This window comes from Amycolatopsis japonica, assembly GCF_000732925.1.
Taxonomy (GTDB): domain Bacteria; phylum Actinomycetota; class Actinomycetes; order Mycobacteriales; family Pseudonocardiaceae; genus Amycolatopsis; species Amycolatopsis japonica.
The window spans coordinates 5,231,344-5,346,218 of sequence record NZ_CP008953.1 but is presented as its reverse complement, the minus strand read 5'-3'; the positions used below and the strand labels follow the sequence as shown (position 1 = coordinate 5,346,218).

Genomic DNA, 114,875 nt, shown 5'->3' with positions numbered 1-114,875 from the left:
GCGCTGCTGGCCACGACCGCCGCCGAGGTCGTCGGCGTCGACATCGACGAGCCGGCCGTCGCGCACGCGCGAGCCACTTACGCCGGGCGGAAGAATCTCAGCTTCGTGCAGGGCTCGATCATCGACCAGGGGCTGCTCTCGGACGCCGGCCGGTTCGACGTGATCACCTGTTTCGAAGCCATCGAACACGTCGTCGAGCACGACGATCTGCTGAGCCTGGTCCGGGTCCGGCTCGCCCCCGGCGGGATCTTCCTCGGCAGCACCCCCGACATCCGGGTCTACAGCCACGAACACGGCAACGACAATCCCTTCCACGTCAAGGAGCTGACCGAGGAGGAGTTCCGTGCGCTCCTCGGCGGCCATTTCGGGAACGTGGCCGTGCTGAGGCAGAACGTCGCGGTGGGTTCGCTGTTGGCCGCCGTCCCCGGCGAGCCGCACGCGAGCGGACCGGCGCTGAACCAGAGCCTGACCGGGAACGGCGAGGACGGCTGGACGGTCACCGACGGCAGCCCGCACACGTACCTGATCGGGATCGCCTCCGACGGCCCGCTGGACGCCGTCCCGGCCGTCAGCACCCTGCTCGATCCCCGGCTCTCGTTGCTGGGCGAGATGCGGGACCAGGGCGCGGCGGGGCAGGCCGAGGCGGCGGAGGAGCTGGCCCGGCTGAAGGAGGAACGCGACCGGCTCACGGCCGAGGTCGCCGAACTCCGCCGGGAGGCGGAACTGGACGCGGCGCGGCTCGCGTGGCGGACAGAGACCGCCGAGCGGTACAGCGCCGAGGTGGCCCGCCTCGCGGAGGAGAACGCGGTACTGAGCGACGGGCACTCGGCCACGGTGAACCGGCTCGTCAAGAAGTACCGGGGCGCCGTCGAGAAGTACGCGCCGAGGGGCAGCGCGGTCCGGGGCGCCTACGAGCGCGTGCTCGGGCGCACCGACGAGGTCCCGCCGGAAGGACACGGGCTCACCCCGGTGGCCGTGAGCACCAGCGCCGAACCGCTGGCCAGCATCGTCATCCCCGTCCACGGCCAGTGGGACTACACGCGGCAGTGCCTGGAATCGATCGAGGCGGGACGGCCACGGATCCCGTTCGAGGTGATCATCGTCGACGACGATTCGCCCGACGCGTCCGCGCGGGTGCTCGCCGAATGTCCCGGCGTGCGGCTGGTCCGCACCGGCACCAACGTCGGTTTCCTCAAGGCCGCCAACCTCGGCGCCGCCGAGGCCCGTGGCGAACTGCTGGTCCTGCTGAACAACGACACCGAACCGAAGCCGGGATGGCTCGACTCGCTGGCCGAGGCGGTCTACCGCGACGACCGGATCGGCATGGCAGGCGCGAAACTGCTCTACCCGGACGGCACCCTGCAGGAATGCGGCGGGATCGTGTGGGCGGACGCCGGTGCGGCGAACTACGGCCACGGTGACGACCCGGACGACGCCCGCTACGCCTCGGTCCGCGACGTCGACTACTGCTCCGGCGCGGCGATCATGATCCGCCGCGAACTCTTCGAGCGGCTCGGCCGGTTCGACGAGCGCTACGCGCCCGCGTACTACGAGGACACCGACCTGGCGTTCGCGGTGCGGGCCGCCGGTTTCCGGACCGTGGTCGAGCCTGCCGCGGTCGTGGTGCACCACGAGGGCGTCTCGCACGGCACGGATCCGGACTCGGGCCACAAACGGTTCCAGACGATCAACCGGCCGGTGTTCGCCGAGAAGTGGGCGGACGCACTCGCCGGGCAGATCGCCGGGCCGAGCCCGGCGGGGCTGTGGCTCGGGCGGCAGCGGATGCCGGGGAAAGCACCACGTGACACCGGAATCGTGCTGATCGCCGATCTCCGGGTGCCCACCCCGGACAAGGATTCCGGCTCGGTCCGGATGCGCAGGGTCGTGGACGAGCTGCTCGCGCTCGGGCAGCGGGTGGTGTTCTGTCCGATGGACGACGGGCAGCCGCCGGAATACGCCGAGGACCTCAGGCGCGCCGGCGTCACCGTTCTCCTCGACCCGGCCGACCGCGAGAAGTTCCTCGACGAGGCGGGCAGTGCCTTGAGCCTGGTGCTGCTGTCCCGGCCGACGGTCGCCTGGCATATGGCCGAGCGGATCCAGATCTGCGCGCCGCAGGCGCCTCTGGTCTACGACACGGTCGATCTGCACTTCGTCCGGCTCGGCAGGGAAGCCGATCTCGTCGAGCGGATCGGTGATCCGGCGATCGCGGTGATGCTGCGGCGGCGGGCCGAGCTGTACCGCGAGCTGGAGCTGGCGCTGGTCCGGTCCGCCGATCGCACGCTGGTGGTGTCCGAGGCCGAACGGGACCTGCTCGCCGAACTCGTGCCGTCGGCCAAGGTCGACGTGCTGTCCAATGTGCACCCGTTCAGCAGCGAACGCGCCGCCCCCGAAGGCCGGTCGGGCGCGATCTTCGTCGGCAGTTTCGAACACGGCCCGAACCGGGACGCCGCGTACTGGCTGGCCGGGGAGATCTGGCCGGCCGTGCGGCGGAAATGCCCGTCGGCCGAGCTGGAGCTCGTCGGCGCCGATCCCACCGGCGAGCTCCAAGTGCTCGCCGGTGACGGTGTCGTCGTCCGAGGCTGGGTCGCCGACCTCGGCCCGGGTTACGCCGCGGCGCGGCTGGCCGTGGCGCCGCTGCGATTCGGCTCCGGGGTCAAGGGAAAAGTGGGCGAGAGCCTCGCCTTCGGGGTGCCGGTGGTCGGTACCCCGCTGGCCTTCGAGGGTATGCGGCTGCGCGACGGCGAAGAGGTGCTGACCGGTGAGACGGCCGAGGAGATCGCCGAGAAGATCGTCACCCTGCTCACCGATGACGCCTTGTGGCAACGGCTTTCGGACTCGGGCAGGGTCGCCGTCGCGGACCAGTTCGGGCCAGGGGTGGCTCGCGCGACCCTGAGCGGACTGCTCGCCCCGGTGGTCCATGAGTAGCCGGGGCGCGAAGACCTACGCGAAACCGGACACCGGATTCGCCTGGCTGCGGATGTTCGGGGCGATCCTGGTCGTCTTCGAGCACTGTTTCCCGATCATCGAACCGACCCGGATCACCAGCCTGCCGTCGAACTGGAACATCTCGCTGGGGTACTTCGCGCTCATGGGCTTCTTCGCCATGAGCGGCTACCAGATCGCGGACAGCTGGCGACGTGACTCCTCGTGGTGGCGCTACCTGCTCAAACGGGTGCTGCGGATCTGGCCGCCGCTGCTGTTCGTGGTCATGGTGACGGCGTTCGTGATCGGGCCACTGGTGACGGTGCTCAGCCCGCGCGAGTACTGGGGCAACCCCGACACCTGGGGTTACGTCGTGCACAACGCGATGCTGTACCCGTTGCAGCACCTGCTGCCGGGGGTGTTCACGGAGAATCCGTACCCGTATTCGGCGAACGGTTCGATCTGGACGCTCCCGATGGAGACCACCGGGTATCTGATCGTGCTCGTGGTCGGCCTGGTTGGCGGCCTCGCCCGCGGACGGATCGTCCTGTTCCCGCTGCTGCTGGGGTTCATGGTGGCGGACGGGATCATGGGGGCCTCGGTGGGCTTCCAGGGCGACGCGGGCACCTTGTTCAGCGTGCCGCTGGGGTCGATGGTGGCGTTCCTCGTGGCGTTCGTCCTCGGGATGCTGCTGCACGCCTACCGGGACCTGATCCCGTTGCGCCCGGCCGTCGCGTACGCACTGGTGGCGCTCTACCTCGTCGCGAACTTCACCCCGCCCATCGAACCCGCGACGCGCTTCATCCTGCCCATCGCCGCGGGTTACGGCGCGATCACCTGGGCCTACCACTGGCCGCGGCGGCTGGAGGGCTACGACCAGTGGGTCTATCCCAGTTACGGGATGTACGTGTGGGGAATGCCGGTGCAGCAGCTGTACACCCTCGCCGGGGTGCGCGACTCGTATCTGCTGATCGTGCTCGCGGTGCCCACCGCGTACCTCTGCGGGCTGGTGTCCTGGCGGCTGATCGAACGGCCGACCCAGAAGCTGCGCGTCTACCTCCGGGTGCCGGACGAACGCCGGTCCGGCGACGGAGAACGCGCGCCGGATCCGGACAACGAGATCACCCAGGTGATTCCGGCCGTCCCGCCCGCGTTCCCGGCCCGCCCGGGCGTCGGCTCGGTGGCTGACGGCCGATCCGGCGGTTTTGTCGGGCCCCGGTGATAGAACCGATCCCGTGACCCCCAAGATCGACACTGCGCAGCGCCGCGCCCGGCTCGCGACGCGTCATCGCCTCACCACGCCCGCCGAGTCGGTGCTCGCCGCCGCGGACGCGGTCGTCGCGCTGCACGCCACGGATCCGGCGTCCGTGCACCTGTCGGCGTGGGCGCGCGTGAAGGGCGACGGCGTCGCCGAACTGGAGAGCGCGCTCTACGAAGAACGCACGCTGATCCGGATGCTCGGCATGCGCCGCACGGTCTTCGTCCTCGGGCACGAGAACGCGGCCCTCGTGCAGGCCGCGTGTTCCGCCGACATCGCCAAGAAGCAGCGCCGCCTGCTCGAACAGCATCTCGGCACGCAGGGACATCCGGAGAACGTGCCGGAGCCGGCGCGCTGGCTGGCCGAGGTCGAGGACGCGACGGAGCGCGCGCTGAAGGCCCGCGGTTCCGCCACGGCGCAGGAGCTTTCCCAGGACGAGCCGCGCCTGAAGCAGCAACTCCTGATGGCGAAGGGAAAGCCGTACGAGGCGATCGCCAACGTCACCAGCCGGGTCCTGTTCCAGCTCGCGGTCGACGGCCGCATCGTGCGCGGCCGCCCGCGCGGCAGCTGGATCAGCAGCCAGTACTACTGGGCCCCGATGGAGGGCTGGCTGCCGCAGGGCCTCGACGGCTGGGACGCCGACGCCGCCAGGGTCGAGCTGGCCCGGAGGTGGCTCTATGCCTACGGGCCCGCCCCGATCGCGGACCTCCGCTGGTGGACGGGCTGGACGGTCGGCCAGACCAAGAAGGCGCTCGCGGAGATTCAGCCGGTCGAGGTCGATCTCGACGGCGTCCCCGGCGTGGTGCTCGCCGACGATCTGGAGCCGGTCGCGGAGCCCGAGCCCTGGGTCGCCCTGCTCCCGTCCCTCGACCCGACGGCGATGGGGTGGATCGAGCGTGACTGGTACCTCGGCCCGCACAAGGCGCCGCTGTTCGACGGCACCGGCAACATCGGGCCCACCGTCTGGGCCGACGGCCGCATCGTCGGCGGCTGGGCGCAGCGGCCGGACGGCGAGGTCGTCCATCACCTCCTGGAGGACGTGGGCGCGGACGTCGAACGGGCCGTCGAGGCGGAGGCGAACCACCTGGCCGAGTGGTTCGGAGAGGTGCGAGTCACGCCACGGATGCGCACACCGCTGGAGCGACGGCTAGCACAGTGAAGCTGAGAGTTTTCCCAAGACGTCCTGGTAGCGACGCACTTAATCGATTCTTGACCTGACCCACCGAGTGGTGGAAGTCTCGTCAGGGCAAAGAGGGCCGCCCGAGCGCGCACGCTAGGGTTGCGCCCGAGTAAAGGACGTCTTACCGGGGCGATCCCGGACGAGTCTCAAGGGAGTGGCAGCAGTGACGGTTCGCGTAGGTGTCAACGGCTTCGGCCGCATCGGCCGCAACTTCTTCCGGGCCGTGCAGGCCGCCGGTCACGACATCGAGGTGGTCGCGTTCAACGACCTCGGCGACGTCGCCACCATGGCCCACCTGCTGAAGTACGACTCCATCCTCGGCCGTTTCCCGGGCGAGGTCAGCGTCAGCGACGAGGGCATCGTCGTCGACGGCAAGACGATCAAGGCCCTCGCCGAGCGCGACCCGGCCAACCTGCCCTGGGGCGACCTGGGCGTGGACGTCGTCGTCGAGTCGACCGGTTTCTTCACCAACGGCGACGCCGCCAAGGCGCACATCGCCGGTGGCGCCAAGAAGGTCATCATCTCCGCGCCCGCCAAGGGCGAGGACCTGACCGTGGTGCTGGGCGTCAACGACGACAAGTACGACGGTTCGCAGACCATCATCTCGAACGCGTCCTGCACCACCAACTGCCTCGGCCCGCTGGCCAAGGTCCTCAACGACGCCTTCGGCATCGAGCAGGGCCTGATGACCACGATCCACGCGTACACGCAGGACCAGAACCTGCAGGACGCGCCGCACAAGGACCTGCGCCGCGCCCGCGCCGCCGCGCTGTCCATGGTCCCGACCTCGACCGGTGCCGCCAAGGCCATCGGCCTGGTCCTGCCGGAGCTCAACGGCAAGCTCGACGGCTACGCGGTCCGCGTCCCGGTCCCGACCGGTTCGGCCACCGACCTCACCGTCACGCTGACCAAGAGCGCGACCCTCGAGGAGATCAACGCCGCGTACAAGGCCGCCGCCGAGGGCCCCCTGGCCGGCATCCTGCGCTACAGCGACGACCCGATCGTCTCGGCCGACATCGTCACCGACCCGGCGTCCTGCATCTACGACGCGCCGCTGACCAAGGTCATCGGCAACCAGGTCAAGGTCGTCGGCTGGTACGACAACGAGTGGGGCTACTCCAACCGCCTCGCCGACCTCGTCAAGCTCGTCGGCACCAAGCTCTCCTGAGCCATGGCACTGAAGAACCTCGAAGACCTGCTGGGCGAGGACGTCTCAGGCCGGTACGTGCTCGTGCGTTCCGACCTGAACGTCCCGCTCGACGGGGACAAGATCACCGACGACGGCCGCGTCCGCGCGGCCCTGCCGACCCTCAAGCGGCTCGCCGAGGCGGGCGCGAAGGTGGTCGTCACGGCGCACCTCGGCCGTCCGAAGGGCGAGCCGGACCCGAAGTTCTCGCTCGCGCCCGTCGCCGCGAAGCTCACCGAGCTGCTCGGCGTCGACGTCCCGCTGGCGGGTGACCTGGTCGGCGAGTCCGCCAAGGCCACCGTCGCCGGCCTGCACGACGGCCAGGTGGCCCTGCTGGAGAACGTGCGTTTCGACGCGCGCGAGACCAGCAAGGTCGAGGCCGAGCGGCAGGAGCTGGCCGCCGAGCTGGCCGCGCTCGTCCCCGGCGGCGCGTTCGTCTCCGACGGTTTCGGTGTCGTGCACCGCAAGCAGGCCTCGGTCTACGAGATCGCGCGGGCGCTTCCGGCGTACGCGGGCGGCCTCGTGCTGGCTGAGGTGGACGTCCTCAAGAAGCTGACCGAGGACCTCGCGCGGCCGTACGTCGTCGTCCTCGGCGGCGCGAAGGTGTCGGACAAGCTGGGCGTCATCGCCAACCTGCTGACCAAGGTCGACAGGCTGCTCATCGGCGGCGGCATGGCGTACACCTTCCTCAAGGCCCAGGGCCACGAGGTCGGGAACTCGCTGCTGCAGGAGGACCAGCTGGACCAGGTCCGCGGCTTCCTCGCCGAGGCGGAGAAGCGCGGCGTCGAGCTGATCCTGCCGGTGGACGTCCTCGCCGCGACGGGTTTCGCGGCCGACGCGGAGTTCGACGTCGTCGACGCGACGGCCATCCCGGCCGGCCGCATGGGTCTCGACATCGGCCCGAAGTCGCGTGAGCTGTTCGCGGGCAAGCTGGCCGACGCGGCGACCGTGTTCTGGAACGGCCCGATGGGCGTGTTCGAGTTCGAGTCCTTCGCCGGCGGCACCCGTGCCGTGGCCGAAGCGCTGGTGAAGAGCGATGCCTTCACCGTGGTCGGCGGTGGCGACTCCGCCGCGGCCGTGCGGCAGCTCGGCCTGCCGGAGGACGGCTTCTCGCACATCTCGACCGGCGGCGGCGCGTCGCTGGAGTACCTGGAGGGCAAGGAACTGCCCGGAGTCGCTGTGCTGGGAGAGAACGACTAGTGGCGCGCAAACCGCTCATCGCCGGCAACTGGAAGATGAACCAGAACCACCTCGAAGCCATCGCGCTGGTTCAGAAGATCGCCTTCGCCCTGCCGGAGAAGTACTACGCGAAGGTCGACGTCGCGGTCCTGCCGCCGTTCACCGACATCCGCAGCGTCCAGACGCTGACCGACGGCGACAAGCTGTCGCTCACCTACGGCGCCCAGGACCTGTCGCCGCACGACTCCGGTGCCTACACCGGTGACGTGTCGGGCCCGATGCTGGCGAAGCTGGGCTGCAGCTTCGTCACCGTCGGGCACTCGGAGCGGCGTGAGTACCACGGCGAGTCCGACGAACTGGTGAACAAGAAGGTCAAGGCCGCGCTCAAGCACGGCATCACGCCGATCCTGTGCGTGGGGGAGAAGCTCGAGGTCCGCGAGGCCGGGGAGCACATCGCCCACACCACGACCCAGCTGGTCGAGGGCCTCAAGGGGCTCAAGGCCGAGCAGGTCAAGGACGTCGTCGTCGCCTACGAGCCGGTCTGGGCGATCGGGACCGGCAAGGTCGCGACCCCGCAGGACGCCGAGGAGGTGTGCGGAGCCATCCGCGCCACCCTGGCCGAGAATTACGGTGCCGAGGTCGCGTCCTCGGTCCGCGTGCTCTACGGCGGCTCGGCCAAGGCCAACAACATCAGTGACCTCGTCGCCTGCGAGAACATCGATGGTGCGCTCGTCGGTGGTGCCAGCCTGGATGGTGACGAGTTCACCAAACTCTGCGCACTCGCCGCGGGCGGGCCCCTGCCCTGATCGGGGCACCTACCGGGTAACCTGGGTATCCGGTCCGTCACACAGCAGTGGACGAGTCCAGGAGTACGGTGTGTTCTGGCGGTCAAGAGCCGCTGGTGGCACACCGTTTTCCTGCATTCTCCAAGAGCGCAGAGGATGACATGAAGCTGTTCCTGCAAATCCTGTTGATCGCCTCCAGCGTGCTGCTGGTGGTCGCCGTGTTGCTGCACCGCGGCCGTGGTGGCGGTCTGTCTTCGCTGTTCGGTGGCGGTATGCAGTCGAGCCTCTCCGGCTCGAGCGTGGCCGAGAAGAACCTCGACCGGATCACGCTGCTGCTGGGCGCGGTGTGGCTGATCAGCATCATCGGCCTCGGGCTCCTGCTCAAGGTCTGATCGATCCAGGTGTTTCGGCGTGCCTATGGGGGGCGCGCCGCCGATCCCTATAGGTGTGAGGATTCATGGTTGGCGGTAACGCGATTCGGGGCACCCGTGTGGGTGCCGGGCCTTCGGGCGAATCGGAGCGGGGTGAGTCGGCGCCGCGGCGCCGTATTTCCTACTGGTGCGCCAACGGGCACGAGGCACAGCCCTCGTTCTCGATGGACGCCGAGATTCCCGACGAGTGGGACTGCCCGCGTTGCGGGCTCCCCGGTGGGCAGGACGAGAAGAACCCTCCTGCCGCGCCGCGGACCGAGCCTTACAAGACTCACCTCGCGTACGTGAAGGAACGGCGTTCCGACGCCGACGGCGAGGCCATCCTCGCCGAGGCGCTGGAGCGGTTGCGCCAGCGCCGGGAGATCTAGCAGCCGCTCACCGGTCGAGCGGGTACCGGGCACGCACCCGGAACCCGCCGTCCTCGGTATCGGCGGTTTCGAAACTCCCACCCAGCAGTCGAGCGCGTTCGGCCAGCCCGGTCAGCCCGTGCCCTCCCGAGGGCAGGGCCGCACCGGGAGTCCGAGCGCGCTCGTTGCGTATTTCGACCTTGAGCGAACCGTGCTCGCCCTGGATCCGGATGGTCGCGGTGGCGCCCGGTGCGTGCTTGTGCACGTTGGTCAGGCATTCCTGCACGGTCCGATAGGCCGCCGCCGAAACCTGGCTGGGCAGCAGGTCGGGGATCCGCTCCACGGTGAGGTGCACCGGGACGTCCGAACCGCGGATCAGCCGGTCGAGTTCGTTGATGCCCGGCCGGGGCCCGTCGTCCTCGGAGCCCGAGCGGAGCACGCTCACGAGTGAGCGCAGCTCTTCGAGGGTCTTGGTGCTCAGCTTCCGGATGACCTGCGCGGTTTCGAGCGACCGGGCGTCGGTGGTCTGCGCCTGCAGCGCGCCGGCCTGCATCGCGATCAGCGTGATCTGGTGCGAGACGACGTCGTGCATCTCCCGCGCGAGGCGGGCGCGCTCCTCCGCGCGGACGGCGTCGGCGTGGAAGCGGCGTTCACGGTCGCGGCTGGCGGCGAGTTCGGAGAGCTTCTGCGAGATCTCGGTCCGCGCTCCGATGAGCAGGCCGATGGCCACCGGCATCCCGGCGACGATGACACCGTAGATGCCGTCCAGGACGTGTTCGCGCCAGCTGAGCTCGACGAAGTCGGCCAGCGGCCACTGTACGAACCGGCAGGTGAAGACGAGCGCGAACCCGGTCCACGTCTGCCAGTGCATCTGTTTGCGGGTGGCGAGGAAGCCGAGTGCGATCATCGCGGCCAGCTGCGACCACCCCGCCAGGAAGCCGGGGACGGTGACGATCACCGCGAGGAACGGCAGCTTGCGCCGGAAGGCGAGACCGAGGCACGCGGCGCCGGACAGGTAGATCGAGTACGGCTGGGCCTTCTCGGGGATCACCAGCCAGACGTCGAGCGCGGCCAGGAAGATCGCGAGCGTGTCGATGCCCAGCGCGACCAGCGCCGGACGTTTGATCTTGGCGAACGACATGACCCCGGCGGCACGGCGCATCCGGTCGGCGGCGTCCGCTCCGGAGCCGCCCACCGAGATACCTGGCATCGAGAGACCCTCTGTGCTCATCGCTGGCGACCTCACTCGTCTTGTGGACTTGGATGGTGAGACGTGTTCTTCGCCCGATCGGGACGCGCAGGAACGAACAAATGTGCGGATGCTAACGGGTGGATGTACAAGGGCGGTAAGTTTCCCCCAGTCGGGCTAGCGACTGGGCGGTCACTGTCCGTTCTGCGGACAAGTGCATGAACGTTCGGTCGGTCGAATCCACACCGGACCACCCGGGCTCGGTGGTCCGCTGATCATTTCGACGCGCGAACAAGTCCTCCCTGATGCCGAAGTCCGGGGAAGTTGATCTATGTCACGTTTCGTGCTCGCGCGGTGACCCTGCCGCGCGAGTTCCGTGAAGGCCTCCTTCACTACCTTCAGGGTAGGGAAGGAGGCCTTCACGGACTTCCGCCATGAGAGTGTCACCGCCGCGGCCGCCTGATGGGTCGTGATCAGGCCCGTGACTCGCGTGATCCAAGACGTAACTCGCGTGTCTGGAGACGTAACTCGCGTGTGGCGCCTCCAGACACGCGAGTTACGTCTCTGATCACGCGAGTTGCGCCTTGGGTCACGTTGGCCGGATGCGCGTGAAGGCCCCCTTCCCTCGGTTCAGCCGAGGGAAGGGGGCCTTCACGCGCGAAACGTCAGCCCGTAGGCGGCTGATAGACCTTCGTGAGTTTCGAGGCGGAGCCTCGGTCCAGCAGCCAGAGCGTGCGGCGCGAGCCGCGTGCCCCGGCGACCGGGATCTCGACCTCGCCCGCACCGGCCAGCGCCTGCGCGACGGCGTCCGCCTTGGCGTCGCCGCCGGTGACCAGCCAGATGTCCTGCGCGCGACGGATCGCGGGCAGGGTCAGCGAGATCCGGGTCGGCGGCGGCTTCGGGCAGTCGCGCACCGCGACGACCGAGCGTTCCTTCTCGTGCACCGCCGGGCTGTCCGGGAAGATCGAGGCGGTGTGCCCCTCCCCGCCGAGCCCCAGCAGCATGATGTCGAACGCCGCGTCGTTGGCCGCCAGGATCTCCGCGTAGGCCGCGGCGGCGGCATCCACGTCATCGCCGAACTCGCCGTCCGAAGGTGCCATGGCGTGCACCCGCTTCGGGTCGAGCGGCACGTGGTCGAGCAGCGCCTCACGGGCCTGCTTCTCGTTGCGGTCGTCCGAATCCGCCGGGACGAAGCGCTCGTCTCCCCAGTAGACGTCCAGCCGCGACCAGTCGATGGCGTCGCGGGCACTGGAGTCACGCAGTTCCCGCAGGATCGCGATCCCGGTGCCGCCGCCGGTGAGCACCACCGAAGCGGAGCCCTTGGCGGCCTGGACGTCCACGATCCTGGTGACCAGCCTGGCCGCCGCGGCGGCGGCCAGGAGATCCGGGTTCTCGTAGACGACGACCTCGGTCTTGCTCATGAGGCACTCTTCGCGGTCTTGGCGGCCGGAGCCTTCTTCGCCGCCGGAGCCGCCTTCTTCGCCGGAGCGGCCTTGGCCGCGGTGCCCGTCGAGATCTTGCCGAGCCCGTTCAGCGAAGCCTCGTAGACCTCGTCCGGGTCGAGCCGCCGCAGCTCCTCGATCAGGCAGTCCTTGTTGTCCCGCCGCTGCAGGGCGATCCGGCGCGTCGGCTGGCCCGGCTGGGTCAGCGTGCCGACCCGTCCGTCCGGCCGGTGCAGTTCCACCGGGCCGGAACGCCGGTCCAGTGTCACCGAGATGATGCCCGCCGCGCCGCTGCTCTTGACCCGCTTCACCGGCACCTTGAGGTACTCGGCCAGCCAGCCGGCGAGCAGTTCGGTCGACGGCGAGTCGGCCTCGCCGGTCACCGTCGCGCCGGTGACCTTCTCGTACGGCGGAAGGTCCAAAGCGGACACCAGCTGCGCGCGCCACCGGGTCAGCCGGGTCCACGCCAGGTCGGTGTCACCCTCCACATAGGACTTCGCCCGCGTGGTGAGTGCCCTTATGGGCGCCTTTTCCGCCGCCGAGTCGGTGATCCGGCGCTGCGCCAGCTCACCGAGCGGGTCCTTGGCCGGGGCCTTCGGACCGGTGCCGGGCCACCAGGTGACGATCGGCGCGTCCGGCAGCAGCAGCGGCACGACCGCGCTCTGCCCCTGCGAGGCCAGCGGACCGTAGAGCCGCAGGACGATGACCTCGCTCGCGCCGGCGTCGCCGCCGACCCGGATCTGGCCGTCGATCCGCGGCGCGGCGGTCCGCGCGCCCTTGGCCACCACGATCACCCGCGAGGGGTGTTCGCGGCTGGCCTCGTTGGCGGCTTCGATCGCCTCTTCGAGCCGGTCGTCGTCGTCGGCCACTATGACCAGCGTCAGCACGCGGCCGAGCGCGACCTGCCCGCCCTGTTCACGGATCTCGACGAGTTTCTTGTTCAGCTGCGACGTCGTGGTCGACGGCAGGTCGATGATCACGGACGCCTCCAGTTCCGGCCGGTACGTTCCAGCATCTCATCGGCGGACGGCGGTCCCCACGAACCGGGCGGGTACGCCTCGGGCGCGCCCTTCTTGGCCCAATGGTCGAGGATCGGGTCCAGGATCTCCCAGGACAGCTCGACCTCTTCGTTCACCGGGAACAGCGACGGTTCGCCGAGCAGCACGTCCAGGATGAGCCGCTCGTAGGCCTCCGGGGACGACTCGGTGAAGGCGTGCCCGTAACCGAAGTCCATCGTGACGTCGCGGACCTCCATCGTGGTCCCCGGCACCTTCGACCCGAACCGCAGCGTGATGCCCTCGTCGGGCTGCACCCGGATCACCAGGGCGTTCTGGCCCAGCTCCTCGGTCGAGGTCGAGTCGAACGGCAGATGCGGCGCCCGCTTGAACACCACGGCGATCTCGGTGACCCGGCGGCCCAGCCGTTTGCCGGTGCGCAGGTAGAACGGCACGCCCGCCCAGCGGCGGTTCTGCACCTCCAGCGTCACCGCGGCGTAGGTCTCGGTGGTCGAGTCCTTCGCGAAACCGCCTTCCTGCAGCAGACCCGGCACCTTCATGCCGCCCTGCCAGCCGCCCGCGTACTGCCCGCGCGCGGTGGTCTCGTCGAGCGGACCGAGGGGCTTCGTCGCCGAAAGCACCTTGACCTTCTCCGCGCGGAGGGCGCGGGGAGCGAACGAGACCGGCTCCTCCATCGCGGTCAGCGCGAGGAGCTGCAACAGGTGGTTCTGGATGACGTCGCGCGCGGCGCCGATGCCGTCGTAGTACCCCGCGCGGCCGCCGAGGCCGATGTCCTCGGCCATGGTGATCTGCACGTGGTCGACGTAGTTGGCGTTCCAGATCGGCTCGAACAGCTGGTTCGCGAAACGCAGCGCCAGCAGGTTCTGCACCGTCTCCTTGCCGAGGTAGTGGTCGATACGGAACACCGACTCCTCGGGGAAGACGTCGTTCACGATCTCGTTGAGCTCCTTGGCGCTCTTGAGATCGCGGCCGAACGGCTTCTCGATGACGACGCGGCGCCAAGTGTCCTCGCTCGCGTCGGCGAGGCCGGAGCGGGCGAGCTGCTTGGTCACCACCGGGAACGCGCTCGGCGGGATCGACAGGTAGAACGCGGTGTTGCCACCGGTGCCACGCTCGGCGTCGAGGTCCTTGACCGTCTGCGCGAGCCGGTCGAAGGCGTCGTCGTCGTCGAAGGTGCCCTGGACGAACCGGATGCCTTCGGCGAGCCGGTTCCACACCGACTCCTTGAACGGCGTCCGCGCGTGCTCCTTGACCGAGTCGTGCACGAGCTCGCCGAAGTCCTGGTGCTCCCAGTCCCGGCGGGCGAATCCGACCAGCGAGAAGCCGGCGGGCAGCAGCCCGCGGTGGGCGAGGTCGTAGATCGCCGGCATCAGCTTCTTGCGGGCGAGGTCACCGGTCACGCCGAAGATGACCAGGCTGGACGGTCCGGCGATCCGCGGCAGCCGCTTGTCGCGCGGGTCGCGCAGCGGGTTGTTCCAGGCTCGTGTCACTCGCCGGCCTCCTGTACCGCGCGGACCAGTTCGGCCAGGCCGGCGGCCCGGTCGGTGAGGTGCAGGCGCAGCACCGGACGACCGTGCTCGGCGAGCACCTGGCCGTCACCCAGCGCCTGCGCGTGCTGCAGGACGCCGAGGGTGTACGGCCGGTCCGGGACGTCGAGATCGTCCTCGACGGCGCCGGTGATCTGCAGGAAGACACCGTTCTGGTGCCCGCCCTTGTGGTACTGCCCGGTCGAGTGCAGGAACCGCGGCCCCCACCCGAAGGTGGTCTGGCGGCCGGTCCGCTTGGCGATCTCGCCGCGCAGGACGGCCGTCGACGCGTCGTCGAGCCGGTCGAGGTACGCCTGCACCGCGATGTAGCCGGTTTCCGGCGCGGAATCGAAGAAAGCCCGCAGGATGTCCGCGAGCTTCCCGTCCGTGACGACTCCTTCCGAGCCGAACACCTCGACCGCGCCGTCCACAGTGGACGGCTCGTCGCCGCCCTTGAGCTTGTCCGGGTTGTCGAGCAGCGAACGCGCGGCCTTCTTGGCGGCCTCGACGTCGGGCTGGTCGAACGGGTTGATCCCGAGCAGCCGTCCGGCGAGCGCGGTGGCGAACTCCCACAGCAGGAACTGCGCGCCGAGCGAGCCGGTCACGGAGATCTTCGCCGCGCCTTCCGCCTGGCCGACGGCCACCGGGGTGGCGTCGCCCTTGGCGTCGGCGAAACCGGGGGAGTCCGGGCCCTCGACGGCGACCGGCAGGAGACCGGTGCCCTGCTTGCCGGTGGACTCGGCGATCAGCTGCTCCGCCCAGTCGGCGAAGCCCTTGAGTACGGAGCCCCCCTCTTTAGATGGCACTGTGGCGATGACGAGCTTCTCGGCACCCTTCTTTTCGTGCGCCGCACCCCACGCCGCCGCGAGCTTGACCGCGGGGTTGTCGACGGAGTCGGCGGCCAGCTCGTCGGCCACCGAAGCGGCCTGGTCGAGCAGGCGGGCGACGTCCGCGCCGGCGAGCCCGGCCGGGACGAGCCCGAACGCGGTCAGCGCCGAGTAGCGGCCGCCGACGTTCGGGTCGGCGAGGAAGACCTTGCGGTAACCCTCCTTTTCGGACAGTTCCGCGAACGGCGAACCGGGGTCGGTGACGACCACGATCCGCCGGGCCGCGTCGATGCCCGCGTCGGCGAAGGCCTTCGCGAAGATCCGCCGGTGGCTGTCGGTCTCGACGGTGCCGCCGGATTTCGACGACACGACGATGACCGTCCGCTCCAGGTCACCGGCGAGCGCGTCGGCGACCTGACCCGGGTCGGTGGTGTCGAGGACCGTCAGCGGGACGCCGTCGGTCGCGGTGATGACCTCGGGGGCCAGCGACGAACCGCCCATGCCCGCGAGGACGACGCGGTCGACGCCCTCGGAACGCAGGTCGGTCCGCAGTGCCTCGATCTCGCCGATCAACGGCCGCGAGGACTTGTGCAGCGTCGTCCACGAGAGACGGATCGACGCTTCGGACTCGGCTTCGGGACCCCACAGTGTGGCGTCCTGGGACGCCAGTTTCGATGCGACCTGGTCGGCGACGAGCCGCTCCGCGAACGGAGCGGCTTCGCTGGCCAGGGCGGCGTCGACGATTTCGACGCCGGTCGTTTCCCCTGCCATGGTCCAGATCAGTCCTTCGCCTTTGCCAGCTGCCCGGTGACGGTCTCGAGAAGCTCGGTCCACGACTTCTCGAACTTCTCCACGCCCTCGTCCTCGAGGACCTTGAACACGTCGTCGATGTCGATGCCGACCACACGCAGCTTGTCGAAGACGACCTGCGCGTCCGGGCCCTTGCCGGTCACCGTGTCGCCGGTGATCTCGGCGTGGTCGCCCGCGGCGTCGAGGGTCTTCTCCGGCATCGTGTTGACCGTGTCCTTGACGACGAGCTGGTCCACGTAGCGGGTGTCGGAGTACTGCGGGTCCTTCACGCCGGTGGAGGCCCACAGCGGACGCTGCGGGTTCGCGCCGGCCTCGGCGAGCGCCTTCCAGCGGTCCGAAGCGAACAGCTCCTCGAACGCCGCGTACGCGAGCCGCGCGTTGGCGATGGCGGCCTCGCCGCGCAGGGCGGTGGCCGCGTCGGTACCGATCGCGTCGAGGCGCTTGTCGATCTCGGTGTCCACACGGGACACGAAGAACGACGCGACCGAGTGGATGCCCTTGAGGTCGTGGCCGTTGGCCTTCGCCTGCTCCAGTCCGGCGAAGTAGGCCTCGATGACCGCCCGGTACCGCTCGACCGAGAAGATCAGCGTGACGTTGACGCTGATGCCCTCGGCAAGGGTCTTGGTGATCGCCGGGAGACCCTCTTCGGTGGCCGGGATCTTGATCAGCACGTTCGGCCGGTCCACGGTCTTCCACAGGTCCTGCGCCTCGGCCACCGTCTTGTCGGAGTCCTTGGCCAGCCGCGGGTCCACCTCGATGGACACCCGGCCGTCGACCCCGTTCGTGGCGGTGTAGACGTCGCGGAACAGGTCCGCGGCGTTGCGCACGTCGGTGGTGGTCAGCTCACGGATGGTGGCCTCGACGTCGGCGCCGCGGGCGGCGAGCTCCTTGGTCTGCTCGTCGTACGCCTCGCCCTTCGACATCGCGTTGGCGAAGATCGTCGGGTTGGTCGTCACGCCCACGACGTGCTTGTCGCGGATCAGGTCGGCGAGGTTGCCGGTGTTCAGGCGCTCACGGGACAGGTCGTCGAGCCAGATCGACACCCCGGCCTCGGACAGCTGCGCGAGCTTGTCGTTGCTCATGCTTTCCCCTTCAGTTCTTGGTGTTGGCGATCGAGCGACGGGCGGCCTCGACGACTGCCTCCGCGGTGAAACCGAACTCACGGAACAGTGTGGCGGCGTCGGCCGACGCACCGAAGTGCTCGATCGAAACGTTCACCCCGGCGTCACCGGTGAAGCGGTGCCACGACTGGGCGATACCGGCTTCGACGGAGACGCGTGCCTTGACCGACGGCGGGATGACCGAGTCCTTGTAGGACTGGTCCTGCGCGTCGAACCACTCGACACACGGCATCGAGACGACGCTCGCCGGGATGCCGTCGGCTTCGAGGGTCTTGCGGGCCTCGACGGCCAGCTGGACCTCGGAGCCGGTCGCGATCAGCACGACCTCGGGGCTGCCGTTGGACGCCTCGGCGAGGACGTAACCGCCCCGCTTGACGCCTTCGGCGCTGGTGCCCTCCAGCACCGGCACGTTCTGCCGGGTGAGCGCGAGACCCGACGGGTGGTGGACGTCCTCCAGGACGGCCTTCCACGCGTACGCGGTCTCGTTGGCGTCCGCCGGGCGGACGACGTTGAGGCCGGGGATCGCGCGCAGCGAGGAGAGCTGCTCGATCGGCTGGTGGGTGGGGCCGTCCTCGCCCAGGCCGATCGAGTCGTGCGTCCACACGTAGGTGACCGGCGCCTTCATCAGCGCGGCCAGCCGGACGGGCGGGCGCATGTAGTCGGAGAAGATCAGGAACGTCGCGCCGTAGGGGCGGGTGCCGCCGTGCAGCGCGATGCCGTTGAGGATCGAGCCCATCGCGTGCTCGCGGATGCCGAAGTGCAGCGTCCGGCCGTACGGGCTGGTCTTCCACATGTCGGTGGAAGCCTTCTCCGGGCCGAACGAGTCGGCCCCCTTCATGGTGGTGTTGTTGCTCTCCGCGAGGTCCGCGGAACCGCCCCACAGCTCGGGAAGCGGCTCGGCGAGCGCGTTGAGCACCTCACCGGAGGCCTTGCGGGTCGCGATGCCCTTGGCGTCCGGCTCCCACGTCGGCAGGTTGTCCGCGAAGCCCTCGGGCAGTGAGCGGGTGGACATCCGGTCCGCGATCTTCTTGCGCTCCGGGTTGGCGGCGCCCCACGCCTCGAACTTCTCCTGCCATTCGGCGCGGGCGGTCTTGCCGCGGTCGACGGCCTGGCGGGTGTGCGCGATGACCTCGTCGTCGACCTGGAAGGTCCGCTCCGGGTCGAAGCCGAGGATCTCCTTGACCGCGGCGACCTCTTCGGCGCCGAGCGCGGCGCCGTGGGCCTTGCCGGTGCCCATCTTCTTCGGCGCCGGGTACCCGATGACGGTCTTCAGCGCGATGAACGACGGGCGCTCGGTCTCGGCCTTCGCGGCCTTGATGGCCTCTTCGATCGCGACGACGTCCTCGCCACCCTCGACGACCTGGGTGTGCCACCCGTAGGCCTCGTAGCGCTTCACGACGTCCTCGGAGAGGGCGATCTTGGTGTCGTCCTCGATCGAGATCTCGTTGTCGTCCCAGAAGACGATCAGGTTGCCCAGCTCCTGGCGGCCGGCGATCGACGAGGCCTCGGCGGTGACGCCCTCTTCGATGTCACCGTCGGAGGCGATCACGTAGACGTAGTGGTCGAAGATGCTCTCGCCCTGCGGGGCGTCCGGGTCCAGCAGGCCGCGCTCGCGGCGGGCCGCCATCGCCATGCCGACCGCGTTGGCCAGGCCCTGGCCGAGCGGGCCGGTGGTGGTCTCGACGCCCTTGGTGTGGCGGTACTCCGGGTGGCCCGGGGTCTTCGAGTCCCACTTGCGCAGCTGCTTCAGGTCTTCCAGCTCCAGGCCGAACCCGGCGAGGTACAGCTGGATGTAGAGGGTGAGGCTCGAGTGACCGGCGGAGAGGATGAAGCGGTCACGGGCGGGCCACTCGGGGTCCGCCGGGTCATGACGCAGCGTCCGCTGGAAGAGCGTGTACGCGAGCGGCGCCAGGCTCATCGCGGTACCGGGGTGACCGCTGCCGCAGTTCTCGACCGCGTCCGCGGCGAGCACCCGCACGGTGTCGACGGCCCGCGTGTCGTTCTCGGTCCAGTCGGCGGGCACGTTGCGCCGGAGGAGTGGGTTCTTCTCGCTGGTAGAGGCGGTTTCGGACACTGAACTCGAACTCCCCGTCATCAGGTTGTGGCTTCTCTTCCCTCGTGGATAACCCACGTGTACCGCTACTAATCTCAATCGATCCGGAAGGGACGATATTCCTGCTCCGGGCCGTTCGCAGGGGCACGCCGCGAGCTACCGCGGCCAGCCTAATGGTTCGGCCGGTCGAGGACCCGCGATCACCCTCTGGAAACAGCACGTCTAACATCGGGGAAGGGTTCAGAACACGGGATCCGGGGCCGCCACATCACCCGGAAGCCTGGTGGACCCCGCCCCGAAAACTGACGCAGGGAGTGAAATGTCGTTGGTGAACGCTGCGCACGGACGCAGTGACAGCACCAGCGCCGTACATCCGACCGGTGAACGACCGCACGGTGGCCGGCGAACAATCCGCCAGGTCGTCGGCGCGTACGCCGCCCTCGCGAAGCCCAGGGTGATCGAGCTCCTCCTCGTCACCACGATTCCCGCGATGTTCCTGGCTGGCCGGGAAATCCCGTCCCCGTGGCTGGTTCTCGCGACGCTCGTGGGCGGCACCATGGCCGCCGGCAGTGCCAACGCCTTGAACTGCGTCATCGACGCGGACATCGACAAGGTGATGAACCGCACGAAGCGCCGGCCGCTGGTGAAGGAATCCGTTCCCCGGCGCGGCGCGCTGATCTTCGGTCTCGTGCTCGGCGTCCTGTCGTTCGTCGTGCTCTATTTCACGGTGAACCTGCTCTCGGCGATCCTCGCGATCGTGACGATCCTCTTCTACATCTTCGTCTACACGCTGGTGTTGAAGCGGCGTACGTCACAGAACGTGGTCTGGGGCGGCGCGGCGGGCTGCATGCCGGTCGTCATCGGCTGGGCCGCCGTCACCGGCACCGTCGAGTGGCCCGCGTTCGTGATGTTCGGTGTCATCTTCTTCTGGACCCCGCCGCACACCTGGGCGCTGGGCATGAAGTACCGCGACGACTACGAGCGCGCCGGCGTGCCGATGCTGCCGGTGGTCGCCACCCCGCAGCACGTGGCGCGGCAGATCGTCATCTACTCGTGGGTGATGGTCGCGTGGACGCTGCTGCTGGTCCCGGTGACGAGCTGGATCTACACGACGTTCGCCATCCTGGCGGGCGGCTGGTTCCTCTTCTACGCGCACAGCCTGAACGCGGCGGTGCGGCGCGGCGAGGAGACCAAGCCGATGTCGCTGTTCCACCGGTCGAACACGTACCTGATGATCGTGTTCGTCGCGTTGGCGGTGGACTCGGCGATCGGGTTGCCCGCCATCGGGCTGCCTTTCTGATCTTGTAGCGCGTGAAGGCCTCCTTCCCTCGGCTGAGCCGCGGGAAGGAGGCCTTCACGCGTGTCTGGGGTGGGTTTCGGGCGCCGGTGGGTGCGGGCAGGCGCGGGTGGGGTGCCGAGGGGTTCCCAATGTCCCATTTGAGTCGCTGAGCGTCCCAAATGCCACATTGGGGACACCAAGCTCCTCTCGACCACCGAGGACGTGCGGCCCGCTTGTCCTGAAGGCCTCCTTTGAGACGATGAACGTCCTGAAGGGGGCCTTCAGGACGTTCGAACCCGGGCCGGCCTCCCACCTGCTGGCGCGCGTTTTGACGATCGTCTTGTGGCTCGTGCCCGCGATCCCGCTCACGGCCGCTTTCGTGACGTTCGTCGCGCAGTCCATCGCGGGGATCGCGGCCACGTTCGCCGTCCTGCTCCACGAGAACGTCGTGTGGGCGGGTGTGGCGACCGTCCTGTCCCTGTCGGCCTTCCTCCTGGCCCGGGTGAGCGTGCGGGAATGAGATGATGGAGGGCGCCGTTGTACTTCGTTCGGCCCCTGTCCCACCTCTCGAAAGCAGGCTGCTTTGTCCGTGTCCCCGGACCGGGAACTCGACGCGCTCGAGCAGGACGTCGCGCTCGAGCAGCAGTACGTCACCACCCTCTACCGCAAGCTCGACACCGAACGCGTCGACGCGCAGCGCAGGCTCGACGAGACGCTGCGCCTGACCGGCGGCACCCCGCAGGCGCGCACCGAACGCGACGTCGCCACGACGCTCTACACCGACAGGCTGTCCCAGCTGAGCTCCGTCGAGCAGGGCCTGTGCTTCGGCCGCCTCGACTTCCTGCCGGACCACGCGGAGGAGACCACCTACATCGGGCGGCTCGGGCTGTTCGACGAGGACGACGACTACCGCCCGCTGCTGGTCGACTGGCGCGCGCCGGTCGCGCGGCCGTTCTACCTCGCCACCGCGGCCTCGCCCGAAGGCGTCCGGCGGCGTCGCCACATCCGGTCGCTGAGCCGGAAGGTCGTCGGCGTCGACGACGAGATCCTCGACCTCTCCGCCGCCGACCAGGGCCAGGACCTCGGGCTCGCGGGCGAGGCGGCTCTGCTGGCCGCGCTGGAGCGCCGCCGCACCGGCGAGATGAGCGACATCGTCGCCACCATCCAGGCCGAGCAGGACCGCATCATCCGCGCGTCGCCGAACGGCGTCCTCGTGGTCCAGGGCGGGCCGGGCACCGGCAAGACCGCCGTCGCGCTGCATCGCGCCGCGTACCTGCTCTACACGCATCGCCAGCAGCTCACCACGCGCGGCGTGCTCGTGGTCGGGCCGAACAGCACGTTCCTCCGCTACATCGGGCAGGTCCTGCCGTCGCTGGGCGAGACCGGGGTGCTGCTGGCCACGATCGGGCAGCTGTACCCGGGGCTGGACGCCGCCGGGCCGGTCACGCGCGAAGCGGCCGAGATCAAGGGGCGCCCGGTGATGGCCGACGTGCTCGCCAACGCGGTCCGGGATCGTCAGCGGGTGCCGGAGCCGGTGCTGGAGATCGAGTTCGAACGCGAGATCCTCATGCTCGACCGCAAGACCTGCACCGAGGCGCGGACACGGGCGCGGCGGTCGCGCCGTCCGCACAACCTCGCCCGGAGGATCTTCGTCTCGGACCTCCTCGACGCGCTGACCCGGCAGGCCGCCCGGAAACTGGGGGAGGACCTGCTCGACGCGCGCGACGTCCAGGACATCCGGGCCGAGGTCGCCGCGGACAAGAACGTGGCCGCCGCGATCAACGGGCTGTGGCCCAAACTCACCCCGGAGATCGTGCTCGACGAGCTGTTCGCCGACCGCGAACGGCTACGCAGCGCGGCGGGGAAAGCCTTGTCGGACACCGATCGTGAGCATCTCTACAGCCCGACGGACGCGAAGTGGAGCCCGTCGGACGTCCCGTTGCTCGACGAACTCGCCGAACTGCTCGGCGAGGACGACACCGACGCCCGCGCCGAGGCCGCCCGCCGCGAGCGGGAGGACCGCGCCTACGCGGAAGGCGTGCTCGACATCCTCGAACAGGACGAGGAGATCGTCGACGAGGAACTGCTGCGGGTGGGCGACGTCCTCGACGCCGAACTGTTCGCCGAACGTCAGCAGCGCCGCAGCGAGATGACCGCGGCACAGCGGGCCGCCCAGGACCGGACCTGGACCTTCGGGCACGTGATCGTCGACGAGGCGCAGGAACTGACCGCGATGGACTGGCGGCTGCTGATGCGCCGGTCGCCGAACCGGTCGATGACGCTGGTCGGCGACGTCGCCCAGACCGGCGCGGCGGGTGGGGCGAAGTCGTGGGGAGAGGTGCTTTCGCCGTACGTCGCCGACCGCTGGCGGCTCGAAGAACTGACCGTGAACTACCGGACCCCGGCGGAGATCATGGCCGTCGCGTCGCGGGTGCTCGCCGACGTCAACCCGGAGCTGGAGGCGCCGGTTTCGGTGCGGGAGACGGGTTTCGAGCCGTGGTTGCGTGCGGTGGCCCCGGCGGAGCTCACCGCGGAACTGCCCGGTCTCGTCGACGCCGAACTGTCCGCTGTGGACGGTGGGACGGTCGCGGTGCTGTGCCCGTCGTCCTTGGTCCCGGCCCTGTCGGAGACGCTCGGCGAGTCGGGGGACCGGGTGTCGGTGATGCCGGTCGAGCGGGCGAAGGGGCTGGAGTTCGATTCGGTCCTGCTGGTCGCCCCGGACGAGGTCGTCGCCGAGTCGCCGCGCGGGCTCAACGATCTTTATGTGGCCCTGACCAGGGCGACCCGTCGGATGGGCGTAGTGCAGACCGGTGACCTTGTTCCCGCGCTGCGCCTAATGGACTAAGCAAGTCGATGGTGACCTAGATCACCACCTTTTGGTGGATTACTTACGCGCCTTTACGTAGTGAATCATGTTCTATGTATCAGCGGTTGACCTGGGGACTTTCACATCTGAGCGCAATGGGGTTGCAACTCGCCTCAGCGCCGATGTCAAATTATGGGGAAGGTTGGCTATGCGAAATAAAGTTTTTGCTGCAGTTGGGGCGGCGCTGATCGCTGCCGGTTTCGCTACGGTTTCGCCGACTGTTGCTACGGCGAACTCGCTGTTGGCGCCGTGTCAGGTGGGCAAGTATGACAACGATGCTGGTGGTTTCTCTGTTTGTCATGGGTCTGGCTATCAGCGGGTGAAGTTGACCTGCCATGGAGGATCAACGGTTTACGGTCCGACTGTTCGCGCTGACGGGACTCAGTCTGGCGCATGGTGCCCGATTCCGTACCTTGTCAAGATTGTCGATGTTGTCTACATGCCCTGATTGAGTCAATTTGCGTGACTGATATCTATAAAACCCTTGGTTGATGCCGGTGAGCATGTTTGTGTGAGGTGAAATCTGGCTTGTGCTTTACTGTGGCAGCAAATCCGTTGCGGTAAAGCACAAGCTGGCCCCAACGTCCGTCATCAGTCCGGAGTCCGAGTCGGGCGGGCTGGTCACTCTTCGTTTCGGATCCGCGTGTTCTGAGTGATCGTTATGTGGCCCTGACCAGGGCGACCCGTCGGATGGGTGTAGTGCAGACCGGTGACCTTGTTCCCGCGCTGGAGGGTCTTGGCTAAGGTCGGCCGCATGCGCACATTCGGCAAGATCGTGGTCATCGGCGCGGGCGTCCTCGCCCTGGCGGCCTGTGGCGAGAAACAGAACACCGCAGGTTCGGCCCAGACCTCCGGCGCGGCACCCGCGTCGGCGGCGTCGTCGGCTCCGGCCGCCTCGAAGGGCAAGGAATGCACGGCCGAGGACGTGAAGACCACTGGGAAGTTCGGCGAGGCGCCGACCATCACCATCCCGGACGACTGCGACCCGCCGAAGAAGCTCATCACCAAGGACCTGGAACCTGGTACCGGCGAGGGCGCTAAGTCGGGCCAGCGGTTGAAGATGAATTACTCGCTGGTCACCTGGTCCAACAAACAGAAACTGGATAGTTCCTTCGACCGCGGTGAACCGTTCGAGCTACCACTCGGCGCAGGCAAGGTCATCCAGGGCTGGGATCAGGGCTTGCAAGGTATCAAGCAGGGCGCGCGACGGCTGCTGATCATCCCACCGGACCTTGGCTACGGCCAGGGTGATCGTGGCATAGCGCCGAACGAGACGCTGGTCTTCGTGACCGACGCGGTGAGCGTCCCGACCGACAAGGGCTGATGGGGACTTCCGACGGCCGAGTCCACCGGGGCCGGGTTCGTTCCTGGCTGGTGGACGACGGCTGGGGAGTGGTCGAGTCGGCCGATTTCGCCGACCCGATCTGGGTCCACTATTCGATGCTGGAGGGCTTCGGCCCCGGCGAGTTCCGGAAGCTCGATGTGGGCGACGAGGTCGAGCTGACCGTCGAGCACGCGGAGCAGGACGAGTTCCGGCTGCGAGGGCTCTGGGTGCGGTCAGCCCGCTGAAGTACATGAAGGCCCCCTTCCTTGCGCCTAGGTACAGGAAGGGGGCCATCATGTACTTCTGATCAGCCGGCGTACTCCCAGGTGAGCAGGCTGATCTCCAGTCCCTTCTCGACCTTGGGCTCGGGAGGGGCGTCGGTCAGGGCGTAGCCGACGCGGCGGGCGACGGCCGCGCTGGCGGCGTTCTCGGCGTCGATCTTCAACTGGAGCGGTCCGAGCCCGAGGTCCAGCGCGTGCGTGGTGAGCACCCGCAGCGACCGCGCCGCCAGGTCCTGCCCGCGGTGGGCGGGGCCGACGGCGTACCCGAGTTCGGCCGCATCCTCCTTCAGGAACAGCACCACCTCGCCGAGCGGCTCACCGCCGTCGGCCGTGATGGCCAGCCGCACCCCGTTGCCCTCGGCGCGGCGAGCGACGGACTTCGCGTAGTGCGCCTTCGCCGCCACCTCGTCGAACGGCGAAGGCAGCGGCGTGAACCGCGCGACGGCCGGGTTGTCGAACAACCCGGGCATGAACGCGACGTCGTCTTCGACCCACTCCCGCAGGACGAGCCCCTCGCCGGTGAGCCGGACTTCCTCCGGCCAGAGCGTCGTCACGGGATCAGCAGGAGCTTGCCGGTGGTGCGGCGGCCCTGGAGGTCTTCGTGCGCCTGACGGGCGTCGGCCAGCGGGTAGCGGCCGCCGATCCGGATGTTCAGCGAGCCGTCCTGCACGGCGGCGAACAGTTCGTTCACCCGCCACTCCAGTTCCTCGCGCGTGAGCACGTAGTGCGCGGAGGTCGGGCGGGTGAGGTACACCGAGCCGCTGCGGTTGAGCAACTGCGGGTCGATCGGCGGCACCGGGCCGCTGGCCGCACCGTAGAGGGCGAGCAGGCCGCGGATCTTCAGGCTCGCCAGGCTGCCGTCCACAGTGGACTTGCCGACGCCGTCGTAGACCACGTCGACACCCTTGCCGCCGGTCAAATCGCGGGTGGCCTCGGCGAAGTCGACCTGGTCGTAGCGGATGACGTCGTCCGCGCCCGCCTGCTTGGCGAGTTCGGCCTTCTCGTCGGTGGAGACGGTGCCGATGACCCGGGCACCGCGGGCCTTGGCCAGCTGGACCAGCAGCAGGCCCATCCCACCCGCCGCGGCGTGGATCAGCACGTCGTCACCGGCCTTGACCTCGTAGGTCGAGGCGATCAGCGCGTGCGCGGTGATGCCCTGGAGCATCGTGGCGGCGGCGGTCTCCTCGGAAACGCCTTCCGGGATCTTCACCGCGATGGTGGCGGGGAGCAGACGGCGCTGGGCGTAGCTGCCCAGTGAACCCTGCCAGGCGACCCGGTCGCCGACGGCGAAACCGGTCACGTCCGCGCCGACCGCGGCCACCGTGCCCGCACCCTCCATGCCCAGGACGAACGGGGTGTCGACCGGGTAGATGCCCTCGCGGTGATAGGTGTCGATGTAGTTGACGCCCGCCGCCGCGACGTCCACGAGCAGTTCACCGGAACCGGGTTCGCCGACCTCGACTTCGGACAGTTCAAGGACTTCGGGGCCACCGGTTCGCCGGATCTGCACTGCCGCGGGCATACATCCTCCTCGTTCAAGGTCGTTCCGACCGGCACAACTATGGCCGACGCCACGGTTATTCCGCGTCCCGGGCCTTTCGCGGTTAAGCTCGGCGCGTGGCTGAGACCGAAGAGAAGACCGAGACCGCCGCCCCCACGTCGCGCCAGGTCGCGGCCGCCCGCGACTTCGTGAAGCGGCACGGGAAGCCGTCGCGCGCGGTGGTGGAGAACATCGGCCGGATCGGCGCGCGGGTCGTGCTCGTGGGTGCCGACGGCGCGCTCGGCGACGTCGTCGTCGCCTCCGTGGAGGCAGGCGAGGCGCTGGTCGAGGCCGTCGAAGACCTCGAACCCGCCGAATGGGACAGCGAGACCGTGAAGGCCACCAAGATCGGCGCCGAGCACCGCCGCCGGATGGCGGGGAAGTGAGCGGGTCCGCGATCTTCGTCGCCTGCTCCACGCTGCCGGAAGGCGATGGCGACGAGCACGCCGTCCCCGAGGCGCTGGCCGACCTCGGCTTCAAGACCCGCTGGGCCGCCTGGGACGACACGACCGTCGACTTCGGCGCCGCGGACATCGTCGTGCTGCGTGCCACCTGGGACTACGCCGAGCGCCACGACGAGTTCCTGTCCTGGACCGAATCCGTGCCGTCGTTGTCCAATTCGGCCGAGGTCGTGCGGTGGAACACCGACAAGTCCTATCTGGCCGAACTCGGCGACGCCGGGGTCGCGGTCGTGCCGACGACCCTGATCGCGCCGGACGACAAGGCCCCGAGCTGGCCCAAGGGCGAGTTCGTGCTGAAGCCCGCCATCGGCGCCGGTTCACGCGGTGCCGGCCGGTTCACCGCGGGCGACGCGGCCGCCGCGCACCTGTCCGGGTTGCAGGCGGACGGGAACACCGTGCTGCTCCAGCCATACCAGTCCAGTGTGGACAGTGACGGCGAGATCGCGTTGGTGTACTTCGGCGGCGTGTACTCGCACGCGTTCTCGAAGGCCGCGATGCTGGGCCGGGAACTCGACGAATCCGGGCTGTACGTGACGGAGAAACTCGCGCCGGTGCAGCCGGCCGCGGGATTCCGCGCGCTGGCCGAAGACGCTCTGGACGCGACGGCGGCGCTGCTGGGCATCCTGCGCGCGGAGCTGCTCTACGCCCGCGTGGACCTCGTCGCCGGGCCGGACGGCAGGCCGCTCCTGCTGGAACTGGAGCTCGTCGAACCCTCACTCGGATTCCGGCAGACCGAGCCCGCCGCGGCCTGGCGTTTCGCCTCCGCCGTCCGGCAGCAACTCGCCTGACGTACTCCCCGCGTTTCGTCCTCTGAATGCGATCCTTGCGTGTGCAACTACCGCATTCAGAGGACGAAACGCGATCGGGGGTCAGGCGGGTTTGACGAGTTTCGCGGCCAGGCGTTCGGGCTTCGGCCACCGCACGTCCCGTGCCCAGCCGAACTTCTCGAACAGCCAGATCACCCGCGCCGACACGTCGACCTGTCCACGCAGGACACCGTGCCGCGCGCAGGTCGGGTCGGCGTGGTGGGAGTTGTGCCACGACTCGCCCATGGACAGGATCGCCAGCGGCCAGAAGTTCGCCGCCTTGTCCCGGCTGGCGAACGGGCGCTCGCCGACCAGGTGGCAGATCGAGTTCACCGACCAGGTGACGTGGTGCAGGAACGCGATCCGGACCAGCCCGGCCCAGAAGAACCCGGTCACCACGCCCCACCACGACCAGCTGATCAGCCCGCCGAGCACCGCGGGCAGCGCGAGACTCAGCGTGATCCACAGCCAGAAGTAGCGGTTCACCACCCGGAGATCCTTGTCCGCCACCAGGTCCGGCGCGAACCGGTCGTAGTTGGTCACCTCGCGGCTGAACATCCAGCCCATGTGCGCGTGCCAGAAGCCGCGCAGCAGCGCCCCAGGTGACGTGCCGAACAGCCAGGGGGAGTGCGGGTCGCCTTCACGGTCGGCGAAGGCGTGGTGGCGACGGTGGCTGGCCACCCAGAAGATCACCGAACCCTGCACCGCGAAACTCCCGGCGATGGCGAGCGCGACCCGCAGCGGGCGCCTGGCCTTGAAGGCGCCGTGGGTGAAGTAGCGGTGGTAGCCGACGGTCACCCCGAGCGTCCCGAGGGTGTAGAACACCGCCGCCAGCCCGAGGTCGACCCAGGTCATGCCCCAGCCCCACACGATCGGCACGGCGGCGAGCAGCGCGACGAACGGGACCAGCAGGAAGGTCTTGAGTATCAGCATCTCGCCGGAACCCCGGCGGTGGGAGATCAGGGGTTTGGACGGACTGGCCGGTGCGTCCGGCTCGGTGCTGGCGGTCATGCGACACCTCGTGCCTCGACTCGGTGGTGACCCCCGAGTGGGGCACCTAGCGAAGCGTAAGGGCAGTGTCTGGCGAGCACGCCGCCTGGGGGTTACGTCCGGTTCAGTTCGAGGTGGCGAGTTCGCGTTCCGGCGCGTTCGCCGAGGGCACGGGGCCGCAGTCGCGCGAGCTGCACCACAGCGCCGCCGTCGAGATGATCACCAGCGCGGAGCCGAGGACGTGGAACGAGACCAGCGCCTCCGGGACACCGAGGCCGTACTGCACCGAGCCCACGACGCCCTGGAGGACCGCGACGATCCACACGATGGCGTACCGCTGCCACAACTGCTTCGGCGTCTCGCCCCGCATCAGCTGGAGCCCGAAGACGGCCAGCACGATCAGGTAGACCACCAGCAGTCCACCGTGGATCTGGGTGAGCGTCTCGATCGGGGCCTGGAGGCGGTGGGTGCCGGGGTCGCCGCCGTGCGGGCCCGCGCCGGTCACCACGGTGCCCGCGACGAGGACGGCCCACATGGCCGCGGCGAGCACGATCAGTGTCTTGCGGCCCGCCTCCGGGATCAGCCAGCGGGCGGGTTCGTCACCCTCCTTGAACGCTCGCAGCAGCAGCACCGCGAGCCAGACCAGGGGAGTGGAGGCGAGGAAGTGGAGCGCGACGGTCCACCATTCGAGTTTGGCGAGCACCGTGATCCCGCCGACGACGGCCTGCAGCATCACGCCGGCGGGCATCGTCCAGGCCAGCTTCACCAGACGACGGCGGCTCGGGTGCTCGATCTGCACGCGCCACGCGGTGATCACGCAGAGCGCGGCGACCAGGATGACCACCCCGGTCAGCATCCGGTTGCTGAATTCGATCCACTGGGTGAGCGCGTCGAATTCGGGGTGCGCGACCGGCACGATGCTGCCTTCGACGCACTGCGGCCAAGTCGGGCAGCCGAGACCCGAACCTGTCACCCGGACGACCGATCCGGTGACGCCGATTCCGGCCTGGGCGATCACCGCCGCTATCGCGACCGCTCGCTGGACCGCGAACGAGGGATACGGCAGACGCGCTACAAGGCTCTGGAACGGCACCGTCCGATGCTAGAACGCCCTTCCTGAGAGCCTTCCACCGGCCGCACCGGCTGTGTCGGCCGCCTCAGGTGAGCTTGGTCGTCTTGCTCGCCAGCGCGCCCGCGACGATGCCCCAGCCGACGAGCACCGCGAACGGGCCCCAGCCGAACGAACCGTCCAGCAGTACCGACCGCAGCCCTTCGGCGAGCGCGCCCGAGGGCAGCAGCTCGACGATCCACGCGACGCCGGAGGGCATCGTCGACGGCGCCAGCAGGATCCCGCCCGCGAGCAGCAGCACGAACCAGACGATGTTCGCCAGCGCCAGCACGGCCTCCGCGCGCAGCGCCCCGCCGAGCAGCAGGCCCAGCGCGCCGAACGCGAGCGTGCCGACGATCAGGAACGGGATCGCGCCGAGGATCCCGCCGAGCGACGGCGACCAGCCCAGCAGCGCGGCGACGACACCGAGGATCACCGCCTGCAGCGCGACCACCACGAGCGCGGCGGCCACCCGGCCCGCGACGAGCAGCCAGCGGGGCAGCGCGGTCGCGGAAAGCCGTTTGAGGACGCCGTAACGACGGTCGAACCCCAGTGCGATGGCCTGCCCGGTGAACGCGGACGACATCACCGCCAGCGCGAGGATCCTCGGCGTGATCCAGTCCACTTTGGACGAATCGCCGAGTTGCGACGACGGCAGGATGTCCAGCAGCGACAGGCCGATCAGCAGCGCGAGCGGGATGAGCAGGGTCAGCAGGATCTGCTCGCCGTGGCGCAGCGTCAGGCTCGCCTCGACCTTCGCGTGCGTGCGGAGCATCTTGCCGAGCGAACCGCGACCGGGAGCGGGAGTGAAGGTGCCCGCGGCGAACCGTGGCGTGGGCGTCGTCGTCATGCGCGCAGTTCCCGTCCCGTCAGCTCCAGGAAGACCTCTTCCAGCGTGCGCCTGCCGACCTGCAGTTCCTCCGGCATGACCCCCTGTTGCGCGCACCACGCCGTCACCGTCGACACCACCTGCGGATCGATCGCGCCCTCGACGAGATACGTGCCCGGCGCCGATTCGTGGACGAGGTGCCCCTCGGGCAGCGCCGCGGTCAGCAGCGCGGTGTCGAGCCGCGTGCGGGCCTTGAACCGCAACTGCGCCGTCTCACCGGCTTCGACGGTCAGCGACTGCGGCGAACCTTCGACGACGACCTTGCCGTGGTCCACGATCACGACGGTGTCGGCCAGCGTTTCGGCCTCCTCCATCAGATGCGTGGTGAGCAGCACGCTGACCCCGTCGGCGCGCAGTGCTTCGAGCAGATCCCAGACCAGGCGGCGGGCCTGCGGATCCATGCCCGCCGTCGGCTCGTCGAGGAAGAGCAGTTCCGGCCGTCCGACGAGCGCACAGGCGAGGGAGAGCCGTTGCTGCTGCCCGCCGGAAAGCCGTTTGAACGGCGTCTTCCTCGCGCCCGAAAGACCGAGGACGTCCAGCAGCCAGGCCGGGTCGAGCGGATTCGCCGCGCACGCGGCGACCAGGCCGAGCATCTCGTCGGCGCGGACGCCGGGATACGCGCCGCCGCCCTGGGGCATCACACCGATCCGCGGCCGCAGCGCCGAACCGTCCCGCGACGGATCCAGGCCAAGAACCCGGACCTCGCCGTCGTCAGGCCGCAGGAAGCCTTCGCAGATCTCGACGGTGGTGGTCTTGCCGGCCCCGTTCGGGCCGAGCAGAGCGAGCAGGGTGCCACGTTCCATCCGCAGGTCGAGTCCATCGACGGCGGTGGTGGATCCGTAGCGCTTCACCAGCCCGGTGATCTCGACGGCGGGGGCGTTCACGACAGGTCACGATACGGCCTCACGCCGGGACCGAATGCTCCGGGGACGGTCTGGACAGCAGCAGTGGTGAGAGGCGGTGGACGATGAACAGCCCCAGAAGCGTGACGACCCCGGCGGCGGCCCACGCGAACGGCAGGACGAAACCGCGGCCCTCGAAGGTGCTCCCCGTCGTCGGCAGGAGGAACGGCAGGACGGCGGTGACGATCGTCGCGGCGATGCGGAACCGCGAGGTCCCCGCCGCCGCGGCGAGCGGGATGATCGCCCACAGCAGGTACCAGGGTTGCAGCGCGACGTGCAGCACCATCACCGCGCCGAGGGAGACACCGAGCCCGATGATCGGCCGGTAGCGCCATTTGAAGCTGTCCCAGAGGAACTTGACCGTCACCGCGCCCGCGACGAGATAGCCGAGCGAGCCCAGGATCGGCACCATCGCGTTGGTGTGGTTGCCGAGGCCGAGCGCGATGCCGAGGACACCGCCGAGCGCGGCGAGCTCCGACGTCGGCGAGATCCACGAGCGGACCAGCCCCGGCGTTCCGAGCGCGCCGACCCAGCCGAAGCCGAGGCCGGTGCCGTAACAGACCGCCACCAGGGTCACGCCGAACAGCAAGGCCATCGGTACCGCGGCGGTGAGGAGGTCCTTGATCCGGCCGTGCCAGCGTCTGGCCACCATCACCGTGAAGAACGGCAAGGCCAGGATCGCGTTGATCTTCACCGCGACACCGAGGGTGATGAGCACCACCCCGAGCCCGATGTACAGCAGTTCGCCCTTGGCCAGCGGCGGCGGTTCGTCGTTCTTGAACCGCACCGGCATCCGCTGGAGGCCGACCTCAAGCCCGGCCACCATGAGCCCGATGGCGAGCGCGTCGTTGTGGGCGCCGGCGACGAAGTGGAAGATCAGCAGCGGGTTCGCCGCGCCGAGCCACAACGCGGTGGCGGGCTGCACGCCGAACCGCCGGGCCAGCCGGGGCAGCGCCCAGATGATCAGGATGACGCCGATCAGCGCGAGCCCGCGCTGCAGCAACACGCCGGTGACGATGTTGCCGCTGCTCAGCGGGGCGAGCCAGCCGCCCAGACGCAGCAGCAGCGGGCCGTAGGGCGCCGGGGTCTCGCGCCACATGTTGGAGACGCCCGAGGTCAGCGGGTCGGAGACGCCGAGCGCCTCGGCCGGGCCGAGGGAGTACGGATCCATCCCGCGCGCGACGATCTCGCTCTGCGCGAGATAGCTGTAGACGTCGCGCGAGAACAGCGGCGGGATGAACAGCAGCGGCGCGCACCAGAGCGCGATGGTGCGCGCGAGCTGGCCCTGGGTGGCGAGGCGGCGGCGCGCGGGCTGCGCGAACCGGCCGAGCAGCAGCCAGCTGAGCACGATGATCGCCATCCCGGCCAGGCCCATCGCGAGCGAGACCATCGGGATCCGGGTGAACAGCCGCAGGACCGGGATCTCCTGCACCGGGTTGATCACCGGGGCGGCACCCGCGCCGAGCGAGCCGAGGGCGAGGAACAGGGAGCCGACCGCGCCGAACCGGCGGACCACGTTCAGCCCGCGCAGTTCCTTGTCGTCCAGCGGTTCCGGATCGTGCGGGCGCCCGGGCACGAGCGTCGCCACCGACCCCGCCGCCCGGTCTTCGTCCTTGTCCCGCTGTGCCGGGTGATCGCCCACTACCACGCACGAAGGGTAGCGATCCCGGGAACAGACCGGGCGGGTACGTGGTTACCGAGGGCTGAAAGGGCCCTTCGCCGCGTGCGATGCGGTGAAGGACGCTTTCGTCTCATCGCATGCGGGGAAAGCGTCCTTCAGCCGCTCCGACGTGACCCACGCCACTCCGTGAGGCACCCCTCTTTGCCGTCTCCCCGGAAATACGTCACACTTGTGTTGTGAAAAAGACGGGGACGCAGGACGAGGCCGGTGGCGACATGCCCCGCGCCGAGGTCCAGCCTGTCCCCGTGCAGGTCGGCCCCGAGGGGCGGACCAGGCACGAAGTGGCCCGTTTGCTGCTGGAACAGGGTCCGATGACCGCCGTCGTGGTGGCCGAGCAGCTGGGTATCAGCGCCGCCGCCGTCCGCCGTCATCTCGACGCGCTGCTCGCCGACGGCGAGGCCGAAACCCGGGACGCGCCCCGCCGGGGCCCCCGCGGACGAGGCCGTCCCGCCAAGAACTTCCTCCTCACCGAAGCCGGCCGCGCCCGCTTCGGGCACGCCTACGACGACCTCGCGTCCTCGGCCATCCGCTTCCTCGCCGAACACGCCGGCGAAGACGCCGTGAAGGCCTTCGCGGAGGCTCGGGTCGCTTCGCTGGTCGGTCCGCACCAGGACGCGATCACCAAGCACACGGACCCGGCCACCCGTGCCGAGGCTCTCGCTGCGGCGCTGACCAGGGAGGGCTACGCTGCGTCGACCCGTCAGGTCGGTGTCGGCGAACAGCTCTGCCAGCACCATTGCCCGGTCGCCCACGTCGCCGCGGAGTTCCCTCAGTTGTGTGAAGCCGAAACCGAGGCTTTCGCGGAACTTCTGGGTACCCACGTCCAGCGGTTGGCGACCATCGCACGCGGTGACAACGCGTGCACCACACACGTACCCGTCGTTTCGGCGGGTCACCCGGCCACACCCGGGCCGGGAAGCACGGCGCCCTCTCCAGGGCGCACAGCACGGATCCCGAATGGAGGGAAACCCGCATGACTGCCGCTGCCGAGCAGCGCACTCCCACCACCGCGCCCATGAGCCAGGAAGAGACCATCGAGTCCCTTGGCAAGTACGCGTTCGGCTGGGCGGACTCCGACGAGGCGGGCTCTACTGCCCGTCGTGGACTGAACGAGGACGTCGTCACCGACATCTCCTCGAAGAAGTCCGAGCCGGAGTGGATGCGCGAAGCGCGACTGAAGGCGCTCAAGCTCTTCGACTTGAAGCCGATGCCCAACTGGGGTGCGGACCTCTCCGGGATCGACTTCGACAACATCAAGTACTTCGTGCGGTCCACGGAGAAGCAGGCCACCTCCTGGGAAGACCTGCCCGAGGACATCAAGAACACGTACGACAAGCTGGGCATCCCCGAGGCGGAGAAGCAGCGCCTCGTCGCCGGTGTCGCCGCGCAGTACGAGTCCGAGGTCGTCTACCACCAGATCCGTGAGGACCTGGAGGCGCAGGGCGTCCTGTTCCTGGACACCGACACCGCGCTCAAGGAGCACCCGGAGATCTTCAAGGAGTACTTCGGCTCCGTGATCCCGGCCGGGGACAACAAGTTCTCCGCGCTGAACACCGCGGTGTGGTCCGGCGGTTCGTTCATCTACGTGCCCAAGGGCGTCAAGGTGGACATCCCGCTCCAGGCCTACTTCCGGATCAACACCGAGAACATGGGTCAGTTCGAGCGGACCCTGATCATCGTCGACGAAGACGCCTACGTGCACTACGTCGAGGGTTGCACCGCGCCGATCTACCAGTCCGACTCGCTGCACTCGGCGGTCGTGGAGATCATCGTGAAGAAGGGCGCCCGCTGCCGCTACACGACCATCCAGAACTGGTCGAACAACGTCTACAACCTGGTCACCAAGCGCGCCAAGTGCGAAGAGGGCGCGACCATGGAGTGGATCGACGGCAACATCGGGTCCAAGGTCACGATGAAGTACCCGTCCGTGTTCCTCATGGGCGAGCACGCCAAGGGCGAGGTCCTCTCGGTCGCGTTCGCGGGCGAGGGCCAGCACCAGGACGCCGGCGCGAAGATGGAGCACCTGGCGCCGCACACCTCCTCGACCATCGTGTCGAAGTCGGTGGCGCGCGGCGGTGGCCGCACCTCGTACCGCGGCCTGGTCAAGGTCGCCAAGCGGGCGCACCACTCGCGGTCCAGCGTCGTCTGCGACGCGCTGCTGGTCGACACGATCTCGCGGTCGGACACGTACCCGTACGTCGACATCCGCAACGACGAGGTCTCCATGGGCCACGAGGCGACCGTCTCGAAGGTCAGCGAAGACCAGATGTTCTACCTCATGTCGCGCGGTCTCGACGAGGCCGAGGCCATGGCGATGATCGTGCGCGGGTTCGTCGAGCCCATCGCGCGTGAGCTGCCGATGGAGTACGCGCTCGAGCTGAACCGCCTGATCGAGCTTCAGATGGAAGGGTCCGTCGGCTAGTCATGTCGGTTACCGAGAACAACGTTTCCGAAGCGATGCGCGAAGGGGTGGTCATCCCGGCCACCTCTCGCGCGGAGCGATTCACCTCCTACGACGTCGAGGCCTTCGAGGTCCCCGGCGGTCGTGAGGAGAACTGGCGCTTCACGCCGATGAAGCGGCTGCGCGGCCTGCACGACGGGTCCGCCGCCGCCTCGGGTTCGGCCACCGTGGACGCCGAAGCCGCCCCCGAACTGAAGATCGAGACGGTCGGCCGGGACGACGAGCGCCTCGGCGCCGCGGGTGTCCCGAGCGACCGGATCGCCGCGCAGGCGTACTCCTCGTTCACCGAGGCCACCGTGATCACGGTGCCCAAGGAGACGAAGACGTCGAAGCCGTCGACGGTAAAGATCACCGGCCCCGGCGAGGGCAAGGTCGCCTACGGGCACGTGCAGGTGCGCGCCGAGCAGTTCTCCGAGGCCGTCATCGTCCTCGACCACGTCGGCTCCGGCACGTACGCCGACAACGTCGAGTTCGTCATCGGCGATTCGGCGAACGTCACCGTGGTCAGCGTCCAGGACTGGGCCGACGACGCGGTGCACGTCTCCGAGCAGCACTTGAAGCTCGGGCGCGACGCCAGCCTCAAGCACATCGTCATCACCCTGGGCGGTGACCTGGTCCGCGTCTCGCCGACGGCGACCTTCGCCGACAAGGGCGGCGACGTCGAGATGCTCGGCCTGTACTTCGCGGACTCGGGCCAGCACCAGGAGCACCGTCTCTTCGTCGACCACGCGGTGCCGAACTGCAAGTCGCGCGTGATGTACAAGGGTGCGCTGCAGGGCGACGACGCGCACACCGTGTGGGTCGGCGACGTGCTGATCCGGGCGGCCGCCGAGGCCACCGACACCTACGAGCTCAACCGCAACCTGGTGCTCACGCCGGGCGCGCGGGCCGACTCGATCCCGAACCTGGAGATCGAGACCGGCGAGATCGAAGGCGCGGGCCACGCGAGCGCGACGGGAAGGTTCGACGACGAGCAGTTGTTCTACCTCCAGTCGCGCGGAATCGGCGAAGACGCCGCGCGCCGCCTGGTCGTACGCGGGTTCTTCCACGAGATCCTGGTCAAGATCGGCGTTCCCGAGGTGCGCGAGCGTCTCGAGGCCGCGATCGAAGCCGAACTCGAAGCCGTGGGCGCCTGAGCCCTCGTCCGTCCACATCAGACTTTTAGGAAAGAAATGCCTACGCTGGAAATCAAGGATCTGCACGCCTCGGTCACGACCGAGGAGGGCCCCAAGGAGATCCTCAAGGGCGTCAACCTGACCATCAAGTCGGGCGAGACCCACGCGATCATGGGCCCCAACGGTTCGGGCAAGTCCACGCTGTCCTACGCCATCGCCGGCCACCCCAAGTACGAAGTCACCTCCGGGCAGGTCCTGCTCGACGGTGAGGACGTGCTGGAGATGAGCGTCGACGAGCGCGCCCGCGCGGGCCTGTTCCTCGCCATGCAGTACCCGGTCGAGGTGCCGGGCGTGTCCATGTCCAACTTCCTCCGCACCGCGGCCACCGCGGTCCGTGGCGAGGCCCCCAAGCTGCGTCACTGGGTCAAGGAGGTCAAGGAGGAGATGGGCAAGCTGGAGATCTCGTCCGAGTTCGCCGAGCGTTCGGTGAACGAGGGCTTCTCCGGCGGCGAGAAGAAGCGCCACGAGATCCTGCAGCTGGCGCTGCTCAAGCCGAAGATCGCCATCCTCGACGAGACCGACTCCGGCCTCGACGTCGACGCGCTGCGCGTCGTGTCCGAGGGCGTCAACGAGTTCAAGGCCAACAACGACGCCGGCGTCATGCTGATCACGCACTACACGCGGATCCTGCGGCACATCACGCCCGACTTCGTGCACGTCTTCGCCGGCGGCAAGATCGTCGAGTCCGGTGGCCGTGAACTCGCGGACGAGCTCGAGGAGAACGGGTACGTCAAGTACACCGGCTCCGCCGAGACCGCCGCCGTCTGATCACTGAACTTCACGACTACACCGAGAGGAGTTGGCCCGATGACCACCACCACGGCTAACTCTGTTCCGCTGGACGTAGCGGCCATCAGGGCCGACTTCCCGATCCTGACCCGCACGGTCCGGGACGGGAAACCCTTGGTGTATCTGGATTCCGGTGCGACGTCCCAGAAGCCGGCGCAGGTGCTCGAAGCCGAGCGCCGGTTCCTGGAGACCTCGAACGCCGCGGTGCACCGCGGCGCGCACCAGCTCGCCGAGGAGGCGACCGACGCCTACGAGTCCGCCCGCGTGCGGATCGCGGAGTTCGTCGGCGCCTCCCCACACGAGCTGGTGTTCACCAAGAACGCCACCGAGGGCATCAACCTCGTCGCCTACGCGATGAGCAACGCCGCCACGGCCGGTCCCGGGGCCGAGCGGTTCAAGATCGGTCCCGGCGACGAGATCGTCATCACCGAGATGGAGCACCACGCGAACCTGGTGCCGTGGCAGCAGCTCTGCCAGCGCACCGGCGCGACGCTGAAGTGGTTCTCCGTCACCGCCGACGGCAGGCTCGATCTGTCCAATGTGGACGAGCTGATCACCGAGCGGACCAAGGTGCTCGCGTTCACGCACCAGTCCAACGTGCTCGGCACGATCAACCCGGTCGAGTTCCTGGTGAAGAAGGCCCGCAAGGTCGGCGCGCTGGTCGTGCTGGACGCCTGCCAGTCGGTGCCCCACTTCCCCGTGGACTTGCACGCGCTGGACGTCGACTTCGCCGCTTTCGCCGGGCACAAGATGGTCGGCCCGTACGGCATCGGTGTCCTTTACGGCCGCCGCGAGCTGCTCGAAGCGATGCCGCCGTTCCTGACCGGCGGCTCGATGATCGAGCTGGTCCGCATGGAGCAGACCACGTTCGCCGCGCCGCCGCAGCGGTTCGAGGCGGGCACCCCGATGACGTCGCAGGCCGTCGGCCTCGGCGCGGCCGCCGACTACCTGTCGGCGATCGGCATGGACCGGGTCGCCGCGCACGAGCACGTGCTCACCGAAGCGGCGCTGGCCGGGCTCGGCGAGATCCCGGGCGTGCGGATCGTCGGCCCCACCGACATGGTCGACCGCGGCGGGCTCGTGTCGTTCGTCATCGACGGCGTCCACCCGCACGACTCGGGGCAGGTGCTGGACAGCCTCGGCGTCGCCGTCCGCGTCGGGCACCACTGCGCGTGGCCGCTGCACCGGGCCTGCTCGGTGCCCGCGACCGTGCGCGCGTCGTTCTACGTCTACAACACCCTGTCCGAAGTGGACGCTTTGGTGAACGGTGTGCGTGAGGCGCAGAAGTTCTTCGGAGTCGCGTGATGAACCTGGAGAGCATGTACCAGGAGATCATCCTGGACCACTACAAGAACCCGCACGGCCGCGGCCTGCGCGAGCCGTACGACGCCGAGTCGTTCCAGGTCAACCCGACCTGCGGCGACGAGGTGACGCTGCGGGTGAAGGTCGACGACGGGAAGGTCGCCGACGTCTCCTACGAGGGACAGGGCTGCTCGATCAGCCAGGCGTCCACGTCGGTCTTGACGGATCTCGTCGTCGGGCACACCGTGGAGGAGGCGTTCACCACCATGGACGCCTTCGTCGAGCTGATGCAGGGCAAGGGACAGATCGAGCCGGACGAGGACGTGCTGGAGGACGGCATCGCCTTCGCCGGCGTGGCCAAGTACCCGGCCCGCGTGAAATGCGCCCTGCTCGGATGGATGGCGTTCAAGGACGCCGTCGCCCGCACGACCAACGGAGTTGAGACGGCATGACCGAACAGCAGACCGAAACCCGCGAGGGCCGCACGGCCGCCGACCTCGACGCCGAGACCGCCGCCGCCCCGGACAGCGCCGACGTGGCGAAGGTCGAGGACGTCGAAGAGGCGATGCGCGACGTCGTCGACCCGGAGCTCGGCATCAACGTCGTCGACCTCGGGCTCGTTTACGACATCCGCGTCGAGGCTGACAACACCGCCACCATCGACATGACCCTGACGTCGGCGGCCTGCCCGCTGACCGACGTCATCGAGGACCAGACCGGTGCCGCGCTCGTCGGCGGGGGAACGGGACTGGTCAAGGACTTCCGGATCAACTGGGTCTGGATGCCGCCGTGGGGTCCGGAGAAGATCACCGACGACGGCCGCGAACAGCTGCGGGCGCTCGGCTTCACCGTCTGATTCCCTGTTTTCGCGCGTGAAGGCCTCCTTCCCTCGGCTGAGCCGAGAGAAGGAGGCCTTCACGCGCTTCTGGGGCTTGTGACGGCGTATAACGACCTATACCGCACCGCTGGTGTGGGGAGCGCCGGTTCACGTGTCTGGATGGACGACTCGCGTGATCCGATGGACGACACGCGTGATCGGGCGGACGACTCGCGGCGAAACCCCGGCCGGGCGCGTGTCGTCCATCCAGACACGTGTGTCGTCCGCCGGCTCACGCGAGTCGTCCGGTCAAGCACGCGAAACCTCGTGTCCTGAAGGCCCCCTTCGAGACACTGAACGTCTCAAAGGGGGCCTTCACGACATGAGGGTCGGGCCACGCCGCAATAAGGTGCGGGGATGATCTTCCGGTCCATCGCGCTCTTCGCGCTCGCAGCCCTCCTGGAGATCGGCGGTGCCTGGCTGATCTGGCAAGGCGTCCGGGAGCACCGGGGCTACCTTTGGATCGGCGCCGGCGTCGTCGCGCTGGGCCTCTACGGCTTCGTCGCGACCTTGCAACCCGACGCGAACTTCGGCCGCATCCTCGCCGCGTACGGCGGAGTTTTCGTCGCGGGTTCGCTGGCGTGGGGCATGGTCGCAGACGGCTACCGGCCGGATCGCTACGACGTGATCGGCGCGTTGATCTGCCTGGCCGGGGTCGGGGTCATCATGTACGCGCCCCGAGGTTGAGTGGCGCTACTCTGCGCTGTGACCGAAACGGACTTTCCCGCGCCGCCCGCCGACAGACCCGGGCCGAAGCGAAGATTCTCCCCGCTCCTGTTCGTGATGATCCTGCTGGCGGTCGTCGGCGTGGGCGCCGGCGGATACGGGTTCTGGACCCTGATGAGCTACCGGATGGTGAGCGTTCCCGGCGGCGGGATGGCGCCCACGATCCAGCCGGGGGCGGTCGTGCTGTACCGCTGGACCTCCCTGCCCGAGATCCCTCGCGGCGCGGTCGTCCTCATGGAGGTTTCCGCGTTCCCGGATTCGAGCCCCGCCGACGGCCGGATCGTCAAGCGGGTGATCGGTGTCGGCGGTGACCAGGTCGTCTGTTGTACGAACGACAACCTGATCGCCGTCAACGGGAAGCCGGTCAAGGAGCCCTACACCGAGGACGACAACGGGTACGGCCGCAAGGAGTACCGGCCGTTCAGTGTCCAGGTTCCGCCGGGCGCCGTGTTCGTCGTCGGCGACCAGCGGAACAATTCGCGGGACTCACGGATCTACGTCGGTATGCCGGGTGACGGCGCCGTCCCGCTCTCGAAAGTGGTCGGAGTCGTCGTCGGGCTGGGGAGTGTCCTCGCCGCCGACCCCTTCCCGCAGACCACCGCGTTCGTCGAGGCCGGATTGCCCGGCGATCCGGTGTCCGACACCGGATTCCGCACCTCGCGCAACCTCGCGCTCGGCGGGGCCGGGCTGGTCGCCGTCGGGGTCATCGGGGCGATCGTGATCGTTGTCCGCTCCGCCGGAAAACGACGAAGAGCAGCCGCAATCCCACCAACGCGCTGACCACCAGCAGGTTGTAGCCGAACATCTGGTGCAGCGTGACCCCGGCCAGCACCTCCGGGCCGGTCGCGCTGCCCAGCAGCAGCACGGCCATCAGCCCGGTGGCCACGCCGACGAACGCCAGCAGGATCTCGTGCACCAGACCGGTGACCACGTCGCGGTCGCGTTCGTCGGAGAACAGCCGGACGTTGACCGAAAGCCTGCCCTGCTCCAGCGCGTCGCCGATCCGGTCGACGCGGCGGGGCAGCCGTCGCAGTACCGGCAGGAGCGCCATCAGTTCGTTGGTGGCCGTGGCGCGCAGCGATTCCGGGCGCAGGCCGGCGCCGACCTGCTCGGTGGCGTAGGCGCGGGATTCGACGACGATGTTGAATCCCGGCGCCAGCGCGGCCAGCGTTCCTTCCAAGGTGGCCAGGGCGCGGAACACCGCGGCGATCGGCGGGGGCACGCTGAGCTTGAAGTCGGCGATCACCCGGAACAGGTCGGTGAACATGTCGAGATCCGGGGCCTGGCCGTGGTTGAAATGCTTGGCCACCAAGGCACCCAGCGCCCGCTCCAGCCGCCGCTCCTCGATCTCGTCCGGCCGGTCGACGATCTCCAGCAGGCCGTCGCGCAACGCGGCCGGGTCGCCGCGGTCCAGCGCGAGGATCAGGTTCTGCAGTCCGCCGCGCAGACCCGAGTCGAGCCTCCCGACGGAGCCGAAGTCGAGCAGGCCGAGCCTGCCGTCGGCGAGCAGCAGGACGTTGCCGGGATGCGGGTCGGCGTGGAAGACGCCGCTGCCCATCACCTGGCCGAGTACGCACCGCAGCATCGACCGCGCGAGTTTCGCCCGTTCCGCGACCGGCACCTGCTCCTTCGCGGCGGCGAGCGGTTTGCCGTCGAGACGCCGCATCACCAGGACACGTTCGGTGGACAGTTCTTTGTGGACGGTCGGAAGGGCAACCTCGGTACCGGGTGAGGCGGCGGTGACCGCTTCGATGTTCCTGGCCTCGGTGCGGAAATCGAGTTCCTCGACCAGCGCGTCGGCGAATCCTTCGGCGAGGTCGACGACGCCGAGCGAACGTGCCCAGCCCGCGCGCACGTCCAGTGCGGCCGCCACCCGGCGGACGATGTCGAGGTCCCGCTCGACCAAGGCCTGCACCCCGGGCCGCTGCACCTTGACGACCACGTCCTGGCCGCCGCGCAGCTTCGCCCGGTAGACCTGCGCGATCGACGCGGCCGCGATCGGTTCCGGGTCGAATTCGGCGAAGATCTCGGCCGGGTCGCCGCCCAGTTCCTCCCGCAGCACCGTAGCCACCTCGTCGGCGTCGGCGAAGGCGACCTGGTCCTGGAGTTTGCTGAGTTCGTCGACGAAAACCGGCGGCAGCAGATCGGGCCGGGTCGAGAGCAGTTGGCCGAGTTTCACGAACGTCACGCCGCCCTCCTCCAGCGCGCGCCGCAGCGAGCGCGCCAGTTTGGCGTGCCGGACCTGGGCGAGGCCGGGTTCGCGGCGGCCGGTGAGGTAACGGCCGAGGCCGTGTTTGATCGCGATCCGGGTGATCTGCGAGTAGCGCCGGGTCCTTGCCGCGCGGCGGCGCATCGACCGGATCCTGCCGATCAGCCCGAGCCCCGAACCGGCGGGGAGCGCGAGTTCCGCGACGAACAGGAAGATCAGCGTGGCCAGGAAAGCGCTGCCCGCCACCGGGATGACCAGCCCGGCGAAGGCGTTCCCCGCGTACATCGCCTGCGGGAACGCGGTGAGGATGCCGCCCGCGACGAGCCAGCCGAATCCGGCGGCGCAGCCCGCGCGGATCAGGCCGATCCGCACCCCCAGCACGCGGCGGGCGCCGACCACGAGCGGCCACAGCATGAGCGCGTAGACGGGCAGGGTGAGCAGGCCGAGCAGCAGGTTCATGCCGAAGAGGACATCACGCGCAGCCCGCGCTTGATTCCCGCTGCGGCGGGACGGTACTCACCCTTGAGAGGGAGCGGATCCCGAAGTTGTAGGTAGTGGTCGCCTCCTTGGGTGCGAACAGGACGCCGAGAACGGCGATCGCCGCCGCCGCGAGGAAACCGGCACGAAGATCGAAAAGATCACCCAGGAGGCCGATGAGCGGTGCTCCGGCGGCCTGTCCGAGGGCCAACATCAGGAACGCCACACCGACACCGAACGCCGGCGCCGTCGGGTAAGCCCTGGTGCCCCAGAGGATCAGCACACCGGTCAGTCCGATGTAGACGGCCCCGAAGAGCGCCGCCGCGATGACGAGTGCCGGGAGCGAGCGCGTGGCGACGGCGAAGAGGGCCGTGGCGGCGGCGAACAGGACCATTCCCACCGACCAGGCGCGGCGCAGTCCCGCGCGGGAGGTCAGTTCGGCGGTGAACGCGCCCGCCAGGCCGACCGCGCCGAGCACGATCCACACCACCGTCGAGGCGGTCTCGTCGAGTCCGCCGACGCTCACGGCGATGTCCCGGCCGAACGTCCAGATCGCCGCGCTGGCCAGGCCGAGGGTCGCGGCGGCGGGCAGCAGCCGTCCGGTGGCGGGTGGGAACAGCGGCGACGGCAGCCCCCGCGCACGGTCGTCCTTCACCGGCGGCACGACACGGGCGATCCACAAGGTCACCAGAGCCGAGGCCGCGGCGAAGGCCCACCAAGCCATTCGCCAGTCGCCGACCGCGAGCAGGGAGACCGGGCCCGAGACGAGCACGCCGAGTCCGGTCCCGGCGTTCACCACGGATTGGGCACGGTCCCGGCGCGTCACGCGGACGACGCGGGAGACCGCGTCGGCGAGTGAGGGGGAGGCGAGGCCGGTGCTGGCTCCGGCGAGGACGACGCCGAGCGCGAGGACGCCCGCGTTCGGCGCGGCCGCGATCAGGGACGTTCCCGCGGTGGCCGTCGCCCCGGCGGCGAGTGCGCCCGCCCGCGCGCCCCAGCGGGTCGTCACGGCGGTGGAAGCGATGACCGCGAGGCAGTACGCGACGTAGCTTCCCGCCGCGATGGTGCCGAGCGTGCTGCCGTCGAGGCCGAACTCCGTGCGGAGCGTCGGGGCGAAGAGCCCGTACGCGTACCTCGCGAGTCCGTACGAGACCGCGATCAGCGACAACCCGGCCGCGGTGAACGTCAGCTCGCGTTTGTACGAAGAAACCATCAGCTCTCCTCCAGGTGTATACCGAGCGGTATACACCTGGAGTGTTCCCGCATTTCGCGCTCGGGTCAACCGATCGGTATAGTCGAGGCATGCTGACACCGGCGGGCGAGCGTGTTCTGAGCGCCGCGAGCGAGCTCTTCTACCAGGAGGGCCTGAACGCCGTGGGCGTCGCGGCCATCGCCGAGGCCGCGGGCGTCACGAAGAAGACGTTGTATGCGTCCTTCGGGTCGAAGACGGAGCTGACGATCGCGTACCTGCGAAGCCGTCACGACATCTGGTGGGCGTATCTCGAAGAGCGGCTGGCGGAGGCCGAAGTGCCCCGGGCGCTGACGGTCTTCGACGCCTACGTCGATCACCCCAAGCTGGGAAGCGACCGGGGTTGCGCTTTCCTCAACGCGGCCGCCGAACTGCCCGCCGGGCATCCCGGCCTCGACGTGATCCGCCGGCACAAGGCGGCGGTGCGGGCGAAGTTCGCCGAACTCCTCCGCGAGGACGCGCCGGGCGCGGCCGATCCGGAGCGGCTCGCGGAACAGCTCTTCCTCCTGCTCGAAGGCGCCGTCGCACATACCGGCATCGACGGGGACGCGCATCGGGTCACCCTCGCGAGGGAGATCGCGGAGATACTGATGAGGGATCCACGCGAAGCCGGCACACGCTAGAAAGACCCCATGCGACTTTTCGGCCCGCTCCTGGATCGGGCGACCTACCGCAGGTGGGTCTACTTCATCCTCGGTGGCGCGCTGAGCGTGCCGTATGTGCTCTTCGCCGCCATCATGGTGCCGTCGCTGCTGCCCCTCGTCGTGACGTTGGAACGCGGGACCGTGATCGGGCTGATCACCGTCGTCGTGGTGATGATCGCGTCGTCGTTCATCCCCGCCGTCCGCGTGCTGGAAGGCGCGGCCGTGCGGGAACTGCTGGACGATCCCGTGCCGGGAGTCGTGTTCGGGCCCGCGGGGAGCTGGCCCGTCCGCCTGCGTTCGACCGCGATGTTCCTGCTGCACGTGAGCACCGGGTGCGTCATCAGCCTGGTGAGCCTGTTCGTCCCGGTCGCGTTCGGCTTCACGATCGCGGCCCCGTTCAGTGGCAAGATCGCCCTGACCGACGCGAGCGCGATCGAGGTGCCGAAAGGCTGGGCGAGCGCGTGGATCCCGCTGGCGTGCCTGCTCGGCGTCGTCGTGCTTGCCTACGTCGTCTGGGGTGCGGGCGCGGCGCTGACCCGCTGTGCCAAGAGCCTGCTGGGGATCTCGGCCGCGGAGCGGATCGCCCAGCTGGAGAAGCGCACCGAACAGCTCGCCGAACGCAACCGGCTCGCACGCGAACTGCACGACTCGGTCGGGCACGCGCTGAGCGTCGTGACCATCCAGGCCGGTGCGGCGCGGCGCACCCTGAGGTCCGATCCGGAGTTCACCGAGCAGGCGCTCACCGCGATCGAGGATTCGGCCCGCGCCGCGCTGGACGATCTCGACCACGTGCTCGGCCTGCTGCGTGACGAGGCGTCGTCGCGGGCGCCGCAATCCGGGCTGGCGGAGCTGCCCGCGCTGGTCGAGGCCACGCGGCTGGCGGGCGCCGAGGTGTCGGCGGAGATGCGCGGTGATCCGTCCGCGGTGCCGCCGGTCGTCTCCCGTGAGGCGTACCGGATCTTGCAGGAATGCCTGACGAACGCGTTGCGGCACGCCGGTAAGGTGCCGGTGGCGGTCCTCGTCGACGCCGGGGCGGAGCTGTTGCGGGTGCGGGTGTCCAATCCGCTCGGCGACGCGCCGCCGTCACGGGACGGGGGCGGCCGGGGGCTGAGGGGAATGACGGAACGGGTGGAAGTGCTCGGGGGCACGATCACCGCGGGCCGCGCGGACGGATTCTGGAAGGTCGAGGTGGCGGTGCCATGGGGGGAACGGCGATGAGCATCGGGGTGCTGCTGGTCGACGACGAACAGCTCATCCGGGCGGGGCTCCGGGCGATCGTCGCCTCCGAGCCCGATCTGGAGGTCGTCGGCGAAGCGTCCGACGGTGCCGAGGTGCCCGGCCTGGTGTCGCGGTTCCGGCCCGACGTCGTGCTGATGGACGTCCGGATGCCTTCGGTCGACGGGATCCGCGCGACGACCCATCTGATGTCCACTATGGACAACCCGCCGAAGGTGATCGTCGTGACCACCTTCGAGAACGACGACTACGTCTACGACGCCTTGCTCGCCGGGGCGAGCGGCTTCCTGCTGAAGCGGGCCCGGCCCGAGGAGATCGTCGCGGCGATCCGCACCGTGGCAGCGGGGGAGTCGCTGCTGTTCCCGGCCGCGATCCGGCGGCTGGCCGCGCAGCAGGCGAACCGGGGGCCACTCGACGGCCTGTCCGGTGCCGGGCTCACCGAACGCGAGAGCGAGGTGCTGCGGCTGATGGCGGGCGGACTGTCCAATGTGGAGATCGCGGGCGAGCTGTACCTCGGCGTGCAGACGGTCAAGACGCATGTCGGGAACGTGCTCGCGAAACTCGGCGCGCGGGACCGGACGCAAGCGGTGATCAAGGCCTACGACACCGGATTCGTCACACCGGCGGGCTGAGGCTCAGGTCAGTCGAGCGCGGCGAGGATCAGCGCGGCCATCGCGGCGGGATCCCCGTTTTCGGGGCGCAGCACCAGATCCGGGCTCTCGGGTTGCTCGTAGGGAGCGTCCACCCCGGTGAACCCGCTGATCTCGCCCGCCCTCGCCTTCGCGTACATCCCCTTGGGGTCGCGGTCTTCGCAGACCTCCAGCGGGGTGTCGACGAAGATCTCGAGGAACGGCAGCCCGGCGGCCTCGTGCGTGGCGCGGGCGAGTTCGCGGTCGGCCCGGTACGGGCTGATCAAAGAGACCACCGATACCACACCGGCGTCGGCGAACAGCTTCGCGACCTCGGCGACGCGGCGGACGTTCTCGGCGCGATCGGCCGGGCTGAAACCGAGGTTCCCGTTCAGCCCGTGCCGCAGGTTGTCGCCGTCCAGCAGGTACGCGGGCCTGCCCGAAGCCACCAGCCGCCGTTCCAGTTCCACGGCCACGCTCGATTTCCCGGACGCGGAAAGCCCGGTGAGCCAGACGGTGAGCCCGCGTGTCGCGCGTTCCGCCCTGGTGACCGCGGCGGTGTGCCAGACGACGTTCGACGCGGTCACGCTCGGCCCGGTGATCATGCCCGCCGCGACCGTCGCGCCGGAATGCTCGTCGACGAGCAGGAAACCTCCGGTGGAGCGGTTGCGGCGGTAGGAATCGAACAGCAACGGCTGCCGGGCACGCAGCCGGATCCGGCCGATTTCGTTGAGGGACAACGACTTCACCGTCTCGTCGCGGTGCAGGGTGGTGACGTCGAGTCGATAGTCCAGGTCGCGGATCTCGGCCTTGGTCTCCCGGGTGGTGTGCCGCACGAGGAAGGTGTTCCCTGCTTTCAAAGCTCCTTGTTCGGAGAACCAGCACACCATCGCGTCGACGTCCCGGCTCGTGTGGGGGCGGTTGCCGGGGCGGCAGATCAGGTCACCGCGGCCGAGGTCGAGGTCGTCTTCGAGTTCTATCGTGACGGCCTGCGAAGCGAAAGCCTCGGAGACCGTGGTGCCGCCCGGGCCCCAGATCGCGCGTACCGTGGTGGTGAAACCGGAGGGCAGGACGGCGACCTCGTCACCGGGTTTGAACACCCCGCCCGCGACGGTGCCCGCGTAGCCGCGGAAGTCGCGGCTGTGCTCGCGGATCACGTACTGCACGGGGAATCGCGCGTCGATGAGGTTGCGATCCGAGGCCACGTGCACCTGTTCGAGGTGATGCAGCAGGGAAGTCCCTTCGTACCAAGGCATACTGGCGCCCCGGTGCACGACGTTGTCGCCGTGCAACGCCGACATCGGCACGAAGGTGAGGTCGTGCACCTGAAGTTTCATGGCGAACCGGCGGAACTCCTCGCGGATCTCTTCGAAGCGTTCCCGCGACCAGTCGACCAGATCCATCTTGTTGACGCACAGCACGAGATGCGGGATTCCCAGCAGGCTGGCCAGGAACGCGTGCCGCCGCGACTGTTCGAGCACGCCCTTGCGGGCGTCGATCAGGATCAGCGCGAGATCCGCCGTGGAGGCGCCGGTGACCATGTTGCGGGTGTACTGCACGTGTCCCGGCGTGTCGGCGATGATGAACTTCCGCCGTGGGGTGGCGAAATAGCGATGGGCGACGTCGATCGTGATGCCCTGTTCGCGTTCGGCGCGGAGACCGTCGGTCAGCAGCGCGAGGTTCGGGTACGCCTCGCCGCGGTCGCGGCTGGTGCGTTCGATGGCTTCGAGCTGGTCGGTGAACACCGTCTTCGAATCGAACAGCAGGCGGCCGATCAGCGTCGACTTCCCGTCGTCGACGCTGCCCGCGGTCGCGAGGCGGACCAAGGAAGCGCTCATCAGAAGTAACCTTCCTTCTTCCGGTCTTCCATGCCCGCCTCGGAGATCCGGTCGTCGGCGCGGGTGGCGCCGCGTTCGGTGAGCCTGCTGACCGCCACTTCGGCGACCACTTCGCCCGGTGACGTCGCCGTCGACTCGACACAACCGGTGCAGGTCGCGTCGCCGACGGTGCGGAAGCGAACCGTTGCCTCGTAAGGACTTTCGCCTTCGTTCAAGGTGAGGAATCGGGTGTGCGCGAGCAGCATGCCGTCCCGCTGGACGACCGGACGCCGGTGCGAGTAGTAGATCGACGGCAGGTCGACGTTCTCCGCCTCGATGTACTGCCAGATGTCGAGCTCGGTCCAGTTCGACAGCGGGAAGACGCGGATGTGCTCGCCCTTGCGATGCCTGCCGTTGTACAGATTCCACAGTTCGGGCCGCTGGTTGCGCGGATCCCATTGGCCGAACTCGTCGCGGAAGCTGAACACCCGTTCCTTCGCGCGGGCCTTCTCCTCGTCGCGCCGGGCGCCGCCGAAGACCGCGTCGAAGGAATGCTCGCGGATCCCGCGCAGCAGGGCGGCGGTCTGGAGCCGGTTGCGGCCTGCCTTCGGGTCTTCGACGACCCGTCCCGCGTCGATGTCGTCCTGGACGCTGGAGACGGCGAGCCGGAGCCCGTACCTGCCGACCGTGCGATCCCGGAACTCGATGACCTCGTCGAAGTTGTGCCCGGTGTCGACGTGCATCACCGGGAACGGGGGCGGCGACGGCCAGAAGGCCTTGGCCGCGAGGTGGAGCATCACCATCGAGTCCTTGCCGCCGGAGAACAGCAGCACGGGCCGTTCGAAGGTCGCCGCGACCTCGCGGAAGATGTGCACGGCTTCGGCTTCGAGTGCTTCGAGATGGGTGAGCTCGTAGGCCGGGGACGCCATCGTGACCTCCGTCGTTCGAGATCAGAAAAGTAGAACAAGTTCTTGTGCTTGGTCAAGGGGAGGAGGACGCTGTCGACATGGACCTGGTCGCGCTTGAAGAGATCCGCCGCCTGAAAGCCCGCTACCTCCGCTGCCTCGACCTCAAGCTGTGGGACGAGATGGCCGGGACCCTGACCGCCGACGTGCACGCGCGGTATGGGACGCCGTCGTACGGCAAACCGCTGACCTTCGAAGGCCGCGAAGCGATCGTCGAGTTCTTTCGGAACGCTGTCGGCCCCGGCGTCACCACCGTGCACTTCGCCGGGCAGCCGGAGATCGACGTCGACGGCGACACCGCGACGGGCACCTGGCTGATGCGGGACAAGGTGATCGTGCCCGAGCACCGGGTGATCATCGAGGGCGCGGCGTACTACGAGGACACCTACCGGCGGGTGGACGGCGTGTGGCTGACCGCGTCCACGCAGTACGACCGGCTGTACGAAACGATGATGTCGATGGACGACGTGCCGAGCCTGAAGCTCACCGCGAACCGGTGGTCCTCCTGACCCGCATTTAGTCCTCTAAATGCGGCAGGTTGTGGCTCGCTCGATGTCCCCAATGCGACATTGGAGACGCTCAGTGTCTCTAATGCGGCATTGGGGACACCGAGCGGCGGCTGGCCCGGGTGGGTTCGTGGCTCGCGTTTAGTCCTCTAAATGCGGGTCGGGTGCGGGCAACTGCCGCATTTAGAGGACTAAATGCGCGTGGGGTGGCGGCCACCGGATTCGGCTGTGACGGCATCGGCGGCCGCGACCAGCGCGGCGCCCCGTCGCGCGATTTCGGCGCCGGTGACCGGCTCGCCGACCGAAAGCGTGAGCACCAGTTCCTGCCGTCCCGAAGCGTCGAACGTCGGGGCGGCCAGCAGGCTCACCGCGTGCTTGCGCCGCGGCTCCAGATCGGCGCCGAGGTAGACGCGCTCGCCGAGGCTCGAGACGAGTTCGCCCACCAGGCCTCGCACCTCCGGCGGCAGTTCCTCCGCGCCGACGCCCGCCATCAGCGCGTAGAGCCGCCGCCCCGCGGAAGTCAGGCTCTCCACCAGATACCCGTGCTCCCGGCATTCGGCGACGACGCGGCGAAGATGCGCTTCGTCCAGTCGCACCGGCACCGCCGGAGGTTTGGCGAGCCATGCGTCGAACGCCGCGTCGGAGTCCCACAGCACGTACATCAGGCCGACCGGCGGCGCGAACGGATACGTCTCGCCCAGTTTGACGCGGCCCGGCCCGGCGCTCTGCAGCATCAGGATCCGGTCGCCGACCACGGCCGACGCCGTGCACGTCGCGCCATAGCGCCTGCTCAAGTCCTCCAGATGCCGTCGCGCCACCTCGCTCGCCCCGAAGCCTTCGCTCGCGACGCGGCCGGCGGCGACCATCGCGGGCCCGAGCCGGTAGGTGACCGGCTGGGGGTCTCGGACCAGGTAGCCGCCCGCCGTCAGCTCGGTGACGATGCCGAGACAGGTCGGTTTCGCCAGGTCGAGCTCGCGCGCGAGCTCCGAAAGCCCGAAGCGCCGGCCGGGGTGCGCGGCGAAGAAGTCGAGCAGCCTCACGACTCGCTCGGTGGGCGGCGAATGCCGGGCCATTGACCCATCCTTAGAACGCGTTCTAGTCTGACAATGCGAAGAACGTACCAAGTCGGTACATATTTGTACCAGTATGAGGAGTCGCCGGTGCTCACTCAACCGTTGGCGGACGCGATCGCCGAAGCCGAGAAGGTCATCGCGGAGGCGCCGCACATCCGCACCGAACAGGATCTGGTCGAGGGGTACGACTACCTCGCCGGCAGCATCCGCGCCTCCCTGCAGATGGCGTGGGCCTACGAACGCGACTACCCGTTCTTCACCCAGTCCACCGGGCCGTACACGAAGATGGGCCTGGACAACCCGGACACGCTGTACTTCAACGCGAACATTCGCGAGGACCGCGAGTACGTCGTCACCGGGACGCGGGGGAGCACGGCCGACGTCAGTTTCCAGGTCCTCAACGGCGACTACTCGCCCGTCGAGGTGCCGGACAGCCTCGCCGCCTTCGACGATCGTGAGATCGAGATCGCCGACGACGGCTCGTTCGAGCTCCGCTTCGGCCCGGCGAAACCCGACCCCGGCCCCAACTATTTCGTCCTCGGCCCGGGTTCGTCGATGCTCGTGGTGCGCGAGGTCTACAGCGACTGGGCCACCGAACGCCGCGGCACGATCCAGATCCAGTGCGCCGACACCGCGGGTGGTGCGCCCGCGCCGCTCACCCGCGACGGGCTGGCCAAGCGGTACGGCGTCACCGGCAAGATCCTGCTGAGCAGGCTGCGTACGTTCCTCGCCTTCCCGAAGTGGTTCTACCTGAACCTGCCGGTGAACACGATGACCGAGCCGCGTCCCACACCGGGCGGGCTGACCACGCAGTACTCGTCGGCCGGGCACTACGAACTCGGCGACGAGGAGGTCATGATCGTGACGGTGCCGCGTTCGGACGCGCCCTATCAGGGCATCCAGCTCGGCAGCGTCTGGTACCTCTCGCTCGACTACATCAACCATCAGACGAGCCTCACCGCCGACCAGGCGCGGGTCGACCCGGACGGCAAGATCCGTTTCGTGATCAGCGAACGCGACCCGGGCCTGGCCAACTGGCTCGAACGCACCGGCCACGACCGCGGGTACGTCCAGATCCGCTGGCAGCGCCTTTCCCGTGCGCTCGGCGAGGCCGACGGTCCCGAGGTCGAGGTGGTGACGTTCGGCGAACTCGCCGACCGGCTGCCGTTCTACGACGAAGCGCAGGTGACCCCGGGGGAATGGGCGGATCGGATATCGGCCCGTCAGACCGCTGTCGCGGCGAGGATGCTGGGATGACGGATCTGTTGCGGGACAAGGTGGTCGTGGTCTCCGGCGTCGGTCCGGGACTCGGCCGGTCCATCGCCACCCGCTGCGCCGCGGCGGGCGCCGACGTCGTCCTCGCGGCCCGTACCGAATCGCGGCTCGCCGAGGTCGCGAAGGAGGTCGACGCACTTGGCCGCCGCGCGGTCACCGTGCCCACCGACATCACCGACGACGCTTCGGCCACGAATCTCACCGAAACCGCCTTGAAGGCGTTCGGCCGGGTGGATGCCTTGGTGAACAACGCTTTCGCCATTCCGCCGATCATGGATCTCGCCGACGTCGACCTGGCCGACGTGCGGGCGGGGTTCGAGACCAACGTGCTCGCCGCCCTGCGGCTCACGCGGTTGTTCACGCCTTCGCTCGCGGAGAGCGGCGGTTCGGTCGTGATGATCAATTCGGCCGTGCTGCGGCATTCCCGGCGGACGTTCGGCGCGTACAAGATGGCGAAGGCGAGCCTGCTCGCGCTCGCGCAGAGTCTCGCCTCGGAACTCGGGCCGCAGGGGATCCGGGTCAATTCGGTCGCGCCCGGCTACATCTGGGCGGACTCGCTGAAATGGTACTTCGCTTATCTGGCCAAGGAACGCGACGTGCCGCCGGAGCAGGTGTACGCCGAGACGGCGGAGACGATCGATCTGCGCCGCCTGCCGGAGCCGGACGAGATCGCCGACACCGTCGTGTTCCTCGCCTCGTCGCTCGCCCGGTGCGTCACCGGCCAGTGTCTCGACGTCAACGCCGGCGAATACCACCACTGAGCCTGTAGGCGGAGCTGCAGAAGGATTCGAAAGGCGATTAGACGCGTGAACCCGCCCCGGCCGAAGGCCCCGCTATCGCGGTGGCAGGGCGCCTTGTCCGCCATCGTGAGGTAGATGACCAGGCAGCGCCCTGCCGACGTCGATCGCGGATGCGGGTTCACCAAAAGATACTGAGAGGGAGAACATGTTGCCAGGGCGGGAAAACGTCGGCACCGTGGAAGACCTGCACGCGTCGGCGGCGAAGCTCACCGGGTTGGACGACTTCGGTGGCGAAGACCATCTCGAAGGTCTCCGCGTGCTGTTGGATTCGTACGCCGGCGAGGCGGGATTGACCCCGTACGGCAACAAGATCCATCGCGCCTTCCTGCGCGGAGCCCTGGTGGCGAGGTCGCTGAGCGAGGCCTCGTGGAAGCAGAACCCGGAGTACGCGGACGTTCCGGTCGAGCGGCCCATCTTCGTCACCGGGCTGCCGCGCACCGGGACCACGGCGCTGCACCGGCTGCTCACCGAGGATCCGGCGCACCAAGGGCTGGAGGTCTGGCTGACCGAGGTGCCGCAACCGCGTCCGCCACGCGAGACGTGGGCGGAAAACCCGGTCTTCCAAGGGATCCAGGCGGGCTACGAGAAGCACCACGTCGAGCATCCCGAGTTCATGGGACTGCACCACATGTCCGCCGACCAGGTCGAGGAATGCTGGCAGCTGTTGCGGCAGTCCCTGAAATCGGTGTCCTACGAATGCCTCGCGCACGTGCCGTCGTACTCGCGCTGGCTGGACGGGCAGAGCTGGACCGACGCCTATCGCAGGCACCGGCGGAACCTGCAGCTCATCGGTCTGCCCGACGCCGGGCGCCGTTGGGTGCTCAAGAATCCGAGCCATCTTTTCGCGCTCGACGCGCTACTGGAGGTGTACCCCGACGCGCTGATCGTCCAGACCCATCGCGCGCCGAGCACGATCGTCGCGTCGGTGTGCAGCCTGAACGAGCAGGCTTCGGAGGGCTGGTCCGACGTCTTCCGCGGCGACGTGATCGGCCGGAGCCAGCTGGATCTCTGGGCGCGGGGTGCGGAAAAGTCCTTGGCGGCGAGGAAACGGCATGATCCCGCGCGGTTCTGCGATGTCCGGTACGAGGATTTCGTCGCCGACCCGATCGGTACGGTCGAGGGCGTGTACCGGCATTTCGGTCTCCCGCTGAGCGACGCCGCGCGGGACGCGATGACCGTCGTGCATGCCGAAAGCCGTTCCGGGGACAGGAAACCCGTGCACCGGTACGACCTCGCGGACTTCGGGCTCACCGCCGGCGAGGTCGACGAACGCTTTTCGGCCTACCGCGCCGCCTACGACCTCTGACCTCCCGCATTTCGTCCTCTGAATGCGGTAGTTGCACGCGCAAGGAACGCATTCAGAGGACGAAATGCGGAAGGGTCAGAAGCCGGCGACGCGTTGCGAGGGCAGGCCGCGCGTCGTGATCCCGCGCAGGACCTCGACGCGGTCCGAGCCCGGTCGCCCGAGCACCCAGCTCGACCCGGGGACCTCCTTGGCCTGCTTCTTCAACGGTGCCAGCAGCCGGGAAGCGTCCTTGTAGGACCGGATGGCGCCGTTCCCGCACACCAGGGTCGCCAGTGAGACCGTCACCGGGAGCCCGTCGGCCGACCATGGCGTGTCCAGCAGCGCGGTGGCGACCGTGCCGATCTCGTCGACGTCGCAGGCGATCAGGAAATCGTCGCCGCCCACGTGGCTGACGCGCATCCGGCGCAGCCGGGCCTCCAGATCGGTGAGCGTCCGGCCGAGCGTGCGGATCAGGTCGTCGCCCGCCGCGAACCCGGCGGTGTCGTTGACCGTCTTGAACGAATCGACGTCCAGCCAGGCCGCGACGAACGGCTCCCGCGCGTTGATCCGGCGGTCGACGTCCCTCGCGACCGCGTCGCTGCCGGGCAGGCGGGTCAGCGGGCTCAGCGAGACCGCCTCCTCGACCTTCGCCTCCGCGACCCCGCGGACGACCTCGTTCACCAGCACCACACCGACACATCGGCCGCGGTCGTCGACCACGACGACGTCGTCGCCGGTCCGGCCCCAGTCCGCGTCGGTGACCAGTTCGAGGAATTCGAGCGCGCTCGCGTCGGCGTGGATCGTGTGCGGCCGGTCGGCGAGCCTCGATGCCGGCCGCTTGGCGTGCAGGGCGTGGCCGTACAACCCGGTGACCGCGACCAGGAACCGGGTCCGGTCGATCGACCACTGTGGACGGTGGCGGTCGTCGATGCCGACGATGCCGCTCGGGCCGTCGGCGGCGGCCAGTACCTCGCGTACGTCGTCGCAGGTCGCGTCTTCCGGCAGCGTGGTCGCGGGCCGGAGGAAGTCGCCGACGCGGCGGGCGCGGGCGGTGCCGGGGATGAACGGGCCCGGCGCGTCCGGCGCGGGCAGCGGCGCGTGGTCGCCGTCCGGCGGGGCGAGCAGGTTGCCCTGCGCGATCCGCACCCCGAGCCGCCGGGCGGATTCCAGCTGCTCCGTGGTCTCCAGCCCGGTCGCGACCAGGCGGTTGTCGGTGCGTGACGCGAAGTGCAGCACCGCTTCGACCACCGCGACGGCGGCCGGGTCGTGCGGCAGGCCCCGCAGCACGCTGCGGTCCAGTTTCACCAGGTCGACGGGCGCCGAAGCGAGCAGCGTCAGCGGGAGGTCGCCGCGGCCGAGGCCGTCGAGCGCGAGCCGGAAGCCGAGTTCGGTGAGCCGCCGCATACCGGTCAGCAGCAGGTCGGCGGGGATCTGCGTGAACGGCGGCCCGATCTCCAGCACCACGTCCCTCGTCCGGCGGCCTGCCAGGCTGAGCGCGTCGGTCAGCGGGTCGAACTGCGACGGCGGCGCCGCCACCGTCCGCGCGGACAGGTTCAGGTGCAGGGGGAGGGCGGCCTGCGGTTCGCGCAGCTGCCGGACGGCCTCGGCGGCCAGCCCGACGTCGACCTCGGCCAGCCTGCCGTTGCGCCGGGCGTCGGCGAGCAACTCGTGGGCGGTCCCACGGCCCGGCCGCGCCAAGGCTTCGAACGCGACGACGCCACCGGTGTGCAGGCTGTACAACGGCTGGTAAGCGAAGCGGACAGCGATCTGCAACGTCACAAGCGCATATTCGCCGGTGACGGCGCGAAACAAAACACGTGTCAACTGATGTTCATCGCGAAGGCACCTGGGTTACCTAGAACGGCGTAACGCACGCCACCCGATCAGGTGTTTTCTTACTTGCCACGGTGACAATCGGAAAAGTGCCGACATTGCTTCGGTCGTACCCGAAACATCTTCGCGACCGCTCGTGAAAGCGCGCTGGAGCTCCGTGGGCAACGTGAAGAACAGATCGAAGAACACCGGGACCAGTTCGGGCGGCATCCCGCACAACGCGCGCAAGCCATGCCGTCGCAAGCCGTGCACGGTGCATGCCGAGGACGGCCACAGCGCCCGATGCGCGGCCGACGCCACCGCGGCGGGGCCTCGATCCCAAGCCTGGACGACGGCGTCCGCGACCGGCTCCGCGAGCCGCACCGACGTCGCGACGCTGTACCCGGTCGCCGGATGCACCAGCGCCCCGGCGGCCCCGAACGGCACCGTCCGCCCACGCCGGGGCGCGGGCAGGTCGAGCACGATCCGCACCCGTTCCTCGCGCCCGCGCGACGTCAGGCCGACACCTCGGAGCCGGGCGCGCAGCCGTGCCGCCAGGACGTCCAGCGGAAGTCCGGGTTTGCGGGCGAGCGAAGTCTCCTCGACCAGGATGGTGCCGTCGCCGAACGGCAGTACATAGAGGAATCCGGACTCCGTGTCCCGCCAGTCCATGAACACGGCGGTGTCCGGGCGGTCGACCAGGCGCAGCGCGTCCTCGGCGGGGAGGACGACGCCGAACGCCGTCTGTTCGTACCGGTTCTCCCTCGGCCGGGCGCCGGTGGCGTCCACGTACAGACCTGTCGCGAGGACCCGGCCGTCCTCCAGGCGCACCGAGGAACCCAGCCGTCCGTGGTCCACGCCGGACACCGTCCCGGCGACGACGTCGTAGCCCTCGTCCAGCCACCGGCGCAGGCCGTCGTTGTCCACCACGAGGTAGCGGCGGTCGAGGACGTGCGGTCCGGTTCCGAAGGCGAGCGTGGCCGACGGCGCGCACGCGACGGCGCTCGTCGGCAGCGCGGGCAGCTCGTCGGCCCACAGCCCGTAGGTCGCGCGCCAGCGTCTGCCCGGCGCCGGGTCGATCAGGACCGTCGCCAGGCCGCGCCGGGCGCAGGCACGCGCGAGCGCCCGGCCCGCCGGGCCGCCACCCGCGATCACCACGTCCGCCACCTTCGTATCTCATCACGCCGCCCCGACGGATACGGTGTTGCGCATGGAACAGACGGACCCGAGGACGTGGCGGCGCGATCCGGCGAGCGAGAGCGCCGGGTTCACCGACCTCGCCACGAGCCCGTTCCGGATCGACCGGGACCGGATCGCCGCCTCGCCCTTCTTCGCGCGGCTCGGCGGCGTGACGCAGGTGGTCAGCGCCGGCGGTTCCGGGCTCCTGCACAACCGCCTCACCCACAGCCTCAAGGTCGCGCAGGTCGCCCGCGCGATCGCCGAGCGGATCAATTCAGCCAGCGATTCGGCCGAACTCGCCGCGAAACTGGGCGGCTGCGATCCGGACGTCGCCGAGGCAGCCTCGCTCGCGCACGATCTGGGGCACCCGCCGTTCGGGCATCTCGGCGAGCAGACCCTGGACCGGATCGCCCGGCACCGGTTCGGCCTCGCCGACGGTTTCGAAGGCAACGCGCAGTCGTTCCGGATCATCACCACGACCGACGTGCGCGGCCCGTCCGCCTCCGGTCTGGACCTCACCACGGCGGTGCGCGCCGCGGTGCTGAAGTACCCGTGGGCGCGGTTGCACGTGCCCGATCCGCATCCGACGTCGATGGACGTCCAGCCACGCGGCGCCGCCGAACCGGCCGACGCCCCCGGCACGGGTGCGAGCAAGTTCTCCGCCTACAGCACCGAACTCGACGACTTCACCCAGGCGCGGGCCCCGTTCGCCGGCCGGATCGAGCCTTGGCAGCAGACCGTCGAAGCGTCCGTGATGGACACCGCCGACGACATCGCGTACGCCATCCACGATCTCCAGGACTTCCACCGGATCGGTGTCCTGCAGCACGCCCCGGTCGCCGCCGAGTTCACCGGCTGGGCCGACCACGCGGCGGAACTGGCCGCGCTGGACGACGCCACCTTGACCGCCGAACGGCGGCTGCCCGGCCGTTCGCTGGAACGGCTGCGCCGCCGGATGCACGCCAAGGACGGGTGGATCGTCGACGACGACGCTTTCACCAGCGCCGTCGCCCGTGTGCGCGACGAACTCGTCGACGGTTTGCTCGCCACCGGGTTCGACGGTTCCATCGAGGCCGAACAGGCCACCGCCGCCTTCTCCGCGAAATGGACCGCGCGGCTCGTCGACGGCGTCCAGGTGGTGGCGTCGCCCTCCACCCGGACAGGCCATCTCACGCTGCGTCCCGCGCAGTGGCACGAGGTGCAGGTGCTGAAATTCGTGCACCGGCGGTTCGTCCTGCTGCGCCCGGAACTCGCGCTGCACCAACGCGGACAGGCGAGCCTGGTGACCACCTTGGTCGACGCGCTGGACGCGTGGCTGCTCGACCGCGACGAGTTCTACCGTCTCCCGCGACGGCTGCACGATCTGGTGGAACTGGCGCGGTCCGAGTTCTCCGCGTTGGCGCGGACGTCGCCGGAGCTGCTCATCGGAGCGACCGGGGAACCGGTCACCGGCGCGGACGCCGTACGCGGCCTGGCGCGGGGACGGGCGGTCGTCGACTTCGTGGCGTCGCTGACGGACAAGCAGGCGGTGACCCTTTTGGACGGCTTGTCGGGCCGTGCTTCGCAGCCTTGGTCGGACTCGTTCGTCCTGTAACGACACGATTACCCTGAACGGCCCACGACCTGCGGCCGAATCCGGAAATTCTCCATCCGACGTCACCCGAACGGCTCCTGCCGCCGGTGCGCGCCCGGTACTTAGCTTGATCCAGCCGGTGATCGCCGGCGTCGGTCAGCGTGAGTCGGGGCACGCGCCTAGGAATCGGAGGCGCACGTGCGTCCAACCCGTTCTAGTAGGAGAAGAAGAACGATCCTGACCGCGGGCACCGCGGCCCTCGTCACCGCGCTCGGCCTGGTGAGCCCGCCCGTCGCGATGGCGGAGACCACGCAATCCCCGGACGCGTTCTCGGAGAACACCGTCCGGCAGATCGAGGCACTGCAGTCGATCAAGAAGAGCCAGAACGCCGGTGAGTCCAAAGTGGACAGCCGGCTGCTCGTCGAACAGAAACTCCGCGCGCAGCGGATGTCGGCCTCCGCGGTTCCCGCACTGGGGTCTGGGGCGAATGTCTCCGCGGCCGGCACCGTACTCGTGGACATCCGTGGCCAGGTCTCGGAAGAACTCCTCAAGGGACTGCGTGAATCCGGTGCGGGGATCCGCGCGGTCTCCGAGCGGTACGGCAGTGTCCGCGCCGAGGTGCCGCTGAACGCGGTGCCGTCGATCGCGGCCCGCGCCGACGTCAAGAAGGTCGAGACCGCCAACGAGGCGTTCACGGCCCGCCAGCTCGCCGAGCCCGCCACCGCGGGCAAGCGGGAAAGCAAGGAGGAGAAGGCCGCCCGGATCGCGGACGAGCTGAAGAAGGCCGTCGAGGCCAAGGGACAGGTCGGTATCGCGGCAGGGCCGACCAACAGCGAAGGCGACCGTGCGCACAACGCCGACACCGCCCGCCAGCAGTTCGGCGTCACCGGCGTGGGCACCAAGATCTGCGCGTTGTCCGACGGCATCGACTCGCTCGCGACCTCGCAGGCACGCGGCGAACTCCCGGCGGGCGTCGACGTGATCCCCGGCCAGGAAGGCGACGGCGACGAGGGCACCGCGATGCTCGAGATCATCCACGATCTCGCGCCGAACGCGGCACTCGGTTTCGCCAGCGCGTTCAACTCCGACGCCAGTTTCGCCGACAACATCCGCAAGCTGCGCTTCGACGCGCACTGCGACGTCATCGTCGACGACGTCCTGTACTTCAAGGAATCCCCGTTCCAGGACTGGATCATCGCCCAGGCCGTGAACGACGTGACCGCGAACGGCGCGCTGTACTTCTCCTCGGCCGGTAACGAGGGCAACGTCTCCGACGGCACTTCGGGCCACTGGGAAGGCGACTTCGTCGACTCCGGCAAGAGCATCGGCAAATACGCCGGTACCGCGCACAACTTCGCCGGTGCCGCGGGCAACCAGATCTTCCAGCCGATCTCGAGCGCGTCGGGCCGGGTGCCGGTCACGTTGTTCTGGTCGGACCCGCTGGGCCGCTCGAACAACGACTACGACCTGTACCTGCTGAACGCGGCGGGCAACGTCGTCGACTTCAGCCAGGACGTCCAGACCGGTACCCAGGACGCCTACGAACGGGTGGACACCACGGGTGTCGCCGGGCTGCGGCTGGCCATCGTCAAGTTCTCCGGTGAGGGCCGCTACCTTTCGCTGTCCGCGCTGCGCGGCCGGTTCACCGATTCGGCCGACGGCCTCAAGGCCTACACCAAACCCGGCGTGACCGTGGGCCACTCGGCCGCGCGGGACGCGTTCAGTGTCGCGGCGGCCCCCGCCGCCAAGGCGTTCCCCCGTGCCCTCGAACCGGGCGACCCGGCCAACCCGGCGGGCCCGTTCCCGGCGGCGTTCGGCGCGACGTCGAAGGTCGAACGGTTCACTTCGGACGGTCCGCGGCGGATGTTCTACCAGGCCGACGGCACCCCGATCACTCCCGGCAACGTGTCCGGGACCGGTGGCGAGGTCCGGAACAAGCCGGACATCACCGCGGCCGACGGCGTCTCCACCAGCGTCACCGGCTTCACCACGTTCTACGGCACGTCGGCCGCCGCGCCGCACGCCGCCGCGATCGCGGGCCTGGTGCTCTCGGGCAACCCGGGGCTGCCCCCGGCCGAGGTGCGTGAAGCGCTGATCAACACCGCCGTCGACATCCTGGCCCCCGGTCGCGACAACTCCAGCGGGGCGGGCGTCATCCTCGCCGACAAGGTGCTCGCCTACACCGGTGCCAGCCCGCAGCCGCTCGCGTCCGCGGGCCAGCCGACGGTCACCCCGGCCGACGGCGGATCCGCGCTCGACCCGGGCGACACCGCCAAGGTCACCCTGCCGGTGACCAACCGCGGCGACGGCACCGCGACGTCCACCAGTGTCGTGCTCTCCAGCCCGACCCCCGGTGTCACGGTGGCGCCGCGATCGAAGTCCTACGGCACGATCAGCCCCGGGCAGACCGGCGTGAACGACTTCACCATCACCGTTCCCGCCACGCAGGAGCTCGGGGTGCCGGTGGTGCTGAACGCCCGCGTGACCTTCGCGGGTTCGTACTCGCCGACGACGTCCACGTTCTCGCTGCCGGTCGGCACCCCGTCGCCGGTGACGCAGAACTTCGCCTACGCCGGTGACGCGGTGGCGATCCCGGACAGCGATCCGACCGGCGTGACCGTGCCGATCACGGTGAGCGGTGTCGGGCGCGCGTCGAAGCTGACGTTCTCGGTGGACGGCGCGACCTGCAACACCGACCAGACCTCGGCGACCGTGGGCATCAACCACTCGTACGTCGGTGACCTGGTCGGCACGCTGACGTCGCCCGCGGGCGCGAAGGCGACCGTGTTCCAGCGCAGCGGCGGCTCGGGCAACAACCTGTGCCAGGTCGTCTTCGCCGACAACGCGGCCGCCGCGTTCAGTTCGGTGACCGCGGCGAACGCGCCGTTCACCGGCACCTACAAGCCGGCGCAGGCGCTCGGCGGCCTGGCCGGTGCGGCGGCCGACGGCACGTGGAAGTTCACCGCGGTCGACGTCGCCGGTGGCGACACCGGTTCGATCCGCTCGATCTCCTTGCACATCAACGGTTTCGTGCAGCCCGGCGTGGCCGAGCGGCCCGCGGGTGTCGGGAAGTCGGTGGGGAAGGGGCCGGTGAAGCCGGTCTAGTCCTCCGGTCATGCGCGTGAAGGCCTCCTTCCCTCGGCTCAGCCGAGGGAAGGAGGCCTTCACGCGCGAAAGCGGAGTCGGGAGCGTGTTGCGAAAGCCACTTTCGCAACCTTCAACGTTGCGAAAGTGGCTTTCGCAACGCCTGCCGACGCCAGGCCCCGTACGTTGGACCCATGGCGAGGGAGCGGCAGGTGGCGGGCGGGGGCCGGGCGGTCGAGGTCGCCCCGGATCGGCTCGAAGGCTGGTACGCGCGCTTCGCCGTCCGCAACGAAGGCGTCCGTTCGACCGAACTGAAGCCGGATACCGTCACGGTCGTCGCGGACAACGGCGTCGTCGCCGTCGCGACCGTCCCTTTCGGACCGTTGAAGGCGGTAGGAACGGTGACGGGGCTGGCCGTCGGCCCGCTCGTCGAACACGCGCTGATCTCGCGGAGGATCGCGCTCTTGCTTGTCCGCCGCGGCGGGCACAGCGTCGGGATCGCGCGCGGGGGAGTGGTCGTCCAGTCCAGGACGGACCGGCATCTCGTCCAGGGCCGGTCCGCGGCGGGCGGGTGGTCGCAGCAGCGGTTCGCGCGGCGTCGGGAAGGGCAAGTCCGCACAGCGCTACGGGCCGCCGCGGAAGACGCCTTCGAAGTGCTCGTCCCTCAACTGTCCGAAGTGGACGCCGTCGTTCTCGGCGGTGACCGCCGCGCCTTGGAAACCCTGCGCGAGGACAGGCGGCTGGCGCCGTTGTTCGAGCGTGCCGAACCCCGAGTTCTCGACATCCCCGAACCGCGCCGCACGGTGCTCGAAGACGCGGCGGAGCGGGCCGTCGCGGTCGAAATCACCCTCGCCGGGCCGTGACGTCGGGCACGGTCGGATAAAATCGTTCGACAGCGGCCCGTACACTGATCGCGTGGACATCCTCTTGGAGTAGCTCCTCGCCGGCCCGTCGGCCGGCGAGTCGAAGCTGTCCGCTCATCCACCCCTTGTACCGGGAGTTCCCGTGATCACGGCCTCTGGCCTGCAGCTGCGCGCTGGTTCGCGCATCCTGCTCGACGACACCAACGTCCGCATCCAGCAGGGCGACCGCATCGGCCTGGTCGGCCGCAACGGCGCCGGCAAGACCACCTCGCTCAAGGTGCTGGCGGGGGAGGGCGAGCCGTACGCGGGCGAGGTCCGCCGCAGCGGCGAGCTCGGCTACCTCCCGCAGGACCCGCGTGAGGGCGACCTGTCCGTCACCGCGAAGGACCGCGTGCTCTCCGCGCGCGGCCTCGACTCCTTGCTGCGCAACATGGAAAAAGCGCAGAACGCGATGTCGGAGCTGGTGGACGAGAAGGAACGCGACAAGGCGGTCAACCGTTACAGCCGTCTCGAAGAGCGCTTCGCCTCTCTCGGTGGGTACGCCGCCGAGAGTGAGGCCGCGCGGATCTGTTCCAACCTCGGCCTCGCCGACCGGGTGCTCGCGCAGACGCTGCAGACGCTCTCGGGTGGTCAGCGCCGCCGCGTGGAGCTGGCCCGGATCCTGTTCGCCGCCGCCGAAGCGGGCGCGGGCGGCAAATCCGAGACCATCCTGCTGCTCGACGAGCCCACCAACCACCTCGACGCCGACTCCATCAACTGGCTTCGCGGCTTCCTGAAGCAGCACGACGGCGGTCTCGTGGTCATCAGCCACGACGTCGAACTGCTCGCGGACGTGGTCAACAAGGTGTGGTTCCTCGACGCGACCCGCGGCGAGCTCGACCTCTACAACATGGGCTGGCAGCGCTATCTCGACGCGCGCGCCACCGACGAGAAGCGCCGCCGCCGCGAGCGCGCGAACGCCGAGAAGAAGGCGTCCGCGCTGCAGCAGCAGGCCGCCAAACTGGGTGCCAAGGCGACGAAGGCCGTGGCCGCCAAGAACATGGCCCGCCGCGCCGAGCAGATGCTGTCCGCGCTCGACGAGACCCGGCAGGCCGACAAGGTCGCCCGGATCAAGTTCCCCGAGCCCGCCCCGTGCGGCCGGACCCCGCTCACCGCGGAGGGGCTCTCGAAGTCCTACGGTTCGCTCGAGATCTTCACCGGGGTCGACCTCGCCATCGACCGTGGTTCGAAGGTCGTCGTGCTCGGATTGAACGGTGCCGGAAAGACGACTCTGCTCCGCCTGCTCGGCGGAATGGAAACTCCGGATACCGGCGAGACCATTCCAGGTCACGGATTGCGTTTGGGCTATTACGCACAGGAACACGAAACGCTCGACCACGATGCGTCCGTGTGGGAAAATATCCGTCACCTCGCGCCGGACACCGGCGCGCAGGAGTTGCGGAACCTTCTCGGCTCGTTCCTGTTCACCGGCGAGCAGCTCGATCAGCCCGCCGGCACGCTCTCCGGCGGTGAGAAGACGCGGCTCGCGCTCGCCGGTCTGGTGTCCAGCGCTGCCAACGTTTTGCTGCTCGACGAGCCGACGAACAACCTGGACCCGGCCAGCCGCGCCCAGGTCCTGGACGCTTTGCGCAGCTTCGCCGGAGCGGTCGTCCTGGTGACGCACGACCCGGGCGCGGTCGAGGCGCTGGAGCCGGAACGCGTGATCCTCCTGCCGGACGGAACCGAGGACCATTGGTCGGCGGATTATCTGGAACTTGTCCAGCTTGCGTGAGGCCTGCGTCCGTTCGGGTGCTTGATCGATGCCATCCGGCCACTGAAATGGCCCAATGTGATCGCGGTTTCAGCAGTTTTGCGCTCGTCGTCTGGCATTCCGGCGCTCAGTGTTCGATCATTGCGGCGACAGGGGCCGTTATGTGGCCCAGAACACTCTCGGCGGGAAGGCGATCGACGTGGCTGATCTCAAGAAAGGCGCGCGGATCACCGGCAACACGCGTGACAAGCTGGCCGCTGACCTGAAGAAGAAATACGAGAAGGGCTCGAGCATCCGCGCTCTCGCGGAGTCCACGGGTCGCTCGTACGGGTTCGTGCACCGGGTCCTCTCGGAGTCCGGCGTCCAGCTGCGCGGCCGTGGCGGTGCCACCAGGGTCAAGAAGAAGTAGTCACGAGGAAGTAGCGGACTGCTGCGCGGGGGGCGCAGTTCCCTTTCCAGGGACCGCTGTTTCACGGGTTTCCGCGGCGAGGAAGGCCAGCCTGGCACCGAGCAGGACCAGCGGATACACCAGGTAGCCGTACCGTGTCGCCGGAGTGAGCATGATCAGCGCGACCAGCCCGACGGCCATGCGCAGCAACGCGTCCGAACCGGTCGCGGGCGGGCGTCGCAGCAGCCAGACCAGGATCGCGACGGCCGCGATCCCGAGCAGGGCGAAGGAAACCGCCGTGCCCACCAGGCCGAGCGAGGCGATGAGGTGGCCGGGCAACGGGCTCGCCGCCGGTGACTTGATCACGCCGATTCCCATCGGGAACCGGAAGACGTGCTCGACGAACGCCTTGGGGTCCACCAGATAGACGGGTACGTGCAGGACGAGGGTCGTCACCACGAGTGCCGCGGCGAATCCGCCCAGTGCGCGAGGACCACGCCGCGTGATCAACAGGACACCCAGCACCACGATCGCCGGCGCGACGATGAGTTTCGCGCTGACCACCAGTGCCAGCACCAGACCCGACAGGACCGCGCGGCCCGTCGAGGCCAGTGCGAAGGACAACACCAGCAGTCCGACGATGGCCAGATCCGGGCCGGCGACCGCCCAGGTCAGCGCGGTCAGCGGGCAGGCGAGGGCGAGTTGTGCCGCGCTGACCGGGATTTTCGGCCACTTCAGCAGCCGCAGCGTCAGCAGTACACATGCGACGGCCGCCAGCGCGAACATCCAGCGCGCGTCGGTGAGGGCGTTCGCGACCGGTCCGCCGCCCAGCAAGGCGCGCGGCAGGCCGAAGACGGTCATCACGGGACCGTATGGCGTGTAATCGTTTACTTCCACCGCGCGACCGAGTGCGGTGACGTCGACGTACGGGGTTCCGTTCTCCAGAAGGAGTTTCGCCGAGCGTTCGATGACCCAGACCTCGGGCTGCGCGGCCCACGAGTTCGGCGTGACGAGCCAGTCCACTCCGGTCAGACGGCGAATGACGAGCATTCCCAACGGAAGGATCATGGCGAACAACCCGATGGCGCCGATACCCACCCACCGCGAGCCGAGCGCGCCGGGCAGCGCCTTGCCGCGCCGCGCGGCGATCGTCAGCCAGCCGGTGTGGACCACGGCGAGGCCGTAACCCGCGACGGCGAAGTTCGCCCACACGCGATAGCCGTAGAATTCCGCGACCGCCGTGTTCGCGACGGCGAAGATCAGGCAGCCCGTGTAGAAGACCAGGTCGATGGTCAGTCGTCGCCGGTCTGGGTCCTTGGTCACCGGCCCAGGCTACCGACGTGGCCACCTGCGCCGGAAAGAGGACGCGGAAACCGGGAAGCATCCGGTGTGCTCCGGTGTTGGTCATGCTTATATCCGGGAAAACTCTCGACTAATATCGAGGTTTTGGGGGCGAAGAGAGGGTTCTCATGGACAACACGTGGACGCTGATGAACTCGGCGATGAAGTCGGCCGACGTTCCGAAGGGGCTGCACAAGGGCACGCTCCGCCGCGTCGCACGGTTCGCCAGGCCGCACTGGCGGAGGTTGCTGATATTCCTGGTGCTCACCGTCGTCTCGGCGGTGCTGGCGGTGAGCACGCCGGTGCTGGCCGGGAAGGTGGTCGACGCGATCGTCGGCGGGCACGACGTCGCGCTGGTGGTGTGGCTGGCCGTGGTGATCGCGGCGCTGGCGCTGATCGACGCCGGGCTCGGCCTGGCCGAACGGGCGCAGTCGTCGAGGATCGGCGAGGGGATCATCCTCGACCTGCGGCTCGCGGTGTACCGCCACGTGCAGCGGATGCCGGTCGCGTTCTTCACGCGCACCCGCACCGGCGCGTTGGTGAGCAGGCTCAACAACGACGTCATCGGCGCGCAGCGCACGTTCACCGCCACGCTGTCGGGGCTCGTCACCAACGTGATCCAGCTGGCGCTGTCGCTGGTGGTCATGGTGACGCTGTCGTGGCAGGTCACCCTGCTGGCGCTGGTGCTGCTGCCGGTGTTCATCCTGCCGACGCGGCGGCTCGGGCGGCGGATGGCCGCGCTGCAGCGGGAGGCCGGCGGGCTCAACGCGTCGATGACCACGCAGATGACCGAACGGTTCTCCGCGCCGGGCGCGACGCTGGTGAAGCTGTTCGGAGACCCGGAGCGCGAGGCGGGCGAGTTCGGCGCGCGGGCGGGGCGGGTGCGCGACATCGGCGTCCGCACGGCGATGCTGACGCGCTGGTTCCTGACCAGCCTGACCACGGTCTCCGCGCTGGCACAGGCGCTGGTCTACGGGCTGGGCGGCTACCTGGCGCTGACCGGGGCGCTCGCGCCGGGCACCGTCGTGGCCTTGGCGTTGCTGCTGACCAGGCTGTACTCGCCGCTGACCGCGCTGGCGAACGTCCGGGTGGACGTGATGACCGCGCTGGTGTCGTTCGAGCGGGTCTTCGAGGTGCTCGACCTCAAGCCGATGATCGAGGAGAAGCCGGACGCGCGACGCGTTCCCGAAGGCCCGGTTTCGGTGGAGTTCTCCGATGTCCGGTTCGGCTACCCGGCGGCGGACCGGTACTCGCTGGCTTCGCTGGAGGACGTGTCCACTTTGGATCACCGGGGTGGTGAGGAGGTGTTGCACGGCATCAGCTTCCGCGCCGAACCCGGGCAGATGGTGGCACTGGTGGGATCGTCGGGCGCCGGCAAGTCGACGATCGCCTCACTGCTGCCGAGGCTGTACGACGTCGACGCCGGTTCGGTCCGTTTGTCCGATGTGGACGTTCGGGAGCTGAGTTTCGCCTCGCTGCGGGAAACCGTCGGCGTGGTGACCCAGGACGGGCACCTCTTCCACGACACCATCCGCGCGAACCTCGAGTACGCGCGACCCGGGGTCACCGACGACGAGATCTGGTCGGCGCTGGAGAAGGCGCGCCTTGCCGAGTTGATCCGCGAGCTGCCGGACGGGCTGGAGACCGTGGTGGGGGAGCGGGGGTACCGGCTTTCCGGTGGCGAACGGCAGCGGCTGACCATCGCCCGGCTCCTGCTGGCTCAGCCGAAGGTCGTCGTCCTCGACGAGGCGACCGCGCATCTGGACTCGCAGTCCGAAGCGGCCGTCGGCGAGGCGCTGACCGACGCGCTGGACGGGCGGACCGCGCTGGTCATCGCGCACCGGTTGTCGACGGTGCGGGCGGCGGACCAGATCCTGGTGATCGAGCACGGGGAGATCGTCGAGCGGGGGACGCACGAAGAGCTTCTCGCGCGCGAAGGTCGCTACGCGTCGCTGTACCTGACGCAGTTCTCGGAGGAGCCTGCGGCCGCGTGACCGGATGCCAGGAACGGTCCTTTCCTTGCAAATTTCGCAAGGAAAGGACCGTTCCTAGCACGCCCGGGTGGATGAGAGGCCCGGTCACGCGAGGGCGGGGGAGGCGAAGGTCGCGTTCACCAGCGCCATCTTCCGCGGATCGTCCCGCATCAGCGGCCCCATCCGGTTCATCGTGTAGCCGAAGGCGATCCCACTCTCGGGGTCGGCGCCGCCGGACGAGCCGCCGAGCCCGTCGTGCCCGAACGCGCGCGGGTTCGGGCCGAAGCCGCGTTCCTCGCTGCCGAGGTAGAACCCCAGCGCCAATTCGTTGCCCAGCCCACCGACGACGTCGGCCTCCCGGCCCTGCCCTTCGCGGGCCGTCGCGAGCGCCTCGGCCGAGAGCAGCCGCCCGGAGGCGACCGCGCCGTAGACGGTCGCGATGGCCCGGGCGGTGCCGTGTCCGTTCAAGGCGGGCAGGATCGCGCGCCGCCAGGCGGGATCGTTGGCGTCGCGGCCTTGGACGCGCGGGTTCGCCAGCGCCGCGAGGGCGACCGGACCGGCGTTGGCGAACGCCTGGGTCAGCGCGGTCTTCATCTCGTCGCTCAGCACGGGCTCGACGAGGGTGGAGCAGCGTGCCAGATCGTCGTCGGAATCCAGGCCGATCCGGAAGTCCGCGTCCAGCGGACCGGCGATGTGCTCGGCGAAGTACGCGCGGACGTCCTGTCCGCTCACCCGGCGGATCACCTCGCCGACGAGGAAACCGAACGACAACGCGTGGTAGCCGCTGGCCGTGCCCGGTTCGAAGAGCGGTGGCTGCGCGGCGAGCAGTCCGGTGATGTGGTCCCAGTCGTAGAGTTCCTCGACCTTGACCGGCCGCTCGACGCCGATCCCGGTCACCCCGGAGCGGTGCGAGAGCAGCCATCGCACGGGAATGTCCTGCTTGCCCGCGGCCGCGAACTCCGGCCAGTACTTCGCGACGGGCGCGTCGACGTCGAGCGCGCCGGTGTCGGCGAGGTGGTGCGCGCAGAGCGCGGTCATGCCCTTGGTGGTCGACCAGACGTTGGTGAGCGTGTCCGCGCGCCACGGCGTCGTCCGGTCCGGATCGGCCCAACCCGCCCAGAGATCGACCACGGCCTCGCCGTGCCGGGTCACCGAGAACGCGGCGCCGATCTCACCGTGTCCGGCGAAGTTCTCCTCGAAGGCGGCCCGGACGGGTTCGAAGCCCGCCGCGCAGTCGCCGTGGATCTCGGTCATGGCGCGGACCTCCCGTGGGGACACCGACCGGTCGGTATGTGACCGTAGAAGCGTCGCGGGGACGAGTCAAGAGGCCCGTCCCCGCGAATCGCTACCGCAGGGCCGGGACCCGCGCGCCGTACTTGGCCAGCAGCGCGGCGTTGGCCTCGTCGCCACCGTCCACGTTGGAGCTGCGCCACAGCGGGATGTCGACGCCCTGCGCCGCACCGAGGTCCACGACCTCGGCGAGTACGAGGTTCCAGAGGAACGCGTTGATCACTGTGGACAGTGGCGCGGTCCGCGGCGCCTCCGGCGGGTAGCTCGAGTCGCCGGGACGGACGTGCGAGTCGAGCACGATGTTCGCCTCTTCGATCAGCGTCGTGGCCGCGCGCTTGGGCGCCGCGGCCACGGAGGCGGCCGAACTCACCGCGATGACCGACGCCCCGCGCTTGCGCGCCCCGGCGGCCAGTTCGACCGGGTACGGGTTGACACCCGACGTCGAGAACACCACGAGCAGATCGTCCGGACCGGGGGCGCGCTCGGCGAGCACCTCTTCGGCGAGCCCGGAGCGGCGCTCGGTCTTGGTGCTGTGCTGCGCGCCGTGCAGCGGCAGCAGTTCGGGGTGGTAGACCGGGTAGACGCAGGCGAGCCCGCCGGCCCGGTAGAAGGTCTCGGCGACCGCGGCCAGCGAATGCCCGGCCCCGGCGGTGAACACCAGGGCGTCGGCCCGGATGACCCCCAGGATCAGCTCGGCCGACTTCCGGATCTGCTCCGCGTTACCCCGTTCGGCCTCCGCGAGCCGTTCGGCGACGTCTGCACAACGTTCGGTGGTGCTCACCACATCCGCCCTTCCGTCTGGAGATCAGCGACGAATGTATCGCGTGGACCAATCGCCGAAGTGGAATACATGGGGTCATGATCGAGGTTGACCCGATCACTGCGGCCGGGGTTTCGGAGACTGGAGGGTCCAGGGTGAGCGAGGCTGATCCCGCGGTGCGGACTTGGCGAGCACGCGGCCAGGTGAAAGCCGTGGTGCTGGTACTGCACGGCGGCGCGGAGCACAGTCATGCCCGCGTGGCGCCGTGGCGGCTGGCGTACCAGCGGATGGTGCCGCTGGCGAAGGACGTGCACCGGGCGGGCCGGGGGCACGGGGTCGAGGTGCGGCTGCTGCGCAACCGGATCTACGGCTGGAACGACCACGGCACCGACGCGCTCGCCGACGCGCGCTGGGCCTTGGCGCGGATCCGCGACGATCACCCCGGCGTGCCGGTGATCCTCGTCGGCCACTCGATGGGGGGACGGGTCGGCCTGCGCGTGGCCGACGATCCGGCCGTCATCGGGGTCTGCGCGCTGGCACCGTGGACACCGCCGGGTGAACCCATCGACGCCGTCGGCGGCCGCGCGGTGCTGATCGCGCACGGGACCAAGGACCGGATGACGGATCCGGTGGCATCACACGCTTTCGCCGAACGCGCCGAAAAGGTGACATCGCGGTCGGCGCGGTTTGAAATCGGTGGCGAGGGGCACGCGATGCTGCGAAGGTCTCGGGTCTGGAACCGTCTGGTACGGGCATTCGCGCTCGAGCTGATCGAAGCCGGGGGCACTGACGAAACGCTGAGCGGAGCCTGGGATCGGCCGAGCTCGGAGCGGCTGCGGATCCCGGTCTAGACCGGGCGGGAGGGAGTACCCATGTCCACGTCGAGCGTCGATCGGACGGCAGGTTCGGCCGGCCTTCCCGGTCCCGACGAAACCCGGTGGCCGGGATTGGCCACCCCACCGCATTCCCCGTTCCGGGCGCGGATCGCCGAACAGTTGTTCCGGCACGCGGTGCGCCCGCTGAACGTCCGCGTGCGCATGCCCGACGGCTCGCAGCTGGGCGCGGGCGGCCCGGACGCGCCCGAGATGCGGCTCAACCGCCCCGCCGCCTTCTTCCACCGCCTCGGTGTGGACGCGAAGATCGGCTTCGGCGAGGCGTACATGGTCGGTGACTGGACGAGCGACGCGCTCGCCGAGGTGCTGACCCCGTTCGCGGAGCGGATGGCGACGCTCATCCCGCCGTTGCTGCAGCGGTTCCGCCGGTTCGTCGACCGCGGTCACCCGGACGGCGAGGAGAACACCGTCGAGGGCGCGCGGGCGAACATCCATCGTCACTACGACCTGTCGAACGATCTGTTCGGCGCGTTCCTGGACCCGTCGATGATGTACTCGTCGGCGTTGTTCGGCCCGGACGACGACCTCACCGCCGCCCAGCACCGCAAGATCGACAGCGTCCTCGACTACGCCGGCGTCCGCGAAGGCAGCACGGTGCTCGAAATCGGCACCGGCTGGGGCGAACTCTCGATCCGGGCCGCCGCGCGCGGTGCCACGGTCACGTCGCTGACCATCTCCGAGGAGCAGGCGAAGCTGGCGACCGAACGCATCGCGGCGGCGGGGTTCGCCGACCGCGTCGACGTCCGGCTGTGCGACTACCGCGACTCCTCCGGTGAGTACGACGCGGTGGTGAGTGTCGAGATGATCGAAGCGGTCGGGGAGGCGTACTGGCCGACGTTCTTCGAGACCATCGGGAAGCGGCTGAAGCCGGGCGGCAGACTGGGGCTCCAGGCCATCACCATGGACCACGAGCGCATGCTCGCCGCGGCCCGTTCGTACACCTGGGTGCACAAGTACATCTTCCCCGGCGGGCTCATCCCGTCGACCACCTCCGTCGAACAGGGCCTGCTGGAGCACGCGCGGTTGCGGCTGGAGGGGGTGCGCGAGTTCGGTCACGACTACGCCCGCACGTTGCGGCTGTGGCGGGAGAGGTTCACTCAGCGGTGGGACGAGATCACCGAACTGGGCTTCGACGACGTCTTCAAACGGATGTGGGAGTTCTATCTGGCGTACTCCGAAGCGGGGTTCCGGTCGGGGTATCTCAAGGTCCACCAGTTCGGATTCGCCGAAACCGGACGGTGAGCACCACCCAACCGATGCGGGGTGCCGGACGTCCTTCACCTAGGGTCTGCGGTTGACTGGGCCCCACACGCGAGATCGGGACGGGTGATTCGGCATGACGTATGGAGGCGACGACCGAGGGCGACGGCTGCCGCCACAACGGCCGCCGTCCGGCCGCCCCCGGCGGCACCAGCCCGCGCAGATGATGCCGCTGCCGGGCCGGGGGAGCAGCCCGTACGACGAGCGGACGACGCCGATGGGGCACGGAGGCCAGGAGCGCCCCGCCGGCCCGCCTCCGCGCCGTCCAGGCCCGCCGCAGCCCCCTCCTGGGCGCCCGATGGACGACGCGCGGGCGCCGCGGCGGCGTAAGCGCTGGGGCTTCGGCAAGGTGCTGCTCACGTTGCTGACCGTGTTCGTGGTGTTCCTCGCCGGTGTGTGGGTGTACCTGGAGTTCTCGATCAACCGCGTCGACGCGCTGGCCGACTACTCCGGCCGCCCCGTCGCGGCCGAGGGCACCAACTGGCTGATCGTGGGCTCAGACAGCCGGGACGGGCTCACGCCCGAAGAGCAGGAGAAACTGGTCACCGGTGACTCCAAGGCCGCCGGTGGCGGCAAGCGGACCGACACCATCATGATCGCGCACGTCCCGTCCAACAGCGTCAAACCGACGCTGCTGAGCCTCCCGCGCGACTCGCAGGTGAGCATTCCGGGGCACGGCAAGAACAAGATCAACGCGGCGTTCTCGATCGGGGGCCCGACGCTGCTCGCGCAGACCGTCGAAGGCGCCACCGGCCTGCGCATCGACCACTACGCCGAGATCGGCTTCGGCGGCTTCGCGAAGATCGTCGACGCGATCGGCGGGGTGCACATGTGCGTCGAGAAGCCGATGGAAGACACCCTCACCAAGATCAAGATCCCCGCGGGCTGCCAGGACCTCCAGGGCCCGCAGGCGCTCGGGTTCGTCCGCATGCGGCACAGCGACGCGACCCCGCGTTCGGACCTCGACCGCGTCGCCAACCAGCGGAAGTTCATCGGCGCGCTGGTCAGCGAGATCGGCAGCCCCGGCACGCTGCTGAACCCGTTCACGCTGTTCCCGCTGCTGTCGACCGCGCCGGACGCGCTGACCATGGATTCGGGCGACCACGTGCACAACCTGGTCGGGCTGGCGCTGGCGATGCGCGGGATCTCGTCGGGCGGCGTCGTCACCACGACGGTGCCGGTGACCAACGGCTCGGCGGAGAACTGGGACAAGACGAAGTCGAAGCTGCTGTTCGACGCGTTGAAGAACGACACGGAGATCCCGGACAGCGCGATTCTGACCTGATCCTCGGGTCACTTCAGGCGCTATGAAAGGTCCTTTCCTTGCAAATTTTGCAAGGAAAGGACCTTTCATAGCGTTCGGGGGCCTCGTGCTCCGGGCACCCGCGAAACCCGTTCGGCGCCGAAAACCGGAGGCGCCCGGAGCCGAGGCGCGTCACCATGGGCGGATGGAAGCGCCCGCCGAAACCCTCGCCGACGAAGTCGTCACCCTGCGCCGCTGGAAGCCCGAGCAGCTCGAAACCCTCGCCGCCGTCGCGGGCGACTCCGCCGAGCACCTCGGCGCCTGGATGATCTGGGCCACCTACGGTTACGGCCGCCGTGAAGCCGCCGACTTCCTGGAGCGGTCCGCGAAGAACTGGGCCGACGGCAAGACCTACGACTTCGCGATCCTCGCGGGGGAGGATCTCGTCGGCGGCGCGGGCATGATCACGCATCCGGACCGGATCGAGATCGGCTACTGGCTCGGTAGGCACCACACCGGCCGCGGCTTCGTGACCAGGGCCGCGAAGCTGTTGGCCGACGAGGCCTTCCGGCTCGGCGCGCCGGAGGTCGAGATCCGGCACGACGAGAAGAACCTCGCGAGCGGCGCCGTACCCGCGCGGCTGGGGTTCACGATGGTCGGCGAGGAGCCCGCCGAACCGCCGCACGCCCCCGCCTGCGCGGGCGTCGACCGGTTCTGGCGGCTCAAGCGTCCTTAGTCTTGCGCTCGCGCAGGGCCGCGAGCGCCTTGTCGGCGTGCACGGTGAACTTCAGCTCGCTCTTGATCACTTCGAGCACCTTGCGGTCGGTGTCGATGACGAAGGTGTGCCGTTTGGCGTGCAGCGGGCTGAATTTGCGCCAGACGCCGAACTGTTTCGCCACCACACCGTCCACATCGGACAGCAGGGGATAGTCGAAGCCGTGTTTGGTGGAGAACTCCTGCTGTTTGGCGACGGCGTCCGGGCTGATGCCGACGCGATGCGCGCCCACTTCGGCGAATTCCGCGGCCAGGTCGCGGAAATGACAGCTCTCCGCGGTGCAGCCACTGGTCATCGCGGCGGGGTAGAAGAACAGCACCACCGGACCGGACGAGAGGAAGTCCGACAGCGTGCGGTCTTCGCCCTTGTCATCGGGCAGCGTGAAGTCCGGGGCGAGGTCACCTTGGTCCATGGAGCGATCCTGTCACGTCAGTGGGCGTGCCGTTCGATCAGCTCGTCGACCTCGTCCCCGGTCGCGGAATCCGCGATGAACGAACCCCGCGCCGCGAGGACGCCGTACCGCCGCAGCCGTTCGGCCTGTTCGTGGCTGTGGACGCCTTCCGCGCCGATGCGCAGTTTCAGCTCCTTGGCCCTGGCGACCAGCTGGCACAGATGGCGGACGTCGGCATCGTTCTCGCCGTCGGCCAGCGCGTCGACGACCGGGCCGGACAGGATCACATGGCGGACGGGCAGCCCGTGCCGCGGGATGAGCTCCAGATCGTCCGAACCGGAGATGGTCAGCACGAGCTGTGCGCCCAGATCGGCCAGTACGGCGAAGGAATCGAGCACCTCGCCGCTCGCGTCGAGCACGGAATCGCGGTCCGTGCACAGCCGCAGCGCCTGTGCGGGCAGGTTGTGCCGGTCGAGCTGTTCCTTGACCAGCAGGACCAGATCGGGCTCGATGGCCAGCCGGGTCGGCAGCCGCACGCAGACGTCGGGGGCGGCGTCGCCGAACCTGCTCCGCCATCGCGCGGTGGCGGCGAGCGATTCGGCCAGCAGCCACCGGCCGAGCGGGATGGTCATCCCGGTGATCTGTGCCAGCGGATAGAACTCGTCGGAGTCCAGTTCGCCCTTCTCCGGATGGCTCCAGCGCAGCCCGGCGTTGACGGCCGCCAGCTGGTCGGGATTCGCGAGCTTCACCGTCGGCTGATAGATCAGCGAGAATTCGCCGTTCTCCAATGCGCCCGCGATGACCGCGCCGAGCTGGTAGCGGCCACGGTCACGCGCGTCGAGCTCCGGGTCGAACAGCATCCACTGCGCCTTGCCCGCCTCCTTGGCGCGGTGCAGGGCGATTTCCGCGGCCCGCAACAGGTCTTCGGAGCCGCCGTCGGCGACCGGGCGGACGACGATACCCGCGCTCGCGCTGACCCCGATCCCGTGCCCGCCGAGGTAGATCGGTTCGGCGAGTTCTTCCAGCGCCTGCTCGACCAGGGCGATCACCTGCGGCGGCGTGAAATCGCCGCGCAGCAGGACGGCGAACCCGTCCCCGGACAACCGGGCGACGGCACCCTCGTGCCTGCCGGCGAACACGGACCTGAGCTTCGTCGCGACGCCGCGCAGCACCTGGTCACCGATGCCGGCGCCGAGCCCGTCGTTGATCACCTTGAAGCCGTCGATGTCGAGATAGACGAGGGCGACCTGCTCGCCGCCGGAACCGGCGAGCGCGGTTTCGAGGGCGTTGCCGAACGCGGTGGCGTTGGGCAGGCCGGTCAGCACGTCGTGCACGTTCTGGTGCCGCAGTTGTTCCTGCAGCAGGTGGATCTCGTTGGCGTCGGCGACCATCAGCACGGGATAGGTCGTACCGGGCCGGTCACCGGGGAGATCGGTCAGGGTCACGTCGCCCCAGAGCGGGCCTTCCTCGCTGTGGGTCAGCAGCAGGCGTTCCTGCTGGGTCGGCCGGCCGTGCGTCATGAGCTGCGCGAGCGCGTTCCGCAGGCGGGCGACGTCGTGTTCGGCGGAGCCGAGGTCGGGGATCTCCCGGCCGCGCAGTGAGGAGGGACGACAGCCGAGCAGACGGCCGAGCGCGGCGTTCGCCTCCACGATGGTGCCGTTGGCGTCGGCGAGGGCGATCCCGATGGGAGAGGCGGAGTAGAGCTTGGAGAAGCGCTGCAGAGCCGGCTGATGCTCGGGCTCGGCACGGACGGCGTCCTCGGCGACGCCGAGCAGGAACCGTTCGAGTTGCTCCTTGGGAAGCGATACTCCTTTAGTGTCAGCGAGCGTCTCGGCCCATCTCCGGGCCACGTCCACCAACCCTGGCGCGGAACCAGGTTCGGGCACACTTCACCTCTTCATGCGCGGTTGATGGCCAGCTCAGACCGGGTGTCCGAGCCCACGGACCCACACTAGGTATGAGCCGACCGGGTGTAGTGCCACGGCACCATGCGCGATCCGGGGTGTCTACCGGCTGAAAGGGTGATCGCTGCTACACGAGTGGTGACCGGAAGTTACCAAGAGTGCTCGATCGTGGGCATGGATTCACCGAGGCGTCAGGTGGACCGGCAGGCCGTCCGCCGGCACGGGCAGCGACACGTAATCCCAGCGCGCGGTGTAGCCCTCCGGGACCGACCATCGATACGCCCGCAGCATCTCGTGCAGCAGCGCCTTCACCTCGAACGTCCCGAAATGCAGGCCGATGCATTTGTGCGCCCCGCCGCCGAACGGCATCCACGCGTAGCGATGCGACTTGTCCTCGCGGCGATCCTCGCCGAAGCGGTCCGGGTCGAACCGCATCGGATCCGTCCAGTGCTCCGGCGAGAAATGGTTGACGGTCGGGGAAACCCCGACGAGTGTCCCTTCGGGAATGAAATGCCCGAGAACCTCGGTGTCCTTAACGGTTTTCCTGGTCAGGGAAGGAACCGGGGCCACCAGGCGCAGGGCTTCCTTGATCACCAGGTCCAGCGTCGTCAGGGTCTCCAGCGCTTCGATGTCGGGTACGTCGTCGCCGAGCGCGAGCGACTCCCGGCGCGCGCGTTCCTGCCACTCCGGGTGCTTGGCGAGGTGGTAGACGGCGGCGGCGCTGGTGATCGTCGATGTGTCGTGCGCGGCCATCATCAGGAAGATCATGTGGTTGACGACGTCGGCGTCGGTGAAGCGGTCGCCGTCCTCGGTGGTGGCGTGGCACAACGCGGTGAAGAGGTCGTCGCCGTCGCTCGCCCGTTTCGCGGGCAGGTTCGCCGAAAAGTAGCGTTCGAGGACCTTGCGGCCGTGCAATCCCGCCGCCCAGCGGCCGCCGGGAACGGGGAACCGCACGATGGCCGTGCCCGCGCGCACGGAATTCACGAACGCGCGGTTGATCGCGGCCGCGTCGTCGCCGGAACTCATGCCCATGAACACACGTGTCGCGACGTCGAGCGTGAGTTGCTTGAGGGACCAGTAGATCCGCGGGTTCGGCCGGTCGGCCCACGCGGCGATGCCGTCGCGCAGGGCCGGGCCCATCTGGTCGACGTAACCGGTGAGCCGCTGCCGGGTGAAGGCCGCCTGCATGATCCGGCGGTGCAGATGGTGCTCGCCGAAGTCGAGCAGCATCAGGCCGCGGTCGAAGAACTGCTCGATGAAGAACTTCCAGCCTTCCTGGGAGAAGGCCTTGTCCTTGTTCACCAACGCGATCTGGGTGGCCTCCGGCCCGGTGAGCGCGACGATGCGGCGCCCGAACGCGCCCATCCACGACACCGGTCCGTAGGTCTCGTAGCGTTTGAGGCCGAACTCGATGCCGAAACGCATGAAGTCCAGCGCGTGCCCGATGACCGGCGGGCCCTCGTCGCCGAGGACGGGTTTGAGACCAGGCGGGGCGGGCGCGAGTTCGCGGACCGGCCAGGTCGCGCCGAGCCAGCGCTGGTCGACCGAACGCGGCAGGGGGATCGAGGTGAGCGGCGGAACCCGCTCGCGCAGCGCCCCGGTGACCTTTTCGACGGCGTTCGCCATGGTGACCATCTCCCCGCTGAGACCGGTTACCGCTCCACCATCGCACCCTTATTGACGCCTTGACAATACCTCGATGGAAGTTCCGTGAAGGCCTCCTTGAGGGACCCAGGGTCCCTCAAGGAGGCCTTCACGGACCGATCAGGCCAGTTCGGAGCGGACCGTGTGGGCCGCCGCGACCAGGTTCCGCAGGGCCGGTTCGACCTCGGCGTAGCCGCGGGTCTTCAGGCCGCAGTCCGGGTTGACCCAGATCCGCTCGGCGGGCACGGCGCCGACGGCGGTCCGCAGCAGGCCGCTGACCTCCTCGACGCCCGGGACGCGCGGCGAGTGGATGTCGTAGACACCCGGCCCGACGCCGCGGCCGAAGCCCGCCGCGCCGAGATCGGTGACGACCTCCATCTTCGACCGCGCGGCCTCGATGCTGGTGACGTCGGCGTCGAGCGCGTCGATCGCCTTGACCACCTCACCGAACTCCGAATAGCACATATGCGTGTGGATCTGCGTGGCGTCGTCGATCCCGGAAGTCGCCAGCCGGAACGACGAAACCGCCCACGCGAAGTACGCCTCGTGCGCCGCCGCGCGCAGCGGGAGCAGCTCCCGCAACGCCGGCTCGTCCACCTGGATGACGCGGATGCCCGCCTCCTGCAGGTCGTGCACCTCGTCGCGGATGGCCAGCGCCACCTGACGGGCGGTCTCGCCCAGCGGCTGATCGTCGCGGACGAACGACCACGCCAGGATCGTCACCGGTCCGGTCAGCATGCCCTTGACGGGTTTGCCGGTCAGGCCTTGGGCGTAGCGCGCCCACTCGACGGTCATCGGCTCCGGACGCGAGACGTCGCCGTACAGGATCGGCGGCCGGACGCAGCGCGAACCGTAGGACTGCACCCAGCCGAAGTCGGTGGCCGCGAACCCGGCCAGCCGCTCGGCGAAGTACTGCACCATGTCGTTGCGCTCGGGCTCACCGTGCACCAGCACGTCGAGGCCGAGGTTCTCCTGCAGCCGGACGACACGCTCGATCTCCGCCTTCATCGCGGCTTCGTAGCCCGCGTCGTCCAGCGAACCCGCCTTGTGCGCGGCCCGCGCCTTGCGGACGTCGGTGGTCTGCGGGAACGAGCCGATCGTCGTGCTCGGCAACGGCGGCAGGTTCAACGCGGCCTGCTGAGCCGCCGCCCGCCGGGCATAGGGGGAGCGGACGGTGTCCTCCGGCCGCAGCGCCTCCAGCCGGGCGCGGACCCCGCTGTCGGCCAGATCGGCCGCCGTCGCGCGATCCGTGGCCGCGGCGCGGGCGGCGGAGAGGTCGACTTCCTCTTCTTTCAACGCGCGGCCGAGCAGAACGACCTCGTCGACCTTCTGCCTGGCGAAAGCGAGCCAGCCCTTCAGCCGCGGGTGAAGCCCGTCCTCCCGTTCGACGTCGTAGGGCACGTGAAGCAGCGAGCAGGACGTCGACACGCTGACCGACTTCGCAGTGCCCAGCAACGTCGCCGCCCGGCTGAGCGCGCGGGTCGGATCCGTGCGCCAGACGTTGCGCCCGTCCACGACACCGGCCAGAACCTCTTTGTCCCGCAAGGCGGGTTCGGCGGCGACGGCGTCCACAAAGGACTCATCGGACACGAGATCGACGGCGATCGCGTCGATCGGGGAGCGGGCGAGCACGCCGAGTCCGCGTCCGAGCCCGCCGAAGTACCCGGCGACCAGGATCTTCGGCCGCGCGGTCTCCTTCGCGAGCCGGTGGTAGGCGCGGATGAGCGCGTTGAGTTCCCGTTCGCTGCGATCCGCGGCGAAGGCGGGCTCGTCGAACTGGACCCACTCGACGCCTTCGTCGTGCAGACGGCGCAGTAGTTCGACGTAGCCGTCGAGAAGGTTGTCGAGCAGCTCCAGCGGACGGAAGCCCTCCGGAGCCGTCCCGGCCGGCTTCGCGAGCAGCAGGAACGTCACCGGGCCCACCAGCACCGGCCGGGTCTCGACGCCGATCGCGCGGGCTTCGCGGTACTCGTCCAGCGGTTTGGTGCCGGTGAGCGAGAACGTCGTTTCCGGACCGAGTTCGGGGACGATGTAGTGGTAGTTCGTGTCGAACCACTTCGTCATCTCCATCGCCGGCGCGTCCTGCACCCCGCGCGCGGCGGCGAAGTAGGTGTCGAGCGGCGAGAGGCCGAGCGTGGTGAAGCGCTCCGGCAGCGCTCCGAACAGCTCGGTGGTGTCGAGTACCTGGTCGTAATGGGAGAACGTGTTGGAGGGGACGGAATCCAGTCCCGCGTCCTTGAGTTCCCGCCAGGCGCGGGTGCGCAGTGCGCGGCCGGTGCCGAGCAGTTCGGCCTCGCCGATCCTGCCCGCCCAGTAGCGTTCGAGTGAACGCTTGAGTTCCCGGTCCGGTCCGATCCGGGGGTAGCCCAGCACTGTCGTGCCGATTTCGGTCACAGCTCTCTCCTCGCGAGCTTGTCGTCGGAGCCCGGAGCGCGCAGGAGTGACCGCCGTTCGGTCGTGCCCATCCCACGAGGCCCGGACTCACGCACGCCGTCGGCGCGCGTACCACGGGCAGGTCTTCGGACTCGTGGGCGACTCGCTCGCTCCTACCGGCCGTCGCTTCCCGGGGCGCCATGTCCCAGTGCTTTACCGTGTCTCGCACGGTGACGGCTTTCGTTCCCACATACCGCTGCGGGGCAGTCCCGGATTCGCACCGGGTTCCCTGTTACCTCGACCGGCCTGGGAGGCCGGGCGAACCAGTAGCACTCCGGAGCGTACCGCGAAGGAGAAGTACATGAAGGCCCCCTTCCTGTACCTAGGCGCAAGGAAGGGGGCCTTCATGTACTACGGACGGGCGATCAGTCCCAGTCGAGGGCGCCACCGGACTGGTACTCGATGACGCGGGTCTCGAAGAAGTTCTTCTCCTTCTTGAGGTCCATCGCCTCCGACATCCACGGGAACGGGTTCTCGGTCTCGCCGAAGATCGGCGCGAGGCCGATCTGCTGCGCCCGCCGGTCGGTGATGAAGTGCATGTACTGCTCGATCAGCTCGGCCGAGAGCCCGAGCATGCCGCGCGGCATGGTGTCGCGGGCGTAGGCGACCTCGAGTTCGCACGCCTCGGTCAGCATCGTCCGGATCTCCGCCTGGAACTCCTCGGTCCACAGGTGCGGGTTCTCGATCTTGATCTGGTTGATGCAGTCGATGCCGAAGTTCAGGTGGATCGACTCGTCGCGCAGGATGTACTGGTACTGCTCGGCGATACCGATCATCTTGTTCCGGCGGCCGAGCGAGAGGATCTGCGCGAAACCGGTGTAGAACCACATGCCCTCGAAGATCACGTAGAACGCGACGAGGTCACGCAGGAAGTTCTGGTCGGCTTCCGGGGTGCCGGTCTCGAAGTCCGGGTTCTCCAGGTTCTGCGTGTACTTCAGCGCCCACGCGTCCTTGTCCGAAATGGACGGGACCTCGCGGTACATGTTGAACAGCTCGCCCTCGACCAGGCCGAGGCTTTCGCAGATGTACTGGAAGGTGTGCGTGTGCACGGCCTCCTCGAACGCCTGGCGCAGCAGGTACTGGCGGCATTCGGGGTTGGTGATCTGCCGGTACACCGCGAGCACGATGTTGTTGGCCACCAGCGATTCCGCGGTGGCGAAGAAGCCGAGGTTGCGCTTGAGCATGGTGCGCTCGTCCTCAGTGAGGCCGTCGGGCGACTTCCACAGCGCGATGTCGGCCTGCATGGCGACCTCGGTCGGCATCCAGTGGTTGTTGCAGCCGGCGAGGTACTTCTCCCACGCCCAGGTGTACTTCATCGGCAGCAGCTGGTTGACGTCGGCGCGGGCGTTGATCATCCGCTTGTCGTCGACGTTGATGCGGGCGGCGCCGACTTCGATCTCACCGAGGCCCGTGGCGTCGGCGGAGGCGTCAAAGGTGGTCATGAAAGCTCACTTCACGAGTCGGGGGCCGTGAGTGGCGATTCGGGTCAGAACCCGAATCGCCACTCACGACGATGTCTTACTGGCAGGCTTCGCAGTCGGGGTCGTCGATCCGGCAGGCGGCGCCTTCGGTGGCGACGAAGTCGACGTCCGAGACCTTCGGCATCTCCTTCGGCTCCGGCTTGGCGGCCGGGGCAGGAGCGGTCACCGGCACGGCCGGAACCGCGGCGGAAGCCGACGGCGCGGGCGAAGCGGCGGGAGCCGGGGCGGCGGCGGGCTTCGGCGAAGCGGGTGCGGCGGGGGCCGGGGTGGCCGAGACCGCGTTCAGCTTGCCGTCGGTGCCGCGCAGGGTGCTCTTCTCCACGTGCGTCGCGGACCGGGCCCGCAGGTAGTACGTGGTCTTGAGGCCCTTGTGCCAGGCGTAGCGGTACAGCTCGTCGAGCTTGCGGCCGCTGGGCGCCGCGATGTACAGGTTCAGCGACTGGGCCTGGTCGATCCACTTCTGGCGCCGCGAACCGGCGTCCACCAGCCACTTGGACTCGATCTCGAACGCGGTCGCGTACAGCGCCTTCAGGTCGTCCGGCACGCGGTCGATCTGGCCGAGGCTGCCGTCGAAGTACTTCAGGTCCGAAACCATGACCTCGTCCCACAGCCCGCGCTCCTTGAGCGAGCGGACCAGGTGCGGGTTCACCACGGTGAAGTCGCCGGACATGTTCGACTTGACGAACAGGTTCTGGAACAGCGGCTCGATCGACTGCCCGACGCCGCAGATGTTGGAGATCGTCGCGGTCGGCGCGATCGCCATCACGTTGGAGTTGCGCATGCCGACGGTCTTGACCCGCTCACGCAGCGGCGCCCAGTCCAAAGTGGACGAGGTGTCGACGTCGAGCGCGTCGCCCTGTCGCGCGTCGATGAGCAGCTGCATCGAGTCGATCGGCAGGATTCCCTTGCTCCACAAGGAACCCTCGAACGTCTGGTACTGGCCGCGCTCCTCCGCGAGGTCGGTCGACGCCGAGATCGCGTAGTAGCTGATGTGCTCCATGCTCGTGTCCGCGAACTGCACGGCCTCGTTCGAGGACAGCGGGACACCGATCTCGAACAGCGCGTCCTGGAAGCCCATCAGGCCGAGGCCGATCGGGCGGTGACGCAGGTTGGAGCGGCGCGCCTCCGGGATCGTGTAGAAGTTGATGTCGATCACGTTGTCGAGCATGCGGACCGCGGTGCGCACGGTCTTCTCGAGGCGCTGGGTGTCCAGGCCCTCGGGGGTGACGTGCTTGAGCAGGTTCACCGAGCCGAGGTTGCAGACCGCGACCTCGTCGGTGGTGGTGTTCAGGGTGATCTCGGTGCACAGGTTGGACGAGTGCACGACACCCACGTGCTGCTGCGGCGAACGCAGGTTGCACGGGTCCTTGAAGGTGATCCACGGGTGGCCGGTCTCGAACAGCATGGTCAGCATGCGGCGCCACAGGTCGACCGCGCGGACCTTGCGGAACACCTTCAGCTCACCGCGTTCGGCGGCGGCCTCGTACTCGCGGTAGCGCTCGGCGAACGCGTTGCCGTAGAGGTCGTGCAGGTCCGGGGTCTCGTTCGGCGAGAACAGCGTCCACTGCGCGTCGGCCTCGACGCGGCGCAGGAACTCGTCCGGCACCCAGTTCGCGGTGTTCATGTCGTGCGTACGACGACGGTCGTCACCGGTGTTCTTGCGCAGGTCGAGGAATTCCTCGATGTCCACGTGCCAGGTCTCGAGGTACGCGCAGGCCGCGCCCTTGCGCTTGCCGCCCTGGTTCACCGCGACCGCGGTGTCGTTGGCGATCTTGAGGAACGGCACGACACCCTGCGACTGGCCGTTGGTGCCCTTGATGTGCGCGCCGAGGCCGCGGACCGGGGTCCAGTCGTTGCCGAGACCGCCCGAGTACTTCGCCAGCAGCGCGTTGTTCTTGTACGCCTGGAAGATCGAGTCCAGGTCGTCGTCGACCGTGGTCAGGAAGCAGGACGACAGCTGCGGACGCGTGGTGCCCGAGTTGAACAGCGTCGGGGTGGACGCCATGAAGTGGAACGTCGAGAGCAGCTCGTAGAACTCGATGGCACGAGCCTCACGGTCGTCCTCGCGGATCGCCAGGCCCATCGCGACGCGCATGAAGAACGCCTGCGGCAGCTCGAAGCGGACCCCGTCGTGGTGCTGGAAGTACCGGTCGTACAGGGTCTGCAGGCCGAGGAAGCCGAAGTCGAGGTCGCGCTCGGCGTGGATGGCCGCGGTGATCTTGTCCAGATCGAAGGTCTGCAGCTCGGCGTTGACGAGCTCAAGCTCGATGGCGCGCTTGAGGTAGTCCCGGAAGTACTGCGGGTACCGGGTGGTCATCTCGTCCTGGCTGGCCTGCTGCGGCACGCCCGCGAGGTAGCTGAGCGCTTCGCCGCGGAGCTTGTCCGCGAGTAGCCGGGCGCTGACGTAGGAGTAGTTCGGCTCCTGCTCGACGAGCACGCGCGCGGCCATGATCTGCGCGAGGGCGAGCTCGTCGGCGCTGATGCCGTCGTAGAGGTTGCGCTTGGCCTCGGCCAGCACCGGCTCCGCCGAGACGTCCTCGAGGCCGGCGACGGCCTCGCCGACGACGTGCGAGACGCGGGCCCAGTCGAGCGGGCGGAGCGAACCGTCGGCCGCCTTGACGCTGATGGCGACGTCGGACGACGCGGGCTTCTCGGCCTCGCGGGCCTTCGCGCGCTCCTCGCGGTACAGGACGTACGCGCGGGCGACCTTGTGGTGCTCGCCGCGCATGAGCGCGAGCTCGACGATGTCCTGGATCTGCTCGATGTGCAGCGCGGTCTCGGGACCGGCGTGGCGGAGCAGGGTGGTCTCGATCTGCTCGGTCAGTTCCTTGACCAGGTGGTGGATCCGCGACGAAGCGGCCGCGTCACCGCCCTCGACGGCGAGGAAGGCCTTGGTCACGGCGACCGAGATCTTGTTCGCGTCGAAGGGGGACACGCTGCCGTCCCGCCGGATGACTCGCACGGTCGCGGGCGTGGTGTCCGAGGACGAGGGCGGCCGCTGACCGGTTTCCACTGACATGCATGTCTCCAAAAGGGCGCGTTGAAGCACCACAAGGCCTCACAAGGCCGTGCGCTGCACGTTCACAAAGCTGTCCGACCACCGCTCCCGAGCGGTCTCCCCGTCGCTGGGCGGTGCCGGTTCCCAGAGACTACATGTAGGGGTCGGAGGCTGCACGTGCCCCAATGGGTGGCGTGTCGTCGGCTCACCCTGGCGGGTTAGACGATCACGCTGAGCGGCTGGTCAACCGCCGAAGACGATCTTGAAATCGCGCAGGCAGGCGTTCAGGACGGGCCGCTGACCGGCCAGGAAGCCGAACGGCCCGGACTCGTTGATCCGCCAGTCCGCGGCCGCCGGACAAGGCCTCGCCTTCGCCCGGACGGGGCTCCTTTTGAGACGGCCGTCCAGCATTTGGACGACGTCGAAGGCCGCGGGCATCCGTACCGGGAGGCTCGGGCGGGGAGTGAAGGCCGCCGTCGCGATCCAGTCTTCCTGGGTGGCCGCCGAGGCGGTGAAGGTCCGTCCGTGGGCGAAGTCGAGCGCGGCGAGATCCTTGGGGATGCCCCACAGTGCCCGCCCACCGGCGAGCGAGACCTCGCTGTCGACCCAGATGTCGGTGATGGAGCTGGAGAGGCGCTCGCCGCGGACCGCGACCGTCGCCAGCAGCTCGTGATACTGGAGCTGCCCGGGTTCCTGGTAGTCGATCCAGGCGGTGAACACCTGGGCGCGGCCGCCGACCACGATCGGCTCGACGCCGCCGGGCAGTGCGGGCAGTTCGCTCACCGGGACACGCCAGATCGACAGATATGCCTGACCGGCCAGGTTCCAGGGCTCCGGGGGATACGCGGTCACTTGTTCAGCCATGGCAGGTAGGCGGGCTGGTCGGTGTCGACGCGCATGGAGAACTCCGGTGGTCGTTTCTGCAGGAAGGACACGACGCCTTCGACCGCGTCCGGGCTGGAGCCCAGGCCGCCGATCAGCCGGGAGTCGAGCTCGTGCACGGGGAACGGCGATTCCGCGCTCGCCATCCGGTACAGCAGCTGGCGGGTCACGGCGACCGAGACCGGCGACGTGGTCGCGGCGATCTCACGAGCGAGTTCGCGTGCCTTGCCGAGTACTTCTTCGGGCTCGTGGACACTGTGGACCAGTCCGGCGGTTTTCGCCTCCTCGGCGCCGAAGACGCGGCCGCTGATCATCCAGTCGAGTGCCGTGCCCATCCCGACGAGCCGGGGGAGGAACCACGCGGACGCGCCTTCGGGGTAGATCCCGCGGCGGACGAACACGAAGCCGAACCGGGAGTCCGTGGACGCGAGGCGGTAGTCGCACGACAGGGTGATCGTGACGCCGCCGCCGACGGCCGCGCCACGCAGGGCGGCGATCACCGGCTTGTTCATCGTGAAGATCCGCTTCGAGCAGCGTCCCGCCGGCTCCTGCCACGCCGCGTCCGGCCCGGTCTCCGGATCGAAGTCGAAACCGCCCTGCGTGAGGTCGGCGCCCACCGAGAAGTCCTTGCCGTTGCCGGTCAGGATCACCACCCGGACGTCCTCGTCGCGGTCGGCGCGATCCATCGCGTCGCCGAGTTCGTCGGCCATGCGGATGGTGTAGCCGTTGCGGGCCTCGGGCCGGTTGAGCGTGACCGTCGCGATGCGGTCTTCGACCTCGTAGGTGATTTCGGCGTACGCGCTCATGACGTGAAAGTAAGCCAGTGTTGACAAGGTGTCAACAAGACTCAATCGACGTCGTCCAGATGGTCCGCGTAGTACTCGACCGCTCGCCGGTATCGCCGGACGCCGTCGTCCGCGCTGGTCGCCGCGAGCACCTTCAACAGGGTTCCCGCCGCCTCGCGCGCCTCGCCGGCGTTGTAGAGCGCCATCGCGAGGAACGTCCTCAGCGCCGCGTCGTCCGGGAACTCGCCGAGACCGCGCCGCAAGGTCGCGAGCGACTCCTCGTACCGGCCGAGGACGCGGTACGTGCTGCCGAGCCCGACGAACACGCCGTGCCGGTCCTCTGTGGACAGACCTTCGCCCGCGAGCGCCTGCTCGTAGAACGGGGCCGCTTCGGCTTCCAAACCGGCCGAATCGTGGGCCCACGCGGTTTGGTAGGCGATCACGGCGTCCCGTGGATTCCTCTCGGCCAGCTCGATCAGCCGCAGGCGCGCCTCGTCGGTGCCTTGCTCCCGCAACCGGACCGCCTCGTTCACGCGGCGGTTCCGTCGAACGGCGGGTAGGTCTCGGCGCCGACCCGCTCGGCCACGACGATGTACTCGGCCAGCGCGTCACGCGACCGGTTCAGCTTGGCCAGCTGCTCGTCCAGGCGACCGAGCCGCTCGCGCATCGCGGCCAGCAGCTCGGGACAGCCGATCAGCTCCGGTTCCTCGCCGATCGCGCAGGGGAGCAGGTACGCGATGTCCTCGGACGACAGGCCGGCGGCGAGCAGGTGGCGGATCTGCCTCACCCGCAGCAACGCCGTCTCGTCGTACTCGCGGTAGCCGTTCGTGCCGCGGCTCGCCTCCAAGAGGCCCTGCGCCTCGTAGTAGCGCAGCTGATGGGCGTTGACGCCCGTCCGGTGACTCAGTTCACCGATCTTCATCGCTTTCCCCACTTGACCTTCATACCGGTATCAACGTTGACGATCGTGCCATGACAGACAAAACGAACACCCCGATTTCGGTCGTCGGCCTCGGCCTGATGGGCACCGCGCTCGCCCGCGCGTTCCTGAAGGCCGGGCATCCCACGACCGTGTGGAACCGGACGGCCGCCAAGGCGGACGCGCTCGTGGCCGAAGGCGCGCGGCTCGCGCCCACGATCGGCGACGCGCTCGGCGGCGTGACGATCGTGTGCCTCACCGACTATTCCGCCGTGCGCGAACTGCTCGGCGACGCCGGTCTCGACGGCGCGACCCTGGTCAATCTCACCTCGGGCGACTCCGCGCAGGCGCGGGAAACCGCCGCCTGGGCCGAAAAACACGGCGCCCGCTACCTGGACGGCGCGATCATGGCCATCCCGTCGTCGATCGGGACCGACGAGGCGGTGATCCTGCTGAGCGGACCGCGGCCGGACTTCGACCTCGGCGCGCTCGGCACGGTCAGCCACTTGGGCGAGGACCCCGGCCTCGCGTCCCTGTACGACGTCGCCGGCCTGACGATGATGTGGAGCGTCCTCAACGCGTGGCTCCAGGGCACCGCGATGCTCAAGACGGCCGGTGTCGACGCCGCGACGTACGCGCCGTTCGCGCGGCAGATCGCCGCCGGGGTGGCGGACTGGCTGCCCGGCTACGCGGAGCAGATCGACAAGGGTTCCTTCCCCGCCGAGGTGTCGGCGTTGGAGACCGACGCGCGCGCGATGGCGCACATGGTCGAGGAGAGCGAGGCGCTGGGCGTGAACGCCGAGCTGCCGAAGCTGATCAAGGCGATGGCCGACCGCGCGATCGCCGCGGGGCACGGGGGTGAGCAGTATCCGGTGCTGATCCGGGAATTCGAGCGACCGGGGAGCTGAGCTGCCCCGCTGTCCGTGAAGGCCTCCTTGAGGGACCTCTGCTAACCATCGGTGTGTGGGTTGCCGAGGCGATGTCGCGCGGAGGTTGTGGGAGATGGGATTCAGTGTTCCCAATGTGGCATTGGGGACACTGAGCGTCTCCAATGCCACATTGGGGACACTGGGCTGCGATGAGGATCGGGTTCCCTCGATGCCCGACCGGCCTCGGAACGGTCGCCGGCCTGGTCCCCGCCGTCCGTGAAGGCCTCCTTGAGAGACCCAGAGTCCCTCAAGGAGGCCTTCACGGAACGTCGTCCGAGGAAAACAATCAGGCGCGCTTGATTTTTCCGCCACCGAGTGTCAGCCTGGGGGAGACGCGAGGAGGCGGGCATGGCTGACCTGGGCGTGATCCTTGGGGATCTCGCGGCGGAATCGCAGGCCATCGACGACGTGGTGGCGGATCTGCCCGCGTCGGACTGGGCGCGGCAGACCCCGGCCGAAGGCTGGACGATCGCCCATCAGATAGCCCATCTGGCCTGGACGGACAAGAAGGCGCTGATCGCGGCGCGCGGGTCCGAGGCCGAGTGGCAGGCCGAGATCGAAGGGCTGCTCGCGACGGGCGAGTCCTACGTCGACGACGGTGCCGCCGAGGGCGCGAAGACGCCGCCCCGCGAACTGCTGGAGGAGTGGCGCGCCGGTCGCGCGGAGCTCGCCGAAGCGCTCGCCGCGGTGCCCGACGGACAGAAGATTCCCTGGTACGGCCCGCCGATGAGTGCCGCCTCCATGGTGACCGCGCGCCTCATGGAGACCTGGGCGCACGGTCAGGACATCTTCGACGCGCTCGGCGTCGCGCGCGAGAACACCGCCCGGATCTGGCACATCGCCCGGTTCGGCACCCGCACGCGCGACTTCGCCTACAAGCTCAACGCGCTCGCCCCGCCCCACGAGGAATTCCGCGTCGAGCTGACCGCGCCCGACGGCACCACCTGGGCTTTCGGTCCCGAGGACGCCGGGCAGCGGCTCACCGGGAGCGCGGTCGACTTCTGCCTCGTGATCACCCAGCGCCGTCACCCCGCCGACACCGACCTGGTCGCCACCGGCAAGAACGTCGAGGAATGGCTCGGGATCGCACAGGCCTTCGCCGGGCCTCCCGGAGCCGGACGGAAGCCGGGGCAGTTCGCGTGACCCCGGCCCCGATCCGCATCGGCAACGCGTCCGGGTTCTACGGCGACCGGTTCTCCGCGGTCCACGAGATGCTCACCGGCGGCCCGCTCGACGTGCTGACCGGCGACTACCTGGCCGAGCTGACCATGCTCATCCTCGGCCGCGACCGGATGAAAGACCCGAACCGCGGTTACGCCAAGACGTTCCTGCGCCAGATGGAGCAGAATCTCGCTCTGGCCAAGGAAAAAGGCGTCAAGATCGTCGCGAACGCCGGCGGGCTCAACCCCGCCGGGCTGGCGGACGCGCTCCGCGAACTGGCCGCGAAGCTCGGCGTCGACGTCGCGATCGCGCACGTCGAGGGCGACGACCTCATCCAGCGCGCGGAGGAGCTCGGCTTCGGCAAGACCTTGACCGCCAACGCCTATCTCGGCGCGTGGGGGATCGCGGAATGCCTGAACGCGGGCGCCGACATCGTGGTGACCGGCCGCGTCACCGACGCTTCGGTGATCGTCGGCCCCGCCGCCGCGCACTTCGGCTGGGCGCGCGACGACTACGACGCCCTGGCGGGCGCGGTCGCGGCCGGACACGTGATCGAATGCGGGACGCAGGCTACCGGTGGCAACTACGCCTTCTTCACCGAGCACGAGATCGGCGTCCCGGGGTTCCCGATCGCCGAGATCTCCGCCGACGGCTCCAGCGTGATCACCAAACACCCCGGTACGGGCGGTGTCGTGAACGCCGGAACCGTTACGGCGCAACTGCTCTACGAGATCACCGGCGCCCGTTACGCCGGGCCGGACGTCACGACGCGGTTCGACACGCTGACCCTCACCGAGGACGGCCAGGACCGGGTCCGGATCAGCGGCGTCACGGGCGAGCCGCCGCCTCCGACACTCAAGGTCTGTCTGAACGGGCTCGGCGGTTTCCGCAACGAGACGACGTTCGTCCTCACCGGACTCGACATCGAGGCGAAAGCCGCTCTGGTCAAGGAACAACTCGAAGGCGCGCTCAAGGCGCGGCCGCCCGCCGACGTCCGGTGGACCCTGGCCCGCACCGACCGGCCCGACGCCGAAACCGAGCAGCAGGCGAGCGCGTTGCTGCACGTCGCGGTGAAGGACGCCGATCCGGAGGTCGCGGGGCGCGCGTTCAGCGGCGCGGCGATCGAGCTCGCGCTGGCGAGCTATCCCGGGTTCCACGTCACCGCGCCGCCCGCGGCCGCCTCGCCCTACGGCGTCTATCGTGCTGCTTTCGTCGACGCGAAAGAGGTGCCGCACGTCGCCGTCCTGCCGGACGGAACGCGCCGCGACATCGCGCCCGCCGCCGAGACCTTGCCTCTGTCCGAAGTGGACGAATCCGCTCTGCCCGCACCGTTCACGCAGGCCGAAGTCCGCAGGGTGCCGCTCGGCAAGGTGGTCGGCGCGCGCAGCGGCGACAAGGGCGGCAACGCGAACGTCGGCGTCTGGGCGCGTTCCGACGAGGCGTGGCGCTGGCTCGCGCACCGGCTGACCGTCACCGAGTTCAAACTGCTGCTCCCGGAGACCGCGGACCTCGAGGTCCGGCGGCATCTGCTGCCGAACCTGCGGGCGGTCAACTTCGTCGTCGAAGGCATCCTCGGCGAGGGCGTCGCGTCGCAGGCGCGGTTCGACCCGCAGGCGAAGGCGCTCGGGGAATGGCTGCGCTCCCGCGAGATCGACATCCCGGAGGCCCTCCTGTGACCGATCCCTTCGCCACGCCGGAACGCGCCGAACTGCGCAAGACCGTCCGGCGGTTCGCCGAAACCGAGATCCTGCCGTACCTCGACGAGTGGGAGCGCGAGGGCGAACTGCCCCGCGATCTGCACCGCAAGGCCGGGGAACTCGGCTTGCTCGGCGTCGGCTTCCCCGAGGAGGTCGGCGGTGGGGGCGGCGACTACCTCGATGCCGTCGTCATCGCCGAGGAACTGCACTACGCGGGCGGATCCGGTGGCCTCTTCGCCTCGCTGTTCACCTGCGGCATCGCCGTCCCGCATATCGCGGCGGCCGGGGATCCGGTGCAGATCGAGCGCTGGGTCCGGCCGACACTGGAAGGCGCCAAGATCGGCTCGCTCGCGGTCACCGAACCCGACGGCGGTTCCGACGTCGCCGGGATCCGCACGACGGCGGTACGCGAGGGCGACGAGTACGTCATCAACGGCGCCAAGACCTTCATCACCTCGGGCTGCCGCGCCGATTTCGTGACCACCGTGGTCCGCACCGGGGAAGCCGGCGCCCACGGGATCTCGCTCATCGTGGTCGAACGCGGCACGCCGGGTTTCACCGTCTCCCGCAAGCTGGAGAAGATGGGCTGGCTCTGCTCGGACACCGCCGAGCTGTCCTATGTGGACGTCCGCGTGCCGGCGGAGAACCTGATCGGCGCCGAGAACAGCGGCTTCGCGCAGGTCGCCACGCAGTTCGTCACCGAACGGGTCTCGCTGGCCGTGCAGGGCTACGCGCACGCGCAGCGGGCACTCGACCTGACCTTGGACTGGTGCCGCCTGCGCGAGACCTTCGGCCGTCCGCTGATCTCCCGTCAGCTGGTGCAGCACAAGCTCACCGAGATGGCCCGCAAGATCGACGTCGCCCGCACCTATACCCGCCAGGTCGCGCAGCGGCACGTCGCGGGCGAAGAGGTCATCGCCGAAGCCTGTTTCGCGAAGAACACCGCCGTCGAGACCGCCGAATGGGTGGTCAACGAGGCCGTGCAGCTGCACGGCGGACTCGGCTACATGCGGGAGTCCGAAGTGGAGCGTCACTACCGTGACGTGCGCATCCTCGGCATCGGCGGCGGGACCAACGAGATCCTCACCGGCTTGGCCGCGAAGCGATTGGGATACACCGCATGAGCACGATACGGTCCACTGTGGACACGCGGAGCGAGGAGTTCGCGGAGAATCGCGAATCCATGCTCGGCAAACTCGCCGAGATCGACGGCGAGCACGCCAAGGCGATCGCGGGTGGCGGTGAGAAGTACGTCTCCCGGCATCGCAAACGCGGCAAGCTGCTGGCCCGCGAGCGGATCGAGCTCCTCCTCGACGAGGACTCGCCGTTCCTGGAGCTTTCGCCGCTGGCGGCCTGGGGTTCGGACTACCAGGTCGGCGCCAGCGTGATCACCGGCATCGGCGTCGTCGAAGGCGTCGAGTGCATGATCTCCGCCAGCGACCCGACGGTCAAAGGCGGGGCGAGCAACCCGTGGACGGCCAAGAAGAGCTACCGCGCCGCGGACATCGCCGCACAGAACCGGCTGCCGGTGATCAACCTCGTCGAGTCCGGCGGGGCGGATCTGCCGACGCAGAAGGAGATCTTCATCCCCGGCGGCCGGATCTTCCGTGACCTCACGCGGTCCTCGGCGGCGAAGGTGCCCACGATCGCGCTGGTGTTCGGAAACTCGACCGCGGGTGGCGCGTACCTGCCCGGCATGTCGGACTACGTCGTGATGGTCAAGGAACGCGCGAAGGTGTTCCTCGGCGGCCCGCCGCTGGTCAAGATGGCGACCGGCGAGGAATCCGACGACGAATCGCTCGGCGGCGCCGAAATGCACGCCCGCACCTCGGGCCTCGCCGACTACCTCGCGGCGGACGAAGAGGACGCGATCCGGCTCGGGCGCAGTATCGTCAAACGGCTCAACTGGACCAAACAGGGCCCGACGCCGAAGCCGGACTACGCCGAGCCGCTGTACTCCGCCGAAGACCTGCTCGGCATCGTGCCCACCGATCTCAAGGTGCCGTTCGATCCGCGCGAGGTGATCGCCAGGGTCGCCGACGGTTCGGACTTCGACGAGTTCAAACCCCTGTACGGCAGCAGTCTCGCCACCGGCTGGGCGAGTATCCACGGTTACCCGGTCGGCATCCTCGCCAACGCCCAAGGTGTGCTGTTCGGCGAGGAGTCGCAGAAGGCCGCGCAGTTCATCCAGCTGGCCAACCAGATCGACACACCGCTGGTCTTCCTGCACAACACCACCGGCTACATGGTCGGCAAGGAGTACGAGCAGAGCGGCATCATCAAACACGGCGCGATGATGATCAACGCCGTGTCGAACTCGAAGGTGCCGCATCTTTCGGTGCTCATGGGCGCCTCGTACGGCGCCGGGCACTACGGGATGTGCGGCCGCGCCTACGATCCCCGGTTCCTATTCGCTTGGCCCAGTGCGAAATCCGCGGTCATGGGCCCGCAGCAGCTCGCGGGTGTGCTGTCCATCGTGGCCAGGGCCGCGGCCGCGTCGCGCGGGCAGGAGTACAACGAGGAGCACGACGCCGCCATGCGCGCCATGGTGGAAGGGCAGATCGAGGCCGAGTCGATGCCGATGTTCCTCTCCGGGATGCTTTACGACGACGGGATCATCGATCCCCGCGACACCCGCACGGTGCTCGGGCTCAGCCTGTCCGTGATCCACAATGGACCAGTGAAGGGCGCCGAAGGCTTCGGCGTCTTCCGTATGTGACGGGAGGCGGAGCAGACTGATGTCGCGGCAACCAAATTCACGTAAAGGCGCGCGCTCTGCCGAAGGCCCCGCTATCGGGGTGGCAGGGCGCTTGTCGACGAACCGCGCGGATTCTACGCGAAGTCGCGCCCTGGCGACCCGATCGCGGACGCGCGCAATCTCGCGTAAAGGACAGTGAGCGGCATGATCGAGAAACTTCTGGTCGCCAACCGCGGGGAGATCGCCCGCCGCGTGTTCCGCACCTGCCGCGACGCCGGGATCGGCACGGTCGCGGTGTTCTCCGACGCGGACGCCGACGCGCCGCACACCGCCGAGGCGGACGTCGCCGTCCGCCTGCCGGGCAACGCGCCCGCCGACACATACTTGCGGGCCGAGCTACTGATCAAGGCGGCCGTGGAGACCGGCGCCGACGCGATCCACCCCGGCTACGGGTTCCTGTCCGAGAACGCCGGGTTCGCGCGCGCCGTGCTCGACGCGGGACTCACCTGGGTCGGCCCGCCGCCGGAAGCCATCGAGAGCATGGGATCCAAGGTCGAGTCCAAGCGGATGATGGCCGAGGCCGGTGTCCCGATCCTGTCCGAATTGGACCCGGCCGAGGTCACCGAAGCCGACCTTCCGTTGCTGGTCAAGGCCTCCGCCGGAGGTGGTGGGCGCGGTATGCGTGTCGTGCGCACGCTCGGCGAACTCGCCGAGGCCGTCGAAGGCGCGAGCGCGGAGGCCGCGTCGGCGTTCGGCGACCCGACCGTGTTCTGCGAGCGGTACCTGGAGACAGGCAGGCATATCGAGGTGCAGGTGCTCGCCGACACCCACGGCACGGTGTGGGCGGTGGGGGAGCGCGAGTGCTCGATCCAACGCCGTCACCAGAAGGTCGTCGAAGAGGCGCCGTCGCCGTTCGTCGACGAGGCCATGCGGGAGGCGCTGTTCGACGCCGCCCGCAAGGCCGCGCAGGCGATCGACTACGTCGGCGCCGGGACGGTCGAGTTCCTCGCCGGACCGGACGGGCGCTTCTACTTCCTGGAGATGAACACTCGGCTCCAGGTCGAGCATCCGGTCACCGAGGCCACGACGGGGCTCGACCTCGTCTCGTTGCAGCTGCGGATCGCGGAGGGCGAGCACCTCCCGATCGACGAGCCCGAAACGCGGGGTCACGCCATCGAGGTCCGGCTCTACGCCGAAGACCCCGCCGCGGGCTGGCAGCCGCAGAGCGGCACCTTGCACCGTTTCGAGCTTCCCGCGGCACAGCGGGAATTCGAGGTCGGCCCGGGTGTCCGGCTCGACTCGGGTTTCGTCAGCGGCCAGACCGTGGGTGTGCACTACGACCCGATGCTCGCCAAGGTCATCGCGTACGCCCCGGATCGCCGGAGCGCGGCGCGGGCGCTGGCCGGAGCCTTGGCGGGCGCGGAGATCCACGGCGTGGTGACCAACCGCGACCTGCTGGTGAACGTGTTGCGCCACGAGGCTTTCCTCGCCGGAGAGACCGACACGGCGTTCTTCGACCGGCACGGTCTCGAAACCCTGGCGGCCCCACTGGCCACTGTGGACACCGTACGGATTTCCGCGCTGGCCGCGGCTTTGGCCGGTGCGGCCACGAATCGTTCGGAGGCCCGGGTTCAGCGCCGGCTGCCGAGCGGCTGGCGCAACGTCCGGTCCCAAGGGCAGCGCAAACGTTTTCGTCACGGCGACGACGAGATCGAGGTCGGCTACGGCCTCGGCCGGGACGGTCTGCGTGCCGACGGATTCGAAGGCGTCGAACTGGTTTCCGCCGAGCGCGGCGACGTGGTCCTGGAGATTTCCGGGGTACGGCGGAAGTTCGCCGTCGCCCGGTACGGCGACACGGTGTACGTCGATTCGCCGGACGGCTCCGTCGAACTGGGCGTGGTGCCGAGGTACACCGATCCCGACGCGGCGCTCGCCGCCGGTTCGCTCGTGGCGCCGATGCCGGGCACGGTCGTCCGGCTCGCGGTCGAGGCGGGCGACACCGTGAAGACCGGCGATCCGTTGCTGTGGCTCGAAGCGATGAAGATGGAACACCGGATCGCGGCGCCCGCCGACGGCGTCGTGACCGAACTCCCGGTGGTGGTCGGACAACAGGTCGAAGTGGGCACGATCCTCGCGGTGGTAGGAGACGACGAATGAACGCGATGAACTTCACCGAGCCCGAGGAGCGCGTCGCGCTGCGGGCCGCGGTCGCCGAACTCGGCAAGAAGTACGGGTACGAGTACTACGCCAAGCAGGCGCGTGCCGGGCTCAAGACCGAGGAACTGTGGGCCGAAGCCGGACGGCTGGGCTACCTCGGCGTGAACCTGCCCGAGGAGTACGGCGGCGGGGGAGCGGGGATCGCGGATCTCGCCGCGGTGCTCGAAGAACTCGCCGCGGCAGGCTCCCCGCTGCTGCTCATGGTCGTCTCGCCGGCGATCTGCGGCACGGTCATCTCGCGTTTCGGCACCGACGAGCAGAAGAAGCGCTGGCTTCCGGGCATCGCCGACGGCAGCAGGCGGATGGTCTTCGCGATCACCGAACCGGACGCCGGGTCGAACTCGCACAAGATCACCACCACCGCGAAGCGGGACGCCGACGGTTGGGTCCTCAGTGGACGGAAGGTCTACATCTCCGGCGTCGACGAGGCGGACGCCGTCCTGGTCGTCGGCCGCACCGAGGACGCGAAGACCGGCAAGCTCAAGCCCGCGCTGTTCACCGTCCCGACCGACACGCCCGGCTTCGAGTACAAGCAGATCGACATGGACATCGTCTCGCCGGAGAAACAGTTCGGCCTGTTCCTCGACGACGTCCACCTGCCGGCCGACGCGCTGGTCGGCGAGGAGGACGCGGCGATCGCGCAGCTGTTCGCCGGGCTCAACCCCGAACGCATCATGGGCGCGTCGTTCTCGCTCGGCATCGCGCGCTACGCGCTGGGGAAGGCCGTCGGCTACGCCAACGAGCGCAAGGTGTGGGGCGCGCCGATCGGCACCCACCAGGGGCTCGCGCATCCGCTGGCCGAGATCAAGATCGAGCTGGAACTGGCCAAGCTCATGACGCAGAAGGCGGCGTCGCTCTACGACTCCGGCGACGACTTCGGCGCGGGCGAGTCGGCGAACATGGCGAAGTACGCGGCCGCCGAGGTCGCCATCCGCGCGGTCGACCAGGCCGTGCAGACCCACGGCGGCAACGGGCTGGCCAGCGAATACGGGCTGGGCACGCTGGTCACGGCCGTCCGCCTCGGCCGGATCGCGCCGGTGAGCCGCGAGATGGTGCTCAACTTCGTCGGCCAGCACAGCCTCGGCCTGCCCCGCTCCTACTGAGAGGTGGACGTATGAGCACGCTCCACGGCAAGACGATCATCATCTCCGGCGGCAGCCGCGGTATCGGCGAGGCCATCGCGGTCCGCGCCGCCCGCGACGGGGCGAACATCGCCCTGCTGGCCAAGACCGCCGAGCCGCATCCGAAGCTGCCGGGCACGCTCTACACCGCGGCCAAGGCGATCGAGGACGCCGGCGGGCAGGCGCTGCCGATCGTCGGCGACGTCCGCGACGACACGTCGGTCGAGGCCGCGATCGCGCGGACCGCGGAGCAGTTCGGCGGCATCGACATCGTGCTCAACAACGCGAGCGCGATCGACCTGACGCCGACCGAATCCGTCAGCATGAAACGCTACGACCTGATGCAGGACATCAACGCGCGCGGGTCGTTCCTGCTGTCGAAGCTCGCCATCCCGTATCTGAAGCTCGCGGAGAACGCGCACATCCTGACGCTGTCGCCGCCGATCAGCCTCGACGAGAAGTGGTTCCAGGCCGGGCATCTCGCGTACAGCATCGCGAAGTACTCGATGAGCCTGGTGACCGTCGGGCTCGCCGCGGAACTGCGGCCGTACGGCATCGCGGCGAACTCGCTGTGGCCGCGCACGACGATCGACACCGCGGCGATCCGCAACGTCGTCGGCGCGGAGCTGGCGGCCAAATCGCGGACGCCGGAGATCATGGCCGACGCCGCGCACGCGATCCTCACCAAACCGAGCACCGAGGCGACGGGGAATTTCTACCTCGACGACGAGGTGCTGGCCGCCGAGGGCGTCACCGACTTCGCGAAGTACCGCGTCGGCGGGCGGGAGGAAGACCTGCAGCTCGACTTCTGGGTCGAAAGCCGCACCCCGTGATCCGCGAACCACAGCAGGAGCGCAGCCGCACGACCCGGCGGCGGCTGGTCGAGGCCGCCGTCGAGACGATCGGGGAGCTGGGCTGGCACGGGACCACCGTCGCGGTCATCGCCGAACGCGCCGGGGTCTCGCGCGGCGCCGCCCAGCACCACTTCCCGACCAGGGAGGACCTGGTCGCCGCCGCGGTCGAGCACGTCGGCGAGATCCAGATCGTGGAACTGCGGGCCCGCGCGGCGGAACTGCCGTCGGGCCGGTCGCGGATCGAGCGGGCCGTCGACATGGTGCTCAACCTCTACAGCGGGCCGCTGTTCCGTGCCGCGCTCCACCTGTGGGTCGCGGCATCGACCGACGACTCGCTCCGGGCGACGCTGGTGCCGCTGGAGGCCAGGGTCGGCCGGGAAGCACACCGGGTGACCGTCGAGCTGCTCGGCGTCGACGAGTCCCACCAGGGCGTTCGCGAGCTGGTCCAGGCCACTCTCGATCTTGCCCGCGGCCTGGGCCTGGCGAACCTGCTGACCGACGACACGAAGCGGCGCAAGCAGATCGTCGCGCAGTGGGCGCGGGTCCTGGAACCGACCTTGGCGTCGGCGAAGATCTGACGGAACCGAAAAGTCACCACCGACGTCTGAGATCTTGTTAACACTGATGGAGCAGCGGCCGATAACACGGTGTAAGTGCTGCTGATTCAGGTGGCTGATCGAGAGAGGTCCAGTCCGGTGTCCGGTTCAGAGGTCGAACTGTCCCATCGCGCGATGGCGATGCTGCGAGCGGTCGCGGCGCGCCGTGCCCAGATGTCGTGCAGCTGCGAGCCGGATCTCTTCATCGACGGGTTCGCCTGCTGCGATCAGATGACCGCGCACGCGCTGGCCCACGGCGGGTACATCCGCCCCGCCGAGTCCTCCGGACCCTCCGCCGTCACCGGCCGGGTGCCCGCCGAGCTGACCGAGGCGGGCGAAGCCGCGATCGCGGTCACCGCCGCCGCCTGACCTTTCACCGCATCGTCTGTCCGCAGTGGACGACGACCGTTTACAAGCACCTCCCGCGTTCCTAGGATCCACCCCGGGATGAGGCCGTCGCCGGGCGACGGACCGGGTTGGGAGGTGCCGATGGCACGCACGGCTCGCCGCGATACCGGTGAGGACGCTCTGAACCCGCTGTGTCGAACTCGCCAGCGGGTTCATCAACGGACACTGAGCGAGTTGATGCGGGAAGCCGGCGCGGCACCCCGTCGCCGGGGACCGCGCGGGCCGAAGCACCGGGCTCCGGAAGCCGCTCCGGGCACCGGCAGGATCCGGTGGATCTCGGCGCTTTCGGCGGGCGGCGTGCTCGTCGGCGGGCTGCTGGCCGTCGTGCTCATTCCTTCCGACCCGGGCGGCGTCGTCCCCGGTACTCCGCTCCTGCCGCCGTCGCTGACCATCGCGCCGCAGGCGATCGACGTCCCGGCCTCCTCGCCCGTCCCGTCTGGACCCTCGGGCGGCAGCGTCGCACCCCCGCCGCCGATGACCGCGTCGATGCACGGCTCGGAGACGCCGTCCCCGACCCCCACGCCGGAACCCGAAGCGCGGCCGGATCCGCGCGCCGGTCACCACGACTTCGACCAGTACTACGACTGGTATTACGGCGGCGGTCATCAAGGCGGCCGCTGGCCGCAATGGGGCCGGTAGCGCCGATCGGGTGACCGGCGTCGTCGCTCACCGTCGACCGAGAATCACGATTCATCCCCGATTTCGTCCATTCGTGTCTGGTGTCATTTTTCCTGTGCCCCGTCTTCGGCCGGATACCTACGATGGTTCGCACTCTCCATTCCTCCCGGAGCACGGCTAGGGGCTGAACAGGAAAATGAGTGTGGACCGACATTCTCCCGCGGTGCAGTTCGCCCGGAGAATGCTGATCAACCGCGAGACGGGGAATCCGTCGCGCCCGCAGCCGGTGACGCTGCTGCTCGGACCGGTCGGTTCGGGGAAGACCACGGCACTGGAGGCGATCCGCCGCGACCTGGGCTGGGGTGTCGTCCACGCCGGATTCGATTTCGGTCAAGGCGGCAGGGCGGGCACGATCGACGTGCTCACGAAACTGGCCTATTCGTTTTCGAGGAAATGGCGAAATCGACCGAAACCGCAGTTCATTCGTTTCACGATTGCGCTGATCGCAGTCCAGGCGGAGCTTTCCGGTCGAAATCGCGACGACGACCTGGCGCAACTGAAGTCGCTGCTCGGCAGTCTCGACCGGATCATCTGGACACCGGCGATGGACAGCACGCTCGACACGCTGACCGAGACGGCGAAGGCGACCGGTCTCGTCGAGCCCCCGTACGCGGATCTGTTCCGCCAGACGTTCCCGCATCTGGTCCGGAACATCCGGCCCCGGCTCGGGAAGGCGCTGCGGTCGCTGGCGGACTTCCCCCACGCCGAGGGGAGATCCCCGTTCGACGCGCTGCTCGAACTCAACCGGCTCGCGCACGGCAGCGCCCGTGACGCCAAGGCGGTCACCGAGTGGCTGATGGCGGCGTTCCTCGGCGACGTCCGGGAGAACCATCCCCGGATGGCCAAGCCGGAGGAGAAGAGCCCCTGTACCTGCGACATCTCGCTGCAGCGCAGACACTGGCACAACTGGGTGGTGGTGCTCGACGACGTCGACCATCCCGGCGGGACCGAGTTCCTCGCCGATCTGATCGCGGCCAGGGAACGGCATGCCGTCCAGCATCCGAACGACCGCGAGGCACACGACGCGCTGCTGGTGATCGCCACCAGCGGGCGGTGGCACGACGACTGGGGCACCGCCTGGCTGGCGCCGTGGAAACCCGCGTCCGGCGCCCCGCCCGCCGTCCGGCCGATGGTGGACTGCGAGGAGGCTTCCTACGACGACTGGGCGAACCCGGCCAACGGCGCGCTCGACTCGGCCTATTACCCGGTCCGGATCTCGCCGCAGTCGATCGGGCGGATCGCGCGGATCCTCGATTCCGGCGCGCGGACACCGAAGGTCACGCTCGCGCACCGGGCGACCGGCGGGCTGCCGTCGGCGGTCGAGCAGCTCACCGGGCGGTTGCGGGGGAGCGACGCGCGCGAGGGCGATCGAGACCTGCTCACCACCGACCCGCGTGGCGAGCAGGATCCCTGCTACCGCAGGCTGACCGAGCTCGCCTTGACCGAACACCTCGACGACGTCCACGTCGACGACTTCGTGACCGCGGCCCCGTTCGCGACCGCGCCCTGGCTGATCCCGGACGCCGCGCAGAGCCGGATCGACCAGCCGCACGTCGGCCGGATCCTGACCGAACTGCGCACCTCGTTGTGGGTCAGGGCCAGGAACTCACCCGGTTCGACCGACGACCAGGCCGCCCTGCATCCGTGGATCGCGGCGAACCTGGTGTCCGCGCTGGCCCGGCGCGGTGACGGGGACGGGCCGACCTACACCGACCAGTTCAAGGCGCTGCGCGACGATCCGGACACCGCGCAGGATCCGGTGCGCCTGGCCTACTGCAATCTCGCGCTGGGCGACATCGGCGAAGTGGTCACGTTCTTCGAGCGCGAGTTCAACCGGATCCCGCACGCGGAGTGGATCGCGAAGCTCGAACTCGTGCTGAACGCGCCGGACGATCTGCCGCCCGAGCGGGATCACGCGGAACTGTACGAAGAACTCGTCAACCTCGACAACGCGCAATGCCCGGCCGGCCGGTCCGAGATCCGGAACAACGTCGCCCGGCTCATCGCGGCGGGCTGGCTGACCGCCAACCCCTTCGCGGTCCGCGGGCAGGCTCAGCACCAGGTGATCGCGAACGCCTTCGCCGCGCTGGCCACCACTTCGCACCAGCCCGACGTCGGCGCGCTCGTGTCGGCCAAGGAAGCCGCCCGTCGCGGCGAATTCCCCTGACCCGGAACGGAACTCCGTCATGTCCTGGCTCGATTCGTTGAGAACACGTATGTCCGCGGCCCGTGAACGCGCGGCGACGGGACCACCGGTGCGGCCGCGCGGCTGGGCGCACCGCCATCGGGTGCTGCTGATCGCGATCGTCGTCGTGCTGCTGGGTGCCGCGCTGGTGTCGATCAGCCCGTGGGAGTCCTGCGGTCCCGGCCTGCGCGCGGTGGACGCGGACGAGGAGTCGATCGGCACGTCGTACGTCTGTGTCGGGCTGAACCTCGACTCGGGCCCGATGCGGGAGGACGATCCGCTCGACCCGTTGGAGAAACTCATCAAGGGCCGCAACGAGATGGCGGGCGAGAACTTCAAGACCATCGTGGTGCTGGAGAACCTCGCGCCCGATCCGAAGGTCGACAGCCAGCCGTTCCCGTTCGTCCGGCGGGAGATCCAGGGCGCGATCACCGCCGCGTGGCCGAAGAACGGGCCGCCGGGGATCAAGCTCCTGCTGGCCAACTACGGGAGCAACGCCGAGCACTGGCAGGTCGTCGCCGACGAGATCGTCGCCGCGGCCGCCGCCCAGCGCATCGTGGCGGTCACCGACATCGGCATCAGCACGGAGAGCAGCCGGGCGCTGGTGGCCGAACTGTCCCGGCACGGGATCGCCACGATCGGCGCGACCGTCACCGCGGACAACATGAACACCGACCCGAAGGGCGTACGGATCGACAACTTCTTCCGCGTCGGCCCGACCAACACCGACGAGGCCCGCGCCGCGGCCGGATACATCGCCGCGCACGGTTTCAAGCGCGTGATGATGATCCAGGGCGTCAGCAAGGAGGACACCTACGCGACCACGCTCGCCGAAGCCTTCCAGAGCTCCTCGAAGGTCCCGGTGATCTTCACGAAGACTTATGACGTCAAACCGCTCACCGACACTTCGCGCGAGGCGTATCTGCGAGGGCTGTTCAGCAGGTGGCACAACGACATCTGCGGTGCGAGACCCGACCTGATCTACTTCGCCGGCCGTGGACTGGACCTCGGTGCCCTCGTGGCGTCGCTGGCGGGTGACGGCGCCTGTGAAGGACTCGACACGGTGACCGTGATGACCGGCGACGACGCGAGCACGCTCGCCGGGAAACCCTTGCAGCTGAACAAGGACATCAGCGTCCGGCTCCGCTACACGGCGCTCGCGTATCCCGACCAGTGGGATATGTTCACCGCCGATCCGGCGCATCCGACGTACAAGAAGAATTACGACAACTTCGTCGCCGAATTCACCGGTACCCACGGTTTTCCCCAGGCGGAACTGTGGGACGGTGCCGCGATGATCGAGCACGACGCGGTCGCGGCGGCCGTCGAAGCCGCGGTACAGAACGTGTCGTCGGATCCCGTTTCGGTGCCGAACGTGTTGCGCAGTATCGACTGCAACTCCCCGGTGCCCGGCGCGACCGGGTTCGTCGCGTTCGATCAGGCTACGGGGAACCAGCTCGACAAGGCGCTGCCGATCCTGTCGATCGATCCGGACGGTTCGGTGCATCCGGTCGATCTGGTGTGGTCACGGGGACGGCCGCTGAACACGAACGCGGACTGCGGTCGCTGAGGTTCTCGGCCTGAAAGCGTGAAGGCCTCCTTCCCTACCCTGAGAGTAGGGAAGGAGGCCTTCACGGACTGACACCGGTGGGGAACGGAAGTCAGCCGGTGTAACCCGCGACGATCTTGGTGTAGTCGTACTTGCCCTGCGAGATCCCCGCGCAGTTGTTGCAGTCGCGGTTGACCGCCCAGAACGACAGCCGGGCGAGATGTTTGCTCGCCGCGTAGTCGCGGATCGCGCGGAAGTCGGCGACGCTGACGGTTTCGCCCGCCACGTCGGTCTTCCCGTTCATCGACGAAAGCCCGCTGCGCCGGTAGGCCGCGTCGTCGCTCAGGCCGAAGGTGGACTTCACGACGTTCTTCAGCCCGTCCACGGCACTGCGGGTCTTGCCGGCCATGTCGCCGCCGCTGGAGAAGTCGAACGGCATGACCGACCACGCGTCGACCCCCGCGCCGAGCGCCTTCGACTGGTTGATCAGCCGCTTGCCGTGCGAGTTGGGGCCGCCCACCTCGGTCGGGATGGTGATGACCACGCGCAGGCCTGGGTTCTTCTGCTTCGTGATCTTGACGGCGTTCAGGATCCGGTCCTGGACGGTGTAGTTCTCGAACTCGTCGGTGTTCTCGATGTCGAGGTCGATCGCCTTGAGCTTGTAGGCGTCGATGACCTTCTGATACGCGCCGGCGAGTGCCGCGGCGGTGCCGCATTTCGGGCCGAGCTTCGTCCCGGACCAGCCACCGAACGACGGGATGACGTCGCCGCCCTTGGCCCGGATGTTGTTGATCAGCGTGGCGTCGGAGCCGGTGAGGGAACGGCTGCCGTCCCATTTCGGGTTGCAACCGCCGTCGGAGAGGACGAACGCGAGGGTGAAGGCCTTGACCCCGGTGGCGTTCATCGCGGCGATCGGGTCCGTCTGTCCCGACCACTGGTACAGATAAGGCGAGGCGAGCACCGGATCCGGGGCAGCCGAGGCGACGGGGGCGAGGCCGACGGTCGTGGCGAGAGCGGCGCCCGCGGCGGTGGCCAGTGTCGCCCAGCGTCGTAGCGATTTCATAGGTCCTCCAACTGGTACGCGCGCGGCGAGGCGCGCAGGTGTGGAGCACCTCCGTCTTGACGCGGCGTATCAACCGGGAGGTCACCGTGTGCTCACTCACAGTGGACTAGACCATTGAGGACTGTCAAGAATTCACCGGGAATCCCGGCGGAAACGACCGACCTTAGTAGGGGGGTGATGACCCGGAAAGCGGATCGACACCATCGCGATTACCGGCTAGTTTGCCGAAATGGTGGGGGACTCCCTGATGGCGACCGGAAGCCGCGGCCGGAGAGACCGGCTCGCCGCGCCGCGGCGGATACTGGGGTCCTGGAGCCTGTGGGAACTACCCAGGCGGGGCCTGATCGGGTACCTGCTCCTCGTCGACTTCGCCGCTTTCGCCGCCACCACCTACCTCTTCGTGTTGCGGCCGCCCGCGCCGTCGTCCTTGCTCCCGTTTTCGGCTCTGCTGGCGGGAATGATCCTCAGTGCGGAGCTTTCGCGGCCCGTCGAACGGTCCCGTGCCGACACCCGGCTCGGCGCCGGACTGGACGCGGCCTGGATCTTCGCGGGCGCTTTGCTGCTGCCGCCCGCGTTGGCCGCGGTGCTCGTCGCCGCTTCGGCGGGCTACCGCTGGTTCCGGATCCGGCGCGGGATTCCGCACCGCCAGGCGTTCGCGGCCTCCGCCACCATGCTTTCGGCGCTCGGTGCCTCGATCATCCCGGTCCTGCTCGGCGCGCCGCCGTTCGCCGACGCGGCAAGGGATTTCGAGAGTTTCGCCCTGGTTTTCGCCACCGGGCTGATTTTCCTGTCCGTCGACGCCGCTTTGGCCGCGCCTGCGGCCGAATTCGGGGCGGAACCGTCGGGGTTCGCCTTCGACGCGGCGATGGTCGCGTTCGGCTTGCTGCTCGCGTGGTCGGCGGCGGAATGGCCGTATGCCACCGTGGTACTCGCGGGGGCGCTCGTGGTACTTCACCGGGCCGGGACGATGCGCGCCCTGCGCGGCCACGCGGGTACGGATTCCGGCACCGGGCTGCTCACCGCGTCGTCCTGGTTGGACGGTGCGCGCACCCAGTTCGATCTGCTTCGGGGCCGTGGCGCGGATCTTTCGCTGCTGATGCTCGATCTCGACCACTTCGCCCGGCTCAACGACCGGCACGGCAGGCAAGTCGGGGACGACGTCCTCCGTGCCGTGGCGGACACTTTGCGTGCCGAGGTCCGCGCGGCGGACCTGGTCGGCCGGTTCGGCGGCGAGGAATTCGTCGTCTTGCTGCCCGGCACGAGCCGGTTCGACGCGCACGCGATCGCCGAACGCATCCGGCTGCGGATCTCCTCGACGTTCGTCTCACTGGGTGGGACGTTCGCCGGGGCGACGGTCTCGATCGGAGTGTCGTCGCATCCCGCCGGCGGTGAGACGCTCGACCGGCTCGTCGGCGCGGCGGATCAGGCGATGCGCGCGGCGAAGGGGGCCGGGCGCAACCGGACCGTCGTCTTCGAGGCCGAAAACTAGTCCGCGGTGTGGACGCCGATGTCCTCGAACCACAACTCCGGGTGATCCCGGATGAACTCGGTCATCAACGCGGTGCAGGCCGGATCGTCGAGCAGGGTGATCTCGACGCCGTTCTCCTCGAGCCAGCCGTGCCCGCCCTCGAACGTGGTGGCCTCGCCGATGATCACCCGGCCGATGCCGAACTGGCGCACCAGCCCGCTGCAGTACCAGCAGGGGGAGAGGGTGGTGACCATGATCGTGTCCCGGTAGTGCGGCCGCCTGCCCGCGTTCCGGAACGCGGAGGTCTCGGCGTGCATCGACGGGTCGCCGTCCTGGACCCGGCGGTTGTGGCCGCGGCCGAGCAGGGCGCCGGTGGTGTCGAAGAGGGCGGCGCCGATCGGGACCCCGCCCTCGGCCTTGCCGAGTTCGGCCTCTTCGCGGGCGACGGACAGCAGCTGCGCGGGATCGATCATCCGGTCACCTTACGGCTTGTGCCCACCACGCCACCGCGGCCAAGGGGCGGCTGTTGGGCGCGGCTTGATCGCACGCCCAGTCCGTGAAGGAGGCCTTCACGGACTCCCTAAGTACATGAAGGCCTCCTTCCTCGCGCTAGACGCAAGGAAGGGGGCCTTCATGTACCTCAGCTGCCCAACCCGAGCCGCGGGCCCAATGCGGACCGGATCTGTCCTGAATGTCTGCCAGACTCCCTCCCATGAAGCGAGCGAACCGATGACCACGGGCACGTCGGCACGGCTGCTGAGGCTCCTCTCCCTGCTGCAGGCGCGGCGCGACTGGCCGGGCGCCGATCTGGCCGACCGGCTGCAGGTGGACGTCCGCACGGTCCGGCGCGACGTCGAGCGGCTGCGGGAGCTGGGCTACCCGGTACACGCCACGCCCGGGGTCGCGGGCGGCTATCGGCTCGGCGCGGGGGCCGCGCTGCCGCCCCTGCTGCTGGACGACGACGAGGCGGTCGCGGTCGCCGTCGGGCTCCGGACGGCCGCGAACGGGACGGTGTCGGGGATCGAGGAGACCTCGGTACGCGCGCTCACGAAACTGGAGCAGGTGCTGCCCGCCCGGCTCCGGCACCGGGTGACCGCGCTGAACACCGCGATGATCCCGCTCGGCGGCGTCGTCCCGGTCATCGACGCGGCGGCGCTGACGGTCATCGCGTCCGCGTGCCGCGACCATCAGCGGCTCCGGTTCGGTTACCGCAGCCACAGCGGCGACGTCACCGAGCGCTACATCGAGCCGTTGCGCCTGGTGCACACCGGGCGCCGGTGGTACCTGGTCGCCTTCGATCTCGATCGGGACGACTGGCGGACCTTCCGGGTCGACCGGATCGACGGCGTCCCGGCGACCAGCTTCCGCTTCACGCCGAGGGAACCGCCCGCCGAGGACCTCGCTGCCTACGTCTCCCGCGGGATCACGTCGTCGCCGTATCCGCACCAGATGGTGCTGCGGGTCAGCGCCTCGGCGGAGGCGCTCGCCGAGTACGTGTCACCGACCGCCGGGACGATCGAAGCCATCGACGAGCGCACCTGCCGGGTCAGGGTCGGTTCCAACGACCTCTCCGTGATGCCCTACTACCTCGCCCACTGGGACGTGGACTTCGTCGTGGAGGAGGCGCCGGACGAGGTCAAGGAGCGGCTACGGCTGGTCGCCGACCGCTTCGCGCGCGCGGTCGTTTGAGTCCGAAGTGGACCGTGCGCGTTTGGCGAGCAGGCCGATCGAACCGAGCGAGATCAGGGCCAGCACGATGATGTAGAGCGAAACCGACATCGACGTGCCGGTGGATTCCAGCAGCAGCACCATGATGAACGGCGCGAGCCCGCCGCCGACGACCGCGCTGATCTGGTAGCCGAGCGAGGCGCCGGTGTAGCGCATCTCGGCGGTGAACAGTTCGGCGAACAGCGCGGCCTGCGGGCCGTACATGATGCCGAGGAACAGCGACCCGACGAACGAGGCGATCACGAACAGCGGTAGCGACGCCGTGTCGATCAGCAGGAACATCGGGATCGCCCAGAGCGCGACCCCCGCCGCGCCGAAGGTGTAGATCTTGAGCCTGCCGATCCGGTCGGACAGTTTCGCCGACAGCGGGATGATCGCCAGCTGCAGCGTGCTGATCAGCAGGGTCGCCACGAGCACGGTGGTTCGCGACATACCCAGATGGCGGGTGGCGTAGTCGAGGACGCCGTTCAGCAGGATGTAGAAGGTGGCGGTGTTGACCATGAACGAACCGCCGGCCAGCAGCACCGTTCCCTTGTGGTGACGCAGGACGTCACGCAGCGGCGACTTGGCCCGGCCGCGTTCCTCGGCGGCGAGTTTCGCTTCCGCGCGGCGGTATTCGGGCGTCTCGTCGATCTTGACGTGCATGTACCAGGCGAGCCCGAGCACGAGGACGCCGACCAGGAACGGGATCCGCCAGGCCCACACGAGGAAATCCGACGGCGGCGCCACCTGCGCGGCGACCAGGAACACCGTGTTCGCCAGCACGACCCCGATCGGGACGCCGAGCTGGACGAGACTGCCGTAGAGACCGCGTTTGCCGGGCGGCGCGTACTCGGTGGCGAGCAGCATCGCGCCACCCCACTGGGCGCCGACGGCGACCCCCTGCACGAGCCGGAGCAGCACCAGGAGGATCGGCGCGGCGATCCCGATCGAGTCGTAGGTCGGCAGCAGGCCGATCAGCGTGGTCGCCGCGCCCATCAGCGCGATCGCCAGCACCAGCACGGGTTTCCGGCCGCGTTTGTCGCCGAGGCTGCCGGCGATGATCCCGCCGAGCGGCCTGGCGAGGAAGCCGACCGCGAAGGTGGCGAACGAGGCGAGGACGCCGGCCGCCGCGTTGGTGGTGGGGAAGAAGGTCTTCCCGAACACCAGGGCGGCGGCGATCCCGAAGACGAAGTAGTCGTACCACTCGACGGATGAGGCGAGTGCCGCCGCGGTCGCGGCCCTCCTGCGCTGGGAGACGGTGATCGTCGGTTCGGCGGCGGTTCCGGGGGCGTTCGGTGCGGTGTCGGCCATCTGGATGCCCTTCGCTCGGCGCTGCTGCGGCGATGCAGTCCGGGCAAGTTAACAACCGCTTAGTATGTGGTCAACGTCTCAACGGGTAATTCTAGATACCGACCAGTTGGTATGTCACTCTGGTGGCGGTATCGCCGGGAAAGGCCGATCAGTACTGGTCAGGAGAGTTTCGTGCCGAGCATGCGCAGCACCAGCTCGCTGTACTCCTGGCCCAGCTTCTTGGGCGTCTGGCGGGCACGTTCGCTGTACCAGCGGGAGACGTCGACGCCGAGCGAGAGCACGGCACGGGCCGCGGTGTGCGGGTCGCCGACGGTGAACACGCCCGCCTGGGCGCCTTCGGTGACGACCTCGCGCACGACCTGCTCGATGCGGCGGCGCAGTTTCGCGACGATCTCGAACTCCTCGTCGGGCAGTGCCTGCAGTTCGTACTGCACCACGCGGGCCACGGTGTGCCTCCGCGCGTGCCAGGCCACGAAGTCCTCCACCAGCAGCCGGATCCGCTCGACCGGGTCGGTCTCCCGTGCCACGACGCTCTCGACGAGGGAGAGTGTCTGCTCGTGGCCGTACTTCGAGATCGCGAACAGCAGCGCGGCCTTGGACGGGAAGTGCACGTACAGTGCCGCGGGGCTCATTCCCGCCGCCGAGGCGATGTCCCTGGTGGTGGTCGCGTGATAGCCGCGCCGCGCGAAGGATTCGACCCCGGCCAGCATCAGGCGCCGTGCCGTCTCCGGCTGGACGTCGGGCCACAGTTCGGCCGACAGCGACATGGTCATCCGCAGATCCTCCCAGACGCTCGAACCGGAGTGTGGGCTTGACAGCGCCTCCGGACCTTCCCATTGTAAGTGAGCGCTCGCTTAGTGAATGCGCTCGCTAGTGAACACAGAGGAGATCGACAGAGTGAACCACTCCTTCAAGGATCGCGTCGCGATCGTCACCGGCGCCAGCCGGGGTATCGGCCTCGGGATCGCCAAGGACCTCGTCGAGCGCGGCGCGAAGGTGTGCATCACCGCGCGCAAGCCGGAGCCGCTGGCCGAGGCGGTCGCCGAACTGGGCGGCGAGGCGGTCGCCATCGCCGTTCCGGGCAAGGCCGACGACGACGCGCATCAGGAAGAGGCTGTCGCCAAGACCATCGAGGCCTTCGGACGGCTCGACATGCTGGTCAACAACACCGGTATCAACCCGGTGTTCGGGCCGACGCTGGACGTCGACCCCGCCGCCGCCGCGAAGATCTTCGCCGTCAACGTGCTCGCCCCGCTTTCGTGGACCCGCCGGGCGCGCGACGCGTGGATGGGGGAGCACGGCGGCGCGGTGGTGAACGTCGCGTCCATCGCCGGGCTCGGCGCGTCGCCCGGGATCGGGATGTACGGCGTCAGCAAGGCCGCGCTGATCCGGCTCACCAAGGAACTCGGTTTCGAACTGGGCCCGAAGATCCGCGTCAACGCCGTCGCGCCGGCCGTGGTCAAGACCAAGTTCGCGACCGCGCTGTACGAAGGCCGCGAAGAAGAGGTCTCGGAGCCGTACCCGATGAAGCGCCTCGGCGTGCCGGCGGACATCGCGAGCGCCGTGTCGTTCCTGCTTTCGGAAGAGGCGGGCTGGATCACCGGGCAGACGATGGTCCTCGACGGCGGCGTGACGCTGGCCGGTGGCCTGTGACCCCGTCCTTCACCGGATCCGGTGTCGTCGTCACCGGCGGGGGCGGCGGGATCGGTGCCGTCCTCGCCCGCCGGTTCGCCGCCGAGGGCGCGCGCGTGGTCGTCGGCGACCTGAACGGGGACGCCGCGGCCGAGGTCGCGAAGGAGATCGGCGGGACCGCCGTCGCCGGTGACGCCGCGAGCGAAGCGGGTGTCGCGTCGCTGATCGAGGCGGCCCGCGAAACCCTCGGCGAGATCGACGTCTTCTGTGCCAACGCGGGGATCGCGCCGATGGGCGGCGTGGACGCGCCCGAGGAGGACTGGGCGCGGATCTGGGACGTCAACGTCATGGCGCACGTGCGCGCCGCGCGGCTGCTGCTGCCGCCGTGGCTCGAACGCGGCCGCGGGCACTTCATCTCGACGGTGTCGGCCGCGGGATTGCTGACCAGCCTCGGTTCGGCGTCGTACTCGGTGACCAAACACGGCGCGCTCGCCTTCTCCGAATGGCTGTCGGCGACGTACCGGCACCGCGGGCTCACCGTGCAGGCCATCTGCCCGCAGGGCGTGCGGACGGCGATGCTGGAGAACACCGGCCCCGCGGGTGAACTGCTGATGGGCGCGTCGGCGATCCAGCCGGAACAGGTCGCGGACGCGTTGTTCGAGGCCATCGCCGCCGACCGTTTCCTGGTGCTGCCGCATCCCGAGGTCGCGGACTACTACGCCGCGCGGGCCACGCAGACCGACCGCTGGCTCGGCGGGATGAACAAGCTGCAGCGCAAGGTGGAGCAGGTCACCGGCGAATGATCTCCCGGGGCCGCGCACGGTTTCGCCCTGCGCGGTCCCTTCTGTTTCAGACGACTTCGTTCAGTTTCCCCGTCGCGACGTCGAACACGAAACCGCGGAGGGAATCCTTCTTGGGAATGAACGGGCTGTTCTTGATCCGCGCGATCGACTGACGGACGTCCGCGTCGACGTCGCCGAACGACTCGGCGGCCCAGGCCGGTTTGACGCCGACCTCCTCCTGAATGGATTTCTTGAAATCGTCGTCGGTGAAGGTGAGCATTCCGCAGTCGGTATGGTGGATGAGGATGATCTCCTCGGTGCCGAGCAGGCGCTGGCTGATCGCGAGGGAACGGATCTCGTCCTCGGTGACGACGCCGCCCGCGTTGCGGATGACGTGCGCTTCACCTTCCTGAAGGCCGAGAACACCGTAGACGTTGATGCGGGCGTCCATACAGGCGAGCACGGCCACGTGTTTGGCGGGCGGCAAGGGCAGTGGTCCGGAAAAGCGCGCGGCGTAACCGGCGTTGTTGGCCAGGAGTTCATCGGTGACCGACATGGTTGTCCCCTTCCGGCTGGAGTACGACCGAGTGGACCGCTCGGATGCACGCATGCGCAACCGCGCCCATGAACTGGGATCGGACCGGCTGATCCACCACGGCGTGTATCCACGCGGCGGTTGATCTTCGCCGCGGAATCGGCCACTGTGGGGTGGGGGTCCTGCTCGCGGTGAGGAAACACGATGAACAAGCGTTTCGTGGTCCGTGGGTTCGTGCTTGCCGCAGCCGTGGCGGGGTCGATGCTGACCGCGGGATCGGCGATGGCGAGCACCGCGGAACCGTGCGCGGCCGGGGCGTCGGGAGACGTCGCGGCGGCTTCCTGTACGCCGTATCGCAAGGTGAGTGAGGGCTGGAGCAGCAAAACCGCCTGCAACCGCGCCGGCAACGAGGGCGCGCAGGCGGGGCGCTGGACCGGCTGGAACTGCAACCAGGCGCTGCGCGGCTGGGAGCTGTGGGTGCGCACCTGCACCGCTTTGGCGGCGGAGAAGGACGCGGCGACCACGCGCGAAACCGTCTGATTCGCCCCTGTCGCCCCGGACGCGTGTCCGGGGCGACCTAAACTCCTTGGTACGGCGGGAAATCCGGCGGACGGCGTTCGTTCCAGCTCGCCAGGCCTTCGGGAAGTTCCGGGTGGCCGAAGGATTCGAGCATCAGGGCGGTGGCTTCGCGGGCGGAATCCTCCAGGGAGAGCCCGGCTTCGCGAAGGACCTGCCGTTTGATGAGCGCCATGGAGCGCGGCGCGCTGTAGGTCGCGAGCTCGGTGGCATAGGCCATCGCCCGCGCGGAAAGCTCTCCCGGCGGCACGACTTCCTGCACCAGGCCGTACTCGTACGCCTCGTCGGCGGTGAAGGTCCGCCCGGAGAACAGCAGATCGAGTGCCCGGCCGCGGCCGACGAGTTCGGGCAGCAGTTTCGCCACCCCGTATTCGGCGATGAGGCCCCGCCGCGCGAACGCGGTGGTGAACTTCGCGCCCGCCGCGGCGAACCGGACGTCGGCGGCGCAGGCGATCACGAAGCCGAGCCCGGCGCAGCCGCCGTTGATCGCCGCGACCACCGGCACGTCGGCATACGCGGCGGCGAGGACGTCGCGGAACCCTTCTCGTTCCGGCGTGCCCGTGCCGCTGATGGAGATGTTCTCCAGCAGTCCCAGGTCCGCGCCGGGGCAGAAGGAGCGGCCGCTGCCGGTGACGACGACGGCACGGACCCCGGGATCGGCCGACGCCTCGCCCAGCAGCCGGCCGTAGCGGATCTGCATCGGCTGGTCCATCGCGTTGCCGCGGCCGGGTTTGTCGAAGGTGATCGTGGCGACGGCGCCGTTCACGGCGTACCGGACCGTGTCCGCAGTGTCCACTTCGGACGGTGAGAGCTGATCGGTCACGTCGACCTCCTTGCGTCATCGACATACTAAGCGGATGCTTACGGGATCGTCGAGACTTGTCAGGGAGGAAACCTGCATGAGCCGGTACGAAGCGAAGCCATGGCTGGCCGCCTACGAAGATCGGATGAAGGCGGCGGAGACACCGAAAGCGACCACGGTCCTGGCGTCTTTCCGGCGGGCGGTCCAGCGCTCTCCGCAGGCCACGGCGATCGCCTACTTCGACGCCACGATGAGTTACCGCGAGGTCGACGAGCTCTCCGACGGCGTCGCGCGTCATCTGCTGGCCTCCGGTTTCGCGCCGGGCGACCGGCTCGCCCTCGTCCTGCAGAACATCCCGCAGTTCGTGCTGGCGTTGCTCGGCGCGTGG

101 protein-coding genes and 1 riboswitch (2 of these 102 only partly in view) are annotated in these 114,875 nt (G+C 69.0%); of the genes, 61 read left to right on the top strand and 40 right to left on the bottom strand.

The genetic code is table 11. The features are described 5' to 3' along the window. The 8 genes from AJAP_RS24550 to AJAP_RS24515 all read left to right on the top strand — a co-directional run. Positions 1-2,925, top strand: partial view of a glycosyltransferase gene (locus tag AJAP_RS24550; RefSeq protein ID WP_038515537.1) — the 3' portion only. It extends 174 nt beyond the left edge of the window; the window shows 2,925 of its 3,099 coding nt (coding positions 175-3,099); its start codon lies beyond the left edge, outside the window; it ends in the stop codon at positions 2,923-2,925. Then, entirely contained in the window at positions 2,918-4,144 is a 1,227-nt protein-coding gene (locus tag AJAP_RS24545; RefSeq protein ID WP_051972585.1) for an acyltransferase family protein, read from the top strand. Before AJAP_RS24550 ends, AJAP_RS24545 begins: the two co-directional genes overlap by 8 nt. 13 nt (positions 4,145-4,157) lie before the next feature. Further along, positions 4,158-5,339, top strand: coding sequence for a winged helix DNA-binding domain-containing protein (locus AJAP_RS24540; protein ID WP_038515536.1), 1,182 nt, complete (start codon positions 4,158-4,160; stop codon positions 5,337-5,339). 184 nt (positions 5,340-5,523) lie between these two features. Next, complete coding sequence (gene gap, locus AJAP_RS24535; protein ID WP_038515534.1) at positions 5,524-6,528, top strand: type I glyceraldehyde-3-phosphate dehydrogenase; 1,005 nt, start codon at positions 5,524-5,526, stop codon at positions 6,526-6,528. A gap of 9 nt (positions 6,529-6,537) precedes the next feature. After that, positions 6,538-7,746 carry a phosphoglycerate kinase gene (locus tag AJAP_RS24530; RefSeq protein ID WP_321167132.1) on the top strand — a complete coding sequence of 403 codons (1,209 nt, stop codon included), beginning with the start codon at positions 6,538-6,540 and terminating at the stop codon, positions 7,744-7,746. Next, on the top strand, positions 7,746-8,531 hold the full coding sequence (gene tpiA, locus AJAP_RS24525) for a triose-phosphate isomerase (RefSeq protein ID WP_038515530.1): 786 nt from the start codon (positions 7,746-7,748) through the stop codon (positions 8,529-8,531). Before AJAP_RS24530 ends, tpiA begins: the two co-directional genes overlap by 1 nt. A gap of 140 nt (positions 8,532-8,671) precedes the next feature. Next, the gene (secG, locus tag AJAP_RS24520; protein ID WP_016333144.1) at positions 8,672-8,902 is read left to right on the top strand and encodes a preprotein translocase subunit SecG; all 231 of its coding nucleotides are present in this window, start codon (positions 8,672-8,674) and stop codon (positions 8,900-8,902) included. 65 nt (positions 8,903-8,967) lie between these two features. Beyond that, on the top strand, positions 8,968-9,309 hold the full coding sequence (locus AJAP_RS24515) for an RNA polymerase-binding protein RbpA (RefSeq protein ID WP_034311760.1): 342 nt from the start codon (positions 8,968-8,970) through the stop codon (positions 9,307-9,309). Positions 9,310-9,316: 7 nt separating this feature from the next. Here the strand turns inward: AJAP_RS24515 and AJAP_RS24510 are convergent, their stop codons facing one another. The 7 genes from AJAP_RS24510 to tkt all read right to left on the bottom strand — a co-directional run bounded on the left by AJAP_RS24510 (position 9,317) and on the right by tkt (position 19,293). After that, positions 9,317-10,519: a sensor histidine kinase gene (locus AJAP_RS24510; RefSeq protein ID WP_073847003.1), complete on the bottom strand. Its 1,203-nt coding sequence runs from the start codon at positions 10,517-10,519 to the stop codon at positions 9,317-9,319. A gap of 623 nt (positions 10,520-11,142) precedes the next feature. Beyond that, positions 11,143-11,898, bottom strand: a complete 756-nt coding sequence (gene pgl / locus AJAP_RS24505) for a 6-phosphogluconolactonase (RefSeq protein WP_038515527.1) — start codon at positions 11,896-11,898, stop codon at positions 11,143-11,145. Further along, positions 11,895-12,899: a glucose-6-phosphate dehydrogenase assembly protein OpcA gene (gene opcA / locus AJAP_RS24500; protein WP_038515525.1), complete on the bottom strand. Its 1,005-nt coding sequence runs from the start codon at positions 12,897-12,899 to the stop codon at positions 11,895-11,897. Before opcA ends, pgl begins: the two co-directional genes overlap by 4 nt. Next, entirely contained in the window at positions 12,896-14,425 is a 1,530-nt protein-coding gene (gene zwf, locus AJAP_RS24495) for a glucose-6-phosphate dehydrogenase (RefSeq protein WP_038515523.1), read from the bottom strand. Before zwf ends, opcA begins: the two co-directional genes overlap by 4 nt. Continuing rightward, on the bottom strand, positions 14,422-16,059 hold the full coding sequence (locus AJAP_RS24490) for a glucose-6-phosphate isomerase (protein ID WP_038515521.1): 1,638 nt from the start codon (positions 16,057-16,059) through the stop codon (positions 14,422-14,424). Before AJAP_RS24490 ends, zwf begins: the two co-directional genes overlap by 4 nt. 8 nt (positions 16,060-16,067) lie before the next feature. Beyond that, on the bottom strand, positions 16,068-17,180 hold the full coding sequence (tal, locus tag AJAP_RS24485; protein WP_038515520.1) for a transaldolase: 1,113 nt from the start codon (positions 17,178-17,180) through the stop codon (positions 16,068-16,070). A 10-nt stretch (positions 17,181-17,190) separates the two neighbouring features. Continuing rightward, positions 17,191-19,293, bottom strand: coding sequence for a transketolase (gene tkt, locus AJAP_RS24480; protein ID WP_038515518.1), 2,103 nt, complete (start codon positions 19,291-19,293; stop codon positions 17,191-17,193). 298 nt (positions 19,294-19,591) lie between these two features. Here tkt and AJAP_RS24475 point away from each other — a divergent pair, with 298 nt between their 5' ends. The 5 genes from AJAP_RS24475 (at position 19,592) to AJAP_RS24455 (ending at position 24,986) form a co-directional block, all read left to right on the top strand. Continuing rightward, entirely contained in the window at positions 19,592-20,572 is a 981-nt protein-coding gene (locus AJAP_RS24475) for a heme o synthase (RefSeq protein WP_037344026.1), read from the top strand. A gap of 238 nt (positions 20,573-20,810) precedes the next feature. After that, positions 20,811-21,071: a hypothetical protein gene (locus tag AJAP_RS24470; RefSeq protein ID WP_038515516.1), complete on the top strand. Its 261-nt coding sequence runs from the start codon at positions 20,811-20,813 to the stop codon at positions 21,069-21,071. Positions 21,072-21,140: 69 nt separating this feature from the next. Continuing rightward, positions 21,141-23,396 carry a HelD family protein gene (locus AJAP_RS24465; RefSeq protein ID WP_038515514.1) on the top strand — a complete coding sequence of 752 codons (2,256 nt, stop codon included), beginning with the start codon at positions 21,141-21,143 and terminating at the stop codon, positions 23,394-23,396. Positions 23,397-24,171: 775 nt separating this feature from the next. Continuing rightward, positions 24,172-24,741, top strand: a complete 570-nt coding sequence (locus tag AJAP_RS24460; protein WP_038515512.1) for an FKBP-type peptidyl-prolyl cis-trans isomerase — start codon at positions 24,172-24,174, stop codon at positions 24,739-24,741. Continuing rightward, positions 24,741-24,986, top strand: coding sequence for a cold-shock protein (locus AJAP_RS24455; protein ID WP_038515511.1), 246 nt, complete (start codon positions 24,741-24,743; stop codon positions 24,984-24,986). The genes AJAP_RS24460 and AJAP_RS24455 overlap by 1 nt, the downstream gene beginning before the upstream one ends. Positions 24,987-25,048: 62 nt before the next feature. Here the strand turns inward: AJAP_RS24455 and AJAP_RS24450 are convergent, their stop codons facing one another. Continuing rightward, entirely contained in the window at positions 25,049-25,576 is a 528-nt protein-coding gene (locus AJAP_RS24450) for a GNAT family N-acetyltransferase (protein ID WP_038515509.1), read from the bottom strand. Further along, a complete protein-coding gene (locus AJAP_RS24445) occupies positions 25,573-26,544 on the bottom strand; it encodes a quinone oxidoreductase family protein (protein ID WP_038515508.1) in 972 nt (323 codons plus the stop codon). The genes AJAP_RS24450 and AJAP_RS24445 overlap by 4 nt, the downstream gene beginning before the upstream one ends. Before the next feature lie 95 nt (positions 26,545-26,639). Here AJAP_RS24445 and AJAP_RS24440 point away from each other — a divergent pair, with 95 nt between their 5' ends. Then, positions 26,640-26,948: a hypothetical protein gene (locus AJAP_RS24440; protein ID WP_037344035.1), complete on the top strand. Its 309-nt coding sequence runs from the start codon at positions 26,640-26,642 to the stop codon at positions 26,946-26,948. After that, a complete protein-coding gene (locus AJAP_RS24435; protein ID WP_038515506.1) occupies positions 26,945-27,811 on the top strand; it encodes an ATP-grasp domain-containing protein in 867 nt (288 codons plus the stop codon). The genes AJAP_RS24440 and AJAP_RS24435 overlap by 4 nt, the downstream gene beginning before the upstream one ends. An 81-nt stretch (positions 27,812-27,892) precedes the next feature. On the opposite strand, the gene AJAP_RS24430 is transcribed toward AJAP_RS24435, so the two are convergent. From AJAP_RS24430 to mptB, 5 genes are all read right to left on the bottom strand, one after another. Then, positions 27,893-28,840 (bottom strand): acyl-CoA desaturase, encoded by a 948-nt coding sequence (locus tag AJAP_RS24430; protein WP_038515504.1) that lies wholly within the window; start codon positions 28,838-28,840, stop codon positions 27,893-27,895. A gap of 103 nt (positions 28,841-28,943) precedes the next feature. Continuing rightward, entirely contained in the window at positions 28,944-29,912 is a 969-nt protein-coding gene (locus AJAP_RS24425; protein WP_038515503.1) for a COX15/CtaA family protein, read from the bottom strand. Between the two features lie 64 nt (positions 29,913-29,976). Then, positions 29,977-30,777 carry an ABC transporter permease gene (locus tag AJAP_RS24420; protein ID WP_038515501.1) on the bottom strand — a complete coding sequence of 267 codons (801 nt, stop codon included), beginning with the start codon at positions 30,775-30,777 and terminating at the stop codon, positions 29,977-29,979. Continuing rightward, positions 30,774-31,700: an ABC transporter ATP-binding protein gene (locus AJAP_RS24415; protein ID WP_038515499.1), complete on the bottom strand. Its 927-nt coding sequence runs from the start codon at positions 31,698-31,700 to the stop codon at positions 30,774-30,776. Before AJAP_RS24415 ends, AJAP_RS24420 begins: the two co-directional genes overlap by 4 nt. Positions 31,701-31,719: 19 nt before the next feature. Then, positions 31,720-33,306 carry a polyprenol phosphomannose-dependent alpha 1,6 mannosyltransferase MptB gene (mptB, locus tag AJAP_RS24410; protein ID WP_037344551.1) on the bottom strand — a complete coding sequence of 529 codons (1,587 nt, stop codon included), beginning with the start codon at positions 33,304-33,306 and terminating at the stop codon, positions 31,720-31,722. 269 nt (positions 33,307-33,575) lie between these two features. On the opposite strand from mptB, the gene AJAP_RS24405 reads away from it, so the two are divergent. From AJAP_RS24405 to lepB, 9 genes are all read left to right on the top strand, one after another. Beyond that, the gene (locus AJAP_RS24405) at positions 33,576-34,376 is read left to right on the top strand and encodes a helix-turn-helix transcriptional regulator (protein WP_378412666.1); all 801 of its coding nucleotides are present in this window, start codon (positions 33,576-33,578) and stop codon (positions 34,374-34,376) included. Then, on the top strand, positions 34,373-35,821 hold the full coding sequence (gene sufB / locus AJAP_RS24400; RefSeq protein ID WP_038515497.1) for a Fe-S cluster assembly protein SufB: 1,449 nt from the start codon (positions 34,373-34,375) through the stop codon (positions 35,819-35,821). The genes AJAP_RS24405 and sufB overlap by 4 nt, the downstream gene beginning before the upstream one ends. A 2-nt stretch (positions 35,822-35,823) precedes the next feature. Continuing rightward, positions 35,824-36,996 carry a Fe-S cluster assembly protein SufD gene (sufD, locus tag AJAP_RS24395; protein WP_038515496.1) on the top strand — a complete coding sequence of 391 codons (1,173 nt, stop codon included), beginning with the start codon at positions 35,824-35,826 and terminating at the stop codon, positions 36,994-36,996. A 36-nt stretch (positions 36,997-37,032) separates the two neighbouring features. Beyond that, a complete protein-coding gene (sufC, locus tag AJAP_RS24390; RefSeq protein ID WP_007029703.1) occupies positions 37,033-37,803 on the top strand; it encodes a Fe-S cluster assembly ATPase SufC in 771 nt (256 codons plus the stop codon). 39 nt (positions 37,804-37,842) lie between these two features. Then, complete coding sequence (locus AJAP_RS24385) at positions 37,843-39,129, top strand: cysteine desulfurase (RefSeq protein ID WP_038515494.1); 1,287 nt, start codon at positions 37,843-37,845, stop codon at positions 39,127-39,129. Then, complete coding sequence (gene sufU, locus AJAP_RS24380) at positions 39,129-39,578, top strand: Fe-S cluster assembly sulfur transfer protein SufU (RefSeq protein WP_038515493.1); 450 nt, start codon at positions 39,129-39,131, stop codon at positions 39,576-39,578. The genes AJAP_RS24385 and sufU overlap by 1 nt, the downstream gene beginning before the upstream one ends. Further along, positions 39,575-39,982, top strand: coding sequence for a metal-sulfur cluster assembly factor (locus tag AJAP_RS24375; protein ID WP_016333171.1), 408 nt, complete (start codon positions 39,575-39,577; stop codon positions 39,980-39,982). Before sufU ends, AJAP_RS24375 begins: the two co-directional genes overlap by 4 nt. Before the next feature lie 378 nt (positions 39,983-40,360). Then, positions 40,361-40,690 carry a YnfA family protein gene (locus AJAP_RS24370; protein ID WP_037344048.1) on the top strand — a complete coding sequence of 110 codons (330 nt, stop codon included), beginning with the start codon at positions 40,361-40,363 and terminating at the stop codon, positions 40,688-40,690. Between the two features lie 18 nt (positions 40,691-40,708). After that, a complete protein-coding gene (gene lepB / locus AJAP_RS24365; protein WP_051972584.1) occupies positions 40,709-41,509 on the top strand; it encodes a signal peptidase I in 801 nt (266 codons plus the stop codon). On the opposite strand, the gene AJAP_RS24360 is transcribed toward lepB, so the two are convergent. Both AJAP_RS24360 and AJAP_RS24355 read right to left on the bottom strand, forming a co-directional pair. Then, positions 41,433-43,397, bottom strand: coding sequence for an ABC1 kinase family protein (locus AJAP_RS24360; protein WP_038515491.1), 1,965 nt, complete (start codon positions 43,395-43,397; stop codon positions 41,433-41,435). The genes lepB and AJAP_RS24360 overlap by 77 nt on opposite strands. Positions 43,398-43,410: 13 nt before the next feature. Continuing rightward, positions 43,411-44,628, bottom strand: a complete 1,218-nt coding sequence (locus AJAP_RS24355) for an MFS transporter (RefSeq protein ID WP_038515488.1) — start codon at positions 44,626-44,628, stop codon at positions 43,411-43,413. 89 nt (positions 44,629-44,717) lie between these two features. Here AJAP_RS24355 and AJAP_RS24350 point away from each other — a divergent pair, with 89 nt between their 5' ends. Genes AJAP_RS24350 through AJAP_RS24340 form a run of 3 tightly spaced genes read left to right on the top strand, consistent with a single transcriptional unit; the run spans position 44,718 to position 47,176 of the window. Then, positions 44,718-45,287 (top strand): TetR/AcrR family transcriptional regulator, encoded by a 570-nt coding sequence (locus AJAP_RS24350; protein ID WP_038515486.1) that lies wholly within the window; start codon positions 44,718-44,720, stop codon positions 45,285-45,287. 9 nt (positions 45,288-45,296) lie between these two features. After that, positions 45,297-46,526, top strand: a complete 1,230-nt coding sequence (locus AJAP_RS24345) for a sensor histidine kinase (protein ID WP_038515485.1) — start codon at positions 45,297-45,299, stop codon at positions 46,524-46,526. After that, entirely contained in the window at positions 46,523-47,176 is a 654-nt protein-coding gene (locus AJAP_RS24340) for a response regulator (RefSeq protein WP_037344054.1), read from the top strand. The genes AJAP_RS24345 and AJAP_RS24340 overlap by 4 nt, the downstream gene beginning before the upstream one ends. 8 nt (positions 47,177-47,184) lie before the next feature. Here the strand turns inward: AJAP_RS24340 and cysC are convergent, their stop codons facing one another. Continuing rightward, the gene (gene cysC, locus AJAP_RS24335) at positions 47,185-49,011 is read right to left on the bottom strand and encodes an adenylyl-sulfate kinase (protein WP_038515482.1); all 1,827 of its coding nucleotides are present in this window, start codon (positions 49,009-49,011) and stop codon (positions 47,185-47,187) included. Further along, complete coding sequence (cysD, locus tag AJAP_RS24330) at positions 49,011-49,919, bottom strand: sulfate adenylyltransferase subunit CysD (protein WP_038515480.1); 909 nt, start codon at positions 49,917-49,919, stop codon at positions 49,011-49,013. The genes cysC and cysD overlap by 1 nt, the downstream gene beginning before the upstream one ends. 77 nt (positions 49,920-49,996) lie before the next feature. Between cysD and AJAP_RS24325 the strand changes: the two genes are divergently transcribed. Further along, positions 49,997-50,464 (top strand): nuclear transport factor 2 family protein, encoded by a 468-nt coding sequence (locus AJAP_RS24325; RefSeq protein ID WP_016333182.1) that lies wholly within the window; start codon positions 49,997-49,999, stop codon positions 50,462-50,464. Positions 50,465-50,652: 188 nt separating this feature from the next. On the opposite strand, the gene AJAP_RS24320 is transcribed toward AJAP_RS24325, so the two are convergent. Beyond that, positions 50,653-51,534: a helix-turn-helix domain-containing protein gene (locus tag AJAP_RS24320; protein WP_038515477.1), complete on the bottom strand. Its 882-nt coding sequence runs from the start codon at positions 51,532-51,534 to the stop codon at positions 50,653-50,655. Positions 51,535-51,621: 87 nt separating this feature from the next. On the opposite strand from AJAP_RS24320, the gene AJAP_RS24315 reads away from it, so the two are divergent. The 3 genes from AJAP_RS24315 (at position 51,622) to AJAP_RS24305 (ending at position 54,915) form a co-directional block, all read left to right on the top strand. Beyond that, entirely contained in the window at positions 51,622-52,791 is a 1,170-nt protein-coding gene (locus AJAP_RS24315; RefSeq protein ID WP_038515474.1) for a DUF1214 domain-containing protein, read from the top strand. Then, a complete protein-coding gene (locus AJAP_RS24310) occupies positions 52,788-53,570 on the top strand; it encodes an SDR family oxidoreductase (RefSeq protein ID WP_038515472.1) in 783 nt (260 codons plus the stop codon). Before AJAP_RS24315 ends, AJAP_RS24310 begins: the two co-directional genes overlap by 4 nt. 184 nt (positions 53,571-53,754) lie before the next feature. Beyond that, on the top strand, positions 53,755-54,915 hold the full coding sequence (locus AJAP_RS24305) for a sulfotransferase family protein (RefSeq protein ID WP_038515469.1): 1,161 nt from the start codon (positions 53,755-53,757) through the stop codon (positions 54,913-54,915). A 75-nt stretch (positions 54,916-54,990) separates the two neighbouring features. Here the strand turns inward: AJAP_RS24305 and AJAP_RS24300 are convergent, their stop codons facing one another. Together AJAP_RS24300 and AJAP_RS24295 are read right to left on the bottom strand one after the other, a co-directional pair. Beyond that, positions 54,991-56,673 (bottom strand): GGDEF domain-containing protein, encoded by a 1,683-nt coding sequence (locus AJAP_RS24300; RefSeq protein WP_037344064.1) that lies wholly within the window; start codon positions 56,671-56,673, stop codon positions 54,991-54,993. Between the two features lie 72 nt (positions 56,674-56,745). Continuing rightward, entirely contained in the window at positions 56,746-57,873 is a 1,128-nt protein-coding gene (locus AJAP_RS24295; protein ID WP_038515468.1) for a lycopene cyclase family protein, read from the bottom strand. 43 nt (positions 57,874-57,916) lie between these two features. Here AJAP_RS24295 and AJAP_RS24290 point away from each other — a divergent pair, with 43 nt between their 5' ends. From AJAP_RS24290 to AJAP_RS24270, 5 genes are all read left to right on the top strand, one after another. Continuing rightward, positions 57,917-59,479, top strand: a complete 1,563-nt coding sequence (locus AJAP_RS24290; protein ID WP_038515465.1) for a deoxyguanosinetriphosphate triphosphohydrolase family protein — start codon at positions 57,917-57,919, stop codon at positions 59,477-59,479. A gap of 213 nt (positions 59,480-59,692) precedes the next feature. Then, complete coding sequence (locus AJAP_RS24285) at positions 59,693-62,563, top strand: S8 family serine peptidase (RefSeq protein WP_038523796.1); 2,871 nt, start codon at positions 59,693-59,695, stop codon at positions 62,561-62,563. 173 nt (positions 62,564-62,736) lie between these two features. Then, entirely contained in the window at positions 62,737-63,405 is a 669-nt protein-coding gene (locus AJAP_RS24280) for an acVLRF1 family peptidyl-tRNA hydrolase (RefSeq protein WP_038515463.1), read from the top strand. Between the two features lie 142 nt (positions 63,406-63,547). After that, complete coding sequence (locus AJAP_RS24275; RefSeq protein ID WP_038515461.1) at positions 63,548-65,176, top strand: ABC-F family ATP-binding cassette domain-containing protein; 1,629 nt, start codon at positions 63,548-63,550, stop codon at positions 65,174-65,176. A 178-nt stretch (positions 65,177-65,354) separates the two neighbouring features. Continuing rightward, positions 65,355-65,564 carry a helix-turn-helix domain-containing protein gene (locus tag AJAP_RS24270; protein ID WP_003071237.1) on the top strand — a complete coding sequence of 70 codons (210 nt, stop codon included), beginning with the start codon at positions 65,355-65,357 and terminating at the stop codon, positions 65,562-65,564. Here AJAP_RS24270 and AJAP_RS24265 read toward each other — a convergent pair whose 3' ends face one another. Further along, positions 65,565-66,866 (bottom strand): glycosyltransferase family 87 protein, encoded by a 1,302-nt coding sequence (locus tag AJAP_RS24265; RefSeq protein ID WP_038515459.1) that lies wholly within the window; start codon positions 66,864-66,866, stop codon positions 65,565-65,567. Positions 66,867-67,012: 146 nt separating this feature from the next. On the opposite strand from AJAP_RS24265, the gene AJAP_RS24260 reads away from it, so the two are divergent. Next, the gene (locus AJAP_RS24260; protein ID WP_038515457.1) at positions 67,013-68,878 is read left to right on the top strand and encodes an ABC transporter ATP-binding protein; all 1,866 of its coding nucleotides are present in this window, start codon (positions 67,013-67,015) and stop codon (positions 68,876-68,878) included. A gap of 84 nt (positions 68,879-68,962) precedes the next feature. On the opposite strand, the gene AJAP_RS24255 is transcribed toward AJAP_RS24260, so the two are convergent. Then, entirely contained in the window at positions 68,963-70,111 is a 1,149-nt protein-coding gene (locus tag AJAP_RS24255; RefSeq protein ID WP_038515456.1) for an EstA family serine hydrolase, read from the bottom strand. A 91-nt stretch (positions 70,112-70,202) separates the two neighbouring features. Next, complete coding sequence (locus AJAP_RS24250) at positions 70,203-70,931, bottom strand: SIS domain-containing protein (protein WP_037344077.1); 729 nt, start codon at positions 70,929-70,931, stop codon at positions 70,203-70,205. Between the two features lie 131 nt (positions 70,932-71,062). Here AJAP_RS24250 and AJAP_RS24245 point away from each other — a divergent pair, with 131 nt between their 5' ends. The 4 genes from AJAP_RS24245 (at position 71,063) to AJAP_RS24230 (ending at position 75,039) form a co-directional block, all read left to right on the top strand. Next, positions 71,063-71,758, top strand: a complete 696-nt coding sequence (locus AJAP_RS24245; RefSeq protein WP_038515454.1) for an alpha/beta hydrolase — start codon at positions 71,063-71,065, stop codon at positions 71,756-71,758. A gap of 21 nt (positions 71,759-71,779) precedes the next feature. After that, on the top strand, positions 71,780-73,042 hold the full coding sequence (locus tag AJAP_RS24240) for an SAM-dependent methyltransferase (RefSeq protein WP_038515452.1): 1,263 nt from the start codon (positions 71,780-71,782) through the stop codon (positions 73,040-73,042). Between the two features lie 94 nt (positions 73,043-73,136). After that, a complete protein-coding gene (locus AJAP_RS24235; protein WP_038515451.1) occupies positions 73,137-74,345 on the top strand; it encodes an LCP family protein in 1,209 nt (402 codons plus the stop codon). A 163-nt stretch (positions 74,346-74,508) separates the two neighbouring features. Continuing rightward, positions 74,509-75,039 (top strand): GNAT family N-acetyltransferase, encoded by a 531-nt coding sequence (locus AJAP_RS24230; RefSeq protein WP_038515449.1) that lies wholly within the window; start codon positions 74,509-74,511, stop codon positions 75,037-75,039. Here the strand turns inward: AJAP_RS24230 and AJAP_RS24225 are convergent. The 10 genes from AJAP_RS24225 to AJAP_RS24180 form a co-directional block, all read right to left on the bottom strand. Next, on the bottom strand, positions 75,026-75,490 hold the full coding sequence (locus AJAP_RS24225) for a peroxiredoxin (protein ID WP_038515447.1): 465 nt from the start codon (positions 75,488-75,490) through the stop codon (positions 75,026-75,028). The two genes, AJAP_RS24230 and AJAP_RS24225, sit on opposite strands and share 14 nt — an antisense overlap. A gap of 17 nt (positions 75,491-75,507) precedes the next feature. Beyond that, positions 75,508-77,319 (bottom strand): putative bifunctional diguanylate cyclase/phosphodiesterase, encoded by a 1,812-nt coding sequence (locus tag AJAP_RS24220; protein ID WP_038523790.1) that lies wholly within the window; start codon positions 77,317-77,319, stop codon positions 75,508-75,510. Between the two features lie 234 nt (positions 77,320-77,553). After that, positions 77,554-78,999, bottom strand: coding sequence for a cytochrome P450 (locus AJAP_RS24215; protein WP_174492042.1), 1,446 nt, complete (start codon positions 78,997-78,999; stop codon positions 77,554-77,556). A 138-nt stretch (positions 79,000-79,137) separates the two neighbouring features. Then, a complete protein-coding gene (gene metE / locus AJAP_RS24210) occupies positions 79,138-81,411 on the bottom strand; it encodes a 5-methyltetrahydropteroyltriglutamate--homocysteine S-methyltransferase (protein WP_038515445.1) in 2,274 nt (757 codons plus the stop codon). Between the two features lie 99 nt (positions 81,412-81,510). Continuing rightward, positions 81,511-81,733: riboswitch (cobalamin riboswitch) on the bottom strand. Positions 81,734-81,815: 82 nt separating this feature from the next. After that, positions 81,816-82,892 carry a ribonucleotide-diphosphate reductase subunit beta gene (locus tag AJAP_RS24205; protein ID WP_037344090.1) on the bottom strand — a complete coding sequence of 359 codons (1,077 nt, stop codon included), beginning with the start codon at positions 82,890-82,892 and terminating at the stop codon, positions 81,816-81,818. A 76-nt stretch (positions 82,893-82,968) separates the two neighbouring features. Then, positions 82,969-85,950, bottom strand: coding sequence for a ribonucleoside-diphosphate reductase subunit alpha (locus AJAP_RS24200; RefSeq protein ID WP_038515443.1), 2,982 nt, complete (start codon positions 85,948-85,950; stop codon positions 82,969-82,971). Between the two features lie 222 nt (positions 85,951-86,172). Then, on the bottom strand, positions 86,173-86,793 hold the full coding sequence (locus tag AJAP_RS24195) for an acetoacetate decarboxylase family protein (RefSeq protein WP_084098322.1): 621 nt from the start codon (positions 86,791-86,793) through the stop codon (positions 86,173-86,175). Beyond that, positions 86,778-87,617, bottom strand: coding sequence for an enoyl-CoA hydratase-related protein (locus tag AJAP_RS24190; protein WP_038515439.1), 840 nt, complete (start codon positions 87,615-87,617; stop codon positions 86,778-86,780). Before AJAP_RS24190 ends, AJAP_RS24195 begins: the two co-directional genes overlap by 16 nt. A gap of 41 nt (positions 87,618-87,658) precedes the next feature. Continuing rightward, the gene (locus AJAP_RS24185) at positions 87,659-88,129 is read right to left on the bottom strand and encodes a tetratricopeptide repeat protein (protein ID WP_038515437.1); all 471 of its coding nucleotides are present in this window, start codon (positions 88,127-88,129) and stop codon (positions 87,659-87,661) included. Further along, positions 88,126-88,518 carry a MerR family transcriptional regulator gene (locus AJAP_RS24180; protein ID WP_038523787.1) on the bottom strand — a complete coding sequence of 131 codons (393 nt, stop codon included), beginning with the start codon at positions 88,516-88,518 and terminating at the stop codon, positions 88,126-88,128. Before AJAP_RS24180 ends, AJAP_RS24185 begins: the two co-directional genes overlap by 4 nt. 50 nt (positions 88,519-88,568) lie before the next feature. Here AJAP_RS24180 and AJAP_RS24175 point away from each other — a divergent pair, with 50 nt between their 5' ends. The 13 genes from AJAP_RS24175 (at position 88,569) to AJAP_RS24115 (ending at position 104,629) form a co-directional block, all read left to right on the top strand. Then, complete coding sequence (locus tag AJAP_RS24175; RefSeq protein ID WP_038515435.1) at positions 88,569-89,423, top strand: NAD(P)-dependent oxidoreductase; 855 nt, start codon at positions 88,569-88,571, stop codon at positions 89,421-89,423. Positions 89,424-89,792: 369 nt separating this feature from the next. Continuing rightward, positions 89,793-90,587, top strand: a complete 795-nt coding sequence (locus tag AJAP_RS24170; protein WP_038515433.1) for a TIGR03084 family metal-binding protein — start codon at positions 89,793-89,795, stop codon at positions 90,585-90,587. After that, positions 90,584-92,281, top strand: coding sequence for an acyclic terpene utilization AtuA family protein (locus AJAP_RS24165; RefSeq protein WP_174492041.1), 1,698 nt, complete (start codon positions 90,584-90,586; stop codon positions 92,279-92,281). Before AJAP_RS24170 ends, AJAP_RS24165 begins: the two co-directional genes overlap by 4 nt. Beyond that, a complete protein-coding gene (locus AJAP_RS24160; protein WP_038515431.1) occupies positions 92,278-93,426 on the top strand; it encodes an acyl-CoA dehydrogenase family protein in 1,149 nt (382 codons plus the stop codon). The genes AJAP_RS24165 and AJAP_RS24160 overlap by 4 nt, the downstream gene beginning before the upstream one ends. After that, a complete protein-coding gene (locus AJAP_RS24155) occupies positions 93,423-95,021 on the top strand; it encodes an acyl-CoA carboxylase subunit beta (protein ID WP_051972583.1) in 1,599 nt (532 codons plus the stop codon). The genes AJAP_RS24160 and AJAP_RS24155 overlap by 4 nt, the downstream gene beginning before the upstream one ends. Before the next feature lie 183 nt (positions 95,022-95,204). Next, entirely contained in the window at positions 95,205-97,157 is a 1,953-nt protein-coding gene (locus AJAP_RS24150; RefSeq protein WP_038515426.1) for an acetyl/propionyl/methylcrotonyl-CoA carboxylase subunit alpha, read from the top strand. Next, on the top strand, positions 97,154-98,320 hold the full coding sequence (locus AJAP_RS24145; RefSeq protein ID WP_016333218.1) for an acyl-CoA dehydrogenase family protein: 1,167 nt from the start codon (positions 97,154-97,156) through the stop codon (positions 98,318-98,320). The genes AJAP_RS24150 and AJAP_RS24145 overlap by 4 nt, the downstream gene beginning before the upstream one ends. An 11-nt stretch (positions 98,321-98,331) precedes the next feature. Next, entirely contained in the window at positions 98,332-99,171 is an 840-nt protein-coding gene (locus AJAP_RS24140; RefSeq protein WP_038515423.1) for an SDR family oxidoreductase, read from the top strand. After that, positions 99,168-99,770: a TetR/AcrR family transcriptional regulator gene (locus AJAP_RS24135; protein ID WP_037344111.1), complete on the top strand. Its 603-nt coding sequence runs from the start codon at positions 99,168-99,170 to the stop codon at positions 99,768-99,770. The genes AJAP_RS24140 and AJAP_RS24135 overlap by 4 nt, the downstream gene beginning before the upstream one ends. A gap of 117 nt (positions 99,771-99,887) precedes the next feature. After that, a complete protein-coding gene (locus AJAP_RS24130; protein ID WP_038515421.1) occupies positions 99,888-100,157 on the top strand; it encodes a hypothetical protein in 270 nt (89 codons plus the stop codon). A gap of 216 nt (positions 100,158-100,373) precedes the next feature. Then, a complete protein-coding gene (locus tag AJAP_RS24125) occupies positions 100,374-100,835 on the top strand; it encodes a hypothetical protein (protein ID WP_038515419.1) in 462 nt (153 codons plus the stop codon). Between the two features lie 181 nt (positions 100,836-101,016). After that, the gene (locus AJAP_RS24120) at positions 101,017-103,041 is read left to right on the top strand and encodes a hypothetical protein (RefSeq protein ID WP_038515416.1); all 2,025 of its coding nucleotides are present in this window, start codon (positions 101,017-101,019) and stop codon (positions 103,039-103,041) included. A 19-nt stretch (positions 103,042-103,060) separates the two neighbouring features. Beyond that, positions 103,061-104,629: an ABC transporter substrate-binding protein gene (locus tag AJAP_RS24115; protein ID WP_228694575.1), complete on the top strand. Its 1,569-nt coding sequence runs from the start codon at positions 103,061-103,063 to the stop codon at positions 104,627-104,629. A 91-nt stretch (positions 104,630-104,720) separates the two neighbouring features. Here AJAP_RS24115 and AJAP_RS24110 read toward each other — a convergent pair whose 3' ends face one another. Further along, complete coding sequence (locus tag AJAP_RS24110; RefSeq protein ID WP_038515412.1) at positions 104,721-105,671, bottom strand: chitinase; 951 nt, start codon at positions 105,669-105,671, stop codon at positions 104,721-104,723. Between the two features lie 229 nt (positions 105,672-105,900). On the opposite strand from AJAP_RS24110, the gene AJAP_RS24105 reads away from it, so the two are divergent. Beyond that, positions 105,901-107,160, top strand: a complete 1,260-nt coding sequence (locus AJAP_RS24105) for a GGDEF domain-containing protein (RefSeq protein ID WP_051972582.1) — start codon at positions 105,901-105,903, stop codon at positions 107,158-107,160. On the opposite strand, the gene AJAP_RS24100 is transcribed toward AJAP_RS24105, so the two are convergent. Continuing rightward, on the bottom strand, positions 107,157-107,612 hold the full coding sequence (locus tag AJAP_RS24100) for a nucleoside deaminase (protein WP_038515410.1): 456 nt from the start codon (positions 107,610-107,612) through the stop codon (positions 107,157-107,159). The two genes, AJAP_RS24105 and AJAP_RS24100, sit on opposite strands and share 4 nt — an antisense overlap. A gap of 256 nt (positions 107,613-107,868) precedes the next feature. Here AJAP_RS24100 and AJAP_RS24095 point away from each other — a divergent pair, with 256 nt between their 5' ends. Beyond that, positions 107,869-108,828: a helix-turn-helix transcriptional regulator gene (locus tag AJAP_RS24095; RefSeq protein WP_038515408.1), complete on the top strand. Its 960-nt coding sequence runs from the start codon at positions 107,869-107,871 to the stop codon at positions 108,826-108,828. On the opposite strand, the gene AJAP_RS24090 is transcribed toward AJAP_RS24095, so the two are convergent. Both AJAP_RS24090 and AJAP_RS24085 read right to left on the bottom strand, forming a co-directional pair. Continuing rightward, positions 108,787-110,160 (bottom strand): MFS transporter, encoded by a 1,374-nt coding sequence (locus AJAP_RS24090; protein ID WP_038515407.1) that lies wholly within the window; start codon positions 110,158-110,160, stop codon positions 108,787-108,789. The two genes, AJAP_RS24095 and AJAP_RS24090, sit on opposite strands and share 42 nt — an antisense overlap. 158 nt (positions 110,161-110,318) lie before the next feature. Further along, positions 110,319-110,933: a TetR/AcrR family transcriptional regulator gene (locus tag AJAP_RS24085; protein ID WP_038515406.1), complete on the bottom strand. Its 615-nt coding sequence runs from the start codon at positions 110,931-110,933 to the stop codon at positions 110,319-110,321. A 124-nt stretch (positions 110,934-111,057) separates the two neighbouring features. On the opposite strand from AJAP_RS24085, the gene AJAP_RS24080 reads away from it, so the two are divergent. Together AJAP_RS24080 and AJAP_RS24075 are read left to right on the top strand one after the other, a co-directional pair. Further along, entirely contained in the window at positions 111,058-111,813 is a 756-nt protein-coding gene (locus AJAP_RS24080; RefSeq protein WP_038515404.1) for an SDR family oxidoreductase, read from the top strand. Further along, positions 111,810-112,595 (top strand): SDR family oxidoreductase, encoded by a 786-nt coding sequence (locus AJAP_RS24075; RefSeq protein ID WP_038515402.1) that lies wholly within the window; start codon positions 111,810-111,812, stop codon positions 112,593-112,595. Before AJAP_RS24080 ends, AJAP_RS24075 begins: the two co-directional genes overlap by 4 nt. 46 nt (positions 112,596-112,641) lie before the next feature. Here AJAP_RS24075 and AJAP_RS24070 read toward each other — a convergent pair whose 3' ends face one another. Further along, entirely contained in the window at positions 112,642-113,130 is a 489-nt protein-coding gene (locus AJAP_RS24070; protein ID WP_037344123.1) for a beta-class carbonic anhydrase, read from the bottom strand. Between AJAP_RS24070 and AJAP_RS45105 the strand changes: the two genes are divergently transcribed. After that, the gene (locus AJAP_RS45105; protein ID WP_267284089.1) at positions 113,120-113,254 is read left to right on the top strand and encodes a hypothetical protein; all 135 of its coding nucleotides are present in this window, start codon (positions 113,120-113,122) and stop codon (positions 113,252-113,254) included. The two genes, AJAP_RS24070 and AJAP_RS45105, sit on opposite strands and share 11 nt — an antisense overlap. Before the next feature lie 59 nt (positions 113,255-113,313). Beyond that, on the top strand, positions 113,314-113,649 hold the full coding sequence (locus AJAP_RS24065; protein ID WP_038515401.1) for a hypothetical protein: 336 nt from the start codon (positions 113,314-113,316) through the stop codon (positions 113,647-113,649). 37 nt (positions 113,650-113,686) lie between these two features. Here AJAP_RS24065 and AJAP_RS24060 read toward each other — a convergent pair whose 3' ends face one another. Then, a complete protein-coding gene (locus tag AJAP_RS24060; RefSeq protein ID WP_228694574.1) occupies positions 113,687-114,508 on the bottom strand; it encodes an enoyl-CoA hydratase-related protein in 822 nt (273 codons plus the stop codon). 76 nt (positions 114,509-114,584) lie between these two features. Here AJAP_RS24060 and AJAP_RS24055 point away from each other — a divergent pair, with 76 nt between their 5' ends. Continuing rightward, positions 114,585-114,875: the 5' portion of an AMP-binding protein gene (locus tag AJAP_RS24055; RefSeq protein ID WP_038515398.1), read on the top strand. The gene runs 1,365 nt beyond the window's last position; 291 of the gene's 1,656 nt are visible here — the first part of the coding sequence; the start codon lies at positions 114,585-114,587; its stop codon lies off the right edge, out of view.

What these genes read in the sequence shown, in the direction of transcription:
- AJAP_RS24545 (WP_051972585.1), top strand. Translation starts at nt 2,918, where the DNA reads ATGAGTAGCCGGGGCGCGAAGACCTACGCGAAACCGGACACCGGATTC.
- secG (WP_016333144.1), top strand. Translation starts at nt 8,672, where the DNA reads ATGAAGCTGTTCCTGCAAATCCTGTTGATCGCCTCCAGCGTGCTGCTG.
- AJAP_RS24515 (WP_034311760.1), top strand. Translation starts at nt 8,968, where the DNA reads ATGGTTGGCGGTAACGCGATTCGGGGCACCCGTGTGGGTGCCGGGCCT.
- AJAP_RS24510 (WP_073847003.1), bottom strand. Translation starts at nt 10,519, where the DNA reads ATGAGCACAGAGGGTCTCTCGATGCCAGGTATCTCGGTGGGCGGCTCC.
- pgl (WP_038515527.1), bottom strand. Translation starts at nt 11,898, where the DNA reads ATGAGCAAGACCGAGGTCGTCGTCTACGAGAACCCGGATCTCCTGGCC.
- AJAP_RS24490 (WP_038515521.1), bottom strand. Translation starts at nt 16,059, where the DNA reads ATGGCAGGGGAAACGACCGGCGTCGAAATCGTCGACGCCGCCCTGGCC.
- tal (WP_038515520.1), bottom strand. Translation starts at nt 17,180, where the DNA reads ATGAGCAACGACAAGCTCGCGCAGCTGTCCGAGGCCGGGGTGTCGATC.
- AJAP_RS24475 (WP_037344026.1), top strand. Translation starts at nt 19,592, where the DNA reads ATGTCGTTGGTGAACGCTGCGCACGGACGCAGTGACAGCACCAGCGCC.
- AJAP_RS24470 (WP_038515516.1), top strand. Translation starts at nt 20,811, where the DNA reads ATGAACGTCCTGAAGGGGGCCTTCAGGACGTTCGAACCCGGGCCGGCC.
- AJAP_RS24460 (WP_038515512.1), top strand. Translation starts at nt 24,172, where the DNA reads ATGCGCACATTCGGCAAGATCGTGGTCATCGGCGCGGGCGTCCTCGCC.
- AJAP_RS24455 (WP_038515511.1), top strand. Translation starts at nt 24,741, where the DNA reads ATGGGGACTTCCGACGGCCGAGTCCACCGGGGCCGGGTTCGTTCCTGG.
- AJAP_RS24445 (WP_038515508.1), bottom strand. Translation starts at nt 26,544, where the DNA reads ATGCCCGCGGCAGTGCAGATCCGGCGAACCGGTGGCCCCGAAGTCCTT.
- AJAP_RS24430 (WP_038515504.1), bottom strand. Translation starts at nt 28,840, where the DNA reads ATGACCGCCAGCACCGAGCCGGACGCACCGGCCAGTCCGTCCAAACCC.
- AJAP_RS24420 (WP_038515501.1), bottom strand. Translation starts at nt 30,777, where the DNA reads ATGACGACGACGCCCACGCCACGGTTCGCCGCGGGCACCTTCACTCCC.
- sufB (WP_038515497.1), top strand. Translation starts at nt 34,373, where the DNA reads ATGACTGCCGCTGCCGAGCAGCGCACTCCCACCACCGCGCCCATGAGC.
- sufD (WP_038515496.1), top strand. Translation starts at nt 35,824, where the DNA reads ATGTCGGTTACCGAGAACAACGTTTCCGAAGCGATGCGCGAAGGGGTG.
- sufC (WP_007029703.1), top strand. Translation starts at nt 37,033, where the DNA reads ATGCCTACGCTGGAAATCAAGGATCTGCACGCCTCGGTCACGACCGAG.
- AJAP_RS24385 (WP_038515494.1), top strand. Translation starts at nt 37,843, where the DNA reads ATGACCACCACCACGGCTAACTCTGTTCCGCTGGACGTAGCGGCCATC.
- sufU (WP_038515493.1), top strand. Translation starts at nt 39,129, where the DNA reads ATGAACCTGGAGAGCATGTACCAGGAGATCATCCTGGACCACTACAAG.
- AJAP_RS24375 (WP_016333171.1), top strand. Translation starts at nt 39,575, where the DNA reads ATGACCGAACAGCAGACCGAAACCCGCGAGGGCCGCACGGCCGCCGAC.
- AJAP_RS24370 (WP_037344048.1), top strand. Translation starts at nt 40,361, where the DNA reads ATGATCTTCCGGTCCATCGCGCTCTTCGCGCTCGCAGCCCTCCTGGAG.
- AJAP_RS24360 (WP_038515491.1), bottom strand. Translation starts at nt 43,397, where the DNA reads ATGAACCTGCTGCTCGGCCTGCTCACCCTGCCCGTCTACGCGCTCATG.
- AJAP_RS24355 (WP_038515488.1), bottom strand. Translation starts at nt 44,628, where the DNA reads ATGGTTTCTTCGTACAAACGCGAGCTGACGTTCACCGCGGCCGGGTTG.
- AJAP_RS24350 (WP_038515486.1), top strand. Translation starts at nt 44,718, where the DNA reads ATGCTGACACCGGCGGGCGAGCGTGTTCTGAGCGCCGCGAGCGAGCTC.
- AJAP_RS24345 (WP_038515485.1), top strand. Translation starts at nt 45,297, where the DNA reads ATGCGACTTTTCGGCCCGCTCCTGGATCGGGCGACCTACCGCAGGTGG.
- AJAP_RS24340 (WP_037344054.1), top strand. Translation starts at nt 46,523, where the DNA reads ATGAGCATCGGGGTGCTGCTGGTCGACGACGAACAGCTCATCCGGGCG.
- cysC (WP_038515482.1), bottom strand. Translation starts at nt 49,011, where the DNA reads ATGAGCGCTTCCTTGGTCCGCCTCGCGACCGCGGGCAGCGTCGACGAC.
- cysD (WP_038515480.1), bottom strand. Translation starts at nt 49,919, where the DNA reads ATGGCGTCCCCGGCCTACGAGCTCACCCATCTCGAAGCACTCGAAGCC.
- AJAP_RS24325 (WP_016333182.1), top strand. Translation starts at nt 49,997, where the DNA reads ATGGACCTGGTCGCGCTTGAAGAGATCCGCCGCCTGAAAGCCCGCTAC.
- AJAP_RS24320 (WP_038515477.1), bottom strand. Translation starts at nt 51,534, where the DNA reads ATGGCCCGGCATTCGCCGCCCACCGAGCGAGTCGTGAGGCTGCTCGAC.
- AJAP_RS24310 (WP_038515472.1), top strand. Translation starts at nt 52,788, where the DNA reads ATGACGGATCTGTTGCGGGACAAGGTGGTCGTGGTCTCCGGCGTCGGT.
- AJAP_RS24305 (WP_038515469.1), top strand. Translation starts at nt 53,755, where the DNA reads ATGTTGCCAGGGCGGGAAAACGTCGGCACCGTGGAAGACCTGCACGCG.
- AJAP_RS24290 (WP_038515465.1), top strand. Translation starts at nt 57,917, where the DNA reads ATGGAACAGACGGACCCGAGGACGTGGCGGCGCGATCCGGCGAGCGAG.
- AJAP_RS24280 (WP_038515463.1), top strand. Translation starts at nt 62,737, where the DNA reads ATGGCGAGGGAGCGGCAGGTGGCGGGCGGGGGCCGGGCGGTCGAGGTC.
- AJAP_RS24260 (WP_038515457.1), top strand. Translation starts at nt 67,013, where the DNA reads ATGGACAACACGTGGACGCTGATGAACTCGGCGATGAAGTCGGCCGAC.
- AJAP_RS24255 (WP_038515456.1), bottom strand. Translation starts at nt 70,111, where the DNA reads ATGACCGAGATCCACGGCGACTGCGCGGCGGGCTTCGAACCCGTCCGG.
- AJAP_RS24240 (WP_038515452.1), top strand. Translation starts at nt 71,780, where the DNA reads ATGTCCACGTCGAGCGTCGATCGGACGGCAGGTTCGGCCGGCCTTCCC.
- AJAP_RS24235 (WP_038515451.1), top strand. Translation starts at nt 73,137, where the DNA reads ATGACGTATGGAGGCGACGACCGAGGGCGACGGCTGCCGCCACAACGG.
- AJAP_RS24230 (WP_038515449.1), top strand. Translation starts at nt 74,509, where the DNA reads ATGGAAGCGCCCGCCGAAACCCTCGCCGACGAAGTCGTCACCCTGCGC.
- AJAP_RS24225 (WP_038515447.1), bottom strand. Translation starts at nt 75,490, where the DNA reads ATGGACCAAGGTGACCTCGCCCCGGACTTCACGCTGCCCGATGACAAG.
- AJAP_RS24215 (WP_174492042.1), bottom strand. Translation starts at nt 78,999, where the DNA reads ATGGCGAACGCCGTCGAAAAGGTCACCGGGGCGCTGCGCGAGCGGGTT.
- AJAP_RS24205 (WP_037344090.1), bottom strand. Translation starts at nt 82,892, where the DNA reads ATGACCACCTTTGACGCCTCCGCCGACGCCACGGGCCTCGGTGAGATC.
- AJAP_RS24200 (WP_038515443.1), bottom strand. Translation starts at nt 85,950, where the DNA reads ATGTCAGTGGAAACCGGTCAGCGGCCGCCCTCGTCCTCGGACACCACG.
- AJAP_RS24195 (WP_084098322.1), bottom strand. Translation starts at nt 86,793, where the DNA reads ATGGCTGAACAAGTGACCGCGTATCCCCCGGAGCCCTGGAACCTGGCC.
- AJAP_RS24190 (WP_038515439.1), bottom strand. Translation starts at nt 87,617, where the DNA reads ATGAGCGCGTACGCCGAAATCACCTACGAGGTCGAAGACCGCATCGCG.
- AJAP_RS24180 (WP_038523787.1), bottom strand. Translation starts at nt 88,518, where the DNA reads ATGAAGATCGGTGAACTGAGTCACCGGACGGGCGTCAACGCCCATCAG.
- AJAP_RS24175 (WP_038515435.1), top strand. Translation starts at nt 88,569, where the DNA reads ATGACAGACAAAACGAACACCCCGATTTCGGTCGTCGGCCTCGGCCTG.
- AJAP_RS24170 (WP_038515433.1), top strand. Translation starts at nt 89,793, where the DNA reads ATGGCTGACCTGGGCGTGATCCTTGGGGATCTCGCGGCGGAATCGCAG.
- AJAP_RS24155 (WP_051972583.1), top strand. Translation starts at nt 93,423, where the DNA reads ATGAGCACGATACGGTCCACTGTGGACACGCGGAGCGAGGAGTTCGCG.
- AJAP_RS24150 (WP_038515426.1), top strand. Translation starts at nt 95,205, where the DNA reads ATGATCGAGAAACTTCTGGTCGCCAACCGCGGGGAGATCGCCCGCCGC.
- AJAP_RS24145 (WP_016333218.1), top strand. Translation starts at nt 97,154, where the DNA reads ATGAACGCGATGAACTTCACCGAGCCCGAGGAGCGCGTCGCGCTGCGG.
- AJAP_RS24140 (WP_038515423.1), top strand. Translation starts at nt 98,332, where the DNA reads ATGAGCACGCTCCACGGCAAGACGATCATCATCTCCGGCGGCAGCCGC.
- AJAP_RS24125 (WP_038515419.1), top strand. Translation starts at nt 100,374, where the DNA reads ATGCGGGAAGCCGGCGCGGCACCCCGTCGCCGGGGACCGCGCGGGCCG.
- AJAP_RS24115 (WP_228694575.1), top strand. Translation starts at nt 103,061, where the DNA reads ATGTCCTGGCTCGATTCGTTGAGAACACGTATGTCCGCGGCCCGTGAA.
- AJAP_RS24110 (WP_038515412.1), bottom strand. Translation starts at nt 105,671, where the DNA reads ATGAAATCGCTACGACGCTGGGCGACACTGGCCACCGCCGCGGGCGCC.
- AJAP_RS24105 (WP_051972582.1), top strand. Translation starts at nt 105,901, where the DNA reads ATGGTGGGGGACTCCCTGATGGCGACCGGAAGCCGCGGCCGGAGAGAC.
- AJAP_RS24100 (WP_038515410.1), bottom strand. Translation starts at nt 107,612, where the DNA reads ATGATCGATCCCGCGCAGCTGCTGTCCGTCGCCCGCGAAGAGGCCGAA.
- AJAP_RS24095 (WP_038515408.1), top strand. Translation starts at nt 107,869, where the DNA reads ATGACCACGGGCACGTCGGCACGGCTGCTGAGGCTCCTCTCCCTGCTG.
- AJAP_RS24090 (WP_038515407.1), bottom strand. Translation starts at nt 110,160, where the DNA reads ATGGCCGACACCGCACCGAACGCCCCCGGAACCGCCGCCGAACCGACG.
- AJAP_RS24085 (WP_038515406.1), bottom strand. Translation starts at nt 110,933, where the DNA reads ATGACCATGTCGCTGTCGGCCGAACTGTGGCCCGACGTCCAGCCGGAG.
- AJAP_RS24070 (WP_037344123.1), bottom strand. Translation starts at nt 113,130, where the DNA reads ATGTCGGTCACCGATGAACTCCTGGCCAACAACGCCGGTTACGCCGCG.
- AJAP_RS24065 (WP_038515401.1), top strand. Translation starts at nt 113,314, where the DNA reads ATGAACAAGCGTTTCGTGGTCCGTGGGTTCGTGCTTGCCGCAGCCGTG.